The organism is Streptomyces sp. NPDC053665, from assembly GCF_055585285.1.
This window is the reverse complement of the sequence record NZ_JBVJKK010000002.1, coordinates 56,252-170,562: the sequence shown is the minus strand read 5'-3', so window position 1 is coordinate 170,562 and position 114,311 is coordinate 56,252. Positions and strand designations below refer to the sequence as shown.

The window sequence follows — 114,311 nt, the reverse complement described above, 5'->3', positions numbered from 1 at the left end:
CCAGCCCGTCGCGCGGGGTGCTGTACCTCGGCCCCATTCCGCTGCGCGGCTACGCGTTCTGCATCATCATCGGCGTCTTCGTTGCCGTCTGGCTCGGCAACAGGCGGTGGATCGCCCGGGGCGGGCGGGCCGGCACGGTGGCCGACATCGCTGTCTGGGCCGTGCCCTTCGGCCTGGTCGGCGGGCGCCTCTACCACGTGATCACGGACTACGAGCTGTACTTCAGCGAGGGCCGTGACTGGGTGGACGCCTTCAAGATCTGGGAGGGCGGCCTCGGCATCTGGGGCGCGATCGCGCTGGGCGCGCTGGGTGCCTGGATCGGCTGCCGCCGCCGGGGCATCCCCATGCCGGCCTACGCCGACGCCGTCGCGCCCGGCATCGCCCTCGCGCAGGCCATCGGCCGCTGGGGCAACTGGTTCAACCAGGAGCTGTACGGCAAGCCCACCGATCTGCCGTGGGCCCTGGAGATCACCTCCTCCTCCGACGGGCGGGTCCCGGGCACCTACCACCCGACGTTCCTGTACGAGTCGCTGTGGTGCGTGGGCGTGGCGGTGCTGGTCATCTGGGCCGACCGCCGCTTCCGGCTGGGCCACGGCCGGGCGTTCGCCCTGTACGTCGCCGCGTACTGCTCGGGCCGCGCCTGGATCGAGTACATGCGGGTCGACGACGCGCACCACGTCCTGGGCCTGCGGCTGAACGTGTGGACCGCGATCCTGGTGTTCCTGCTCGCGGTGACGTACTTCGTGGTGTCGGCGAAGAAGCGGCCCGGCCGGGAGGACGTCGTGGAGCCGGGGGCGACGGCCCCGGCGGACGAGTCCGGCGCCGGTGCCGGAGCCGACGGCGAGGAGAAGACCGAGGCGGCGGACGAGGGCGGCGAGCCCGCCGGGAAGACCCCCGGCGAGCCGGCCGGCGCGGCGGAGAAGGACGAGGCCAGGGACGCGGCCCGGGACGAGGCGGGGTCGGGCAAGAAGACCTGACCGACTCTGCGTGCACGGCATCGAGGGCGCCCCGGGACGAACCGGGGCGCCCTCGCCGCGTCCCACCGGCGCCGTGCCGCACCTCGCGGACGCCCTCCTCGCGGCGAGCCGCGGGCGGCAGGCTCGGGGCCCGGCGGCGGGGCAGGGGCCCGGTGGCGGCTGCCGCGGGCCGCGGGCGGGGCGCCGGGGTCTCGCACGCGGCGCGCCCGGGACGTCACATGTGAGGCGCGCCCGGGCCTCCTCGGCGGTGGCGGGCGGCCCAGCGACGGCGTGCCCGGGGCTCTTGTCGGGGCCGGCCGGAGGCGGTGGGCGGGGGCCCGGCGGAATTCTCCCTCGCGGTGAGGCCTGCGGTCGCTCAGGTCGGCTGACCGCAGGTCGGGGGCGGGGTGCTGCGAGGTCTCGCAGGTGGCGAGGCCGGCGGGTCTCGCCGGGGGCTCACCCGTGGCGCGTTCCCGGGTGGGTGCCGGGGCGGTGGGTCAGGGAGAGGGTGCGCCGGGCCGCCGCCACCGTCGCCGCGTCGATGAAGCGGCCGTCGGGCAGGGCCTGGGCGCCCGGGTCGGCCGCCGCCGCCTTGAGGACCGACTCGGCCCGTTCGATCTCCTCCTCGGTGGGCAGGTAGGCGCGCTCGATCACCGGGAGCTGGCGGGGATGGATCGCGGCCCGGCCGAGGAAGCCCAGCGCGCGGCCGTGGGCGCAGGAGGCGGCCAGGCCCGGCAGGTCGCGGATGTCGGGGTGGACGGACTGGGCCGGTGGGGGCAGCCCCGCGGCGCGGGCGGCCACGACCACCCGAGAGCGCGACCAGTCCAGGCCCCGGTCGTCGCGCACACCGAGGTCGGCCCGCAGGTCCGCCTCCCCGAGGGAGATGCCGCGCAGTCCCGGGTGGGCGGTGGCGATGGCGTACGCCCGTTCCACGGCGAGGGCCGACTCCACCAGGGCGTGCAGACCGGCGGTGACCCGGCTCGCGACCCGGACGATCTGCGCGGGCGAGGTCACCTTGGGCAGGCGCAGCCCGGACAGGCCGGGCGCCCGCCCGAGGGCGGCGACGTCCTCCTCGCCCCAGGTGCTGCCCGGGGCATTGACGCGGACGTGGACCGGGACGGGCGGCGCCTCGGCGAGGAACTCGGCGGTGGCGGCCCGGGCGTACGCCTTGCGGTCGGGGGCGACCGCGTCCTCCAGGTCGATCACCACCGCGTCGGCGCCGTGGGTGAGGGCCTTCGCCACCACGTGCGGCCGGTCGCCCGGCGCGTAGAGCCACGTGAGGGGGTGCCCCGTCACAGGGCGCCCTCGGTGCGCAGTGCGGTGAGCTCGGCCGGGGTCAGGCCCAGTTCGGTGAGGACCTCGTCCGTGTCGGCGCCGTGCGGCCGGCCCGCCCAGCGGATCGCGCCGGGCGTGGCGGACAGGCGGAAGAGGACGTTCTGCATGCGGAGCGGACCCAGCTCCGGGTCGTCGACGGTGGTGACGGTGTCCAGGGCCTGGTACTGCGGGTCCGCCATCACGTCCCGGACGTCGTAGATCGGGGCCGCCGCCGCCTCGGCCTTCTCGAAGGCGGCCAGCACGTCGGTGCGGGTGCGCCCGGCGATCCAGGAGCCGACCGCCCCGTCCAGGACGTCGGCGTGCCGGGCCCGCTCGGCGCCGGTCGCGAACCAGGGCTCGTCGATCAGCTCCGGGCGGCCGACCAGGTGCATCACGCGCTCGGCGACCGACTGCGCCGAGGTGGAGACCGCGACCCAGGAGCCGTCCGCCGTGCGGTACACACCGCGCGGCGCGTTGTTGGGGGAGCGGTTGCCGGTGCGCGGCTGGACGTGGCCGAGCTGGTCGAACCAGAGGGGCTGCGGGCCGAGGGCGGCCAGGATCGGCTCGATCAGGGCCATGTCCACGACCTGGCCCTCGCCGGTCCGCTCGCGCGCCGCGAGGGCCGTCATCACGGCGTACGCCGTCGTCAGCCCCGCGATGGCGTCGGCCAGGCCGAACGGGGGCAGGGTCGGGGGCGCGTCCGGTTCGCCGGTGATCGCGGCGAAGCCGCTCATGGCCTCGGCGAGGGTCCCGAAGCCGGGCCGGTGCGCGTAGGGGCCGAACTGGCCGAACCCGGTGACGCGGGCCAGGACCAGCCGCGGATTGGCGGCCGACAGCTCCGGCCAGCCCAGGTCCCACTTCTCCAGGGTGCCGGGGCGGAAGTTCTCGACGATCACGTCGGCGGTGGCGGCCAGGCGCAGCAGCGTCGCGCGCCCTCCGGGCCTGGACAGGTCCAGGGTGATGGTGCGCTTGTTGCGGCCGAGCGTCTTCCACCACAGCCCCACGCCGTCCTTGGACGGGCCGTGGCCGCGTGAGGGGTCCGGCTTCGAGGGGTGCTCCACCTTGACGACGTCCGCGCCGAAGTCGCCGAGCAGGGTGGCGGCCATCGGGCCGGCGAAGAGGGTGGCGAGGTCGAGGACGCGCAGACCGGACAGGGGAGTGGGCTGGGGCACGGTCATGGGCGGTGCATCTCCCGGTGCGTGAGGTGGGCGAGCGTGTCGAAGCCGATGCCGTCGAAGTCGCCCACCGACGTGGCCAGACGGTTCTTCAGGGGGGCCGTCCAGTGGTCCGGCAGCGCCGCGGGGTGCCCGGCCAGCAGTCCCGCGATGCTGCCGGCCGTGGCGCCGTTGGAGTCGGTGTCCCAGCCGCCGCCGACCGCGCGGCTGATCGAGCCGCAGAAGTCGCCGTCGGCGTGGGTGAGGGCGGCGGCGATCAGGGCGGTGTTGGGGACGGCGTGCACCCAGTGGTGGCCGGCGGCGTGGACGGCGTGGAGTTCGTCGACGACCGTGTCGAAGTCCTCGTGCTCGCCCGCCAGTCGCACGGCGTGCCGGACGGCCGCGGCGAGGCGGGAGCGCGGGGGGACGACGGTGAGGCCGGCGCGCAGGCAGGCGTGCACGTCGTGGTCGCCGCTCGCGGCCGTCGCGATCGCGGCGGCGGTGAACATCGCCGCGTAGACGCCGTTCCGGGTGTGGGTCAACGTGGCGTCCCGGTACGCCTGTTCGGCGGCGCCGGCCGGGTCGCCGGGGTGGGTCCAGCCGTGGACGTCGGCCCGGATCAGGGCGCCGATCCACTCCCGGAACGGGTTGCGGTGACGGGCGGTGTGCGGGGGTTCCAGGCCGCAGAGCAGATTGCGGTAGGCGACGCGCTCGGCGGTGAAGGTGCGGCCCGCGGGGAGTTCGTCGAGCCAGGTGCGGGCCACGTCGGCGGTGGTGAAGGCCGTGCCGTGGCGCCGGAGGAGGATCAGGTTCAGCAGCGCGTAGTTGAGGTCGTCGTCCTCGGGCATGCCGTCGATGTTCTCGGCGAGGGAGGTGGCGGCCGAGCGGCGGTTCCAGGGGTGCTCCCGCAGCAGGTCCGCCGGGACGCCGCGGGCGGTGAAGTAGCCGGCGAGGGGCCAGTTGCCGGTGGAGCGGGCGAGCCGGCGGACGGCGTCCAGGGGCAGCTTCTCCACCGGTTTGCCCAGCAGGCAGCCGGCGGCCCGGCCGAGCCAGGCGGCCTCCAGGCGATCGGGCGTGGTGGTGGGCCGGCCCACCGGGGCGGGCCAGTCGGGGCAGGCGGCCCTGATCGCCTCCAGGCCGGTCGGCTCGTCGTCCGCCGACGCGCTGGGCAGGTCGGCCAGTTCGTCCAGGAGGTCCTCCGCCAGGCCCCGCAGGTAGCGGGAGGCCGGGGTGGGGGAGGCCCCGGCCGTCAGGGGGGCCTCGGGGCCGCCCGCCGCCCGCCAGCGGGCCGCGATCCGCGACGGCTCGCGTCCGTCCTGGGCCGCCTGCCGCAGCTCGTGGCCGATCAGGTCCTCCGGCTGGACCCAGGTCAGTCGGAGCATTCCCGGCCTCCGAGCACGGCGAAGGCCCGCTCGTGGGCGCGGCGGCGGGCCACGTCCTTGGCGAAGATCTCGCGGGTCACGGCCGTCAGCGTCGCCGCGGGTTCCCACAGGTCCAGGCGGCTGGCCTCCGCCACCGTCTTCGCCCACTCCTCGGGCACCGGCGACCCGAGGGCGCCTGCCAGGGCGCCCGCCATGGTGGCGATCGAGTCGCAGTCGCGCCCGTAGTTGACGGCGCCCAGGACCGCGTGGCGGTAGTCGCCGCGCGCCACGGTCACCATGCCCAGGGCCACCGGGAGTTCCTCGATGGCGTGCAGCCGGGACGGGCGGCGGGCGCCGAGGGAGGGAGCCCGGTAGTCGGGGCCCACGGTGTCGTACGGGGCGACCGCCTCACGCAGCGGGGCGAGGGCCGACTCGAAGTCGGTGTGGCGCGCGGCCTCCTCGCAGACCCGCTCGATCGCCGCGCGGGTGCCGTCCTTCGCCAGGGCCAGGCACGCGGAGACGACCGAGTCCGCACTCGCCCCGGGCGCACAGGCCGCCGCCACCGCCGCGGCCAGCACGCCCGCCGCCTCACGGCCGTACGACGACTGGTGCGCGCCGGCGATGTCCAGGGCCTCGGCGTACGCCGCCCGCGGGTCGGCCGCGTTGACCAGGCCCACGGGCGCGGCGTACATGGCCGCGCCGCAGTTGACGATGTTGCCGGTGCCGGCCTCGCGCGGGTCGGCGTGGCCGTAGTGGATGCGGGTGACCAGCCACTTCTCGGCGAGGAAGAGACGCTGGAGGGGGAGCGCCTCGGTCTCCAGCTCCGGGATCCAGCGGGATTCGGTCATCAGGTCGGGGACCAGGTGGTCGGCGATCGCGTAGGCGTCGAGGTGGTCGCGGACCCGGGCGTAGACGCGGATCAGGGCGTGCGTCATCAAGGTGTCGTCGGTGACGTGGCCGTCGCCCTTGTGGTACGGCGCCAGGGGGCGGGCGGTCCGCCAGTCGTCGCCGTGCCAGGGGCCGACGACGCCGTGGACGCGGCCGCCGTGGCGTTCCAGGATCTGCTCGGGGCTGTAGCCCTCGACGGGGCCGCCGAGTGCGTCGCCGACGGCCGCGCCGACGAGGGCGCCGGTGATCCGCTCGTCCAGTGAGGCGTTTTGGTGTGATTCGGGCTGCATGGGCGCATCATCCTCCCGGCCGGGCCGGTTGCGCGGCTTCCAGCAGCCCGGCGAGTTCCACGAGGTCGGTTCCGGTGAGGCGGGGCAGGACGCAGCCGGAGAGGGTGCGGCAGGTCTCCCGCCAGGGCGCCGGGACGGACGCGCCGCCGCCCAGGGCCCCGGTGAGGGCTCCGGCCAGGGCCGGTGCCGAGTCCGCGACGCGGGACAGGCACGCCGCGGCCGGGACGGCCTCGGCGATGCGGCCCCGGGCGGCGGTGGCCAGGGCGAGGGCCACCGGCACGGTCTCGGCGGCGGCGATGCCGTAGCTGTAGACGTGGTCGACGATCTGGTGCTCCAGGGACGGGACCAGGGCGAAGGTGCTGTCCGCCGCGGCGGCCAGGTGCAGGGCGTGCCGGGCGTTGCGGCCGATCTCCGTGGACGCGGGCAGTTCGTCCAGGGCGGCCGCGACACAGGCGCCGACGTCCGCGCCGGCCAGGGCGAGGGAGAGGGCCGCCGCCATCGCGCGGGCGCCGTGCACGCCGTCGCCGTCCTGGGTGTAGCGGGCGTCGAACTCGGCCAGGGCGGCGGCGCTCGCGGGGTCGCCGGGGTGGGCCGCGGCCAGCACGCAGGCGCGGACGCAGGCGGCGTCGTCGAAATAGTGGGGGTTGTCGTGGCCGGTGGCGGGCGGGCGCAGGCCGGTGGCGAGGTTGCCGAGGCCGGCGCGGACGGAGATGCGGGCCCGCAGGGGCAGGACGGCGGACTCGATCTCCGGGGCGCGGTCCGCCGCGGCGGCGACCTCCCCGGCGACGGCGTTCCAGGTGAGGTCGATCGCGGCGCGGATACGGCGGTCCCGGCCGAGGTCGTCCAGGACGGTGTCCTCGCCGGCGCTCAGGAGGGCCTCGGCGGCGAAGGCCGCCCACTCGGCGTCGTCGGACGGGCCGAGGCGCAGGGGCTCGGGGGGCTGGTTCAGGGCGATGGGGACGGGCAGGGTGGTCGTGGCGTTCTGCTCGGCGAAGGTGTCCAGTTCGCGGGTGAGGCGGCGGGTCCAGTCGGGCATGCGGGCGGCCCGGTGCCGGGCGGCGGGCCAGCCCGCGGCGTCGCCGGCGGCGAGACCCAGCAGGAGCCCTTCGGTCCGGCTCCCGGCCCCGGCTCCGCCGTCGGCCCGGTCGTCTCCCACCCGGGCACCGCCCGTGACGGTCACTCGAAGGGTCCTGGTCTCGCGTGGGGGGAGCGGGCCGTCGGCGGGCGGTGCGTCGTGCGGCGTGGCGGCTGCCTGCCGGGCACCACCGCGCTGTGTCAGCTGGTCCGCAGTCATACGGAGTCCTCCGTTTCGGTCCCCGCCGGGATGGCGTCCGCCGGAACCGGCTGGGGAACCGGCGGGGAGGGTTCCGGGGACGCGGACGGTGACGTCAGAAGATCCGCCACGTCCAGGACGTGGTAGCCGGCCATCGCCGGGAGGCATCGGCCGCGCACGGGGCCGATGGGCGCCGCCCACTCGGCGGGGATCGCCGGCACGCCCTGGGTGGCCCCGGCCAGGGCGCCCGCCACCGCCGCCGTCGTGTCCGCGTCGCGGCCCATGTTGACCGCGGTCAGGACGGACTGCTGGAAGTCGCCGTCGGCCGCCGCGTACGCGCCGAAGGCGAGCGCGACCGCCTCGGGGGCGAGATCGGTCCAGGGGTAGCCGCCGATGACGACCGCGGAGCGCACGGCGCGTTCGCCGCGGTGGGCGGCCGTGACGGCCCGGCGCAGGCAGCGCGCGGTCCACGAGTCGTCGGGGACGACCGCGAGGGCCGCGGCCACCACCGCGATCACCTGGGCGCCCGCCATGGCCGCCGCGACGCCCGCCGCCACCGCCCGGCCCCCGTAGATGCCCTCGCCGTCGTGGCTCACCGAGCCGTCGATCGCGACCAGCCGGGCCGCCTCCGCCGGGCGGCCCGCGGCGAAGACGCCGAAGGGGGCCGCCCGCATGGCCAGGCCGTCGCTCCAGGCGTGCCGGTGCTGGGCGGAGATGGGTGCGGCCAGGCCCCGGCGCAGGTTCTCCAGCGTGCCGCGTTCGCTGAAGCCGGCGCCCCGGAAGGGGCCCTCGTCGCGGTCGGCGATCAGTTCGTGCCACGCCGACTCCACATGCGCCGGGGTGAGCGCGGAGCCGTGCCGGGCCAGCAGGAGGCCGGAGAAGATCGCGTACTCGGTGTCGTCCGTGCCCGCCGGGTGCTCGGCCACGTACCCGGTGATGCGGCCCCAGCGCGCCCGGATCTCGGAGGGCTTCATGTTCTCCGCGGGAGCCCCGAGCGCGTCACCGACGGCCAGGCCCAGCAGGGCGCCCCGGGCCCGGGCGCGCAACCCGGTGGCGTCCTGGGCGTCCGGGGCGGAGGGTGTGCCGGCGGTCGATGCCATGGGGCATGTGTCCCACCGGGGCGCGCGACGCGAGCATCGGCGGCCCCAGCATCACCCGGTCGATGCCGGGCAGGAGAATGGGCCCAGGGTTCGATGAAGGGCAAAACCGCAGGTTAGCCCAGCCTTTCCTTGCTGGCGGGGACGGAATTCCGGGCGTACTTTGGGGGTTGTACAAATCTGGAACCAGTCCAGACAAGGGGAGCGGATCTTTCATGGCGATCATCGAGACCGAGGCGGCGCTGCACGAGGCGCACCGGGACAACCACACGCATCGGGACGTCAACGGCGGCTGGCTGCGTCCCGCGGTGTTCGGCGCCATGGACGGCCTCGTCTCCAACCTGGCCCTGATGACCGGTGTCGCCGGCGGGGCGGCCGGTCAGCACACCGTCGTCCTCAGCGGACTCGCGGGCCTGGCGGCCGGTGCCTTCTCCATGGCCGCGGGCGAGTACACCTCCGTGGCCTCCCAGCGTGAACTGGTCGAGGCCGAGCTGGACGTGGAGCGGCGCGAGCTGAGGAAGCACCCGAAGGACGAGGAGGCCGAGCTGGCCGCCCTCTACCAGGCCCGGGGTGTCGAGCCGGGGCTGGCCAGGGAGGTCGCCCGGCAGCTGTCGAAGGACCCCGAGCAGGCGCTGGAGATCCACGCCCGGGAGGAGCTGGGCATCGACCCCGGCGACCTGCCCTCGCCCACCGTGGCCGCGGTGTCGAGCTTCGGCTCCTTCGCGCTGGGCGCCCTCGTCCCGGTGCTGCCGTACCTGCTGGGCGCGAGCACGCTGTTGCCGGCCGTGCTGCTCGCGCTGCTCGGGCTCTTCCTGTGCGGCGCGGTCGTGGCCAGGGTGACCACGCGGACCTGGTGGTACAGCGGCCTGCGGCAGTTGCTGCTGGGCGGTGCGGCGGCCGGTGTGACGTACGCCCTGGGCACTCTGTTCGGAACGGCCGTAGGATAGCGCGGCCCGGACTTATGCAGTGGTCTGCATAGATTTTCGTTACTCGCTGGTTTCGGCGGTGTGGCGACCGGGCATGAGCCGTAAGCGCCGCGGGCAATGACGCCCGTCGCGCACTCGACGGGGTGGGCGACGGCGCCCGCTCCGCCCCCCGGGCCGAGGCCGACTGATCCGACCGATCGTTCCCTCCGGTCTCCCACGACCTCCACCACCACCGGTTCGGTGACCCGTCCGCACGGCCGTGGTGTCCGCATGATGGAACGGATTATCCCGCTTCCCGAGAACCGATCCATCATGTAACCTGCACGAAATTTTGCGATCACGCGAGGGCCAACGTCGTCCCTCGGCACCTGCTCCCCCAGAGCCCACGAGCCTGGGAGGGGCCCCCAGCCACCTGACGACGACGGGAGAGCCGATGCGTACGCCGCGCCAGCCGTCCCAGCACTCCACGAACGGCCGGAACTGGTCCTTCATGGATGCTCGCCCTGCTGCGCAGGGTATGTACGACCCCCGCAACGAGCACGACGCCTGCGGCGTCGGCTTCGTCGCCACCCTCACCGGCGAGGCGTCCCACACCCTGGTGGAACAGGCTCTGACCGTCCTGCGCAACCTCGAGCACCGAGGCGCCACCGGCTCCGAGCCCGACTCCGGCGACGGCGCCGGCATCCTCTCGCAGGTCCCGGACGCCTTCTTCCGTGACGTGGCCGGATTCGAACTGCCCGCGGCGGGCTCCTACGCCGTCGGCATCGCCTTCCTGCCGGAGGACTCCACCGCGGACGCCGTCTCGCACATCGAGACGCTCGCCGCCGACGAGGGCCTCACCGTCCTCGGCTGGCGCGAGGTGCCGGTCGCGCCCCAGCTGCTGGGCGCCACCGCCCGGTCCACCATGCCGGTCTTCCGCCAGCTGTTCGTCGCCGACGGCTCCGCCGCGCCCGCCACGGGCATCGCCCTGGACCGCAAGGCGTTCGTGCTGCGCAAGCGCGCCGAGCGCGAGGCCGGCGTCTACTTCCCGTCGCTGTCCGCGCGGACCGTCGTCTACAAGGGCATGCTGACCACCGGCCAGCTGGAGCCCTTCTTCCCGGACCTGTCCGACCGGCGCTTCGCCTCCGCGATCGCGCTCGTGCACTCCCGGTTCTCGACCAACACCTTCCCGTCGTGGCCGCTGGCCCACCCGTACCGCTTCGTCGCGCACAACGGTGAGATCAACACCGTCAAGGGCAACCGCAACTGGATGGTGGCCCGCGAGTCGCAGCTGGTGTCGGACCTGTTCGGGTCCGACGACAAGGCCATCGACCGGATCTTCCCGGTCTGCACGCCCGACGCCTCCGACTCCGCCTCCTTCGACGAGGTGCTGGAGCTGCTGCACCTGGGCGGCCGGTCCCTGCCGCACTCGGTGCTGATGATGATCCCGGAGGCGTGGGAGAACCACGACTCCATGGACCCGGCCCGGCGCGCCTTCTACCAGTACCACTCCACGATGATGGAGCCCTGGGACGGCCCGGCCTGCGTCACCTTCACCGACGGCACCCAGGTCGGCGCGGTCCTCGACCGCAACGGCCTGCGCCCCGGCCGCTACTGGGTCACCGACGACGGCCTGGTCGTCCTCGGCTCCGAGGTCGGCGTCCTGGACATCGACCCGGCCAAGGTCGTCCGCAAGGGCCGCCTCCAGCCCGGCCGCATGTTCCTGGTGGACACCGCCGAGCACCGCATCATCGAGGACGACGAGATCAAGGCCCAGCTCGCCGCCGAGAACCCCTACCAGGAGTGGGTGGAGGCCGGCGAGATCGAGCTGTCGGACCTGCCCGAGCGCGAGCACATCGTGCACACCCACGCCTCGGTCACCCGCCGCCAGCAGACCTTCGGCTACACCGAGGAGGAGCTGCGCGTCATCCTCGCGCCGATGGCCAAGGCCGGCGCCGAGCCGATCGGCTCGATGGGCACCGACTCGCCGATCGCCGCCCTGTCGGACCGGCCGCGCCTGCTGTTCGACTACTTCACCCAGCTGTTCGCGCAGGTCACCAACCCGCCGCTGGACGCCATCCGCGAGGAACTGGTCACCTCCCTGCGCAGCTCCCTCGGCCCGCAGGGCAACCTGCTGGAGCCGAACGCGGCCTCCTGCCGCAGCGTCCTGCTGCCCTTCCCGGTGATCGACAACGACGAGCTCGCCAAGCTCATCCACATCAACGCCGACGGCGACATGCCCGGCTTCAAGGCCGCGACCCTCTCCGGCCTGTACCGGGTGCACGGCGGCGGCGACGCGCTCGCCGCGCGCATCGAGGAGATCTGCGCCGAGGCCGACGCCGCCATCGAGAACGGCGCCCGCCTGATCGTCCTGTCGGACCGCCACTCCGACGCCGAGCACGCGCCCATCCCGTCGCTGCTGCTCACCGCCGCCGTCCACCACCACCTCATCCGCACCAAGCAGCGCACCCAGGTGGGCCTGCTGGTCGAGGCCGGGGACGTCCGCGAGGTGCACCACGTCGCGCTGCTCATCGGCTACGGCGCCGCCGCGGTCAACCCGTACCTGGCGATGGAGTCCGTCGAGGACCTGGTCCGCGCCGGCACCTTCCTGCCCGGCATCGAGGCCGAGCAGGCCATCCGCAACCTCATCCGCGCCCTGGGCAAGGGCGTGCTGAAGGTCATGTCCAAGATGGGCATCTCCACCGTCGCCTCCTACCGCGGCGCCCAGGTGTTCGAGGCCGTCGGCCTGGACGAGGCGTTCGTCGCCACGTACTTCAACGGCACCGCCACCAAGATCGGCGGAGTCGGCATCGACGTCGTCGCCAAGGAGGTCGCCGCCCGCCACGCCAAGGCCTACCCGGCCTCCGGCATCGCCCCGGCGCACCGCGCGCTGGAGATCGGCGGCGAGTACCAGTGGCGCCGCGAGGGCGAGCCGCACCTGTTCGACCCGGAGACCGTCTTCCGCCTCCAGCACTCCACGCGCGCCGGCCGCTACGACATCTTCAAGAAGTACACCGAGCGCGTGAACGAGCAGTCCGAGCGGCTGATGACGCTGCGCGGCCTGTTCGGCTTCAAGTCCGGCCGCGCGCCGATCTCCGTCGACGAGGTCGAGCCGGTCTCCGAGATCGTCAAGCGCTTCTCCACCGGCGCCATGTCGTACGGCTCCATCTCGCAGGAGGCGCACGAGACGCTCGCCATCGCCATGAACCAGCTGGGCGGCAAGTCCAACACCGGTGAGGGCGGCGAGGACCCCGAGCGCCTGTACGACCCGGCGCGCCGGTCGTCCATCAAGCAGGTCGCCTCCGGCCGCTTCGGTGTGACCTCCGAGTACCTGGTCAACTCCGACGACATCCAGATCAAGATGGCCCAGGGCGCCAAGCCCGGCGAGGGCGGCCAGCTGCCCGGCCACAAGGTCTACCCGTGGGTCGCCAAGACGCGGCACTCCACGCCCGGCGTGGGCCTGATCTCCCCGCCGCCGCACCACGACATCTACTCCATCGAGGACCTCGCCCAGCTGATCCACGACCTGAAGAACGCCAACCCCCAGGCGCGCATTCACGTCAAGCTGGTCTCCGAGGTCGGCGTCGGCACGGTCGCGGCCGGTGTGTCCAAGGCGCACGCGGACGTGGTGCTCATCTCCGGCCACGACGGCGGCACCGGCGCCTCGCCGCTCACCTCGCTCAAGCACGCCGGCGGCCCCTGGGAGCTCGGCCTCGCCGAGACCCAGCAGACCCTGCTGCTCAACGGCCTGCGCGACCGGATCGTCGTGCAGACCGACGGCCAGCTCAAGACCGGCCGCGACGTGGTCATCGCCGCGCTGCTCGGCGCCGAGGAGTTCGGTTTCGCGACCGCGCCGCTCGTCGTCTCCGGCTGCGTCATGATGCGCGTGTGCCACCTGGACACCTGCCCGGTCGGCATCGCCACCCAGAACCCGGTGCTGCGCGAGCGCTACACGGGCAAGGCCGAGCACGTCGTGAACTTCTTCCGGTACATCGCCGAAGAGGTCCGCGAGATCCTGGCCGAGCTGGGCTTCCGCTCCATCGAGGAGGCCGTCGGCCACGCCGAGGCCCTCGACGTCACCCGCGCGGTCGACCACTGGAAGGCGCAGGGCCTGAACCTGGAGCCGCTGTTCCACGTGCCCGAGCTGCCCGAGGGCGCCGCCCGCCACCGGGTCGTCCCCCAGGACCACGGACTGGAGAAGGCGCTCGACAACGAGCTGATCAGGCTCGCCGCCGACGCGCTCGCCGCACCCGGCGCGGGCGAGGCCCAGCCGGTGCGCGCCCAGGTCGCGATCCGCAACATCAACCGCACGGTCGGCACCATGCTCGGCCACGAGGTGACGAAGAAGTTCGGCGGCGCGGGCCTGCCCGACGACACCATCGACATCACCTTCACCGGCTCCGCGGGCCAGTCCTTCGGCGCGTTCGTGCCGCGCGGCGTCACGCTGCGCCTGGAGGGCGACGCCAACGACTACGTCGGCAAGGGGCTGTCCGGCGGCCGGATCGTCGTCCGCCCGGACCGCGCGGCCGACCACCTCGCCGAGTACAGCGTCATCGCCGGCAACACCATCGGCTACGGCGCCACCGGCGGCGAGATGTTCCTGCGCGGCAAGACCGGCGAACGGTTCTGCGTGCGCAACTCCGGCGCGACGGTCGTCTCCGAGGGCGTGGGCGACCACGGCTGCGAGTACATGACCGGCGGGCACGCGGTGGTGCTCGGCGAAACGGGCCGCAACTTCGCGGCCGGCATGTCCGGCGGCGTCGCCTACGTCATCGACCTCGACCGGGACAACGTCAACGCCGGCAACCTGGACGCCGTCCGGGCGCTGGACGACGCCGACAAGCAGTGGCTGCACGACGTGGTCCGCCGCCACCGGGAGGAGACGGGCTCCACCGTCGCCGAGAAGCTCCTGGCCGAGTGGGACACCGCGGTGGAGCGCTTCAGCAAGATCATCCCCAGCACGTACCAGGCAGTGCTCGCCGCCAAGGACGCCGCCGAGCGAGCCGGTCTCTCCGAGACCGAGACCCACGAGAAGATGATGGAGGCGGCGATCAATGGCTGACCCGAAGGGCTTTTTGAACCACGGGCGCGAGCTCGCCACGTCCCGCCCCGTCGAGGAGCGCGTCCGGGACTGGAACGAGGTCTACGTCCCCGGCTCCCTGCTGCCGATCATCAGCAAGCAGGCCAGCCGGTGCATGGACTGCGGCATCCCGTTCTGCCACAACGGCTGCCCGCTCGGGAACCTCATCCCCGAGTGGAACGACTACGCCTACCGCGAGGACTGGGCCGCCGCCTCCGAGCGCCTGCACGCGACCAACAACTTCCCGGAGTTCACCGGCCGTCTGTGCCCGGCCCCGTGCGAGTCGGCGTGCGTGCTGGGCATCAACCAGGCGCCCGTCACCATCAAGAACGTCGAGGTCTCGATCATCGACAAGGCGTGGGAGACCGGGGACGTCGCCCCGCAGATCCCCGAGCGCCTGTCCGGCAAGACCGTCGCGGTCGTCGGCTCGGGCCCGGCGGGTCTGGCCGCCGCCCAGCAGCTGACCCGCGCCGGCCACACCGTCGCCGTCTACGAGCGCGCGGACCGCGTCGGGGGCCTCCTGCGGTACGGCATCCCCGAGTTCAAGATGGAGAAGCGGCACATCAACCGCCGTATCGAGCAGATGCGCGCGGAGGGCACCCGCTTCCGCACGGGCGTCGAGATCGGCCGCGACCTGAAGGCCACGGACCTGAAGAAGCGCTACGACGCGGTCGTCCTGGCCGTCGGCGCGACCACGGCCCGCGACCTGCCGGTGCCCGGCCGCGAACTCAAGGGCATTTACCAGGCCATGGAGTACCTGCCGCTGGCCAACAAGGTGCAGGAGGGCGACTACGTCACCACTCCGATCTCGGCCGAGGGCAAGCACGTCGTCGTCATCGGCGGCGGCGACACCGGCGCGGACTGCGTGGGCACCGCCCACCGCCAGGGCGCGGCCTCCGTCACGCAGCTGGAGATCATGCCCCGCCCGGGGGAGGAGCGGCACCCGCTCAACCAGCCCTGGCCGACCTTCCCGATGCTGTACAAGGTCACCTCGGCGCACGAGGAGGGCGGCGAGCGGGTCTACTCCGTCTCGACGACCCACTTCGAGGGCGACGAGGACGGCAACGTGCAGTGGCTGCACCTCACCGAGGTGGAGTTCATCGACGGCAAGCTGACCCCGAAGCCGGGCTCCGAGCGCAAGATCCCGGCCCAGCTGGTGACCCTCGCCATGGGCTTCACCGGCACCGACCGGGAGAACGGCCTGGTCGAGCAGTTCGGCCTGGAGCTCGACGAGCGCGGCAACATCGCCCGCGACGGCGACTACCGCACCAACGTGCCGGGCGTGTTCGTCGCCGGGGACGCCGGCCGCGGCCAGTCGCTCATCGTCTGGGCGATCGCCGAGGGCCGTTCGGCGGCGCGCGGGGTGGACCGCCACCTCACCGGCGCCAGCGACCTGCCGGCCCCGATCCGTCCCACGGACCGTGCGCTGATGGTCTGAGCGCACCCCCTGAACGTCCCGCACAAAGGCGTGCGGAACACCGACGGCGCCTGCCCACTGTCCCCGACCGGACCCCGGGCAGGCGCCGTCGAACTTCCCCCGGCGCCCCGCCGCGGGCCCGGGCCTGTCCACCCGGAACCTCAGCCGTCGCGGCCCTCGTCCGGCCACACCTGGATGTGGTCCTCCTCCAGCTCCAGCAGCACCCGGTCCCGCATGTCCAGGGCCGCCGTGTACTCGGCCGGCAGTTGCAGCCGGCCGGCCCGGTCGAGCATGGCGTACTCACGGGCCACCGTGGACTCCTCACCGGCCTCGTCGACCTCGGTGCGGCGCAGCACCTCCGTGGAGGTCCGGCCGTCGCGGATCGCCACCGTGCGGCGGACCTCCCCGGCGACGGCCTGGTCGTGCGTGACGACGACGATCGTGGTGCCCAGTTCCTCGTTGGCCCGGCGGAACGCCGCGAAGACCTGCTGCCCGGTCGCCGAGTCCAGTTCGCCCGTCGGCTCGTCGGCGAGCAGGACAGCCGGGTCGTCGGCCAGGGCGACGGCGATCGCCACCCGCTGCTGCTGGCCCCCCGACATCTGCGGCGGCCGCCGGTCCCGGCAGTCGGCGACCCCGAGCAGGGACAGCAACTCCTCGGCGCGTGAAGCCCGTTGCCTGCGCGGACGCCCCGCCAGCTGCATCGGCAGGACGACGTTCTGCGCCGCCGTCATGTACGGCAGCAGGTTGCGGGCCGTCTGCTGCCACACGAAACCGACCACCTCGCGGCGGTAGCGCAGGCGCGCCTTCGCGTCCATCGCCAGCAGGTCGCGCCCCGCGACCCGCGCCGTCCCGGCCGTGGGCACGTCCAGGCCCGCCAGGATGTTCATCAGCGTCGACTTCCCGCTGCCGGACGCCCCGACCAGGGCCATCAACTCGCCCTCGCGCACCAGCAGGTCGAGGCCCTGGAGCGCCTGCACCTCCATGGCGTCCCCGCCGCCGCGCCGGCTGAAGATCCGCACCAGCCGGTCGCAGGCGATCAGGGCGTCGTGGCCGTAGGCCGGCCGATCGCGGTGGTGTGCCGCCCGCTGCTCCAGCTCCGCGAGCGACCGTGTCGTAGCGCTCAACGCAAGTCTCCTGCCCTGAGGTGGATGATCGGTGTGCGGCGCCCCGCCCACCAGGCCTGGGCCACGGCCACCGCCGCGGCCAGCAGCAGCGCGCCCGCCGCCGGCAGGGCCAGTGACCACACGTCCGCGCGCAGCACGGCACCGCCCGGCACCGTGACCCCGTACGCGTCGGCCAGGGCGAGGCGGTCCAGGTCGATGCCCGGCGCGAGCAGCCGGACCGCCGCCCAGCCCACGGCCACGCCCCCGCCGGCCGCGAGCAGCGCCAGGGGAAGTGCCTCCAGGCCCAGCAGCCGCCTGCCCTGACGGGCCGTCAGACCCAGGGTGCGCAGCCGGGCCAGCAGGGCCGCCCGCTCCGGTGCGGTCCGGACCATGCCGAGCACCAGGGACAGCAGGGCGTAGCCGGTGCTCGCGGCGACGGCCCACAGGTAGATCCGTTCGGCGCCGGACTGCAGCGGCGAGTCGGACAGCGCGGCGCGTTCCTCGCTGCGCAGGGTGACCGACAGCCCGGCGCCCGTGCCGCGCACCGCCGCCCGCAGCGCGGCCCCGTCCAGTCCGGGACCGGCGGCCAGCAGGGCCGTGGCGCCGCCGGAGCGGGGCAGACCGGCCGCGTCGACCAGCAGGAAGTCGCCCTCCGGGACGGCCGGGGTGCCCGGCCGCACGGCGGTGATCCGCACCGTGACAGGCCCGCCGTCCGTACCGATCCGGTGCGGGGCGCGACCGAGCCGCTCGGCGACCCCGGGGGAGGCGACGGCGCCGAGCACCCCGCCCCCCGACGCCAGCCGGTCGGCGGTGAACCCCCCGAGGCCCGTGCGCCGGGCCAGTGCCGCGTAGGCGTCCGGCTCGACGGCGACGACCGTCAGCGACCGCTTGTCCTCGGACACGCGCTCCGCGGCGTAGGACACACCCACGGCCGCCACCTGCCGTACGCCCGGCACCTCCCGCACCGCCCGCTCCAGTCCCGCCGGGAGCGCCGAGCCGTCGGAGGTGTCCACCCGTGCGTCCGCGCCGGTGCGCAGCAGCGCTGCCCGGTCCCGGGCGTCCGCCACCCCGCTCAGCACCGAGCCGCCGAACGCGGCCGTCGTCAGGGCCGTCAGCAGGGCCAGCAGCGGCAGCGTGGCGACCGCCGCCGGTGAGCGGCCCGCCCGGGCCAGCGCCAGGAACCCCACCGCCCCGCGCAGCCGCCCGGCCGGGCCGGAGGCCCACCGCAGGGGCAGCGGATACAACCGCACCAGGACCAGCGCGGCGACCAGCCCGACGAGCACCGGGGCGGCGCTCACCAGCACGTCCGCCGTGTCCTCGGCGCCCCGGCGGCGCAGGGCCGCCACCGAGCCCGCGGCCAGCACCAGCAGGGTCAGTTCGGCGACCGTGCGCCGCCCCCCGGGCCGGGCGTGCGTGAGGTCGCCGCGCCCCGGGTGCGTGCGCGGCCTGCGGTGCGCCACCACCGCCCGCACCGGCAGCGCGGCGCAGGCGAACACGGCCACGGCGCCCGCCCCGAGCACGGACGGCAGCAGCCGGGCCCCGTCCACGGCGAGCACCGCCAGCAGCAGACCGCAGGCGGCGGCCGGCAGCGCCGGCACCGCGCTCTCCGCCAGCAGCCGCCCGCCGATCCCGGCCAGGGAGCCGCCCCGGGCCCGCAGCAGGGCCAGTTCGGTGTCCCGGCGGGCCGCGGCCAGGCCACCGCTCATCACCAGGACGACCACGGCGACCGCGGCGATCCCGACGGCCCCGACGGCGACCACGGGCGTGATCGCGTCACGGGTCCGGGCGTACCCGCCCACGACCTCCTCCAGGCCGGTGAACACCTGCGCCGTCGGACCGGCGGCACCGCGCATGCGCACCAGTCCCGGGCCGTCCTCCAGGGACGCCACCCGGTCGAGCAGCGCCGGGGCGTCCGCCGCGGTCAGCCGCTGCGTGGCGGGCGCGAACCGCCAGTACCGCTCCGGCTCGCCCAGCCCGCCGAGCAGCGCCGGGGCCGCCTCCGGCGCGAGCAGGAGGCCCGCCTCCCAGTAGAACTGCGGCGGACGGCCCCCGTCGCTCGCCAGCGCCGGTGAGCGCACGATGGGCTCCGCCGACCAGTAGCTGCGTTCCGGATGCCGGGGTTCGAGGACGCCGGTGACCCGGACGGTGAGCGGCCGGTCCGGGAAGCCGGCCAGGGTGAGCGTGGAGCCGGCCCGCAGCCGCAGCGTGCGGGCCGTCTCGGCGGTCACGGCGCCCTCCACCGTCCTGGTGTCCACGCCCACCGGGCCGCCTGCGGCGGGCAGCCTGCCCTCGCGCACCGTGGCGTGAGCCGCCGCGCCCGACTGCGCGAGCAGGGTGAACCGGGGCGGCAGCCCGTCCGGGCGGGGCAGCCACGCGTCCAGGGCCTGCAGGCTCTTGCCGGTCCGCACGCCGTGCGCCGACTGGGCCGGGTCCACCCGCAGCGGCCGGGGCAGCAGCGACCGCGCCCGGGCGTCCACCTCGGCGAGCGCCTCCGGCCGGACCTCGTCCGCCCGCGCCCGCTCCGGCTGCTCCAGACCGGGCTGGGCCGTCTTCAGCTCCAGCACGGTCGACCCGGGGGCGGCCGAGACCACGGCCTCGCGCAGCCCGTGCGTCTCGTACGCCTCCACGGCCCGCGGCAGCACCGCCGCGAGGAAGGCCGTGACCAGCACCAGCACCCCGAAGGCGACGGCGGCCCAAGGGGCGGTCCGCAGCCGGGTGCGCACCCAGGAGGCGTCCGCGACGCGCGTGTCCCACGGCATGTCAGTCCTCCCCCTGATGCCGCAGCGCGACCGCCGGCTCGGCGCGCGGCAGCGCCGACGCGGCCGTGATCAGCACCAGCGGCGCGGCCACCCCGGCGACGAGCAGGGCCACCTGCCCCACCGGCAGTTCCACGAGGACGGGCGGCACCGGCCGCGCCGCCCCCGACGTCAGCACGATCAGCGGCACCACGGCCCGGGTCAGCACCGTGCCCAGCACGAGCCCGGCCAGCAGACCCACCCCGACGAGCAGGCTCTGCTCCGTGGCGACGAGCCGGGCGAGGTCCCGGCGGGGCGTGCCGAGGGCGCGCAGCACCGCGAACTCCGCCGACCGCTCCCGCCGCGCCCCGGCCGCGCTCACCGCGAAGCCCCCGGCGGCCAGGGCCACGGCCGCCACCGCCACCGCCGTCAGCGCCGCACGCGGCCCGGCGCCCAGTGGATCGCGCAGCAGATCCGCCGCGGCCTCGTCGCGCACCAGCACCTGCTGCGCCTCCAGGTCCGGCCGCGCCCGCAGCGCCGCCGCGACCTCGGCGGCCTTGCCGGGCGCGGCGCTCACCCACCACTCCGTGGGCGTGAGCGCGGTGGTGCCGCGCTGCGCCAGCACGGCGTCGACGGCCCGCAGATCGAGCAGCAGCGCCCCGCCGGCCACGCTCCGCCCGGCCGTGTCGGTGCCGGTGGTGGGCAGCTCGCGCACCACCCGGGCGATCCGCACCCGCAACTGCTCCCCGGACAGCGGGACGTCGACGCTGTCGCCGGGCGCGGCACCCGAGGCCCGCAGGAAGTCCCGTGTGGCCACGGCGGCCAGGGTGCGCGGGGCCCGGGCGCCGGCGGTGTCGGCCCGCACCGTCCACACCGGCGCCGCGCCGTACCCGTCGTCACCACCGGCACCGGTCGTGTACGACAGGGACAGCGGCGCGGTGTCCGACGCGGCCGGTGCGGCCGCGCGCGAGAGGACCTCGCCGTTGCGGGTCACGGTCCGGCCGCCCTGCCAGCGGGTCCCCGGGGCCACCCGCACGGCGCGCGCGGGACCGCCGGGACCCGTGGCGAGCAGCCGCTCGACGGTGAGGCGGTGCCGCTCGGCGCGGTCGGCGGGAACGGTGCCGTCGAGTTGCAGACCGGTCAGCCGCAGCGGTCCGGCCGGGGCGGCGCGGCGGCCCGTGGCCGTCCGGTCCAGCTCCAGCGTCACGCGGTGGACCCGGCCGTCCACCGGGACGTTCCCGGCGCCCAGCCGGTAGGCGATGCCGTAGGCGTCCTCGACCACCACCGTCAGCAGGGGCGCACGTCCCGACGGGGAGCGTCCGCCCGGGGCACGCTCGTCGGTGATCCGCACGTCCAGCGCGAGGCGCCGCGTGCCGTCGGGAAGCCGCACGGCCCGGTCCGCGCCGGGCGGGGGCGGGGCCAGGGCCCGCAGCAGCGCGTCCGGCGGCTCGTCGGCGAGGTCGCCGCGCATGAGCATCCCGTCCCCGGCGCGGGAGGTGTCCAGCGCGAGCACGGTCGCCTCGCGGTCCCCGGACAGACTCAGCGCGGCACGGTGCGCGGGGGCGGCCTCGCGGGCCCCGGGCAGCGCCGCGTGGAGCCCGGTCTGGCCGGGGCTGCCCGGCCGGTGGTCCAGCACCCGGACCGCGGCGCCCGTGCGGAAGTCGGCCTGGTCGTCCTGCGACCGGTCCCAGGACGCGCCGTGCCCGACGGCCAGCATGCCGGTGGCGACGGCGACGATCAGCAGCAGCACCGGACCCGCCCCGCGCAGCGGACGCCGGCTGAACTGCCAGCCCGCCAGCGCCGCCGGCAGTCCGCGTCCGCTCGCCGACCGGCGTTCCGCCAGCCGCGCCGCGAACGGCAGCACACGCAGCGTCAGCACCGTGCCCGCCAGCAGCGCCAGCGCCGGCGCCGCGACCAGCAGCGGATCCAGGCCCAGCCGCCCGGCCCGGTCCCGGCCGATCACCCCGCCGCCCGCCGCGCCGGTCTGCCGCCGCAACTGCCAGTACGCCACGCCCGCGATCAGCAGCAGGGCGAGGTCCGCGCCCGCGCGCACCGGGGCGGCCGACGTCGCCGCCCGCACCCGGCGCAGCCGCGCGGGAGCGTCCGCCGCCCCCGTCAGCGCGGGCGCCACCACCGCCACGGCGCACACCAGCGCGACCCCGCCCGCGACCAGCCACACCCCGCCCGACGGGGCGGCGCCGAGCCTGAGCCCGATCCGCTCCAGCGAGGACCACCCGGCGAGCAGCCGGGCCAGGGGCCCCGACAGCAGCGCGGCGCACACCGCGGCGGGCACCGCGAGCAGCAGCGCCTCCAGCCCGGCCAGCGACGCGATCCGGCCCCGCGAGGCGCCCCGGGCCCGCAACAGCTCCGTCTCGCCCGCCCGTTCACTGCTCAGCAGCCGCGCCACCAGCAGCAGCGCGTACCCGGCGAGCAGCACCAGCTGCAAGGAGACGATCAGCAGGGTGGAGCGCGACACCAGCAGGGCCCGCTCCACGCGGTCCAGGACCTCGGGCAGCCCGGTGCGCACGTCCGCCGAGCCGCCCAGGGTCGGCTCCTCGCGCAGCAGGGCGGCCGACCGGACGGTCGCCGTGCGCAGGGCACTCAGGGAGCCGGTGGTCAGCCCGCGGTGGTCGGCCGTCGCCACCCAGCCGGTGCCGCCCCGCGTGACACGGCCCGAGGCGAGCACCGGCCCGTCGGCCAGCAGCGGCCCGTACGTGGTGAAGGCGACCGTGCGCACCCCCTGGCCGCCGAGCGTGTCGGCCTGCCAGTACGGGTCGGAGCCGTCGGCCGCCCGGTACACGCCGGTCACCGCCACGCGCACCGGCTCACCGCCCAGCCGGTCGGTCAGGGTGAGGCGCGCCCCGGGCCGCAGCCTCAGCCGGTGGGCGGCCGCCTCCGGCACGGCGACGGGCACGGCTCCGGCCCGGGACACCGCAGCCGCGGTGGGCAGCGCGCCCGCGACCAGCTCGACCCGGGACCGGTCCAGGGCGGCCAGCAACGTCAGATCGGGCTGCCCGGCACGCGCGTCCGCGCTCTGCAGCGACCGGGGCAGCGCGTACGGCCCGGAACGCTCCAGCCGCCGCACCGTCACCGGCAGCCCGCCGAACGCCTCGCGCGCCCCGCGCTCCACCGCACGCTGCGCCGCACCCCGCTTCCCGGGCGGCACGTCCGCCTCGACCACGAGGGAGGCGGCGGACCTGGACCTGCCGTCCAGCGTGGAGCGCAGCGCGGCGTCCCCGACGGAACCGGAGAAGGCCGTGAGGGCGGCGAGCACCGAGGTGGTCAGCAGGGCGGCGAGCAGGGCGGCGACGATCAGCAGCCGATGCGCGCGCAGACGCAGCAGCACCAAGCCTGTCACTGTTCCCCCACCCCGTCGGCCGAGCCGCTCCCTCCCGCGAACCCGCCATGCATATCACGGGAGTCGGCGGCCCAGCACGCGTGTGCGAAGGGGAAGTGGTTCCGCTCTTGACCATCCGGCGGGTTCCGTATGGGATGCGGTGATGACCGAGAACACCGGCCCCGCAACCGGCGCCGCCCTCGCCGACGGCCCGCCCGGCGAGCCGATGCTCCGGGTCGAGGACGTGCACCACTCCTACGGCACGGGCGCCGCCGCCGTGCACGCCCTGCGCGGGGCCTCGTTCGCCGTCCGCCGCGGTGAACTCGTCGCCCTCAAAGGCCGTTCGGGCTCGGGCAAGACCACGCTGCTGCACCTGATCGGCGGCCTGGACTCCCCGCAGAGCGGCCGCGTCGTCGTGGACGGCACCGACCTGTCGGCGCTGGACGACAGCGGACTGCTCGCGCTGCGCCGCGACCGGATCGGGTTCGTCTTCCAGTCGTTCGGCCTCATCCCCATCCTGACCGCCGCTGAGAACGTGGGCGTGCCGCTGCGGCTGCGTCGCGCCGAGGTACGCGAACGCGAGGAACGCGTGGCGCTGCTGCTGGCCCTGGTGGGCCTGGCCGGGCACGAGACACAGCGGCCCGCCGAGCTGTCCGGCGGCCAGCAGCAGCGCGTCGCCATCGCCCGGGCCCTCGCCAACCGCCCGGCCCTGCTCCTCGCCGACGAGCCGACCGGGCAGCTCGACGCCGCCACCGGCCTGGCGGTGATGGAACTGCTGCGGGCCGTGGTGCGCAGCGAGGGCGTCACCGCCCTCGTCGCCACCCACGACCCCCAACTCCTCGGCCTGGCCGACCGGGTGCTGGAACTGAGCGACGGAGTGGTCGTCGAGCAGTGAGAGAGTGACGCCATGGCCGCGATCAGTCTCAGCACGGTGCGGGAACGCGCACCCGCGCTCGTCGAGTCCTACACGAGCGCCGGAGTGTCCCTCGTGAAACACGGGCTGGACGGGCTGCGGGCCGCGGTCTATCTCGTCGTCGACCACTCCGGCTCCATGAGGCCGTACTACAAGGACGGCAGCGTGCAGGCGCTCGCCGACCGGGTGCTCGGCCTGTCGGCGCACCTCGACGACGACGGGACCGTGCCGGTGGTGTTCTTCTCCACGGACGTCGACGCCGAGACCGAGATCGCCCTGGCCGGACACGAGGGGCGCATCGAGCAGATCGTGGCCGGCCTGGGCCACATGGGCAGGACCAGCTACCACCTGGCGATGGACGCCGTCATCGACCACTACCTCGACAGCGGCACGGCCGAGCCCGCCCTGGTCGTCTTCCAGACCGACGGCGGGCCGGCCGACAAGCTCGCCGCCGAGCGCTACCTGTGCAAGGCGGCCCGGCTGCCGCTGTTCTGGCAGTTCGTCGGCTTCGGCGACCCGCACAGCAAGCAGTTCGACTTCCTGCGCAGGCTCGACGAACTGGCCGTACCGGGCAAACGGGCCGTCGACAACGCCGGGTTCTTCCACGCCGGCACCGACCCCCGCACGGTGCCGGACGCCGAACTGTACGACCGGCTGGTGGGCGAGTTCCCCGCGTGGCTCACGGCCGCGAGGGCCGCCGGCATCGTCCGGGACCGCGGCACCCGCTGAACCGCACGCCCCCGCACGCCCCGGCCGGCACACCCGCCCGGCACGGCGTCACGGGTCGCACTCCAGCACGGCGTCACGTGTCGCACTCCAGCACACTCCGGCACAGCGCACAGCGGGCCCGCACCCGGCCCTGCACCGGCACCCTGATCCGCTGCTCGCAGGTCGGGCAGGGGAACGAGACCCGCAACCGCCCGCCCGCGTCCGGCGAGAAGGCGTACCGCACCCCCGGCTGCGGCCCCTCAGGCGCGAGCCGCCGGTCCCGGGCGTAGCGGCGCCGGCCCGCCCAGCCCGCCGCCGTCAGCGGCGGCTGCCGCCCGTCCCGCCGCGCCAGCTCCATCCCCCTGCCGTACGCCGTGTACGCCTGCGCGCTGGTGAACCACACCGACGGGTCCTCCCCGAACACCAGCGCCCGCTTGGCCAGCACGTACCCGAACTCCTCCGGCGTGAGGTACCCCAGCTTCTGCGACGACACCCCGTCCTCCCGGTAGGCGTCCAGCAGCAGCCAGCCCGCCCCCAGGTACGCCGCCGCCGTGTCGGTGAGGATCTCGTTGTCCCGCACGCCCGGGAACGACAGGTCCAGCCGGTGCAGGTACACATGCGTCACCTCGTGCGCGAGCGCCGCCCCGATGTCCCGCCGGTGCGTACGGAACCGGTCGTTCAGCTCCACGAAGTACTCCGGCCCCGCCGCCAGCTCCACGTTCGCCGCGTGCCGCATCTCCCGGAAACCCACGATCAGCCGCGCGTCCGGCAGCCGGTAGTGCCGCACCAGCTCCCGCGCCACCCGCTGCGCCCCCAGATGCAGGTCGTCCGTGTCGCAGAACGCCACGTCCGCCGGGACCACACTCGTCGCGAACGTCCGGACGGTGACGTGGGACAGCCGCCGGTACAGCGCCGTGACGGCGGCGCGCACTGTCTCCAGATGCGGGTAGCCGTGCTCGACCGGCCCGTCGTTCGCCACGCCTCACCCCCAGGACGCCCGGGAACCCGCTTCCACTGTACGAGGACGCCCCCGCCCCGGGCCGCCGAGGCGTGAGACGCCCCGCGGCCGGGCCGCCCCGTCCCCGTAGGCTTCCGCCCCATGACCACCAGCACCACCGGTACCGACGACGCCCGGCCCGGCGTCCGCGAGGAACTCGCGCGGCTGCGCGACAGCATCGACAACATCGACGCCGCCGTCGTGCACATGCTCGCCGAGCGCTTCAAGGCCACCCAGCAGGTCGGCCTCCTCAAGGCCCGGCACCAGCTGCCCCCCGCCGATCCCGCCCGCGAGGCCCGCCAGATCGCCCGCCTGCGCGCCCTGGCCGAGGACGCCAAGCTGGACCCGGCCTTCGCCGAGAAGTTCCTGAACTTCATCGTCGCCGAGGTCATCCGCCACCACGAGCGCATCGCCGAGGAGGCGCTCAACGGCACCGCCGTCCCCGCCGAGACCCCCGCCGCCACCGGCGACCGGCCACCGGGGGAGTGACACCGCCGCCCGCGCCGGGCATGCTGCGCTGAGCACAGCATGTCAGCCGGCGCGTACTGCGCGTCAGCGTCCCGGACCTACTCTGGTCCTCCACGAGGGAGGGGGCGTCGGGCCATGCCGTCGGATACCAGGATCCTCATCGTCGACGACCACGAGGACACGCTGTACGCGCTGGAGAGCGCCCTGGCCCCCCTGGGCCACCGCATCGGCCGCGCCACCAGCGGTGACGAGGCGCTCAAGCAGGTCCTGCGCGGCGGGGTCGGCCTGCTCCTGCTCGACGTGCGCATGCCCGGCCTCGGCGGCCTGGAGGTCGTGCGCTACATGCGCCGCGTCGAACAGACCCAGCACATTCCGGTCATCCTGCTGACCGGTTTCGGAGTCGACCACGCCCTGGCCACCACCGCCTTCCGCCTCGGCGTCGCCGACCTCCTCCTCAAACCCGTCGACCCCTGGGCCCTGCGCACCAAGGTCCGCTACCTCTACGACGCCCACCGCCGCCACCTCGCCCTGGAACGGGAGGTCCGCCGGCTGCGCGCCCAGGCCCGGGAACACCCCGGCACCCCCGCCCACCCCGCGAGTCCCGTCCTGCCCCACCCCGACGCCCACGTACCCACCCAGCGGCCCCAGGGGGCGCACGCCGGGGAGCTCGAGAAGGACCGCGGCTGAGACCGGACATTGCGCACGTACCGATCCGCCTCTGTGCCGTGCCGACCCCATCAGGCAGCATGTCTGCATGTCCGTACTGACGCGCGACGAAGCGCAGGCCCGAGCAGAGCTCCTCGACGTCCACCGCTACACCGTCGAACTCGACCTGACCGGCGGTGACGAGACCTTCGGCTCCCGCACCCTGATCACGTTCGCCGCCCGCGCGGCCGGGGACACGTTCGTCGAGGTCAAGCCCGCCGAGCTGCACTCCGCCACCCTCGACGGACAACCCCTGGACCCCGAGGCCCTCGACGGCAACCGGCTCCCGCTGAAGAACCTCGCCCCCGGCGAGCACGAACTGCGCCTGGACGCCCGCATGCGCTACTCCCGCACCGGCGAGGGCATGCACCGCTTCACCGACCCCACCGACGGCGAGACCTACGTCTACACACAGCTGTTCATGGACGACGTCCAGCGCGTCTTCGCCGCCTTCGACCAGCCCGACCTGAAAGCCGTCTTCGACCTGTCGGTCACCGCCCCGCAGGGCTGGACCGTCCTCGCCAACGGCATCACCGAGCACCGCGACGGCGTGTGGCGGGCCGCCCCCACCCCCCTGATCTCCACCTACCTCGTCGCCGTCGCCGCCGGCCCCTGGCACTCCGTGCGCACCGAGCACCGCGGCCTGCCCTTCGGCCTGCACTGCCGCCGCTCCCTCGCCCCCCATCTGGACGCCGACGCCGACGAACTCCTCGACGTCACCCGCGCCTGCTTCGACCGCTACCACGAGAAGTTCGACGAGCCGTACCCCTTCGACTCCTACGACCAGGCCTTCGTCCCCGAGTTCAACGCGGGCGCCATGGAGAACCCCGGCCTGGTCACCTTCCGCGACGAATTCGTCTACCGCTCCGCCGTCACCGACACCGAGCGGCAGACCCGCGCCATGGTCATCGCCCACGAGATGGCCCACATGTGGTTCGGCGACCTCGTCACCCTCAAGTGGTGGGACGACATCTGGCTGAACGAGTCCTTCGCCGAGTACATGGGCTACCAGACCCTCACCGAGGCCACCCGCTTCACCGACACCTGGACCGACTTCGCCGTCACGCGCAAGTCCTGGGGCTACGACGCCGACCAGCGCCCCTCCACCCACCCCGTCGCCCCCGAAGCCGTCGACGACACCGCCTCCGCCCTGCTCAACTTCGACGGCATCTCCTACGCCAAGGGGGCCAGCGCCCTGCGGCAACTCGTCACCTGGCTCGGCGAGAAGGACTTCCTCGCCGGCATCAACGCCCACTTCGCCCGGCACAAGTTCGCCAACGCCACCCTCGCCGACTTCATCGACAACCTCGCCGGCGCCACCGACCGCGACGTCCACGCCTGGGCCGACGCCTGGCTGCGCACCACCGGCGTCGACACCCTCACCCCGCGGATCGTCCCCGGCGAACAGGGCCTGTGCGCCCTCGCCACCGACCGCGCCGGCAGCCGCCCGCACCGCGTCGCCGTCGGCCTGTACGACCGCGACCTCGGCGACGACGGCGGACAACTCGTCCTGCGCGAACGCCTCCACCTGGACCTCCCGCAGACCGCGGACCACCCCATCGGCAAGCGCCCCGCGCTGCTCCTCCTCAACGACGGCGACCTCACCTACGCCAAGGTCCGCTTCGACCCCGAGTCCTTCGACACCGTCCGCAAGGACCTGTCCGGCCTGCCCGAACCGCTCACCCGCGCCGTCGTCTGGAACGCCCTGCGCGACGCCGTACGCGACGGCGAACTCGCCCCCGCCGCCTACCTGGAGACCGCCCGGGCCCACCTGCCGCTGGAGACCGACCTGGCCGTCGTCCAGGGCGTCCTCGCGTTCGCCTCCACCCACCTCACCGACCGCTACCTCACCCCCGGCCGGCGGCCCGCCGCCCTCGCCACCCTGTCCGAGCTGTGCCGCGACCTCATCCGCCGCACCGAGGACGGCGACAACCCCGGGCTGCGCCTGATCGCGGTCCGCCACCGCATCGACGTGGCCGCCCACCCCGACACCATCGCCGCCTGGCTCGCCGACGGCACCGTCCCCGGCGGCCCCGAGCTCGACCCGGAGCTGCGCTGGCGCGTGCTCGCCCGGCTCGCCGTCCTCGGCGCGACCGACGAGGCCGCCATCGACGCGGAACTCGCACGCGACCCGAGCGCCACCGGCCAGGAGGGCGCCGCCCTGTGCCGGGCCGCCCTGCCCGACCCGGAGGCCAAGGAACGCGCCTGGCAGGCCATGTTCGGCTCCGACGACCTGTCCAACTACCTCTTCACCGCCACCGCCCGCGGCTTCTGGCAGCCCGAGCAGAGCGACCTCGTCGGCCCCTACGTGCCCCGCTTCTACACCGACGCCGTCGCCCTCGCCGACCGGCGCGGTCCCGCCATGGCCGACGCGGCGGGCCGCTGGGCCTTCCCCGCACACGCCGTCGACCCGGACAACCTCCGCCTCGGCGAACAGTGCCTCACCCAGGCCGCCCCCAGCCCGGCCCTGCGCCGCAAACTGATCGACCAACTGGACGACCTCAGGCGCGCACTGGGGGTCAGGGACGCAGCGGAGAACTGACCCGGGGGACGCACGGCGGTCGGGACGGCCACGAGGACCGCCCCGACCCGGGCATCGCAGCGGCCCGGGGGCATGGATGACCCCATCCCGGTGCCACCGGTAGCCGGTGGGGCGTGACTCCGCCTACCCCGGTGCCACCGGCACCCGGCAGGGCGCAATGCCGGCTCGCCCCTGCTGGGACGGCATCCGGCGGGACGCGACGTGGGGTCGGCTCGATCCCGGTGCTCTCGGTGCCCGGCAGGATGCGGCGCGGGTCGCCCCCGCCCCGCCGCCCCCGACGTCGAGTCGGCCACCGCGGAGCTTCTAGCGCCCGGCAGGACGCGATGCGGACCGGCCGCCCCAGTGCCACCGGCACCCCGCGGGGCACGACGGCAAGTCGGCCGCGCCGATGCAACGGCACCCGGCACGACGCCACGCGGGGGGCGCCCCCGGCATCCGACACGACGCCACGCGGGGGCGCCCCCGGCACCCGGCACGGCCCGGCGGTGAGGCGGCCAGCCCGTGTCCCCTTCCCGCAACTGACGATTCGCGCAGGAACACCTCCGGCCCGGTTGCGTCGTTGGGCTGTTCGGGCGGTTCGCCCCGTGTCCCGGAGGTCAGCTCATGCGCACGCCGTCCCTCGCCTCGGGCCCCGAAGGGCCCCGCGCCCTGCGACCGCTGCTCGACACCGTGCTCGACGCGCTCGACACCGGTGGCCGGACCCGCGGCGGGCCCCTGCCGCCGGGCGGACCGCAGGCGGTCGCCGCACGGCTGCGCCGGACGGTGGGGGAGATCCTCCCCGACCACGGCGACCCGCAGGCGCTGCACACCCTCGTCCGTGCCGTCGCCGAGGGCGCCGCCGACCCGGCCCACCCCCGCTGCGCCGGCCACCTGCACGGCCCGCCCCTGGCCGTCGCCGCCGCGGCCGACCTCGCCGCATCCGCCCTCAACCCCTCCCTGGACTCCTGGGACCAGGCCCCGGCCGCCTCCGAGCTGGAGGCGATGGTCACGCGGGCCCTCGCCCGGGAGATCCACGGGCCCGGCCCCGGCCCGGACGCGCTCGTCACCACCGGCGGCACCGAAGCCAACCACCTCGCCCTGCTGCTCGCCCGCGAGGCCGCCCGCGAGGCCGGCGGCGGGACCGTCCGGCTCGTCGTCGGCGACAACGCCCACCACTCGCTGCCGCGCGCCGCCTGGCTGCTGGGCCTGCCCGACCCCGTCGTCGTGCCCGCCCCCGCCGGCAGACTGGACCCCGCAGCCCTCGACACAGCCCTCACCCGCACGAAGGGTCCCCAGCTCGTCGCCGCCACCGCCGGCACCACCGACGCCGGCCTGATCGACCCGCTGCCCGAGATCGCCGGCCGCTGCGCCGCCCACGGCGCCCGGCTGCACATCGACGCCGCCTACGGCGGAGCGATGCTGTTCAGCACCCGGCACCGCGCCCTGCTCGACGGACTCGACGCCGCCGACACCGTCACCCTCGACCTGCACAAACTCGGCTGGCAACCCGTCGCCGCCGGCCTCCTCACCGTCCGCGACCCCCGCGACCTCGCCGCCCTGCGGCACCGCGCCGACTACCTCAACGCCGACGACGACACCCACGCCGGACTGCCCGACCTGCTCGGCCGCTCCCTGCGCACCACCCGCCGCCCCGACACCCTCAAGCTCGCCGTCACCCTCAAGACCCTCGGACGCAGCGGCCTCGGCGCGCTCGTCGACCAGGTCTGCGCCCACGCCCGGCAGTTCGCCGCCCTCGTCGACGCGCACCCCGGCTTCGACCTGCACGCGCCGCCCACCCTCAGCACCGTGCTGTTCCGGCCCGCCGGCGCCCCCGACACCACCGTCGCCGCCGTACGCCGCGCCCTGCTCACCGACGGCACCGCCGTCCTCGGCCGGGCCCGCCTCGACGGCCGGCTCTGGCTGAAGGCCACCCTGCTCAACCCCGCCACCGGCCCCGACGACCTGGCCGCCCTGCTGCACCTCGTGGCAGCACGCCGGGCGGCACTCGAGGAAGGACACACCCCCCGATGAACCCCGACCACATCCCGGCGCCCCGCCCACACCACGAACCCGACGCCCCGCGCGACCTCGTCGGCATCGGCATCGGCCCCGCCAACCTCTCCCTCGCCGCGCTCGCCCACCCCCTCGGCGACCTCGACACCGTCTTCTACGACCAGCGCCCCGCCTTCGGCTGGCACCCCGGACTGCTCATCGACGGCGCCACCATCCAAGTGCCCTACCTCGCCGACCTGGTGACCCTCGTCGACCCCACCAGCCCCTGGACGTTCCTCAACTACCTCAGATCCCGCGAACGGCTCTTCCCGTTCTACTTCGCCGAGCGCTTCCACATCCACCGCGCCGAGTACGACGCCTACTGCCGCTGGGTCGCCGAGAACCTGCCCGGCCTGCACTTCGGCCACCAGGTCGACGCCGTGCGCTGGAACCCTGAACGCGACCTGTTCGAAGTCGACTTCACCCAGCTCGACGGCGACGGGGAAGCCGAAGCCCTGGGCCGCACCTACACCCGCAACGTCGTCCTCGGCATCGGCACCGAACCCCACGTCCCCGACCCGCTCAAACCCCTGGTCCAGGCCCCCGGCGTCCCCGTCGTGCACGCCGCCGACTACCTCGACCACCGCGACACCCTCCTGGCCGCCGGGCACGTCACCGTCGTCGGCACCGGCCAGTCGGGCGCCGAGATCTTCCTCGACCTGCTCCGCAACCGGCCCGCGGGCCGCGAAAGCCTCCACTGGCTCGGCCGCACCGGCGCGTTCACGCCCATGGAGTACTCCAAGCTCGGCCTGGAGCACTTCACCCCCGACCACACCCGCTACTTCCACGCCCTGCCCGAGGCCACCCGTGACCGGCTCGTCGCCGGGCAGTGGCACCTGCACAAAGGCATCGACGCCACCACCGTCGCCGCCATCCACGACGAGCTCTACCGCCGCACCCTGCACGGCGGCTGGCCCGACGCCGTCCTCACCCCCGGCGTCCGCGTCCGCACCGCCGGCCGGGTCGCCACCACCAAGGTGGAACTGCACCTGGAGCACGAACTGCAGGGCAGCCGCTCCCGCCTCACCACCGACGCCGTCGTCCTCGCCACCGGATACCGCGAGCGCCCCCTGGACCGCGTCCTTGCCGGCCTCGACCCGTACCTGCGCCGCGACAACGCCGAGCGGCCCCGCATCGACGAGGACTACCGCCTCGTCCTCGACCCGTCCGTCACCGGCACCGTCCACGTCCAGAACGCCGAGACCCACACCCACGGGGTCGGCGCCCCGGACCTCGGCCTCACCGCCTGGCGCGGCGCGATCATCCTCAACTCCCTGACCGGCAGGGAAGCCTACGGACTCCCGCGCCGCACCGCCTTCACCACCTTCGGCCTCACCCAGCCCCGCCACGTACCGCCGCCCCGCGAGGCACCGGCACTGACCCCGCTGGTCGACGACCGCAGGTGAACGGACACGGCTCAGAAGACCGGCGCGCCCTCACGCGTCAGCTTCCAGTCCACCGCCGCGAACACGGCCGGGTCGATCGACCCCTTCGCCTTCACCCAGGCGATCATGGTGTTGCGGATCTCCTCCGAGTTCGACCACAGCACCGGGGCCGCGGCGACATGCGGGAAGTTCCCGCCGCCGTTGGCCCGGTAGTTGTTCACCGCGAACACGAACCTCGCGTCGTCCGCGAGCGGCTGCCCCTCGAACCGCACGTTCGTCACCCGCGACCCGGCCGGCTTCGCGATGTCGATCTCGTACGACAGCCCGCTCACCACGTCGTAGTTGTAGTCCGGGATGCCGCCCGCGTTGGTCAGCTTCGCCGGGTCCACCGGCGCCCCGGCCGGCGTCTGCACGTAGTAGTTCGCCGAGAACTCCAGGTACGCCTTCATCTGCGCACCCGTCATCAGCCGCGCCTCCAGCGTGTTCTCGAAGACGTACAGCCCCGCCACGTCCCGGATCGTCACCTCGCCCGCCGGGATCCGCGCGCTGCGCGAGAAGCACGCCGCCTGCGACAGCACCGGCAGCGCCGCGTGCTCGGTGCCCGCCAGGGCCTGCTTCACCGTGTCGGCCTGGATGTGGTTGATCAGATCGATGATCGGCACGTCCTTGTAGGGCGCCTCGGCCGACGTCATCTCCGCCGCGTTCGTGCCGATGACCTGGTTGACGTACGCGACCACCTTCGCGTGCTCGTCCGAGAGCAGCTTGGTGATCTTCGCGTCCTCCTCCACCGTGTTGGAGTTGAGGACCTTCGCGCCCACCTTCTCGACCTTCCAGCAGCCCTTCTCGAAGACCAGCTCGAAGTCGAACAGCGTCAGCCGCTGACCCCACTTGAGCGGCTCCGACAGCACGACCTTCTTGCCGGTCTTCTTGTTCGTGACGAAGTACTCGGGGATCTCCGTGTGGGCGTGCCCGACCAGGATCGCGTCGATGCCCGGCACCTGCTCGGCCACCAGACCGGCCGCGTTCTCCACGTACGGCAGCTGGTCACCGTAGGACGACGTGCCCGACGAACCGCTGTGCGCCGAGACGATCACCACGTCCGCGCCCATCGAGCGCAGCTTCGGCACCCACTTCGCCGCCTGCTCCTCCAGGCCCGGGAACGTCATCTTCCCCTGCACGTTCGCCTTGTCCCAGATCGCGATACCCGGGTTCGTCAGCCCCAGCACCGCCACCTTCACGTCCCGCCCGTGCGGCGTGCGCAGCCGGTGCATGCTGTACGGCGCGAACGCCGGCCGCAGCGTCTTCGCGTCCAGCGCGTTCGCACCCAGCAGCGGGAAGTCGCACTGCTGCTCGAACTTGCGCAGCACCGGGATGCCGTAGTTGAACTCGTGGTTGCCCAGCGCCGCCGCGTCGTAGTCCATCGCGTTCATCGCCTGCGCCATCGGGTGCACCGGCCCGCCCGCGGCGGTGATCGGGTCCACCTTGGCGTAGTAGTACGACAACTGCGTGCCCTGGATGGTGTCGCCCGCGTCGATGAGCAGCGTGTTGCGGCGGCCCTTCTCCGCACGGACCCGGTTCACCAGGGTCGAGACCTTCGCCAGGCCCACGTCGTTGTGGTCCTTGTCGTCGAACTCCTTGTCCGTGAAGTAGTCCCAGTTGAAGACGTTGCCGTGCAGGTCCGTCGTGCCCATCACGGTGAACGCGTACCGCTTCGCAGGCCGCCCGCCCCGCGCCTCGGCCGCCTGGGCCCCCGGCGCCGCGACCGCACCGGCCAGCGCCACCCCCGCTCCGGTCACAGCGGACTTCCCCAGGAACTTCCGGCGGTTCAACGGCATGTCTGGCTCTCCTCGCGGAATCTGTGAACGCGCGTAGATAACGCGCGTAGATTCTGACCCGGTCATGACCGAACCGGCCAGACCCGGCAGGTTGCGATCTGGTGACTGGAATCCCCAACTCCGCCCCGGACGCCCGCCACACCGTGACAGAGTGGGACGTATGACCACCCCCACGGACACCCCCCAGCCCGCCCTCCCCTACGGCACCCCCGACGCCCCCCGCATAGCCGTCCGCGGCGAGGCACGCCTCGAGGTCGACCCCGAGATCGCCCGCATCGGCATCACCGTCACCGCCCGCGGCCGCGACCGCCGCTCCGCCCTCGACGACCTCACCCGCCGCAACTCCACCGTCCTCGACCTCGTCAAGTCCTACCCGGACGCCGTCGAACGCCTGGAGACCGGCGCCTTCTCCATCACCCCCGAACTCACCAAACACGGTCGCGGCGAACGCGTCCGCACCTACCACGGCAGCGTCCACGTCACCGCCGAACTCACCGACTTCACCGCCCTCGGCGAACTCACCACCCGCCTCGCCGACCTCGACCTCACCCACGTCGACGGCCCCTGGTGGGCCCTGCGCCCCGACTCACCCGCCCACCGCGACGCCCGCAAGAAGGCCGTGCACGAAGCCGTCCAGCGCGCCCGCGAGTACGCCGACGCCCTCGGCACCACCCTCGCCGCCCTCGTGGAGATCGCCGACATCGGCGCCGAGAACACCCCGCCGATCCACCCGCAGGCCCCCGGACGCATGCGCTCCGCCGCCTTCGCCGGCACCGCCGAGGACACGCCCGCCCCCCTCGACCTCGAACCCCAGCGCCAGCACGTCCACGCCCAGGTGAACGCCCGCTTCACCATGGTCCCGCCGCGCCTGTGACATCCCGGCGGGGCCCTTTTCCGAAAACGCGACCGAATTCCCGCCGGATGCTCATCGGAGCGCCCCGCCGCACAATTCAACACTTGTCAATAGCGCTTCACGCAAAGTCTGTTGAGTGGTCACGCCCGGCCAATTCACTACCAGTCGGTAACTCATAGGCTCGTACCATGCGCCGAGCGAAAATCGTCTGCACCCTGGGACCCGCCACCGACACCTACGACCGGATCAAAGACCTGGTCGACGCCGGAATGGACGTAGCCCGCTTCAACCTCAGCCACGGCGAACACGCCGAACACGAGGAGCGCTACCACCGGGTCCGCAAAGCCGCCGACGAAACCGGCCGCAGCGTCGGCGCCCTCGCCGACCTCCAAGGCCCGAAGATCCGCCTCGGCCGCTTCACCGAAGGCCCCGTACTCCTCGAACGCGGCGACACCTTCACCCTCACCGTCGAGGACGGCGCCGAGGGCGACCGCGACGGCTGCGGCACCACCTACGCCGGCCTCGCCGCCGACGTCACCACCGGCGAACGCATCCTCGTCGACGACGGCAAGGTCTGCCTCCAGGTCACCGGCGTCGACGGCCCCCGCATCCACACCACCGTCCGCGAAGGCGGCGTCGTCTCCGACCACAAGGGACTGAACCTCCCCGGCGTCGCCGTCTCCGTCCCCGCCCTGTCCAAGAAGGACGAGGACGACCTCCGCTGGGCCCTGCGCACCGGCTTCGACGTCATCGCCCTCTCCTTCGTGCGCAGCGGCCGCGACATCCAGGACGTCCACCGCATCATGGACGAGGAGGGCCGCCGCCTCCCCGTCATCGCCAAGATCGAGAAACCCCAGGCTGTGGAGAACCTGGAGGACATCGTCGCCGCCTTCGACGGCATCATGGTCGCCCGCGGGGACCTCGGCGTCGAGATGCCCCTCGAACAGGTCCCCCTCGTCCAGAAGCGCGCCATCGCCCTCGCCAGGCGCAACGCCAAACCGGTCATCGTCGCCACCCAGATGCTCGACTCGATGATCGACAACGCCCGTCCCACCCGCGCCGAGGCCTCCGACGTCGCCAACGCCGTCATCGACGGCACCGACGCCGTCATGCTCTCCGGGGAGACCAGCGTCGGCAAACACCCCGTCGGCACCGTGCGCACCATGGCCCGCATCGTCGAAGCCGCCGAGGAGGACATCCTGGCCCGGGGCCTGCCGCCGCTGACCGAACGCACCAAGCCCCGCACCCAGGGCGGCGCCGTCGCCCGCGCGGCCGCCGAGATGGGCGACTTCCTCGGCGCCCGCTTCCTCGTCGCCTTCACCCAATCGGGCGACACCGCCCGCCGCCTCTCCCGCTACCGCTCGCCCATCCCGCTGCTGGCCTTCACCCCCGACCAGGCGACCCGCTCCCAGCTCAGTCTCAGCTGGGGCGTCGAGACGTTCCTCGGGCCGAGCGTGGAGTCCACGGACGCAATGGTCGACCAGGTCGACGAACTGCTGCTCGCGTACGGCCGCTGCCGCCCGGGCGACATGGTCGTCATCACGGCCGGCTCCCCACCCGGCGTGTCCGGCTCGACGAACCTGGTCCGCGTCCACCACATCGCCGAGGACGACGCCCCGCGGTAGCCGGCGGTCAGTACTTGGGCCCGACGTGGGCGTCCATGAGGGCGACGGAGGCTTTGCGGGCGACGGAAATGTGGAAAGGGTCGCGCCCGCGGGCGAGAGTGGTCCACTCGATGCCCACGTCGTCGAGGGTGTCAGTGAGAAGGCTGCGGATGTCGTCCGATTTGTTGGCGAAGACGTATCGCGGATATTCGTAGCGTTTGCGCTCACCAGCCACCATGCGGGTCGTCCAGTTGGTGATCCGGCAGCCGTCGGAGTGGATCAGCCCCCGGATGAACTCCCAGGGCTGGGCGTCGACGATGGCCTGCTGCCAGGATTCGAGGGCGATACGGCGTTCATGCTTCCTGCCGGGCCCGTGCTGGGGGAAGAGGCAGTACAGATGCTTCGAGTAGACCTTCACGTTGCGGCAGCCGGTCTTGCGCACCCGGCACACGGCGTTGTCCGGGAAAACCGCACGCATGGCCCGCTCGCAGTCGTCCATCAGCCCCGGCCAGGATTCCGTACAGGTGATCATGAGGTTCGGAACGCGGTGCTCCGAATAGCGGCTGATGTGGCCGTCGCCGAGGTAGAGACCGAGCAGATAGGAATAGGCGGACTCGTCGAGATCCCTCCCGTCGCAGCGCGGGCACTTCGGGTCGTGCCTGCCGGGACTCTCACCTCGTCGCGCCAGATCCAGGTGCTTCCAGTAGCCGATGGTGCCCGTCGGCACCTGGAGAGCGCGGGCGACGTCCGCGTTCTTCGCACCCGACCGGAGCAGGGTGAGGGCCTTCTGTCGCACTTCAGTGCCATGACCGTGCATATGACCACTGTCGGTCACTGGCGGTGATCGGGCGCAACAAAAAGCGGAGGACCACGCGAACGTGATCCTCCGCTTTTCGATCTCGCAGTGCCCGGTGTGGGATTCGAACCCACATGCCCAAAGGGCACGGCATTTTGAGTGCCGCGAGTCTGACCAGTTCCTCCAACCGGGCATGTCAGGAGACCGATCAGCAGTGTACCGGTTCACTGTGCGACCCCGCTGCTAGGTACGCTTCTGTGAGCAGTACCGGCCTGCCCCTACCAAGGAGCCCACGTGAGTGCCCCCGAGTCGCCCCAGCCTGTCGACGTGCCTGATGACGACAAGTCGCACGTGCCTCCGATGACGACGCGGGTCGTCATCGCCGAGGACGAGGCCCTGATCCGGCTCGATCTCAAAGAGATGCTGGAGGAGGAGGGGTACACCGTCGTCGGTGAGGCCGGTGACGGTGAGCAGGCCGTGGAGCTGGCCCGTGAGCACCGCCCCGACCTGGTGATCCTCGACGTGAAGATGCCGAAGCTCGACGGCATCTCGGCGGCCGAGAAGATCGCGGAGGAGAGCATCGCGCCGGTGCTGATGCTGACCGCGTTCTCCCAGCGGGACCTCGTCGAGCGCGCGCGGGACGCCGGGGCCATGGCGTACCTGGTGAAGCCGTTCAGCAAGAGCGACGTCGTCCCGGCGATCGAGATGGCCGTCTCGCGGTTCACGGAGCTGAAGGAGCTGGAGAAGGAGGTCGCCGACCTCACGCTCCGGCTGGAGACGCGCAAGCTGGTGGACCGGGCGAAGTCGGTGCTGCAGACGGAGTACGGGCTGACGGAGCCGGCCGCGTTCCGGTGGATCCAGAAGACGTCGATGGACCGCCGCATGTCGATGCAGCAGGTCGCGGAGGCGGTCATCCAGGACGCCGAGGAGAAGAAGGCCGGCAAGGGCTGATCCCCGGCCGAGCGGTACGGCGAAGGCCCGCTTCCCCTCCCTGACCGGAGGGGAAGCGGGCCTTCGTGGCGCGGTGGGACCTCAGTCCTCGCCGAGGTACGCCTTGCGCACCGATTCGTCGTGCAGCAGGTCCTGCCCCGTTCCGGACAGGACGATGTTGCCGACCTCCATGACGTGGCCCTGGTCGGCCAGGGACAGCGCGGCCTGGGCGTTCTGCTCGACCAGGAGGATGGTCGTGCCCTGGGACTTGAGCTCCGAGATCGTCGCCATGATCTTCTGCATCATGATCGGGGAGAGGCCCATGGAGGGCTCGTCGAGCATGAGCAGCTTGGGCTGGGACATCAGGGCGCGGCCCATGGCGAGCATCTGCTGCTCACCGCCCGAGAGGGTGCCGGCGGCCTGCTTGCGGCGTTCCCCGAGGATGGGGAAGAGGTCGTAGGCGCGCTGGATGTCCTTCTCGATGCCTTCCTTGTCCTTGCGGAGGAACGCTCCGAGCTGGAGGTTCTCCGCGATGGTGAGGCGGGGGAAGATGTGCCGGCCTTCGGGGGAGTGGGCCAGGCCGAGGGAGACGATCTTGTGGGCGGGGACCCCGTGGAGGGGTTTGCCGTCGAAGAGGATCTTTCCCGCGGTGGGCTTGAGCAGTCCCGAGAGGGTGCGCAGGGTGGTCGTCTTGCCGGCGCCGTTGGTGCCGATCAGGGTGACGACCTGGCCGGCGTCGACGCTGAAGGAGATGCCCTTGACGGCTTCGATCTTGCCGTAGGAGACCCGGAGGTCCTCGACTTCGAGGAGTGCGGTCACTTGGCTTCTCCCTTGGTGCTGCTGGTGGTGCTGGTCGCGTCGGCGGCGGCTTCGGCGGCCTCGACCTCGGCGGCTTCGGCCTCGCCGGGGTCGCCCTCGAAGGGCTCGCCCAGGTAGGCGGCGACGACGCGCTCGTCGGCCTGGACGACCTCGGCGGTGCCCTCGACGAGCTTCTCGCCCTGGACGAGGACGGCGACGCGGTCGGAGAGGTTGAAGACGAAGCGCATGTCGTGCTCGATGAGGAGGACGGCGATGCCCTTGTCGCGGATGGCGAAGACGAGTTCCTCGGTGGCCCGGGTCTCCTGGGGGTTCATGCCGGCGGTGGGCTCGTCGAGGAGCAGCAGGCCGGGCTCGGAGGCCATGGCGCGGGCGATCTCGAGCTTGCGCTGCTCGCCGTAGGGGAGGTTGCGGGCGAGGTGGTCGCGCTTGTGGGCGAGGCCGATGAACTCGAGGAGTTCCATGGCGCGTTCCTCGCTGGCGCGTTCGGCCTTCTTGAAGCCGGGGCCGCGCAGGAGGGCCGACCAGAGGCCTTCCTTGGTCCGCGTGTGGCGGCCGACGAGGACGTTCTCGAGGACCGTCATGTTGGCGAACAGGCGGATGTTCTGGAAGGTCCGGGCGATGCCGGCCTGGGTGACCAGGTGGGGCTTGGGCGGGAGGACGGTGCCCTTGTAGGAGACGGTGCCCTCGGTGGGGACGTACAGGCCGGTGAGGCAGTTGAAGAAGGTGGTCTTGCCGGCGCCGTTGGGGCCGATGAGGCCGACGATCTCGCCGGCGTTGACCGTGAAGTCGACGGAGCGGACGGCGGTGAGGCCGCCGAAGCGCATCGTGACGTCGCGGGCTTCGAGTACTGGTGTCGTCATGATGGTTACGCCCCCGCCTTGGTGACGGCCGGTTCGTCGGTCAGCGTGGTCTGTTTCGGTACGTCGAGTTGGCCGGTCTCGTGGAATTCGAGCTGGCGCCGGCGGTTGGCGATGATGCCTTCGGGGCGGAAGCGCATCAGGAGGATGAGCGCGATGCCGAAGGCGAGGAGCGACTTCTCCTGGAGGAAGACGAGCTTCTCGGGGAGCAGATAGAGCAGGGCGGCGCCGAGGAGCGGGCCGGCGACGGTGCCCATGCCGCCGAGGACGACCGCGGCCAGGAGGAACGCGGAGTTGGGCGGGGTGGAGCCGGCGAACTGGTACGGCGTGGGGACCACGCTGTAGGTGACGTGGGCGCTGACGGTGCCGGCGAGGCCGGCGAGGGCGGCGCCGAGGGCGAAGGCGATGAGCTTGACGCGGAAGCCGTTGATGCCCATGGCGGTGGCGGCGGTCTCGTCCTCGCGGATGGCGATCCAGGAGCGGCCGATGCGGGAGTCCGCGGCGCGGGTGTAGACGAGGACGACGATGGCCATGATGAGGACCATCAGCAGGTAGTAGTTGGCGAACCGGCCGAGGGTGAACCCGCCGATGTCGTGGGCCTCTCCGAAGTTGAACCCGAGGAGGTTCAGGTCGGGGATGGAGGGGATGCCGTTGGGGCCGTTGGTGACGTCGGGTCCGGACTGGCCGTCCATGTTGTTGACGGCGATGCGGAAGATCTCTCCGAAGCCGAGGGTGACGATGGCGAGGTAGTCGCCGCGCAGCCGCAGGGTCGGGGCGCCGATGAGGACGCCGAAGACGAGGGAGGCGGCGGCGCCGGCCAGGGCGGAGGCCCAGAAGGGCAGGTGGACGCCGGAGATGGTGGAGAACTCGGAGCCGGAGACGAGGGCGGCGGTGTAGGCGCCGACGCCGAGGAAGGCGACGTATCCGAGGTCGAGGAGTCCGGCGAGGCCGACGACGATGTTGAGGCCGAGGGCCACGGTCCCGAAGATCAGGATGTTGACGCCGATGTTGGCGTAGTGGTCGTCGGTCTGGGTGAAGGGGAAGGCGATGGCCGCGGCGAAGCCCATGGCGAGGGCGAAGCTGCGGTTGGCGGCGATGAGCGCGGAGAAGCGGTCGAGGAGGCCGGCGGTGTGCAGGGCCCAGACGGCGAAGACGACGACGAAGAGGTAGCCGATGAAGAGTTCGCCGTACTCGGTGTCGATGCCGTAGGTGAAGACGCCGAGGCCGATGATCGTCGCGACGGTGATGACGGCGCGCTGGATCCAGGGCGCGGTGGCCTGGGCGGCGGGGATGCGCTCGGGCTTGGCGACGTAGTCCTTGAGGGCTGCCTTGGTGCCGGTGCCGGTGCGCTCCTGGGGGAGGGCGAGGGCGCCGAGGACGGGCAGCAGGGAGGCCACGGCCGCGATCCAGCCGCCGGGTTCGAGGTTGACGACGCCGCCGAGCTTGGAGCTGATGGCGATGACGGTGAACCAGGTGACGGTGAAGCCGCCGAGCGCGGTGAGCACGAGGGGTGCGTTGTTGCGGGCGGGCAGCAACCAGCCGAGTCCGCGGATGCCGTAGGAGGCGAGGGCGAACAGGGCGGTGAGCAGGCCGGCGGTGAAGGTGAGCCACTGCAGGCCGCCGGGGTAGCCGTTGATCGTGAGGTCGCCGGGGAACTCGGCGGTCCAGGTCCAGGCGAGGAACGCGGAGGCCGCGGTGGCGATGCCGCCGCCGAGGAGGAGGCCGCGGGCGGCTGCGAGGGGCAGCGGGACGAGGCCGCTGGGTGCGGGCGTCGGGGTGGGGACGGCGTCCGGCACTTCGGTCTTGGTCGTCTCGGTCATGTGATCACGCCCTGTCCGCGACGCGCTCGCCGAGCAGGCCCTGTGGCCTGAAGAGGAGCACGAGGATGAGGAGGCAGAAGGCCCACACGTTGGCCCAGCTCTGGCCGCCGAGCTGCTGCATGCCGGGGATCTCGTCGATGTAGGCGGAGGCGAGGGTCTCGGCGATGCCGAGGACGATGCCGCCGAGCATGGCGCCGTAGATGTTGCCGATGCCGCCGAGGACGGCCGCGGTGAAGGCCTTGAGGCCCATCAGGAAGCCCATGCGGTAGTCGACGTTGCCGTACTTGAGTCCGTAGGCGACGGCGGCGACGGCGGCGAAGAAGCCGCCGATGGCGAAGGCGATGACGATGATGCGGTTGGTGTCGATGCCCATGAGCTGCGCGGTGTCGGGGTCCTGCGCGGTGGCCTGCATGGCGCGGCCGGTGCGGCTGCGGCGCACGAAGAAGGCGAGGGCGGCCATGCAGAGGACGGCGGCCAGGATGAGGAAGATGTCGGCGTCCTTGATGGTGACGGAGCCGATCTCGTGGGTGGCGTCGAGGCCGGGGAAGGCGCGGGCGCGGTCGGCGCCGGGGTAGAAGTTGCGCACGACCTCCTGGAGGGCCAGGGAGAGGCCGATGGCCGTGATGAGGGGTGCCAGGCGTGGTGCTCCGCGCAGTGGTCGATAGGCGAACCGTTCCGCCCCGACGGCTATGAGGATGGCCACGAGGGCGCCGCCGAGGAGCATGAGCGGTACGGCGAGGGCCATCGAGGTGCCGTCGGGCAGGATGTAGAAGTAGACCGTGAGGGCGCCGAAGGCCCCGGTCATGAAGATCTCGCCGTGCGCGAAGTTGATGAGCTGGACGATGCCGTACACCATCGTGTAGCCGATGGCGATCAGCCCGTACATCGAGCCGAGAAGCAGCCCGTTGGCCAGCTGCTGCGGCAGGGTGTTCACCGCATGGCCTCCATGTCGCTGGTGGTCGTGTGCACTGGGTGCGTGCGTGGTCGCGTGCTGTGTGGGGGTGTGAAAAACGGGCCGCGCGGTCGGGGTCCTCCTTCCGCGCGGCCCGTGGGGCTTGCTGGGGGGCCGGACTACTGCAGGTCGGCGGTGCCGGTCTCGACGGCCTTCCAGGCGCCCTTCTCGACCTGGTACACCGTCAGCTGCTTGTTGGTGGTGTCGCCGTACTGGTCGAAGGCGATCTTGCCGGTGAGGCCTTCGAAGTCGGCCTTCTGGACACCGTCGACGACCTTGGAGCGCAGGTCGTTGATGTCGGTGGGCACCTTGCCGCCGTTGGCGTCGGCCGCGGCCTTCACGGCCTTGATGATGGCGGTGGTGGCGTCGTAGGCGTAGGCACCGTAGGCGCCGTAGTCACCCTTGTAGCCCTTGTCCTTGTAGGTCTGGATGAACTGCTTGGCCGCGGGGAGGGTGTCGGCGGGGACACCGATGGCGGTGGCGAGGTCGCCCTCGGAGGACTTGCCGGCGGCCTCGATGTAGGTGGAGGCGAACATGCCGTCGCCGCCGAACAGCGGGATCTTGACGCCGGCGTCCTTGAGCTGCTTGGTGATCAGCGCGGACTCGTCGTACTGGCCGCCGTAGTAGAGCAGGTCGGCGCCGGAGTTCTTGATCTTCGTGACGAGGGAGCCGAAGTCCTTGTCACCGGTGTTGACGTGGTCGGTGCCGACGAGCTTGCCGCCGAGCTTCTTGTACTGCTCGCCGAAGATCTTGGCGAGGCCGGCGCCGTAGGTCTGCTTGTCGTCGACGACGAAGGCCTTCTTCTTCTTGAGGCCGTTGTACGCGTAGCCGGCGGCGAAGCTGCCCTGCAGTTCGTCGGTGGTGGCGGTGCGGAAGTACGTCTTGTAGGGACGCTTCTTGTCCGTCTGCCAGTTCTTGCCCTGGGTCAGCTCGGGGTTGGTGTTCGCCGGGGAGATCTGGACCATGTTGGCCGAGGCGAAGACCTGCTGCATCGTCTGGGCGACGCCGGAGTTCAGCGGGCCGACGGCGCCGACGGCGGTCTTGTCGCCGACGATGTTGGTCGCGTTGGACTGGCCGGTGGCCGGCTGCGCCTTGTCGTCGAGGGCCTTGAGCTTGAACTTCACGCCCGGGACCCAGTTGTTCTTGTTGGCGTCGTCGACGGCGATCTGGGCGCCGTACTGGATGCCGAGTCCGGTGGTGGAGTTCTCTCCGGACAGGGGCGCGTCCACGCCGATGGTCAGGGTGGTGCTGCTCCCGTTGTCTCCGCCCTTGTCACCGCTGTCGTCTCGGGAACCGCAGGCGGTGAGAGTCAGAGCTCCGGTCGTGAGAACGGAGGTAAGAATCACCAAGGAACGCTGTCGCACAATCAGTCCTTTCACAGGCAGGCCCGCCCTGGTCGGGGGGTGAGTGCCGCGCTGGTACCGAACTCCCGATGGAGCGGTGACTGGCCGTGACTCTAAGCCCGGGGTCAGGGCAGGGTCAGCGGCGTGGGCTCGCTTGTGACTTTCTTGTTATGACGCGATGGATGACCGGTCTCGACCGCGGATGCTCTCGGCGGGTTTGGTGGATTTTCGCCGAAGTCCGCATTCTGAGAACGCGCACTTCCGGTTGGCCGTGGCTGAGATCGTGCTCTTGCCGGGTGTGCGGGCCGTGGACAAGATCGGAAAGGTTCCCGGGGTGGGCCCGGCCGAAGGTGGGAGTTCGGCCTTGTATTGCGTGCGCGTTACGCAGCGTCACGCCGGGAATTGCGTGTCCTATACACGGGAAACTCCCCGTATTCGGATTCGCCGATTTCCCCCCGGAGGGGCCGGGCGGGCGGCCCGCCGGTCCGGGGCGTGGCCGTGTCTCACGGAGTGGACGGTCCTGCCCGCGTCGCGGCCGCTTTGCCGAGCAACGTGTGTGTTTTCGGCGCTGGTTGACCCTGGCTGCGCCCGAACGGGCGGTTCAGCCAGGGGTGTTGATCGAGCGTTGGTCGAGTGACCGTCGGGGCCGGAGTGTCTCGCGTGTCGGCCCCGGTGCCCCGCCGGCTCGCGTCGTGCAGGGCGAGCGGCGGGGCGGACGGCCGTCCGGTGGAGGCCGAACTGCCGTGCTGTGTACGGCCGTTGAGGTCGCCTACGGCAGCTTCACGAACGGGGACAGGAAGGCCCGGGCGCCGGGAGTGTCCAGGCGGTACGTCACGTTGGTGGCGTAGCAGGGGCTGTCCCCGGTGATGGTGGTGGAGGCCAGGATGCGCTTGCCGCCGATCACGGCGAAGTTGGGGCCGCCCGAATCGCCGTAGCAGGCGCCTCCGTTGCCCTGCGGCGCCGTCATCTGCAGCCGCACCCAGGAGTCGTTGAGGGCGTTGAAGGAGACTGGGGCCTTCATGCGGACGCCGCCGCCGGGGTGGGTCTGGCCGCCGGGGCCGTTGACGGCCTCCTGGGTGCCGTAGCCGGCGACGGTCCAGCCGGCGGCGTCCAGCCCTCGCGAGCCGAGCCGGCCGAGCTGGTTCGCGCCGGGCAGGGTGGCCGGGGTGAAGCTCCAGCGGGCCTTGACCGCGGCGGCGTCGAGCTGGATCACCGCGATGTCGTGGGTGTCGGAGGCGGGCCCCGGGTAGTCCGGGTGCGTGTGCGCGGTGCCCGGGACGGCCACGGCGGCGGCCTGCGCGGCGGGGTCCCCGGGGTGCGAGCGCGCCGCCGCGTCGAGCCCGGCCTGCACGTCCTGGTCCAGGGAGACGTGGAAGCGGACGTTGTCGGGCCAGTCCGAGGTGCAGTGCGCGGCGGTGAGGAAGGTGTCCGCGTCGATCATGGTGCCGGAGCAGACCCAGTCCACACGGTCGGGGGTGGCGGGGTCGCCGTCGTCGTCCCAGGTGGCCACGAGCGCGCCGACCTCGGTGCGCTCGGGGGCGGGCGTGGCGTTGTAGGAGTTGACGGCGGAGGACGGCAGCGCGGTGGCGAGGACGGTGGCGCAGGCCGCCGCGGTGACGGAGAGGGCGCGTACGGAGCTCAAGAGAAACCCTTCTGCGGTGGATCGGGTCGTCTCCTGTGGGGGGAGCGTCAGTGAAGCGCGCCGGGGCGGCCGCGACAAGGCCGCGGCCGCCCCTCCAGGGTTTTCCCTACGTCGTCAGCCGGCGTCGCGGACGATCTCCGCGTCGGCGGGCCGCACGTCGCGCAGCAGGCAGGTCAGCCGGGCGGTGCACACCCGCTTGCCGTCCCCGTCGCTGATCACGATCTCGTAGGTGGCGGTGGAGCGGCCCCGGTGCACGGGCGTGGCCACGCCGGTGACCAGGCCGGAGCGGACCCCGCGGTGGTGGGTGCAGTTCAGGTCCACGCCGACCGCAATCTTGGAGCTGCCGCCGTGCAGCATCGAACCGACCGAGCCGAGCGTCTCGGCGAGCACCGCGGACGCCCCGCCGTGCAGCAGCCCGTACGGCTGGGTGTTCCCCTCCACCGGCATGGTGCCCACGACCCGCTCCGCCGAGGCCTCGATGATCTGCACGCCCATGCGGGTCCCGAGGTGGCCCGCGGAGAACAGGGCCGGGAGGTCCACACCGAGCGCTGCGTACTCGTCGACGACCTCTTGCGGGAACTTCACTTGCTGCTGCTCACCCATGGGGCCCGGCTCCGTTCGTCCTCGTCACTCGACCACTGTGCCTGAGCGAACGCTCAGTCGGTCGCCGATTGTTCCAGACGCACCACCACGGACTTGCTGGCCGGGGTGTTGCTGACGTCCGCAGTGGCGTCCAGCGGGACCAGCACATTGGTCTCCGGGTAGTAGGCCGCGGCGCAGCCCCGGGCCGTCGGATAGTGCACGACGCGGAAGCCGGGCGCCCGGCGCTCCACTCCGTCGCGCCACTCGCTCACCAGGTCCACGTACGCGCCGTCGGCCAGCCGCAGCGCCCTCGCGTCCTCGGGGTTGACCAGCACCACCCGGCGGCCGCCCCGGATACCTCGGTAGCGGTCGTCGAGGCCGTAGATCGTGGTGTTGTACTGATCGTGCGAGCGCAGGGTCTGCAGCAGCAGCCGGCCCTCGGGCAGCTCGGGGTACTCCACGGGCGCGGCCGTGAAGTTGGCCTTGCCGGTGGCCGTGGGGAAGCGGCGCTCGTCGCGCGGGGCGTGGGGGAGCGCGAAACCGCCGGGGCGGGCCACGCGCGCGTTGAAGTCCGCGAAGCCGGGGACCACGCGGGCGATGCGGTCCCGGATCGTCGCGTAGTCCTTCTCGAACTCCTCCCACGGGGTGGCGCTGTTCTCGCCCAGCACGCGGCGGGCCAGGCGGCAGACGATGGCCGGCTCGGACAGCAGGTGCCGGCTCGCCGGTTCCAGCCGGCCCCGGGAGGCGTGCACCATGCCCATCGAGTCCTCGACCGTCACGAACTGCTCACCGTCGCCCTGGACGTCGCGCTCCGTACGCCCCAGCGTCGGCAGGATCAGGGCCCGCGCGCCCGTGACGGCGTGCGAGCGGTTCAGCTTCGTCGACACGTGCACGGTCAGCCGGGCCCGCCTCATGGCCGCCTCGGTGACCTCGGTGTCGGGCGAGGCGGAGACGAAGTTGCCGCCCATGGCGAAGAACACCTTCGCCTCGCCGTCGCGCAGCGCGCGGATGGCCCGGACGACGTCGTAGCCGTGCCGGCGCGGCGGGGCGAAGCCGAACTCCCGCTCCAGGGCGTCCAGGAACGCCGGGGCGGGGCGCTCGAAGATGCCCATCGTGCGGTCGCCCTGCACGTTCGAGTGGCCGCGCACCGGGCACACGCCCGCGCCCGGCCTGCCGATGTTGCCGCGCAGCAGGAGGAAGTTGACGATCTCGCGGATCGTGGGGACCGAGTGCTTGTGCTGGGTGAGGCCCATCGCCCAGCACACGATGGTCCGCTCCGAGGCCAGCACCATGGCCAGGGCCTGTTCGATGTCCTGCCGGGTCAGGCCGGTCGCCGCGAGCGTCTCGTCCCAGTCGGCGGCGCGGGCGGCCTCGGCGAACTCCGCGAAGCCGTGCGTGTGCTCGCGCACGAAGGGCTCGTCGAGCGCGCCCTCCGTCTCCAGAATCAGCTTGTTGAGCAGGCGGAACAGCGCCTGGTCGCCGCCGATGCGGATCTGCAGGAACAGGTCGGTGAGCGCGGCGCCCCTGAGCATGCCCTGCGCGGTCTGCGGGTTCTTGAAGCGCTCCAGGCCCGCCTCGGGCAGCGGGTTGACGCTGATGACCCGCGCGCCGCCCGCCTTGGCCTTCTCCAGGGCCGACAGCATGCGCGGGTGGTTCGTGCCCGGGTTCTGCCCGGCCACGATGATCAGATCGGCCTGGTACAGGTCCTCCAGCAGGACGCTGCCCTTGCCGATGCCGATGGTCTCCGACAGGGCCGAGCCGGACGACTCGTGGCACATGTTCGAGCAGTCGGGCAGGTTGTTCGTGCCGAGCTCGCGGGCGAACAGCTGGTAGAGGAACGCGGCCTCGTTGCTGGTGCGGCCCGACGTGTAGAACACGGCCTCGTCCGGGGAGCCGAGGGCGGCGATCTCCTCCGCGACGATGTCGAAGGCGCGCTCCCAGGTGACCGGCTCGTAGTGCGTGCCGCCCTCGGGCAGGTACACGGGGTGGGTGAGCCGGCCCTGCTGGCCCAGCCAGTAGCCGCTGCGGCCGGCCAGGTCGGCGACCGGGTGCGCGGCGAAGAACTCGGGCGTGACCCGGCGCAGGGTGGCCTCCTCGGCCACGGCCTTCGCGCCGTTCTCGCAGAACTCCGCCCTGTGCCGGTGCTCCGGCTCCGGCCAGGCGCAGCCCGGGCAGTCGAAGCCGTCCTTCTGGTTCACGCTCAGCAGGGTCAGCGCGGTGCGCCTGACGCCCATCTGCCGCTGCGCCATGCGCAGGGTGTGCCCGATCGCGGGGAGCCCGGCCGCCGCGTGCTGCGGCCCGGCGACCTGCGGCGCGTCCTGAACCGGATCACTCTTGGGCGGCTTGGAGGCCATCGCCCGCTCCCCTTCCACTGCGCTGTGAGGTACGTCTCCGATCCTCGCACGCGGGGGTGACAGGGCACGGGGCCGGGCGGGATCGCGGACGGCCCGGGCCACCGGCCCCCCGGGGTGCCTGACCGGTCGGCGGCCGTTCCCGTGCGCCGGGAGCGGGGCGGGGCGGAGTGTCAGTGGGGCGTGGCAGGATCGGGGGCGTGGCAGAGACAGCATCGAAGACGACCGACCAGACCTCCGGCGGCAGCCGGCCGCGACTGATGCTCATGGACGGGCACTCGCTGGCCTACCGCGCGTTCTTCGCGCTGCCCGCGGAGAACTTCACCACCGCGACGGGCCAGCCGACGAACGCGATCTACGGCTTCGCGTCGATGCTGGCCAACACCCTGCGCGACGAGGCGCCCACGCACTTCGCCGTCGCCTTCGACGTCTCCCGCAAGACCTGGCGCTCCCAGGAGTTCACGGAGTACAAGGCGAACCGCTCCAAGACCCCGGACGAGTTCCGCGGCCAGGTCGACCTCATTTGCGAATTGCTCGACGCCATGGGCGCCGCCCGCTTCGCCGTGGACGGCTTCGAGGCCGACGACGTCATCGCCACGCTCGCCACCCAGGCCGAGGCCGAGGGCTTCGAGGTCCTGATCGTCACCGGCGACCGGGACTCCTTCCAGCTCGTCAGCGAGCACACGACCGTCCTGTACCCGACCAAGGGCGTCTCGGAGCTGACCCGCTTCACCCCGGAGAAGGTGTTCGAGAAGTACGGGCTGACGCCCGCGCAGTACCCCGACTTCGCGGCCCTGCGCGGCGACCCCTCGGACAACCTCCCCGGCATCCCCGGGGTCGGTGAGAAGACCGCCGCGAAGTGGATCAACCAGTTCGGCTCCTTCGCCGAGCTCGTCGAGCGCGTCGACGAGGTCAAGGGCAAGGCCGGGCAGAACCTGCGCGACCACCTGGAGTCCGTCAAGCTGAACCGCCGTCTCACCGAGCTGGAGCGCCGGGTCGAGCTCCCCAAGGGCGTCACCGAGCTGGAGCGCGCCCCTTACGACCGCAAGGCCGTCGCGATGGTGCTGGACACCCTGGAGATCAGGAACCCCTCGCTGCGCGAGCGGCTCTTCGCCGTCGATCCGGGCGGCGAGCAGGCCGAGGCCACCCCGATCAGCACGGAGGGCGTGCAGCTGGACGGCACGGTGATCGCCACCGGCGAGCTGACCGCCTGGCTCACCGAGCAGGCCGCCCAGCCCCTCGGCGTGGCCACGGTCGACACGTGGGCGCTGGGCACCGGCTCGGTCGCCGAGGTCGCGCTGGCCGCCCCGGGCGGTGCCGCCGCCTGGTTCGACCCCTCCCAGCTGGACGAGGCCGACGAGAGGGCCTTCGCCGCCTGGCTCGCCGACGCCGCCCGGCCCAAGGTCTTCCACAACGCCAAGGGCGCCATGCGCGTCTTCGCCGAGCACGGCTGGAGCGTCGAGGGCGTGCGCATGGACACGGCCCTCGCCGCGTACCTGGTCAAGCCCGGCCGCCGCTCCTTCGACCTGGACGCGCTCTCCCTGGAGTACCTGCACCGCGAGCTGACCCCGGCCGCCTCGGCCGACGGGCAGCTCGCCTTCGGCGCCGACGAGGCCGCCGAGGCCGAGGCCCTGATGATCCAGGCCCGTACCGTCCTCGACCTCGGGGAGGCCTTCGAGGGCCGCCTGGAGGAGGTCGGCGCCGCCGACCTGCTGCGCGACATGGAGCTGCCCACGTCCGCCCTGCTCGCCCGCATGGAGCGGCACGGCATCGCGGCCGACCGGTCCCACCTGGAGGCCATGGAGCAGATGTTCGCCGGCGCGGTCCAGCAGGCGGTCAAGGAGGCCCACGCGGCGGCCGGGCACGAGTTCAACCTGGGCTCGCCCAAGCAGCTCCAGGAGGTCCTCTTCGGCGAGCTGGCCCTGCCCAAGACCAAGCGGACCAAGACCGGCTACACCACGGACGCCGACGCCCTGGCCTGGCTCGCCGGCCAGACGGACAACGAGCTTCCGGTGATCATGCTGCGCCACCGCGAGCAGGCCAAGCTCCGTGTCACCGTCGAGGGCCTGATCAAGACGATCGCCGCGGACGGCCGCATCCACACGACGTTCAACCAGACCGTCGCCGCCACGGGCCGTCTCTCCTCGACGGACCCGAACCTGCAGAACATCCCGGTCCGCACGGACGAGGGCCGGGCGATCCGCCGCGGTTTCGTCGTCGGCGAGGGCTTCGAGTCGCTGATGACGGCCGACTACAGCCAGATCGAGCTGCGGGTGATGGCCCACCTCTCCGAGGACGAGGGCCTGATCGAGGCGTTCACCTCCGGCGAGGACCTGCACACCACGGCGGCCTCCCAGGTCTTCGCGGTCGAGCCGACCGCGGTGGACGCCGAGATGCGCCGCAAGATCAAGGCCATGTCGTACGGCCTGGCCTACGGCCTGTCCGCCTTCGGCCTCTCCCAGCAGCTGAACATCGAGGCGGCGGAGGCCCGCGCCCTGATGGACGCCTACTTCGAGCGGTTCGGCGGCGTCCGGGACTACCTGCGCCGGGCGGTCGACGAGGCCCGGGCCACGGGCTACACGGCGACCCTGTTCGGCCGCCGCCGCTACCTGCCCGACCTCAACAGCGACAACCGCCAGCGCCGGGAGGCCGCCGAGCGGATGGCCCTCAACGCGCCCATCCAGGGCACGGCGGCGGACATCGTCAAGATCGCCATGCTCAAGGTCGACGACGCCCTGCGGGAAGCGGGCCTGGCCTCCCGCATGCTCCTCCAGGTCCACGACGAAGTCGTCCTGGAGATCGCCCCGGGCGAGCGGGCGGCCGCGGAGGAACTGGTCCGCCGCGAGATGTCCAACGCCGTGGAGCTGCGCGTCCCGCTGGGCGTCTCGGTAGGAGCGGGCACCGACTGGGAGTCGGCGGCCCACTAGCGGCGCGGAGAGGACGACGTCACGGAGCTGCGCCGGGCCGGGCGGGACGACCTCCCGCCCGGCCGGGCAGCACCGGACGGCTCCCACACTGCCCCGAAACCCGAGTGGCCGCCGGACGTCCCCTTTCCGAGGTGCCCAAAGCCGCTCGTTGCCCTCGCGCACCCCGCCCGTCCAGTCACCCGGCGGGACGCCGGTGAGGCGCCCGGAGCCGTTCGCTGCTCTGGCGCAACACGTCTGCCCAGATTCGTGCGGGCCCGGCACCCGGCGAGGCGCCCAAAGCCGTTCGCTGCCCTGGCGCAAGCCGCCCGTCCAGTCATCCGCGTGGGCCCGGCCCCCGGCAAGGTGCCCAAAGCCGCTCGTTGCCCTCGCGCACCCCGCCCGTCCAGTCACCCGGCGGGACCCCGGTGAGGCGCCCGGAGCTGCTCGCTTCCCTGGCGCACCGCCCGCCCAGTCATCCGCGTGGGCCCGGCACCCGGCGAGGCTCCCAAAGCCGCTCGTTGCCCTCGCGCACCCCGCCCGTCCAGTCACCCGGCGGGACCCCGGCAAGGCACCCGAAGCCGCTCGCTCCCCTCGTGCAACGTCTCCCGCCCCGTCACCCGCGTGGCTCCCGGCAAGGCGTCCTCCACCCCTCGTCGCCCGCCGCGGTCCCGTCACTCGCGTGGACCCCGACAAGACGCCCCCGGCTCCGAGCGTGGTCAGGATGCGGGGCATGGGTATACGCACGCTCCTCAGCCGCACGGCAGCCGGCACGGCGCACGCGTCGGTTCCGGCGTTCGAGGCCGCCGCGAGTACGGTCCGTGTTCCCTTCACCCTCACCGCAGCCCTGAGCGAGGCGACGGCGGGCCTGCGGCGGCGCCTCGCCCCGGGCGGACCATCCGCCGACCCGGCCCGCGCCGGCGCCCCCGCCACCACCCCGGGCATCACCGGCCCCCGCGACCTGGCCGCCCTGCTCGGTCTCGACGACCCGGCCGACCTGCCCGCAGCGCTCGGTCTCACCGACCAGGGGGACCTGACCGCGGCGCTCGGTCTCACCGGCCCCGCGTGCGACCGGCCGGCCACCGTCGCGCCACACGGCGTGACCGGCCCGGGCGGCGCTTCTGCCGCAGCGCGACCCTCGGCCCGGGGCGGGCTCGCCCGGCCGTGGACCCGGCGGGCCCGGGACTACCTCACGTACGTGCTCACGTTGTCTCCGCGGCCCCGCCCGGCGCACACCACCACCATCACCGTGTACATCACGACACCCGGCGGCCCGTCGGGGGAGCGGCCGGACGGCTCGGCTCCGTACCGGCGTCGCGGGCAGGATCCGCAAGGACCGGAGCCGGACGCCACAGCCTGACCCCGGCGGCGTACAGCGGCAGCGCCACCGCGAGTCCCGCGCCCGCGCCGAAGCACACCGTCGGGATGAGCTCCCACGGCTTGGCCATGGCCCCCCAGTACGCCCACCAGCGCGACGCGCGCTGCACCGCCCCCACCAGTGCGACACCGCCGATCACGGCGGCGGCCGCCCACCGGTCCGGCCCCGACAGCACCGGCACCCCGACCGGCTCCCCTCCCGGCACCCGCCGCAGCGCCCGTACGACGAACACGGCGAGCACGGCGGCGGCCAGGGCCGAACCGCCGTACTGCAGGTACCAGTACAGCGGTGAGCCCGCCACCTCCCGGCCGAGCACCGGGAACAGCCGCATGCCCCACCGGTCGAGATGCGTGAACGCGTCCCACACCACGTGCGTCAGCGCCCCGAGCACGGCGGACCCGTACCACCACGCCACCAGCGACGGCCGCACCCGGGCGCGCGGGACCCCGCACCGCAGCAGGGCGGCCACCCGCCCCTGCCGCCCGCGCGGCAGCAGCGCCACCAGCGGCTCTCTCACGAACAGCCACAATCCCACCAGCGCCCCGGCGATGAGCACGTCGACCGTGAACACCCCCGGCAGGCCGTGCGTGACGTCACCGAACTCCCTCGCTCCGGACAGCACACTCGCCGCGTAGTAGGTCATGTCGGGCGCGAAGGACCCCGCCACGAGAGCGGCCGGCACCAGCCGGCCCCGGCCCGTCCCGTCGCTGCGGACGGCGGGCAGTACGGCGGCCGCATGACTCAGCGTGAACGGCAACTCGGCTCCTTGTGCAGGTGGTCGGGCAGCCCGGTGACGGGCCCGGCGGCCGGCGGCCCGGTGTGCGGGACGCCGCCGTACCGGCACCGACACGATTCCACATGGCCGATCGGTGAAGACCGGTCACGAACGGGTGCCCGGGGAAACGAAGTTGTCGTAGGGTCGCCAGAGTCGCCGCGCCGGCGCGCTGCACACCGCACGGGGACGGCGCACGCAGGGCACGCGAGGGACCGCAGAACGCGCAAGAGAACAGAGAGGTGACCGTCCGAGGGCAACCACTCGGGCGGCCCGATCGTCACAACAGGGCGAACACTGCAGGCGGAGATAGGACGTCACGGCGTCCACGGGAGGGGTTCACTCTATGGCGGCGCATTTCGGCAGGAGGCTGCGCAAGGGAGCGGCAACCACCGCCGTGGCCGCGGCAGCGGTCGCGGCTCTGTCCGCTTCCCAGGCTCCGGGCGTCAACGACCACGGCAGACAGACCGCCGCGGACGCCATTCCCTCACCGGAGGCCACCGCCTCCGACGACAGCGCCACCGGCAACTCCCCGTACTACACGGACCTGCCACCGCTCAAGAGCCCCAACCCGTCGCCCACCACGGGAACCGGGCCGATCGCGCAGGGCGGCACCGAGTCCGGCATCCCCGCGACCGTCCTCGACGCCTACAAGAAGGCCGAGGCGACTCTGCGCGAGAAGAAGCCGGGCTGCAACCTGCCCTGGCAACTGCTCGCCGCGATCGGCCGGGTGGAGTCCGGCCAGGCCCGCGGCGGCCGCGTGGACGCCGAAGGCACCACGCTCGGGCGGATCCTCGGCCCCCAGCTCGACGGCAACGGCTTCGCCCTCATCAAGGACACCGACAACGGCGCCTACGACGGCAACAGCTCCTACGACCAGGCCGTCGGCCCCATGCAGTTCATCCCGTCCACCTGGGCCTGGGCGGGCCGCGACGGCAACGGCGACGGCAAGAAGGACCCCAACAACGTCTACGACGCCGCGCTCGCCGCGGGCCACTACCTGTGCCGCAACGACTGGGACCTGTCCGACCAGGGCGACCTCGACCGGGCGATCCTCAGCTACAACAACTCGCGCGAGTACCTCAACCTCGTGATGAGGTGGCTGGACTACTACCGCAAGGGCGCCCACGAGGTCCCCGACGGCACGGGCACGCTGCCCGGCAACCGCAGCGACGGCGGCGCCGGGGCGGGCACCGGCCGTACGAGCCCGAGCACGCCCACCGTCCCGAGCGCTCCCGGCACCCCGGGTGCCACCAAGCCACCGGCCACGTCCAAGCCCGATCCCGGACCGGGCCCGAGCAAGCCGGACAAGCCGGGCGGCGGTACGACCACGCCGAAGCCGCCCACCACACCGCCCGGCACCGGCGACCCGAGCACCCCGCCCACGACGCCCCCCACGCCCACCGACACGGTGCACCACCTGGAGAACGCCGGCACGGCGAAGCTCACCGCCATGGCCGGCGACGCGTTCGCGCAGCGGATCAGCACCCGCGCCGAGACCGAGGCCGGCAAGGCCGTCGGCAAGGTCCGGGTCCGGTTCACGATCCTCGGCGACACGGACACGACCTTCACCGGCGGTGAGAGCGTCGCCACGGTCTCCACGAACAGTTCCGGAGTCGCGGTCGCCCCCGTCCTGAAGGCAGGGGAGAAGACCGGCACCGTCACCGTCCGGGCCACCGTCGTGGGCCGCACGGTCGCGGGCCTCGACTACAAGGCCACCGTCACCGAGCGCGCCGCCGACAAGCTCACCCGGACCGGCGACGCGGCCCTGACCTGCGCCCCCGGCGGGGAGTTCGCGAACCAGGTGCAGGTGAAGGCGACCTACGGCGGCGCCGTCGCCGACGGCGTCGCGGCCACGGCCACGCTCATCAAGTCGGCGCAGGACGCCGCCGCCAACGACAAGGGCCCCTACTTCAAGGGCGCCGACGGCAAGCCCGTGCGCACCCTGGCGGGCCTGAAGACCGACGCGAAGGGCCTGCTGACGCTGCCGAAGCTCTACGCGGACGACACCAGCGGCACGTTCCTGCTGCGCGTCACCACCGCGGGCGGCGCGACCCTCACCGTCGAGCTGACCGTGGCGGCCGCCGGGACGAGCGCACCGAGCCCCTCGGCCGAACCGGCCGCCTGACGCACGGGCACGACGCCCCTCCCCGACCGGGAGGGGCGTCGTCGTGCGCCTTCCGCCGTGCCGGTGGGCGAGGGCGCCGTCCCGTCAGCGCCTCTGCCGCGCGCTGGTGTGCCGGGTCGGTTCCGCCCCGGCCGGGTCCTCGGGCCACGGATGCTTCGGATACCGCCCCCGCAGCTCCGCCCGCACCCCCCGGTAGCCGTCCCGCCAGAAGGAGGCGAGGTCGGCGGTCACGGCCGCCGGGCGCCCCGCCGGGGACAGCAGGTGCACCAGCAGCGGCACCCCGGCGATCCGGGGCGACTCCTGCAAGCCGAACATCTCCTGCAGCTTCACCGCCAGCACCGGCTGCTCCGGCCGCGCGTAGTCGATCCGGATCCGCGACCCACTGGGCACCGTCATCCGCTCCGGGGCCAGCTCGTCGAGCCGCCCGGCCTCCCCGGAAGCCCACGGCAGCAGCCGGGCGAGTGCCTCCCCGGCGTCGATCCGCGCGAGATCCGCCCGCCGCCGTGCCCGGCTCAGCTCGGGCTCCAGCCACTCGTCCACGCGCGCGTGGAGCGACCCGTCCGACACGTCCGGCCAGGGCTCCCCGAGGTGCAGCCGCAGGAACGCCAGCCGCTGCCGCAGGACGACGGCCTCCGCCGGCCAGCGCAGCAGTCCCAGTCCGTCCCGCCGCAGCCCGTCGAGCAGCGCCTCGCGCACGAGCCCGGGATCGGCGTCCCGCAGCGCCCGCACCGTCAGCTCCACCGCCCCGAGCCGCTCCGCCCGCCGCGCGACGACGTCCCCGCCGTCCCAGCGCACCTCGTCCCGCTCCCCGTGCAGCGCGCCCGCCGCGAGCCGGGCCGTCTCCTCGTCGACGACGGCCCCCAGCTGCACGCGCGCGTGGCCCTTCCCGACAGGCCGGTCCGCGACCGCCACGGCGATCCAGGGCGCCCCGCGCAGGGCGCTCGCGTCACCGGCCTCGGCCCGGGTGCCGGAGACCATGAGGTACGACCCGCCGTCCGCCCGCGCGACCCGCTCGGGAAAGGCGAGGGCGGCCACCAGCCCCACCTGCCGGTCCTCGGACAGCCCCTGCCACGCCCCGGCCGCGGAGGAGCCGGACAGCCCGGAGCCGACGGCCCGCAACCGCCGCACCTCGGCGCGCCACCGCGCGGCGTAGGCGTCCCCGCCGCGCCGGGCACGGCGCAGGGCACCGGCCAGGTCGTCGCCGTACTCCCGCGGGGTCTCCTCACTGAGCAGCGCGACCACTTCAGCGGCCCGCTCGGCCCCCACCAGCGGCACGGAGTCGAGCAACGCCCTCCCCAGCCGGGGATGCAGCCCCAGCCGGGCCAGCGCGGCCCCGCGCTCGGTCGCACGCCCCTCGTGGTCCAGGGCCCCCACGGCCTCCAGCACGTCCCGTGCCGCCGCCATGGCCCCGGAAGGCGGTGGATCCAGCAGCGCCAGCCCCGAGGCGTCCGGATCCCCCCAGCACGCCACCTGCAACGCGAACGCCGTCAGGTCGGCCACCTTGATCTCCGGAGCCGGGAAGCGCGGCAGACGGGCGTCCTCCGCCTCCGCCCAGCACCGGTACACCGTCCCCGGCGCCTCACGACCGGCCCGGCCCGCCCGCTGCCGCCCGGCCGCCCGTGACGCCCGCACCGTCGCCAGCGCGCTCAGCCCGCGCGCGTGGTCCACCCGCGGCTCCCGCGCCAGACCCGAGTCCACGACGACCCGCACGCCCGGCACCGTCAGGGACGACTCGGCCACGGACGTCGCCAGCACCACGCGCCGGCGCGCCCCGGGCACCAGCACCGCGTCCTGGACCGCGGCAGGTGCCCGGCCATGCACCTGGAGCACGTCCACCCCGTCCGGCGCACCGAGCTGCCCGGCGACCCGGGCGATCTCGCCGACGCCGGGCAGGAAGCACAGGACGTCCCCCTCGCGTTCGGCCAGCGCCCGCCGCACCACGGCCGCCACGTGCGCGAGCAGCGCCGGATCGACCCGCGTCCCGTGCGGCGGCCGGACCGGTCGGGCCGGTGGCGCCCACACCACCTCCACCGGATGCGCCGCGCCCTGCGCCTCCACCACCGGCGCCCCGCCCAGCAGCGCGGCCCAGCCCTGCGCGTCGGTCGTCGCCGAGGCGGCCACCAGCCGCAGCTCCGGCCGCAGCGCCTGGCGCACGTCCCACAGGAACGCCGCCGCCGTGTCCGCGTCCAGGTGCCGCTCGTGGCACTCGTCGAGGACCACCACGTCGGTGCAGGCCAGCTCCTGGTCGCGCTGCAACCGCTGCACCAGCACACCGGTCGTGACGACCTCCACGCGCGTGTGCCGCCCGACGACCCGCTCACCGCGCACGGTGAAGCCGACGCTCTCGCCGGTCCTCTCGCCCAGCAGCCACGCCATCCGGCGCGCCGCCGCCCGGGCCGCGATCCGCCGCGGCTCCGCCACGACGACCCGGCGCCGCGGCCCGTCCCCGACCAGCCCGGCCAGGACGAGGGGCACGAGGGTGGTCTTGCCGGTACCGGGCGGTGCGACGAGCACGGCGGTGCCGTGCCCCTCCAGCGCGTCGTCCAGTGCGGGCAGCGCACCGCGTACGGGCAGGGCGTCCAGGGCGTCGTAGCGGATCACGCCCTCAGTGTCGTACGCCCGGCGAGGCGCCTCCCACGCGCGGGTGGGTCCGTCCCCGCCCGCGCCGGGTCAGCCGCGCTCGCAGACGAAGACGGCCGTTCCGGGGATCAGGTTGCCCCGCAGGGGCGACCAGCCGCCCCACTCGGAGGTGTTCCACGCCGGCCACTCCGGCTCCACCAGGTCGACCAGGCGGAAGCCCGACGCCACGACGTCCCGGACGCGGTCGCCGAGGGTGCGGTGGTGCTCCACGTAGACGGCCCGGCCCTCCTCGTCCTGTTCGACGTAGGGCGTGCGGTCGAAGTACGACGCCGAGACGGTCAGCCCCTCGGGCCCCGGCTCGTCCGGGAACGCCCAGCGGATCGGGTGCGTCACCGAGAAGACGAGACGGCCCCCCGGGCGCAGCACCCGGCGCACCTCCCGCAGCACCTGGCGCGGATCCGCGACGAAGGGCAGCGCCCCGTACGCCGAGCAGACCAGGTCGAAGGAGCCGTCCGCGAAGGGCAGGGCACCGGCGTCCGCGCACACCAGCGGGAAGGAGCCGCCGATGCGCAGGGCGTGCTGGAGCTGCCGGTGCGAGATGTCCAGGGCCACCGGACGCGCCCCCTGGGCGGCCAGCCAGCGCGAGCACTGGGCGGCGCCGGCGCCGATCTCCAGGACATCGCGGCCCTTCAGCTCCTCGGGCGGGCCCAGCAGCTCGGCCTCGACCTCGTCCAGCCCCTCGGGGCCCCAGACGAAGCGGTCGTCGCCGAGGAAGGTGCCGTGCTCGACCTGGTACTCGTCCGCGTTCCGGTCCCACCAGCCACGATTGGCGCGGGAGCTCTCCGAGGGCCCGGCGGCGCGGCGGGTGGCCTCGGGTTCGGACGCTTCGGGCTCTTGGATGATCGGCTCCCTCGTCGTACTCTTCCGTCCAGCCGGTCCCGGCGACGTCGCAAAAGGGGGCTTCATGCCCCCTGCGTGGCCTCGCACGACACGAATTGTGCCGGGTATGCGCCGTTCCGCCCCCGGTGGGCGGCTTCGCGCATTGACCCTGCCCGGCTGCCCCCGTATGCTACAAGTTGCGCTGCGGGCCTGCGCACCTCAGACGTAGCAGGCTGCGCTCGCATCTGTATGTATGTCCCCTCGGTTGTCGAGGCGCCACCGTTCTTGTGTGGCGCTTCCTTGGCTGTCCGGCTTCTGCAGAGCGAAACGGGCTCCCGGCGTAGCAGTACCTACGACTTCAATGTCCGTACCGGAGCCCTTTCCCACATGACGAGCAGCACCGAGACCACCGCCACCACCCCGCAGGTAGCGGTCAACGACATCGGTAACGAGGAAGCCTTCCTCGCCGCGATCGACGAGACGATCAAGTACTTCAACGACGGCGACATCGTCGACGGCGTCATCGTGAAGGTCGACCGGGACGAGGTCCTGCTCGACATCGGTTACAAGACCGAAGGCGTGATCCCGAGCCGCGAGCTCTCGATCAAGCACGACGTCGACCCCAACGAGGTCGTCGCCGTCGGTGACGAGATCGAGGCCCTCGTCCTCCAGAAGGAGGACAAGGAAGGCCGCCTGATCCTCTCGAAGAAGCGCGCCCAGTACGAGCGTGCCTGGGGCACCATCGAGAAGATCAAGGAAGAGGACGGGATCGTCACCGGTACCGTCATCGAGGTCGTCAAGGGTGGTCTCATCCTCGACATCGGCCTCCGTGGCTTCCTCCCGGCCTCCCTGGTCGAGATGCGCCGCGTCCGCGACCTCCAGCCCTACGTGGGCAAGGAGCTCGAGGCCAAGATCATCGAGCTGGACAAGAACCGCAACAACGTGGTCCTGTCCCGCCGTGCCTGGCTGGAGCAGACCCAGTCCGAGGTCCGCCAGACGTTCCTCACCACCCTCCAGAAGGGTCAGGTCCGTTCCGGCGTCGTCTCCTCGATCGTCAACTTCGGTGCCTTCGTGGACCTGGGTGGCGTCGACGGTCTGGTCCACGTCTCCGAGCTCTCCTGGAAGCACATCGACCACCCCTCCGAGGTTGTCGAGGTCGGCCAGGAAGTCACCGTCGAGGTCCTCGACGTCGACATGGACCGCGAGCGTGTCTCCCTGTCGCTGAAGGCGACCCAGGAAGACCCGTGGCAGCAGTTCGCCCGCACCCACCAGATCGGCCAGGTCGTGCCCGGCAAGGTCACGAAGCTGGTTCCGTTCGGTGCGTTCGTCCGCGTGGACGAGGGCATCGAGGGTCTGGTCCACATCTCCGAGCTGGCCGAGCGCCACGTGGAGATCCCGGAGCAGGTCGTCCAGGTCAACGACGAGATCTTCGTCAAGGTCATCGACATCGACCTCGAGCGCCGTCGCATCAGCCTCTCGCTGAAGCAGGCCAACGAGTCCTTCGGTGCCGACCCGTCGGCGGTCGAGTTCGACCCGACCCTGTACGGCATGGCCGCGTCCTACGACGACCAGGGCAACTACATCTACCCCGAGGGCTTCGACCCCGAGACCAACGACTGGCTCGAGGGCTACGAGACCCAGCGCGAGGCGTGGGAGACCCAGTACGCCGAGGCGCAGCAGCGCTTCGAGCAGCACCAGGCGCAGGTCATCAAGTCCCGCGAGGCGGACGAGAAGGCCGCTGCCGAGGGTGGCGAGGCTGCCGCTCCGGCCGCGTCCGGTGGCGGTTCGTACTCCTCCGAGGGCCCGGACAACTCCGGTGCGCTGGCCTCGGACGAGGCGCTGGCCGCGCTTCGCGAGAAGCTGGCCGGCGGGCAGAGCTGAACGCTCGCCGCTGAGGCATAGCCGATAGCCGAGGGGCCGTACCTTCCGAGGTACGGCCCTTTGGTGTTTCCGGGGGCAGGTCCGGGTGCTGCCGTGCGCGGGCCGTCGCCGCCGAGAAGATCATGAATCTGCTCCTCCGGGAATGCCCCTGCCCGCAACGGCGTTGTGGACGGTGAACACGAGGAGGAGCGGTCACTGTGCTTGATCCCCAGGATTTGTACGCATGGGAGCCGAAGGGCCTGGCCGTCGTCGACATGGCGCTCGCCCAGGAGTCGGCCGGACTTGTCATGCTCTACCACTTCGACGGGTACATCGACGCGGGTGAGACCGGCGACCAGATCGTCGACCGGCTGCTCGACTCACTGCCGAACCAGCTCGTGGCCCGCTTCGACCACGACCGGCTCGTGGACTACCGCGCCCGTCGCCCCCTGCTGACCTTCAAGCGCGACCGCTGGAGCGACTACGAGGACCCCGCCATCGAGGTGCGGCTCGTCCAGGACGCGACCGGCGCGCCCTTCCTGCTGCTGTCCGGACCCGAGCCGGACGTGGAGTGGGAACGCTTCGCCGCCGCCGTACGGCAGATCGTGGAGCGCCTCGGCGTCCGCCTGTCCGTGAACTTCCACGGCATCCCGATGGGCGTCCCGCACACCCGCCCGGTGGGCCTCACCCCGCACGGCAACCGCACCGACCTCGTCCCGGGCCACCGCAGCCCCTTCGAGGAGGCCCAGGTGCCCGGCAGCGCCGAGTCCCTCGTCGAGTACCGGCTGCTCCAGGCCGGCCACGACGTCCTGGGCGTCGCCGCCCACGTCCCGCACTACATCGCCCGCTCGCCGTACCCGGACGCGGCCCTCACCGTGCTCGAGGCCATCACCGCGGCCACCGGACTGGTCCTGCCCGGGATCGCCCACGCCCTGCGCTCGGACGCCCACCGCACCCAGACGGAGATCGACCGGCAGATCCGCGAGGGCGACGAAGACCTCACCGCGCTCGTCGAGGGTCTGGAGCACCAGTACGACGCGGTCGCCGGTGCCGAGACCCGCGGCAACATGCTCGCCGAACCGGTGGACATCCCCTCCGCGGACGAGATCGGCCGTGAGTTCGAGAAGTTCCTGGCGGAGCGGGAAGGCGAGAACTGACGGCACACCCCGCGCCATGCGCCGAACGGCACCCTTCCCCCCGGTGGTCCCGGTGGAGCGTCTAGGCTGCGGCTCATGCTGAAGGTGGGCCTGACCGGCGGTATCGGCGCCGGCAAGAGCGAGGTGTCGCGGCTGCTCGTGGAGTGCGGAGCCGTACTGATCGACGCGGACCGCATCGCGCGGGAGGTCGTCGCACCGGGGACACCCGGCCTCGCGGCGGTCGTCGACGCCTTCGGCGAGGGGATCCTCGCCGAGGACGGCAGTCTGGACCGCCCGCGGCTCGGCTCGATCGTCTTCGCGGACGCCGCCAAGCTCGCCACGCTCAACTCCATCGTGCACCCGCTGGTGGGTGAGCGGTCCCGCGCGCTGGAGGAAGCGGCCGCCGAGGACGCGGTCGTCCTGCACGACGTCCCGCTCCTCACGGAGAACGGCCTGGCCCCGCTGTACGACCTGGTGATCGTCGTCGACGCCTCCACCGACACCCAGCTCGACCGGCTGGTACGGCTGCGCGGCATGACCGAGGAGGACGCCCGCGCGCGGATGGCAGCCCAGGCCGGCCGTGAGCAGCGCCGCGCGATCGCGGACATCGTGATCGACAACGACGTCCCGCTGGCCGAGCTGGAGCAGCGGGTGCGGGAGGTGTGGTCCGAGCTGGTGCGCAGGTCGAAGGCGCCCCGCGACGAGCAGCCGTAGAAGGCGCCCGCGCAGGACAGCCGCCGAGGGCGCCCCGCGAGGGACGGTCGCAGCCGGACGCGGAATAGCAGCCCTCTCACGGGGCGTTGAACTGCTCCAGTGAGGGAAGGACTCTGCCGTGCCCGAGACCAGCGGTTCCGCCGGACGTACCCCGGAGACCCACGTCATCGACTTCCGTGCCGCCGAGCAGCTCCTGGCGGCCCGGGACCCGCGGGGTGCGGTGAAGCTGCTCGACAAGGTCATTGCCGCGCATCCCGAGAACACCGCCGCGCGACTGCTGCGCGCCCGTGCCTTCTTCGCGGCGGCGCAGCTGAGGCCCGCGGAGCTGGAGTTCTCGATCGTCCTGGAGCGGGAGCCCGACAACGCGTTCGCGCACTTCGCCCTCGCGCGCACCTATGAGCGGCAGAACCGCCCCGAGCAGGCCAAACGCCACTTCCGTCTGGCGGCCGCGCTGGATCCCAACCCGGAGTTCCTGAAGGCGGCCCACTTCGACTCGTAGCCGGCGGCACCCCGCGGCCAGGTCCGGGTGCGCGTCTCAGCGGCGGGCGTCCGGCGGCTCGTACGGCGGAATGTCCGGGCCCGGCTGGTAGTGGGGGCCTTGGCGGATGTGCCGGAGGACGACGGTCAGGTCGATCGTCACGATCAGCAGCAGCACGCCGCATGCCACGGCCCAGCCGGTCCGTCCGACCAGGGCGAACGCCACCGTGCCGAACAGCGCCCAGACCAGCCCCCACACGCTCAGCCAGAAGCGCGCCCGCAGGGCACTGCGCGCGGTCCTCGGTTCACTGCCTGTACGCATCGCGATCACCACTCCTGTCTGCAACGTACTCCGCGCCACGGGTGCTGACCAATGGGGCGGACCGGGCCCACCGGGACCCTCGGTCACTCGGTCGGGTGAACGGGGTGGAAGTGGGAACGGGCGTACGGGCACGGCCCGTTGGACGGGCATGAAGCAGAAAGTGCGCGAGGGATACGAGGGGACGGGCCCCGGGGCGATCACCCCGGACGGCTGCGCCGTGGAGTTCTACGCACGACTGCCCGTCGGGGACGAGCCGGAGATCATCGCCGCGGCGGTGCCCCGGGGCGCGCGCATCCTGGAGCTGGGCAGCGGGGTCGGCCGGATGACCCACGCCTTGCTGGAGCGCGGGTTCACGCTGACGGCGGTGGACGAGTCCGCCGAGATGCTGGCGCGCGTGCGCGGGGCCCGCACGATACGCAGCCCGATCGAGGAGCTCGCCCTCGACGAGACGTTCGACGTCGTGCTGCTCGCGTCGTTCCTGGTACACGCGGGCGACGCCGAGGTGCGCCGGGGCCTGCTGCGCACCTGCGCCCGCCATGTCGCCGAGGGCGGCTGCGTCCTGATCCAGCGGGAGGGAGAGGACTACCACGCGAACGTGCCGCGCGAGCGCGTGGATCCCGGTGGCTTCACCGTGCGGGTCGTGTCGTCCGAGCCGATCGGTGACGGTGTGCGCTCCGTCCGGGCGGAGTACGAGTTTCCCGACGCCGTCTGGACGCAGACGTTCCGCTCGCGCCCCCTGAGCAGGGAGCAGTTCGAGGCGGCACTGAGCGAGGCGGGGCTGCGGGTGGACCGCTATCTGACGGAGGACCGGATATGGGTGCGGGCGGTGCCGGACACGCCAGCCACGCCAGCCACGCCGGGAGCGTCCTCGTCCGCCGTGCGGCGATGAGTTTTCGGGACGAGGGCGGTCCATCCCCATGACACCAGCGGATCGCTTCCCAGGAGACCTCCATGTCCGAGACCGCCGTTCCCGTTCCCGCCTCCGCCGCCTCCCCGTCCGGCCGGGCCGGTGCCGTCGTCGCCGGGTCCGTGACCGCGCGCGGGCGGCGTGCGCGTATTGCCCTGCGCGCCCTGCAGATCCTGCTGGCCCTGTTCTACGCGGTCGCCAGCGCCCTGCCGAAACTGATCGGGCACGCCTCGGCCGCCGAGTCCTTCGACCGGCTCGGCTGGGGCAGTGCGGGGATGTACACGATCGGCGCGCTCGAACTGGCCGGTGCCATCGCCCTGTTGACACCGGTGCTCCAGTCGGTGGCGGCGATGGCGCTGGGCGCCCTGATGGTGGGCGCGTTCGTGGTCCAGGTGACCGTGTTCGACGGGCAGAACGCGGCGACGCCGCTGATCCTGCTCGTGCCGCTCGCCTTCATCGCCTGGGCGCGGCGCCGGCACAACGCGGACCTGCTGCGCCTGCTTCGGGTGCGTGCGTGACGGCGCGCTCAGGGCTTGGGCTTGCCTCGGCCCTTGCCGGGGCCCGGCCCCGGAGCCGGGTCAGGGCCCCGACCCGGGCCGCTGCCGAAACCGCCCCCGGGAGCAGCACCCCCGAAACCGGGCAGCCCTCGCAGGCGTTCCAGTTCGCGGCGGTCGCGCTTGGTCGGGCGACCCGCGCCGCGGTCGCGGATGCCCGCGGGGGCGACGGCCTCGCGAGGAGGCGGCGGCGGGGAGTTGTCGACGTAGCACTGGACGGCCACCGGAGCGCCGACGCGCTTGCGGATGAGCCGGGTGACGACGACGACCCTCTCGCGGCCCTCCTGGCGCAGGCGCACCTCGTCACCGATGCGCACGGCGTGGGCGGGCTTCACGCGCTCGCCGTTCACGCGGACGTGGCCGCCCCGGCAGGCGGTGGCGCCCATGGAGCGGGTCTTGACCAGGCGTACGGACCAGATCCAGCTGTCGACGCGGACGCTCTGGCCGCTCTGCGGGCCGGCGGCCTCGGCGGCGGCGATGGCCGCGGCGACCTTGGGGTCGAGGACCCGGTCTCCGGCTCGGGCGGGCCCGGGGCCGGTGGCCGGGGTGCCGGCGGACGTATCGGCGGACGCGTCGGTGTCGGGGGCCGCGGGGGAGGAGTGCGGGGACGACGCGTCGGCGGGCGACCCGGGCTCGGGTGCCTTCTCCGCGGGCGCCGCGTTCGCTGCCGCGTCCGTACCGCCGTACTCCGTCCCGCCGTACTCCGTACCTCGAGAAGCCATGCCTTCGACCTTAGTCCTCCTGCCGGGCCGACCGGACGGGATATTCGTGTACCCCGGTCGGGTCCCCCAAAGAACTTTTGCAAAAAGTCTTTTGCTGAACACCTTCGGCCCCCTACGCTCCCGGCATGGAGAGCGACGAGCACAAGCGCGTACTCGACCCGGAGCACGACACCGCCGCCCTGAAGGCCCTCACGCACCCCCTGCGGATCCGGCTGCTCGGGCTGCTCCGCCAGGACGGGCCGGCGACGGCGAGTGAACTGGCGGTGCGGACGGGGGAGTCGTCGGCGTCGGCCAGCTACCACCTGCGGGTGCTGGCGAAGTACCGGTTCATCGCCGAGGCCGAGCACCGGGACGGCCGGGAGCGGCGCTGGCGGGCGCTGCACACGGTGACGTCGTGGAGCAACGAGTCGATGGAGTCGTCCTCGGCGGGGCGCGCGTTCGTCAGCCTGGCGCGGCGGAGGCAGATCGAGCACCTGGAGTCGTCCCTCGCCCAGCACGAGTCGGACATGGCCGCCGGGCGGCTGGGCCCGGAGTGGGTGGAGCCGTCCGGGATCAGTGACCTCATGCCCCGACTGACGCCCGGGTCGGTCGAGGAGCTCTGGGCCGCCGTCGCGGCGAAGCTGGAGGAACTGACCGCGCGTGACGCGGACGACCCGGACGCACAGCGGGTCGTGCTCCTCACCGCCGCACTGCCGGTCGCCCCCCACGAGCAGGGGGACCTCGACCTCGGCGCTATCGAAGGCCCGAGCGCCCCGAGTGCCGGGAGCGCCGGGGGCGCCGGGGACGGGGGCGACGACTCATGACGGGGGCCCGCCCCGGAACCGCCGGTCCGTCCGGCTCCCCGGGGACACGGAGCGCCCGGCGGCGCTACGTCACGCTCTGTGCGCTGCTCTGGCTGCCGCCGGGTCTGGGCATGGCCTCGATGGTGCTGCTGTTCAGCGAGCGCGGCATGTCCGTGGCCGCGATCGCGGCGCTGTTCGCGGTCCACTCGCTGACGGTGGCGGCCCTGGAACTGCCCACCGGGGGACTGTCCGACGTGCTCGGGCGCAGGCCGGTGCTCGTCGTGGCCGGTGTGCTGAACGTGGCGGCCGGCCTCCTGCTCGGCCTGGGCGGCACGGCCTGGGTGCTCACCGCCGGCATGGTGCTCATGGGCGCCGCCCGGGCGCTGTCCAGCGGCACGGCCGAAGCCTGGTACGTCGACACCGTCCACGCGTGCTCCGGGCCGGACGCCGAGCTGCGCACCGGGCTGGCCCGGGGCGGCTCCGCGACCTCCGCCGCCCTCGCGGCCGGCATCCTGCTCGGTGGCGCGGTGCCCTGGCTGCTCGGCCTGGGGCCCGATCCCGGAGCCCGGTTGAGCGGGGCGACCGGCGGGATGGTGCCGCCCCTGGCCGTCCCCTTGCTGCTCGGCGTCGTGGTCCGGGTCGTCTTCATCGGCTACGTCCTGGCCGTGTTGCGGGAGCCCCCGCGGCCGCCGGCCACCGTGCGTGCCGTGATGAGGGGGGTCCCGGCCACCGTCATGGACGGGCTGAGGCTCGGCGGGCGGGACGCGGTGGTCCGCCGCGTGCTGCTCAGCGCCGCGGCCGCCGGCAGTGCCCTGGCCGCCGTCGAACTGCTCGTGCCCGGGCGCACGGCCCAGGTGACCGGGGCGCCGGACTCCGGGGCGATGGTCTATGCCGCGCTGTCCTGCGCCGGCTTCCTGTGCAGCGGGGCCGGCAGCCACCTCGCGCCCTTCACCGCCCGGGTCGCCGGCAGTGGTGAACGGGCCGTGCTGGCCGGTCTCGGGACCGGGGCGGCCGGACTGCTGCTGCTCGGGATCACCGCGGCCTCCGGACACCCGACGGCCACGGCCGTCGCGGTCGCCGGGTTCTGCCTGGTCTACCTCGGGCTCGGTGCCGCGTCCCCGAACGAGAACGAGTTGCTGCACCGCCGCGTCTCCAGCGCGGGCCGGGCCACCGCCCTGTCCGTCCAGTCCCTCGCCCAGCAACTGGTCGGCGCACTGACGGGGTTGGCCGTCGGGGTGCTGCGCCCTGGGCCGCTGCCCTGGCTGCTGACCGGTGCCGTGCTGCTCGCCGGAGCCCTGCTGTGGCTGCGGCGCACCGGTGAACGGACCGTGCGGGTGACCGCCGCCGGGGGTGGGACCGGCCCCCTGCCCCCAGCCGCATCCGCCGATGATCGCGCCCCCCGAAAGACCCACCCCGCGCCTCGTCCTACGGTGGAGTGATGGACACCAGCGGCCTTCCCGTTCTCGACCGGCGCATCGCGGAGTGCCGGGCCTGCCCGCGGCTGGTCGCCTGGCGCGAGGAGACGGCCCGGGTGAAGCGAGCGGCCTTCGCGGACTGGACGTACTGGGCACGGCCGGTGCCCGGGTTCGGGCCGGCCGACGCGCGGCTGCTGATCGTGGGCCTGGCCCCGGCCGCGCACGGCGGGAACCGCACCGGACGGATGTTCACGGGCGACCGCTCCGGAGACGTCCTGTACGAGGCGCTGCACGACGTCGGTCTCGCCTCCCAGCCGACCGCCGTGCACGCCCACGACGGACTGGAGCTGTACGGCGTCCGCGTGACCTCGCCGGTGCACTGCGCCCCGCCCGCCAACAAGCCCACCCCCGAGGAGCGGGACACCTGCCGCCCCTGGCTCGTGCAGGAGTTGCGGCTGCTGCGCCCGACCCTGCGGGCCGTGCTCGTGCTGGGCGCCTTCGGCTGGCAGGCCGCGCTGCCCGCGTTCGCCGAGGCGGGCTGGCCGGTGCCGAAGCCGCGCCCCGCGTTCGCCCACGGCAGCCGGGTCCGCCTGGACGGGCTGGACCTGTTCGGCTGCTACCACGTCAGTCAGCGCAACACCTTCACGGGCCGTCTCACGCCGGTGATGCTGCGGGACGTGCTGCGCACGGCCGCGCAAGCGGCGGACCTCCCGGTGAACGGCTAGCCGCGCGGACGGCCGACGGCGTCGGCGGGCATCGCGGACGCGGGCAGTTCCTGGTCGGGGACGACGGCAGTCGCGGTGATCTCCACCAGCTGGCCCGTGTACCCGAGGCACGCCACGCCGATCAGCGTCGACGAGTGCGGACCCGCGCTGAGCCCGGAGGCCTCGACCACGGCCCACACGGCGGACAGCACCGCAGGATCGGCGCTCACCACGTACACGTCGGTCGTCACGACGTGGGACGGATCGCTGCCGACGGCGTCCAGCTGCTCCCGCAGGTTGGCGATGACCTGCTCGGCCTGCCGCACCGGATCCTGCGGGCCGACGAGCTCGCCCTCCGCGTCGAGGGGAACGGACCCGGCGAGGAACGCCAGCCGCGTGCCGGCCTCGACGACGGACGCGTGGGAGTAGGTGGGCGGCGGGAAGAGGCTCGGGACGGTGACACGACGGATCACGGCGGTCCTCCGATCGGGGACGACGGCGAAGCGGGCAACCCGCCGATCATGCGCGGCCACGGCACCCGGCCGCACCCGTATTTCGCTTCCCACGACCAGGGCGTTCCCCTACCCTGCCCGGAACCCCGACCGACCAGGAGCGAGCCTGCCGTGTCCACCGTTGCGGACCAGACCTTCCTCGACAGCACGGCGGACCGCCTCGCCGCCCTGCCCACCGTCCGGGCCGTCACCCTCGGCGGCTCCCGCGCACAGGGCACCGAACGACCCGACAGCGACTGGGACCTGGCCGTCTACTACCGCGGTGCGTTCGACCCCGCCGATCTGCGCGCCATCGGCTGGGAGGGCGAGGTCTCCGAGGTGGGAGCGTGGGGCGGAGGCGTCTTCAACGGCGGAGCCTGGCTGACGGTCGAGGGCCGCAGGGTGGACGTCCACTACCGCGACCTCGACGTCGTCGAACGCGAGTCGGCCGAGGCGGAGGCGGGCCGCTTCCGGGTCGAACCCCTGATGTTCCACCTGGCGGGCATCCCGACCTACCTCCTGCTCGCCGAACTCGCCATCAACAAGGTCCTGCGCGGAGACCTGCCCCGCCCCGGCACCTACCCCCCGGCCCTGCGCGCCGCCGCCCCACCGCACTGGCACGGCATGGCCACGGCCACCCTCGCCTACGCCGGAGCAGGCCACGCCCCGAAGGGCGCGGCCACCCAGGTCGCCGGAGCGATCGCCCTGGCCACCACCCAGACGGCCCACGCCGTCCTGGCGGCCCGGGGCGAGTGGGTGACCAACGAGAAGGGGCTGGCGGCCCGGGCGGGCCTGGAGGAGGCCGACGCGCTCGTCGGGCGGCTGACGAGCCGACCGGACGGGCTCGCCCGGACCCTCCGCGAGGTGGGGGAACTGCTCGACCGGGCCGTGGAAGCAGCTCGCACCTGAGGTTGCGTTCATAAAGAACCCCCACCGCGCGCCCCTCCGACACGTTCCCGAAACCTCGAGGTGGGTGACCCGGCCTACCCTGGAGGTCCTCACCCCGCCCCGGTCGCCGTCGCCCGAAGGCCCGCCCCGCCTGAGCCGAGACGACAGGAGCCCCGTGTCCCGCCGCACCACCCCCCGTCTTCCGCCGTGGCTCGCGCACGCACTGCGTGCCCAGCGGGGGCCCGTGCCCTGGAGCGCGGTGACCCGCGGGGCCCTGTCGGCCGGCCCGTTGCTGCTGGTCGCGGTGCAGGCCGGGCGCACGTCGCTGGGCGTCGTCGCCGCCATCGCCGCCATGCTGGCCGGGATTAACGACCGGCCCGGCAGCCGGCGGGCCTCCGTCGAGCGCCTCGGGGCGCCCGCTCTGGGCGGTGCCGTGGGGCTGGTCGTCGGGACGTACGCCGGGCAGGGCACCGGCGCGGTCGTGCTGACCGTGATCCTCACGCTCGTGGGTCTCGTCGCCGGTGCGATCAGCGCCGTCGGGCCGGTCGCCTCCGCCACCGGCACACAGCTGCTCGTCGGCGCCGCGGTCGGGGCCGGGATGCCCCTGCCCGAACCCGGCTGGGAGCGCGCGCTCGCCTTCCTCGCCGGGGCCGGCTGGCTGCTCCTGCTGCGGCTCGCCCTGCCCACCCCCGGCTCCCTCGGCGGCGACTTCCGCTTCGACGGGGAACGCGAGGCCGTCGCCGGGGTCTACGACGCCGTCGCCGCACTGCTCGACGCCGTCGGCGGACCGGACGCCATCCCCCGGCGCGCCGCGCTCACCGCCGCCCTCGACCACGCGCAGGACGCCCTCGCCGGGCCCCGGCTGCGGCGGTACGCGTCCTCCTCCGCCGAGCGCCGGCTGCACGCCCGGTACGCCGCCGCCCTGCCCCTCGCCGAAGCCGCCACCGCCCTCGCCTGGGCCGGCGAACCCGTCACCGAACGCGCCCGGCAAGGCCCGCGGCGACTCGCCGCGGCGGTGCGCGCCGACGCCCACACCGGGCCGCTGCCCGCGCCCGTCCGGTCCGCGCCCGCCCTGCGCGCCCTCGACGACGCCCTGCTGCACGCCGCCGAGGTCTTCGACCAGGGCCGCGGCGGCGACCTGCACACCCGCCCCCGCCTCGCCCGGCTCCGGCTGCGCGCCGCCCTCGGCAGCGCCGGGCGGGAGTACGGGCTGCGCGTGGCCCTGAGCTTCGGGGCCGCAGCGGCGGTCGCCCAGGCCCTGCACCGGACGCAGTGGTACGGACAGCACGACCACTGGTACTGGCTGCCCGCCACGGCCGTCTTCCTCGTCAAGCCCGACCTCGGGCCGCTGGCCTCGCGCGTACTGAACCGCGCCGCCGGGACCGTCCTCGGCGCCCTCCTCTTCGCCGGGCTCGCGACCGTCCTGCCCCGCCCCGAGGGGCTCGTCGCGCTGGTCGCCCTCAGCGGGGCGCTCATCCCCGTCGCCACCCGGCACTTCGCCGCCCAGACCGCCGTCGTCACCGTCCTCGTCCTCGCCCTGGTCATGGTCGGCGGCGAGCCCCAGGCCTCCGCCGGCCGCATCGGCGAGACGCTGCTGGCCTGCGTGATCGTGCTGCTCGTCGGGCACCTGACGATGCCCGGGCAGAAGGGCGGCGGCGTACGCGGCAGGCTCACGGCGGCCGCCGACGCCGCCTACGCCTACCTCGCCCACGTCCTGGCCGAAGCCGGCGCCCCGCACAGCGGCCCGGCCACCGTGCCCGCGGACCACGACGGCCCGCGCGCATCCGCCGGCGCCCGGGCCGGCGCGACGCCCACCAGCCGGCGCCCGGGACCGCCGGGCCCCCACACGGCCGCCGACGACCGCGCCGCCCGCTGGACGCTGCGCCGCGAGGCCTACCGGACCCTCGCCGAGGCCCGGTCCGCCATCACCCTGGCCGCGCACGAACTGCCCGCCGTGGCCCGGCACACCGAGGGCGCGGACGAGGTGGCCGATCTGCTCGAACGCCTCGTCGACACCACCACCGCCTGCGCCGTCCACCTCGACGACACGGGCCGCATCGGGCCGGGACACACCGAGCGGCTCACCGCTCTGCTCGGCGAACTCGCCGGACCCGGCGCGCGGCTGGGACTGCGGCTGCCCCGGGCACCCCTGGCCGGATAGCGCCCGGACCCCGCCCCGAGCAGTCGCCGCGGGGCGGCCCTCACCCGATCCGCACCCACACCGGCGCGTGGTCCGAGCCCGGCACACCCCGGCGGGCCGCCGGGTCCGGGCCGATCGACGGCAGGCCCGGCGGGCCCTCCTCCGGCAGTCCCGTGCCCGCCGCCGACGCCCGGCGGACCAGGCGGTGGCTCAGCAGCACATGGTCGATCAACTCCCGGCGCCCGGAGTTCACACGCGAGTAGCGCTGCCCGGGCGGGATGAGCGGTGCCACGTCCCACAGCCGTGTCGCGTCGCCCCGGTCGGGGCGGTCGTACCCCGGGGTGCCGATCTCCGAGCCGGGCGGGCCCAGCAGGATCTGGGTCGTGGCCGCCTGCACCTCGTCGTTCAGGTCGCCGACCAGCGCCACGTCCCGCCCCTGCCCGTCCCCGGCCAGCAACTCGTCGGCCAGGGCGCGCAGCGCCGCCGCCTCGGCCGCCCGCCGGTACAGCGCGTACGCGCCGTAGCGGGCCCGTTCACCCTCGTCGTGCGGCTGGAAGCGGCCGTCCGGATACGACAGCAGCTTGGACTTGAGGTGGCAGACGGCCACCCGCAGCGGCCCGCTCCCGGCGGACTCGCCCTCCCCGGCCTCCACGGCCAGGAAGCCCCGTCCCGCCGCGGTCACCGTCGTCCCCGCGTCGTCCACCTGCACGGGACGCAGCTCCGGCGGGAAGGAAGCCGTGTCCGCCACCACCGTCAGCGGCACGCGGCTGAGGAAGCCGACCCGTATGCCGCGGCTGTCGGCGTGATCCGACAGGGCGAGGTGCCAGTCGTCGTCCAGCATCCCCGTCAGGTCCTTCAGGGCCTCCGGGTCGCCGACCTCCTGCACGCCCAGCAGGGTGGGGTCGAGTTCCGTGATCACGGCGGCGAGCGCGGCGAGCTTCGCCTGGTAGGCGGCCTCGTCCTCGGGGCCGTACGGGCCGCCGGGGCGGTAGAGGTTCTCCAGGTTCCAGGTGCCGAGGAGCATGCCGGGCTCCTTTCCGAAGCCGACAGACGGGGTGGTGAGGCCAGGGTGCGCGCCCGGCCCGCCCCGCGACAGAGCCGTGACGGGATGCGCGGTTCGGCTCATGTCGCCCCACGACGCAGTCGTACGTTGACGTGATGACGCCTTCTGCCGCGGACGGTCCCGCCGACCTCATCATCAGCGCATGTACGGTCCTCGTGCACGACGATCAAGAGCGGATCGGGTTCGCCGAGGACGCCGCGATCGTCGTGCGCGGCGGGCTCGTCGACGCCGTCACCACCGCCGCAGCGGTCGCGGACCTGCCCGCCGCCGAGCGCGTCGACGCCCGCGGCCAGGTCGCCCTGCCCGGGCTGATCAACTGCCACACGCACGCGCCGATGGTCGCCCTGCGCGGTCTCGCCGAGGACCTGCCGACCGAGGAGTGGTTCAACGACGTCGTGTGGCCGGTGGAGTCCAACCTCACCACCCGGGACGTGGAGTTGGGGACGCGGCTGGCCTGCGCCGAGATGATCCGGGCCGGCGTCACCTGCTTCGCCGACCACTACTTCGCCATGGACGCCGTCGCCCGGGTCGTCGCGGAGTGCGGGATGCGCGCCGAGCTGGGGGAGGCCTTCTTCTCCTCGCAGGGGCCCGAAGGCCTGGAGCGTTCCCTGGAGTTCGCGCTGCGCCACCGCGGTGCGGCCGACGGGCGCATCACCACCGCCCTCGCGCCCCACGCCCCCTACACCGTCGACGACACCGACCTCGCCGCCACCGCCCGCCTCGCCCACGCACACGGCCTGCCCGTGCACCTGCACGCCGCCGAGAACCGCGACCAGACCGACACCAGCCTCGCCCGCCACGGCGTCACCCCGATCGAGGTGCTGCAACGCACTGGCATTCTCGACACCGACGTCCTCATCGCCCACGGCACCGGCATCACCGACCGGGACCTGCCCCTGCTGCGCCGGGCGGACGGACGTACGGCCGTCGCGAGCGCGCCGCGCGGGTACCTCAAGTTCGCCTGGCCCGGCACCACGCCCGTGCGCGCCCTGCGCGACATCGGCATCGACGTCGGCCTCGCCACCGACGGGGCCGCCTCCAACAACTCCCTCGACGTGTGGGAGTCCATGGCCCTCACCTCGCTGCTCCAGAAGTCGGCCGAGGGCGACCCCCGCTGGCTGACCTCCCGTCAGGCCCTGCACCACGCGACGTCGCAGAGCGCCCGGGCCGTGGGCCTCGGGGACAGCGTGGGCGCCGTCGCAGCGGGACGCCGGGCGGACATCGTCCTGGTGGACCTCACCGGCCCGCACACCCAGCCCGTCCACGACCTCGCCGCGACCCTGGTGCACAGCGCCCGCTCCGCCGACGTCCGCACCACGATCGTCGACGGCCGGATCCTGATGCGCGACCGGGAGCTGCTGACGATCGACGTGCCGGAGGTCGTGCGGGAGCTGGTCGAGCGACTGCCCGCACTCGTCGAGCGCGGCCACGGCCGGCGCATCCAGCGCTACGACACCTGACCTTCCGCGGGTCCCGCGGAAAACGTCCCCAGGCGGCGATGAGTTCCGCCCGCGCGCCCGGTCTGCACGGGGGACGGACCGTTGTCACAGGAGGGCCCATGTCGCTTCCGGAGATCGTCTCGCGCGAACAGTGGCGCGCCGCGCGCGCCGACCTGCTCGTCCAGGAGAAGGCCGCGACCCGCGCGCGGGACGCGCTCAACGCCGAGCGGCGCAGACTGCCCATGGTGGAGGTCGCTCAGGAGTACGTCTTCGAGGGCGGCGACGGCAAGGCCACCCTGCTCGACCTGTTCGAGGGCCGGCCCCAGCTCGTGGTCTACCACTTCATGTTCGCGCCGGAGTGGGACGCGGGCTGCCGCAGCTGCTCCGCGTTCCTGGACCAGATCGGGCACCTCGCCCATCTGAAGGCGCGCGGTACGTCCTTCGCCGTCGTGTCCCGGGCGCCGTACCCGAAGATCCTTCCCTTCAAGGCGCGGATGGGCTGGACGCTGCCCTGGTACTCCTCGAACGGCAGCGACTTCAACCGGGACTTCGAGGTGACCCTGGAGCACGAGGGCGAGCCGGTCGAACGACCGGGCCTGAGCTGCTTCCTGCGCGACCGCGACCGCGTCTTCCACACCTACTCGACGTACGAACGCGGCCTCGACGGGCTCGGCTCGACCACCAGCCTGCTGGACCTGACCGCGCTCGGCCGGCAGGAGGAGTGGGAGGAGCCCGAGGGACGCGCCTCGGCCTGCGGAGCGCCGGCGGGAAGCGAGCGCGTCCGGTATCACGACGAGTACGACGACTGACACCCGCAGTGAGCAAATCAGCCAAGCGGCTGAGAACTTCCTCACACTTCACGGTGAACGCGTGTCGATAACGTCTCAGAACCGTCACTTCGCGAGCCGTTCACCCCATGGTTGGCGTTTAACTACACGAGTACAGCGCTACATGGAGGTGCAGGGTGAACGGGCGAACAGTGCTCGAGCGCTTCCCCGCCGGCGGACCGCGAGGCTCCTGGCCTGCGGAGGAGTTCGCGCAGGCGCGGCGTCTGGAGGGCATGCCCGCCGAGGTCGTGATGGACCTCGCCACGGACATGTTCCTGGTGATCGTCCGCAGGGGTGACGCTGCCGACGCCACCGCCTGAGGCGCGTCAGCCCGCCTTGGGTGCCGGCACCTTCCTCACCGGTGGCACCGCCGTGGCCGACGGGGAGAACTGCTCAGCCTGGAGCGCGTACAGCTCGGCGTAGAGCCCGCCCGTCGCCAGCAGCTCGTCCGGCGTGCCGGACTCCACCAGCCGGCCCTGGTCCAGGACGTGCACCAGGTCGGCGTGGCGCACCGACGCCAGCCGGTGCGTGATCAGCACGACCGTCTGGCCGCTGTCGGCCAGGGCGCGGATCCGCTCGAAGACCTCCAGCTCGGCCCGGGCGTCCAGGGCCGCCGTCGGCTCGTCCACGATCAGGATGCGGCCGCGGCGGTAGGCCGCCCGGGCGATGCCCAGCCGCTGCCACTGGCCGCCCGACAGCTCGTGCCCGCCGCTGAAGTTGCGGGCCAGCAGTGTGTCCAGCCCTCGGGGCAGGTCGGCCACCACGGGCTCGGCCCCGGCCTCGGCGATCGACGCCGCCAGCCGCTCCTCGCTCACCGGGGTGGAGGTGCGGCCGAGGGCGATGTTCACCCGGGCCGTGAACGGCCACCGCTTGAAGTCCTGCGCCACCATCGCGATCCGCTCGGCCAGCCGGTGCCGGTCCGCGGTGGCCGCGTCCACGTCGTCCCACAGGATCCGGCCCCGGTCCGGCGTGTACAGCCCTGCCAGCAGCTTCACCAGCGTCGTCTTGCCCGAGCCGTTCTCCCCGACCAGGGCGACGATCCGGCCGAGCGGCAGGCTGAGCGACACGTCGTCCAGTGCGGGGCGGGCCGCGTCCCCCGGGTAGCGGAACGTGACGTTCTCGAAGCGGATCTCGCGGGGTTCCTCCGGCAGGGCCCGGCCGCCCTGCGGGATCGCCCGCTCGGCCGCCTCCGCGTACAGCCGGTGCAGGTCACCGACGAACAGGGCCTCCTCGTGCAGCGCGTTCACCTCGATCACGAGCGTGTCGAGGCTCTGCGAGCCGGTGCGGATCGCGATCACCGCCGTCCCCGCCACGGACAGGGCCATCGCCCCGGCCAGCAGCAACCCGCCGAGCGTCGCGTACGTCGCCACGGTGGCGACCCCCGTCCACGCGGCCGCGAACAGCCCGGTCCGGGCGGCGAGCCGGGCCAGCCGGGCCTGCTCGGCCTCGGCGGTCTCCGACATCGCCCGGAAGTGCCTCAGCAGGAAGCCGCCCACCCCGTGCACCCGGATCTCGGGGGCCGCCTCCGGCTCGATGAGCAGGCTGCCCAGCAGCCGGCCCGCCCGGGCGTGCTGCACCCAGGCGTGGAAGGACTCGTAGCGCCGCCGGGCCAGGGTCAGGGCGCTCCAGGCGCTCGGCAGGGTCATCGTGACCAGCAGCGGCAGCAGGGCGGGGTGCAGCACGGTCAGCACACCCGCCGCCGCGATCAGGGAGATCATCGCGTTGATCACGCGCGTCCCGTAGGAGATCATCCGGCGGGCTGAGGCGGCGCCGTACTGGGCGGTGTCCAGCAGTTTGTGGAAGGCGTGGTCCTCGATCGCGGACAGCTCCACGGCGGCGGCCCGTTCCAGGTACCGCTCGGTCGCGACCCGCTCCACCTTCGGCTCGAGACGGCCGGTGGCGTAGGTGCTGGCCGCCCGCAGCAGGGCCGCCACCAGCATCACGGCGGCGACCGTGACCAGGGCCGGGGCGGCCCCGCGCAGCCGCTCCTCGACCGGGCCGCCGCCCATCAGCCGGGCCAGCACGCTGTTCACGGCGAGCAGGCTCACCGCCTGCGCCACGCCCCGGCCCGCCTCGGCGGCCAGGACCGTCCGCGCGGCACCGGGATCGGCCTGCCGGGCGAGCCGGAGGCTGGACGCCAGCAGGGACGGCAACCGCCGGATCATGGCGCGGAAGTCCAGCTCCAGGAACGCGTCGGCGTGCTGGCTCCAGCCCATGTCGTAGCGCAGCGGCCCGCCGAAGAGCAGCCGCTCCGACTCGGACACCTCCGGCGCGGTCCGCTTCTTCGCCACCGTCGACCGACCTCCCGTTCGTGGTCCGCTCGGGTCCGCGCAGGTTCGTGCGCGGGTGAACGGTCACTATCGCGGGGGCCGAGCGGACCCGTGCAGGGCGTAGTCCGGGGCGCCGGAGGCGCGCGGGCGCACGGCCTCATGCCAGAAGGCACGGGGCGGCGCGGGAGGCGGGGGGTGGGGGTGACGGGCGCGGGGGTGTTGCGGGGGTCGGTCCTACGCGCTGACCGGTCGCGACCAGGACGGGGCGGTGCCGGTCACGCGGCACAGCGCCAGGTACAGGGGGATCGGCGGGGTGTAGGGCAGGGTGCCCTCCGGGCGGTGGACCAGTTCGGGCAGCCGCTCGGCGTCGGGGACGACCGCACCCGTGGCGTACTGCGCCGGGGCGGGCCACTCCAGTGCCTGGTCGGAGTCGGCCGGCACCAGCCACCACCAGTGCGCCCCGTCGGCGTAGACACAGCCCACGCGCGGCAGACGGGTCATGACCCGGTGGCCGAGACGGGCGGGCATCGCGACCGCGTCGCAGCCGAGCGGGGCCGTCATGCCCTCCGGCACGGGCAGCCGCAGGACCGGACCCGGCGCGCGCAGTCCGCGGCCGAGGCGGACCAGTGTGTCCAGGCTCAGCACGGGGCCGCCGCGCGGGGCGCTCACGCCGGCCCCCGCTCCGTGCGGCGCTCCTGTGCCGGGACATCCGGGGCACCGGAGGTGCGGCGCGACGCCTGGGGGTCGGGGCCCTCCCCGTCCTCCGGGTCGCCGGAGGCGCCCCGCTTGGGGCGGGTGCCCCAGCCGAGGTCGTTGCGCGGTTCGTCACGGGGCGGAGCCGTGCGGTGGCGGTCGGGTTCGTCCCGGCCCGGGGCGTCCGCGGGGCCGTCCTGGTGGCCGGGCTCCCCCCAGCCGAGGTCGTTCCACGGCCCGGTGGGGTCGGTGGAGGGGTCCGCCTTGCGCGGCAGTTCGGCCCAGACCAGCAGTCCCGGGCCGTGCTCGTGCGCGCCCCAGGCATGACAGAGGGCGTCGACGAGAAGCAGTCCCCTCCCGTGCTCCTCCTCGGGCCGGGTACGGCTGGCGGCGTGGGGCTGGCCCGGGGCGCAGCCCTCGTCACGCACGGCTATGCGCACCAGGTCGTCGCCGTCGTGCAGCTCGCACACTATGTGGGTGCTCGCCGTGTGCACGATGGCGTTGGTGACCAGCTCGGAGACCACCAGGGCCGCGCTGTCGCACGTGTCCTCGCACACCGACCAGCCGGTCAGCCGGGCCCGCGTCAGGCGTCTGGCCTGGGCGGGGGAACCCGGATGTGCGGCCAGCTCGAAGCGGAACCGGCGCTGGGCAGCGGCCCCGAGGGGGTCTGCTCCGGCACCGAGGCCGGGAAGGCCTGCGGCGGCGTCTGTTCCTAAGGGCGCGGACGGAATCACGCTTGCCACTATCTCCCCGGCGTGAACACTTGGCAAGTGTCACTCTGAAAATTGCAGAGTGCTGTGTGACGGTCTGGAACGGCGTGGCACACTGCTCGCAACAGCACCCCGCGCGGCGCCAGTTGAGATCGTCGAAGATCCGTTCGAAAACCCTGTTCGAACATGCTCTCCGACGGGTTCTCGAAGGGCGCCGCCGGGCTGTCAGCGTGCTCGAACGGCCGATTCGTCAACAGTGTGGAGGTGGGGCGTGAGCGAACCGCGGTCCGCACCGACGGTCGGCCAGGTCGTCCTCGGCCGGCGCCTGCTCGACCTGCGCGAACGCGCCGGGATGAAGCGCGAGGAGGCCGCCCGCATCCTGCGCGTCGCCCCCGCCACCGTCCGCCGGATGGAGATGGCCGAGGTCGCGCTCAAGATCCCGTACCTGCAGCTGCTGCTGAAGGCCTACGGAATCTCCGACGAGGAGGCCGAGGCGTTCGTCCTGTTGGCCGAGGAGGCCAACAAGCCCGGCTGGTGGCAGCGCTTCCACGACATCCTGCCCGGCTGGTTCTCGATGTACGTGAGCCTGGAGGGCGCGGCCAGCGTCATCCGCAGCTACGAGCCGCACTTCGTCCCCGGGCTGCTGCAGACCGAGGACTACGCGCGCGGCGTCCTGCGCTCCGGAGCCATCGGCCAGACCCGGCCCGAGGACATCGAGCGCCACGTCGACCTGCGCATGCAGCGCCAGGACCTGCTCACCCGCGAGGACGCGCCCCGGCTGTGGGTCGTGATGGACGAGACCGCCCTGCGGCGTCCGGTCGGCGGCCCCGAGGTGATGCGGGCCCAGATCGACCGGCTGCTCGAGGCCACGCACCTGCCGAACGTGACGCTGCAGGTGGCGCCGTTCGCCAGTGGTCCGCACCCGGGGACCTACGGGCCGTTCGTGCTGTTCCGGTTCGCCATGCCCGAACTGCCGGACATGGTCTACAGCGAGTACCTGACCGGCGCCGTCTACCTCGACGCGCGCCCGGAGGTGGCGACCCACCTCGAGGTCATGGACCGCATGGCGGCGCAGGCCGCCACGGCACATCGCACGAAGGAGATCCTCCGGGATCTCCGCAAGGAGCTGTGAATGGATCGCATCAAGCCGCGCAAACACGTCTACAACGGCATGCCCGCGCGCGACTTGGGCAGCGAAGGCTGGCACAAGCCGTGGAGCGGGGGGAACGGGGGGAACTGCCTGGAGGCGATGAAGCTCGCCGACGGCCGCATCGCCGTCCGCCAGTCCACCGACCCGGACGGGCCGGCGCTGATCTACACCACCGCCGAGATGACGGCCTTCATCGAGGGGGCGAAGGCGGGGGAGGCGGACTTCCTGCTGTCCTGACGCGACCGGCTCTGCTCCCGGTCGGTCCATCGCTGTCCGTGTTCCTCTCCGGTGCCTCTCTCGTGTCCCTATCTCTGCTCCCTCTTGTTCCCTCTCGTGCTGAACAGCCGGTGCCGCATTGACCATCCTCTGCGCCTTATGGAGTGCCTCATGACCGGGCAGGACCCCACGTCGGCCACGCCGATCGACACCACCAGGCCGCATCCCGCGCGGATGTACGACTGGTACCTCGGCGGCAAGGACAACTACCCGGTCGACGAGGAGATGGGACGCCAGATGCTCACCCTCGACCCGAGGGTGCCGGTGATGGCGCGCGTCAACCGCGCCTTCATGCACCGGGCCACGCGCTGGCTCGCCGGCAAGGGCGTGCGCCAGTTCCTCGACATCGGCACGGGCATACCGACCGAGCCGAACCTCCACCAGGTCGCCCAGCGGGTCGCGCCCGACGCCCGGGTCGTCTACTGCGACAACGACCCCATCGTCCTCGCGCACGCGGCGGCGCTGCTGCGCGGCACGGACGAGGGGACGACCGAGTACCTTCAGGCCGACGTCCGCGACCCGGACGCCATCCTGGAGGGCGCCCGGAAGGTCCTGGACCTGACCCGGCCCGTCGCCCTGTCGCTGATCGCGCTGCTGCACTTCGTCCCCGACGAGGACGGCGCGCACGAGCTGGTCGGCCGGCTGCTCGCCGCGCTGCCCTCCGGCAGCCACCTGGTGATGACCCACGCCACCTCCGACTTCACGCCGGAGGAGTCCGCGGCCGCCACCGAGAAACTGCGCGCCGCCGGTGTCACCCTCGCCCTGCGCAGCCGGGAGGAGTTCACCCGCTTCTTCGACGGTCTCGAACTCGTCGAGCCCGGCATCGAGGTCCCGCACCTGTGGCATCCCGAGCTGGGCGAGCCCGTGCCCGGGCAGGACGACGGGATCATCCCGGGCTACGGGGCGGTGGCGCGCAAGCCGTAGCCGGGGCGGGGGTGGCCGCGTCGGGGCGGCGGGCGGGCACGCCGTATGGGTGGGGCATGGCGGCGGTGGTGCGCTCCGCACGGGCGGTCACGGCGGTGTACGCCGCACCGGCCGGTCACGGCGATGGCAGTGCACGCGCACGGGCGGCATGGCGGCGGCCGTGCGCGCCGCACGGGCCGGTCACGACGGCAGTGCACGCGCGGGGGCGGGGCACGGCGGCGAGTGCGCGCGCACGGGCGGAGCAGCCGCGGCGCACGCCGCACCGGCCTGTCACAGCGGTCGGTCCTGTCACAGCGGTCGGTGTGCACACACAGGCGGGTCACGGCGGCGGCAGGGCGCCGCACAGTGCCTCCAGGGCCGCTCCGTAGGCGTGTTCGGAGGGCGTCGCGTAGCCGACGACCAGGCCGTCGGCCGCCGGCATGTCCGTCTCCGGGTGCCGGAACGCGGCCAGACCGTCGAGGGCGACGCCCTGCCACGCGGCCGCCTTGACGGCGGACGCCTCGCTCCCGGGCGGCAGGCGCAGCACCGCGTGCAGCCCCGCGGCGACGCCGGTGACCTCGATGTGCGGCGCCTGCCCGGCGAGCGCCGCGACGAGCCGGTCCCGGCGGCGGCGGTAGCGCTGCCGCATCCGCCGGACATGCCGGTCGTAGGCGCCCGACACGATGAAGTGCGCCAGGCACAGCTGGTCCAGGACACTCGCCCAGGCCTCGCGCTCACCCTTCGCCGCCAGGACGGCGTCGACCAGCCGCTCCGGGAGCACCATCCAGCCGAGCCGGACCGCCGGAGACAGGCTCTTGCTGACCGAACCGAGGTGGATCACACGCTCCGGGTCGAGGCCCTGCACCGCGCCGACCGGCTTGCGGTCGTACCGGAACTCGCCGTCGTAGTCGTCCTCCAGGACCAGCCCGCCACGCGTGCGTGCCCAGTCGATCACGGCGGCCCGGCGCGCGGCGTGCAGCGGCCCGCCGGTCGGGAACTGGTGCGCCGGCGTGAGCAGCACGGCCCGCTCGCGCCCCAGCCGGTCCACCCGGGCGCCGTCCTCGTCGAGCGGGAGCGGCACCGTGCGCACCCCGGCCGCGGCCAGCACCTCCCGGTGGAACCCGAGCCCGTACGCCTCCACGGCCAGCGGCCCGCGCAGGACGCCCCCGCCGAACAGCAGCCGCAACGCGTGCGCGAAACCCGAGCAGATCACGATCCTGCCGGGCTCCGTGCGCACACCACGCGCGCGTGCCAGGTACTCGGCGAGCGCCTCCCGCAGCTCGGCACGCCCCGCGGGGTCACCCGGGCCGAACACCTCGCCGGGCGCCCGCTGCAGGGCCCGCCGGTAGGAGGCGAGCCAGGCGGTGCGCGGGAACGCGGAGCTGTCCGGGCTGCCCTGGCGCAGGTCGTGCCGGGGGCCCTGGGCGCGGTGCGGCGACTTCTTCGGCGTGCGCGCGGTGGGCCGCAGCGGCTCGGCACGCTCCGCGACCCGCGTCCCCGACCCCTGCCGGGCGGTCAGCCAGCCCTCGGCGACCAGCTCGGCGTAGGCGTCCGCGACCGTGTTCCGGGCGACACCGAGGTCCGCCGCGAGCGAGCGGTACGGCGGCAGCCGCGTGCCCGGGGCCAGCCGCCCGTCACGCACCGCGCCCCGCAGCGCACGGATCAGCGCGGCGCGCCGGCCGCCCGGCCCGGTCAGCTCGAGGTGCAGGTCCGACCCGATCGGCTCCGCCCGATTGACCCATGAATCCGTCACGGGAATGCACCCTACAGCCGGTCTTTGCGGCCCATAGCCTGAACGCATGACGACGAAACCCGGCACGACCACCACCGAAGTCGCCGCTCCCCGGCCCGAGTTCGCCAAGAACGCGCCCAAGGCCTTCCGGGCGCTCATCGCGTTCGACGCCGCGGCCCGGGAAGGGCTCGACCCCGCCCTCGTCGAACTGATCCAGATCCGCGCCTCGCACCTCAACCACTGCGCGTACTGCCTCCACATGCACACCAACGACGCCCGCAAGGCCGGCGAGAGCGAGGACCGGCTGCACATGGTCGCCGTGTGGCGCGAGGCCCGCCCCTTCTTCACCGAACGCGAGCAGGCGGCCCTCGCCCTGACGGACGCGGTGACGCGCGTGGCCGACGCGGGCGTCCCCGACGACGTCCACAACGAGGCCGCGGCACACTTCGACGAGCGGGAACTGTCCCAGATTCTCGCCCTGATCTGCGTGATCAACACCTGGAACCGGGTGGCCCTGGCCACCAGGAAGGCGGCGGGCACGGACGAGCGGTGAGCGGGGGCCGGCGGGGGAGCAAGGCCCGCGGGGGCGGGGAAGCGGGGGGTTCAGACCGACATGGGCCGGTCGAACGGCCCGATCGGAGCCGGCAGGACCGAAGCACCCGTCAGATGACGGTCCACGGCAGCCGCCACCGCCCGCCCCTCGGCGATCGCCCAGACGATGAGCGACTGCCCCCGGGCCGCGTCACCCGCGGCGAACACACCGGGCACGTTGGTGGCGAACTCCGCGTCCCGCGCGATCGTGCCGCGGGGCTCCAGCTCCAGTCCCAGCTGGTCGACGAGGCCGTCGTGCCGGTCCGGGCCGGTGAAGCCGAGGGCGAGCAGCACCAGGTCGGCGGGGAGCGAACGCTCCGTGCCGTCCACCGGGCGGCGCCGCGCGTCCACCTCGACCAGGTGCAGCGCGCGCACCCGCCCGTTGCCGTCGCCCTCGAAGCGCAGGGTGGACGCCGCGAACAGCCGGGCGTCCGCGTCCGCCAGCGGAGCGGTGCGCAGGTCACGGGCCTCCTCGTGCGCCGCGGACAGCCGGTAGAGCCGCACCGGGTACGTCGGCCACGGCTCGCCGTCCTCGTCGCGCTCCCGCTCCGGCAGTGCGTAGATGTCCAACTGCGTCACCGACGCGGCACCCTCCCGCACGGCGGTGCCCAGGCAGTCCGCACCCGTGTCACCACCACCCACGATGACGACGTGCCGTCCGGCCGCCGACAGCGGGGACGCCGCCAGGTCCCCCTCGCGCACCCGGTTGGACAGCGGCAGGTACTCCATCGCCTGGCAGACACCCGTCAGTTCCCTTCCCGGGACGGGCAGTTCGCGCCACGCCGTCGCGCCCGTGGCGACGACCACGGCGTCGTAACGGGTCCGGAGCTCGTCCGCGTCGATGTCCCGTCCCACCGAGGTCGACGTGCGGAACTTGGTCCCCTCGGCCCGCATCTGCTCCAGCCGCCGCTCCAGATGGTGCTTCTCCATCTTGAACTCGGGGATGCCGTACCGCATCAGGCCGCCCAGCCGGTCGTCGCGCTCGTACACCGCCACCGTGTGCCCGGCCCGGGTCAGCTGCTGGGCCGCGGCCAGGCCCGTCGGGCCCGAGCCGATCACCGCCACCGTCCTGCCGGACAACCGCTCCGGTGGCCTCGGCGGCGCGAAGCCCTCCTCCCAGGCCCGGTCGGCGATCGCGCACTCGACGTTCTTGATCGTGACGGCCGGCTGGTTGATCGCCAGCACGCAGCCCGCCTCGCACGGCGCGGGACACAACCGCCCGGTGAACTCGGGGAAGTTGTTCGTCGCGTGCAGCCGGTCCGCGGCCGCCCGCCAGTCCCCCCGCGCCACCAGGTCGTTCCAGTCCGGGATCAGGTTGCCCAGCGGGCAGGCGTCGTGGCAGAAGGGGATGCCGCAGTCCATGCACCGGCCGGCCTGCCCGCCGACGATCGGCAGCAGCGCTCCGGGGACGTACACCTCGTCCCAGTCCCGCACCCGTTCCTCCACCGGCCTGCGCGGCCAGTCCTGCCGGGGCGTGGTCAGGAAACCCTTGGGATCGGCCATGGCCGTCTTCCTTGCGTGTGCGGGTGACGGGCCGTGCGTCGTCGGGCGGCGCTCCTTTCGCCACGATACGTCCGCGTCCGCCCCGGTGCCCGCCGCCGCGTGCGCTCAGGTGAGGGCCAGCACGTACGACAGGGTTGCTCCCGCCGAGGCGAGGGTGCGCAGGTGGTTCCACCGCGTCCACTCGCGCACGTAGACCGGCCAGTACGCCGCCGCCCGGGGCGACCCGGGTTCGAGGCGGGCCAGTGTGTCGTTGCGCGGCACGTTCGCCGCCACGGTGAGCCCGAACGAGCCGAACAGATACAGCGCGCTGCCCACCAGCGCCTCCACCGTTCCCCGCTCCGGCCGCAGCACGAGGGTCACGACGGCGATCACCGCGCACAGCACGGCCGTGCCGAGGAACACGATCATGAAGGGCGGTCGCACCGCCGCCCTGTTGATCGCCTGCATCGCCGCGGCTCCCCGCTCCGGTGGAAGGGCCGCGAGACCCCGCATGACGAAGGTCGAGAAGCCGCAGAACACCCCGGCCACCAGACCCGTCCCCAGCACTGCCAGCACTCCCAGCACCGTCAGCGCGGTGTGCGGTCCGTCGATCATGTCCTCTCCCACCCGTCGGGGCGGATGCCGTCCGCCGCTCCGCCCGCACACCAGTGAACGGCCTGACGGCTCCCGGGGCCATGGCCGAGCGGCACAGAGCCATGCGCGAGCGTCCATCACCCGATGACTTCCCGGTGGCCGAGGGGCCGGGTGGTCTCGTCCTTCGTCCCGGCGAACGCCGGGGGCGGGAGGGGCGTCCTCACCCCGCCGAGCCCAGCCCCGCTCCTGACCAGCTCCGCAACACCGTCTGCACCGCCGGGGCGATCCGCCGCCGGGCCTCCTGCCGCGGCACTCCACTCATCAGCAGCCGGTCGTACGGCGTGTCGAGATGCCGCACGGAGGCCACGACCGCCGCCGTCACCGCCTCCTCCGACAACGCCCGCCCCGCCGCACTGCGGCCCACCCGGCCGCTGCCCCGCTCCGAGGCGTGCGCGGCGACCGCCAGGGCCCGCTCGGCCGGGCACCCGGGGAACAGCCGCAGTATCTCCGCCGCGAACGCCCGCGCGAACAACGCGTCCTGAGCCGCCCGCCGCCGCGCGTCCCGCGTGCGGCGCCGACGCCGTGCCTCGGCGTCCGCGAGGCACCGCTGCTCGGCCCGGGCGAGCGCCGCCTCCTCGACCAGGACACCCTGCCGCTCGTAGCGGTCCTTGCGGCGGTTGAACCGCACCACCACCGCCGACAGCGAACTCTCCTCCCGGGCCCGGCGCGTCAGCGCGGTGTCGCCGCTCGGCAGGAACACCAGATGCCCGAGGTCGGCGCAGTCGAGACAGCGCGGAGCACCCTCCTCGAGGGCGAGCAGCGGCAGGGGGCCGCGCCGGCACTCCGCGCAGTACCGCCGCTTGAGCGGCTGGAAGGCGACCAGTCCGCCGAGGGGCGGGAGCGTCACGCGGGGGACCATGAGGAGTTCATTCCCTCTCACGCGGTGCCCACCACGTCCACGGCACGAAACCCGCCCGATCAGGCAGCGCGACCGGGCCGCCGCCCTCCCGGCCGCCCCCCGAGCCCTCCCGCTCGCGCGGGGGCCAGTGATGTTCGCGCCGCCTCCCCTGTCGCTTCCTGACGCATCATGGGCCGTGTGCGACTCGAAGCGATCACCTGGGACCGGCTTGGCGACCTGCTCGCCGAGCGCCTGCTCGAACTGAAGCCCGCCGACGGCAGTCCCTGGCCGCGTGTCGCCTTCGACGGTGCCCCCGCCGCCCGCCCCGGCGACCTCGCCCGGCGCGTCGGAGAGGCGCTGCGCGTACGCGGCCGTCCCTCGCTCGTCGTCGGCACGGAGGACTTCCTGCGCCCCGCTTCCGTGCGTCTGGAGTACGGCCACCGGGACGTGGAGGCCTACTACGGCGGCTGGTACGACACCGGCGCCCTGTGGCGCGAGGTGTTCGGCCCCCTCGAAGCCGAGGGCGACGGGCGGGTCCTGCCCGACCTGTGGGACCCGGCGACCGACCGCGCCACGCGCACCCCCTACGTCCAACTCCCGCCCGGCGGCGTCCTGCTGCTGCACGGTCCCTTCCTCCTTCGGCACTGGTTCCCCTTCGATCTCAGCGTCCACGTCCTCCTCTCCCCGGGCGCCCTGCGCCGCCGTACACCCGAGGACGAGCACTGGACCCTCCCGGCCTTCGAGCGCTACGAGCAGGAGACCGACCCGGTCCACACGGCCGACGTCCTGGTGAGGGCGGACGACCCACGGCACCCCGCGTGGGGCGGCTGAGCGGGTCCGGCCGACCGCGGCCGTGTCGCGGGCACCGGCCGAGCGAGACGTCCCCGGGCCTCGGAGCGGCAGCGGGCGGGTGCGCCGACGGCCTCCGTGTGCGGGCCCCTCGGGGCGCGGCGAGAATGGAGGGCCGGGACTCGCGGCGCGTCCCGCGCCGCACCGGCCGTCCGGCACCGGGAGGCAGCCCATGACCACCGCCGGAGACATCATGCACCGCGGCGCCCAGTGGATCCCCGCGCACGAGACCCTCGACCGCGCCGCCCAGCTCATGCGCGAGCTGAACGTCGGTGCCCTGCCCATCAGCGACGAGGACGAGCGGCTGTGCGGCATCCTCACCGACCGCGACATCGTCGTCGGCTGCGTCGCCATGGGGCACGACCCCGCCCGCGTCACCGCCGGCGACCTGGCCAAGGGCACGCCCCGCTGGATCGACGCGGACGCCGACGTCAGCGAGGTGCTCCACGAGATGCAGGAACACCGCATCCGCCGGCTCCCCGTGATCCAGGACAAGCGCCTGGTCGGCATGATCAGCGAGTCCGACCTGGCCCGGCATCTGACGGACGGCCAGATGGCCTCCTGGGCGGAGAGCGTCTACGCCAGGACCACGGCCTGACCCGGTTCAGAGCCAGCCGGTGCGCCGGAAGGTCCGGTACAGCGCCAGGCAGGCGACGGATATGACGGAGAGGACCATGCCGTAGCCGTACCGCCAGTGCAGCTCCGGCATGTGGTCGAAGTTCATGCCGTAGACCCCGCACACCATCGTCGGCACGGCGACGATCGCGGCCCACGCGGTGATCTTCCGCATGTCCTCGTTCTGCGCGACCGTGACCTGCGCGAGGTGCGCCTGCAGGATGGAGTTGAGCAGTTCGTCGAAGGCGGCGATCTGCTCCTTCGCCCGCAGCAGGTGGTCGGCCACGTCGCGGAAGTACGCCTGTATCTCGGGGTCCACCGCCCGCAGCGGCCGGGTGGCGAGATCCTCCAGCGGCCGGCTGAGCGGCACCACCGCCCGCTTCAATTCGAGCAGTTCCCGCTTGAGCTGGTAGATGCGCCCGGGGTCCGCCCGCGCCCCGGTCTCCGCGAACACGTCCGTCTCGACCTGCTCGATGTCCAGTTGCACCGCGTCGGTGACGCTCAGGTAGTCGTCCACCACGTGGTCCGCGAGGGCGTGCAGCACCGCGGACGGGCCCTTGGCCAGCTGCTCCGGCTGCGACTCCAGCTCCTCGCGCAACGGCCCGAGTGAGCCGTGCCTGCCGTGCCGCACGGTGATGACGAAGTCGTGCCCGACGAACACCATGATCTCGCCCGTGTTCACCACCTCGCTGGTGGCGGTGAGTTGCTCGTGCTCCACGTAGCAGACCGTCTTGAACACCGCGAAGAGCGTCTCGCCGTACCGCTCCACCTTCGGACGCTGGTGGGCCTCGACCGCGTCCTCCACCGCCAGCGGGTGAAGGTCGAAGAGCTCGGCGATGCCCGCGAACTCGGCGTCCGTGGGCTCGTGCAGACCGAGCCAGACGAACCCCTCCCGGTGTTTGCGCACCCGCTCCACGGTCTCCACCAGATCGCCGCGCGCGGTCACGCGCACGCCGTCCCGGTACGTCACGCAGTTGACCACCGAGGAGCCCAGGGGGGACCGTGCGGGGTGACTCAGGTCGACACGCGGACGCCGCCGGGCCAGACGGGCCACCTTGCGCAGGCCGCCGACCCTGCCGAGGCTCGTGACCTTCCGCAGATTCCCTGCCATGGACATCCGGATCTCCTTGCGTGGACTTCTCGCGCCGTCCTGCGCCTTGGCGCGCCAGTCTGCCAGCCTCGGGCGAACGGTGTGCGGGCCTGTGGACAGGGCTCGTTCCGCTTGGTTCCCGGCTGTGGATAACCAGGTCGCGGCGGCCGTGAGTCCTGACATGACGGCCTCGACACGACGGCCTGGACACGACGGCCCCGACACCGATGGGCCCCGACGCGACAGCCCCGGCACACCGATCGCTTCGACGCCCGGCGGGTGCCACGCGGTTCTCCGCCCCGGAGCGTCGACCGGTACGACAAGTAGCGTCAAATGGGATGATCCCGGCATGACGCACACCGACGGACACCTCCTCGACGACCGGAAGCACGAGGCGGTGGAGCACTTCAGCGCCTTCGCCGCCCTCTTCGACCCCACGACGTTCCGGCACCTCGACGCCCTCGGCGTGGGGTCGGGCTGGCGGTGCTGGGAGGTCGGCGCCGGCACCACCGTCGTCTCCTGGCTCGCCAAGAAGGTCGGCCCGACCGGACGCGTCGTGGCGACCGACACCGACACCGCACGGCTCGCCACCGCCGCCCGGCCACCGGTCGAGGTGCGGGTGCACGAACTCGGCGCACAGGACCCGCCCGGGGAGGGTTTCGACCTGGTGCACGCCCGGCTCGCCCTGGTCCACGTCACCGACCGGGAGCGGGCGTTGCGGTCCATGGTCAGGGCGCTGCGCCCCGGCGGACGCCTCCTCGTCGAGGACGCCGACCCCGCCCTCCAGCCCTTGCCCTGCCCCGACGAGCACGGCCCCGAACAGCAGCTCGCCAACCGGCTGCGCCAGGGCTTCCGCAAGCTCCTCGCCGAACGCGGCACCGACCTCCCCTGCGGCCGGGCCCTCCCTCGTCTCCTGCGTGAGGCGGGCCTGGGCCGCGTCCAGGCCGACGCCTATTTCCCCCTGGCCTCGCCGGCCTGCGCCGCGTTGGAAGCCGTCACCATGCGCCAGATCCGCGACCAGCTCGTCGGCGCCGGTCTCGCCACGGAGCAGGAGATCGACCGGCACCTGTCGAACGTCACGTCCGGCACGCTCGACCTGACGACGGCTCCGATGATCTCGGCGTGGGGGCGCAAGCCGTAGCCGGGCGGCGGGGAGACGTGCCGCGGGCGCGGAGCGCCTCGGCAGGCGCCCGCGCGCGAACCCGCACCGCCTCGGCAGGCGCCCCCGCACACCTGCCCGCACCTCACCCGCTCGCCGGCGGTCTGCCGCCCACCCGCTCCACCGCGAGCGCACCGGCCCGGCACCCCTGCGCCGCGGCGTCCTCGGGACCGGCTCCCGCCAGCAGAGCGGCGAGGAACCCGCCGGTGAACGCGTCACCGGCACCCGTGGTGTCCACGGGCGCCGCCGGTACGGCCGGGACGCGGGCGGTCACCTTCCCCGCACGCGCCACGAGCGCCCCCACGCAGCCCTGCTTGATCACCACCAGCGGCACGCGCAGGCTCAGCTCGGCCGCCGCGCCGGACGCGTCACCGAGCCCCGTCAGCAGGCACGCCTCGTCCCGGCTCGGCAGCAACACGTCCACGCCGTCGACGAGCGACAGGGACCGCGCCGGGCCCAGAGCGGCGAGGAAGCCGGCCGACGCGGGATCCACGCTCACCGGCACTCCACGCGCGCGTGCGGCCCGCAGCGCCACCGCCACCAGCGCCCGGCTCGGTTCGGAGAACAGGAGGTAGCCCGAGAGGTGCAGCCGGGCCACCCCGTCGAGCAGCCCGTCCGACCAGTCGGCGGCGTCCAGCCGCAGTGACGCGCCGCTGTCCGTCAGGAACGTCCGCTCCGCCGCCGCACCCTCGTCCACCATGCAGATCACCGTGCCGGTGGGCACTTCGGCGTCGACGACGAGCCGCGGACGCACCCCGCGGGCCACCAGTTCCCGTTCGTGCCACGCGGCCGCGTCCGCGCCCACGCGCCCCAGCAGCCGCACGTCGGCCGCTCCTTGGTGAGCCGCCCAGCAGGCGACGTTGGCCCCGGCCCCGCCCGGCACCGTGCGGATCGACGCGGCCGTGTCCGTACCGGCCGCCAGCGGACCGCGGTGCCGGGCGACGACATCGGTGATGACGTCCCCGACGACCAGCAGGGCCCGCCCCTGAGTGGGGCCCCCTGTGTCCGCACCGACCGCCGCGGCCGGAGTGCCGTCCCCCTCGGTCTTCGCGGCGCCGGTGCCGCCCGTTTCAGCCCTCGCAGAGGCGGTGCCACCCGCTTCAGCTCCCGGGGAGGCGGCGCCGGTCGCTTCAGCCCCCGCAAAGCCGGTGCCGGTCGCGTCGGGCCTCCCGGAGTCCCGGCCGCCGGCGCCGGACGCCGCCGAGCGGCTGGCCGCGCTCATCCCCGCGCCCAGGCCGCCGCGATCCGGGCCGCCAGGCGCACATTGCCGCGCACCGCCGCCAGGTTGGCGCCGAGAGACGCCCCGTCGGTGTGCCGGACCAGGTAGTCCAGCAGGAAGGGCGTCACCGCCTGCCCGGTGACGCCCTCGGTCTCGCAGGCGTGCAGCGCGTCCTCGAGCACGCGCGCGTGCAGGTCCGGGTCGAGCTGCTCCTCCTCGGGGACGGGGTTGGCGACGATCAGCGCGGAATCCGGCCCCGCGAGCCCGTCCTGGGCCCGCATCACGCCCGCGACCTCCTCGGGCGTCCGCAGTGTCCAGTCGACGGGATGTCCCGAGTCGGAGAGGTAGAAGCCGGGGAAGCGGTCCGTGCCGTACCCGGCGACCGTGACGCCCAGCGTCTCCAGCCGCTGCAGGGTCGCCGGCACGTCCAGGATCGACTTCACACCGGCGCACACCACGGTGATCCGCGTGCGCGCCAGCAACCCCAGGTCGGCCGACTCGTCCTGCGTCACCGTCCACTCCCGGTGCACTCCGCCCAGCCCGCCCGTCGCGAACACCCGCACGCCCGCCAGGGCGGCGAGCAGCGCCGTGGCCGACACCGTGGTCGCCCCGCTCGCACCCGACGACACCGCCGGCGGCAGGTCGCGGTGGCCGAGCTTGCGGATGCCGTCCTCGTTGGCGACCCGCTCCAGTTGCTCCTTGTCGAGCCCGACACAGGGCCGTCCGTCCAGCACGGCGATCGTTGCGGGTACCGCCCCCTCCTGCCGCACGACCGACTCCAGCTCCCGCGCGACCTGGAGGTTGCGCGGCCGCGGCAGGCCGTGGGCGATGATCGTGGACTCCAGGGCCACCACCGGACGCCGCTCCTCGATCGCCGCCCGTACCTCTTCCGACACCACCAGCACCACGCGCCCGCCTCCTGTCAGTCGGCCAGTCGGTTCACCCTCATCCCTGGCGAGCGGCGCCCCGGGCCAAACCCCGGGGTCCGGACGGGTCCTCCCCACCTGCGGTGCTCTCGCGCGCGGTTCCGGCCCTGCCCGAAGCCCGAGCCCCCCGCCCCACGGGCCGGGCCCTTGCGAGTCGCGTCCGCGATCAAGGAGTCTGGGACGCATGACGGATCACACGCCGCGTCTCGACCACGTCGTCCTCTGGGTGCGCGACCCTGTCGCCGCCGCGCGCTTCTACGAGGGGGCGGTCGGCCTGGAGCCCGTGCGGCTGGCCGAGTTCACCGCCGGCGAGGTGCCCTTCCCGTCGGTTCGCGTCAACGCCGAGACCCTCCTCGACCTCATGCCGCTGACCTTCACCCCGCGCATGACGATGCTGCCGGGCTCCGTCGAGAGCGCCGGGCACCCCGTGAACCACGTGTGCCTGTCCCTGCCGCGCGGCGACTTCGACGCCCTTCTCGACCGGCTCCGGGAGCGCTCGGTCCCCGTGTCGGAGCCGTCGTACGACTCCTTCGGCGCCCGCGGCAGTGCCACGCGCAGCTTCTACTTCCGCGACCCGGACGGCAACGTGCTGGAGGCCCGCCACTACGACTGACCGCGCGCGCCCGCGCTCAGAACAGCGGCTCGGGAAGCACCCCTTCCAGGGCGAGCAGCTGCCGTTTGGTCTCCAGGCCGCCCCCGAAGCCCCCGATGCCTCCGCCGCTCTCGACGACCCGGTGGCAGGGGACCACCACGGGCAGGGGATTGGCGCCCATCGCCATCCCGACGGCCTGCGCGGCACCGGGCTGCCCGACCCGGCCGGCCAGATCGCCGTACCCCACGACCGTGCCGTACGGGACGCCGGAGGCCAGCTCGCGCAGCACCTCGCGGGGGAAGCCGGAGATCAGCGACCAGTCCAGCGGCAGGTCGAAGACGCGCCGCTCACCGGCGAAGTAGGCCTCGAACTGGCGTATCGCCTCGGCCAGCAGCGGGGAATCGGGCGCCTCGACGGGCTCGGTGCCCAGTCGCGACGCCAGCCGCTCGACCGCGCGGTCCCGGACCGGGTCGGTGGCGTGGAAGACGACGTTGACCAGGCCGTCCCGGCCGGCGGCCAGCAGCAACGGCCCGATGCGGCTCTCGACGACCGTCCACTCCACCCGTGGCCCGGCCTGCCCCTGACTGTCCATGCGCCCACCGTACGACGCGCCACCGACAACGCCGGACGGCGCGGGCCACAGGGCCGGCGCCCGGTCACCCGCCCACGGCGTCCCGCACCACGTCCGGCCGGTTCGTGAGGATCCCGTCGACGCCGTACGCGGCGACCCGGCGGGCCGTCGTCGCGTTGTCCACGGTCCACACGAAGACCTTCAAGGGCCGGCCGTGCGGTCCGGAGAACGACTGCACCGAGGCCACGTAGGCCGGCGAGAGCGAGCTCACCGACGGGTTGACCTGGTCGGTGAAGCGGGCGTAGTCGAGCAGTTCGGACACCGGCGGTGTCCCGAGGACCGCGGTCCGCACCGAGGGCCTCAGCTCGTGCACCGTCCGCACGCTGTCCGGGCTGAAGCTCTGCACGATCAGCCGGGCCGACACGTGCGACCGGTCCAGCCAGCCCTCGTTGCTGAGGACCTTCAGCGTCTGCCGCTCGATGCCCGGATACAGCTCCGGGTTCTTGATCTCCAGCACCAGTTTCTGGTGCCGGAGCTCCAGGCGGTCCACGAACTGCTCCAGCGTCGGCACGCGTGCGCCCGCGTACGCGGAGTCGAACCAGCTGCCGGCGTCCAGGCGGGCGATCTCCGCGGCGGTGAAGTCCTTCACCTTCCACGGCGCGCGGTCGGGGAAGACCTCCTCGGCGTCGGTGGTGCGCCGCAGATTGTCGTCGTGGACGACGACGAGCTCGCCGTCCCGGGTGCGCTGGACGTCGTTCTCCACCCAGCGGATGCCCAGCTCCGCCGCCTTGTCCACGGCGGCCAGCGTGTTCTCGGGCGCGTACGCGGAAGCCCCCCGGTGCGCGATCACCAGGGGCACCGGAGTGTCGTCGGCGGCCCGCGCGGGGGAGTGAGGGAAGAGGAGGGCGGCGGTCCCCAGGAGTGCTGTGGTCGAAGCGGCGACAACGCGCGCGTGCATGCGTACTCCTCGTGTCGAGCGGTCGGCGGCATCACGGACAGCACCACTGTGACAGCAGAGAGTCGCCGGCAGAGGAGCGCGAGATGGCCACACGCTGAACAGCGGGGGCCCAACTCCGCTCACTGGTACCGCACACCTGCGGCGGGGCCGTGTTTCTTTGCCGGAAAGTCGTTCGACCATTCCGGTGGGGGTCATACTCTTCGCGTCGACCCTGACCGCCCGTGCGGTCCCGGGAGGGGGGCGCACATCAGGTATTGCGGGAAGCAAACGGCGGGAAGGGCAGCCGCGCATGCAGGGCACGGTCGACGGATTCAGCTACGGCCTGGTCACACCCCTGGTGGCCTACCTCATGGCCTGCCTCGGCGGGGCACTGGGCCTGCGGTGCACCACCAGATCCATGCTCGTCACCCAGTCCTGGCGCCCCGGCTGGCTCGCCCTCGGCTCGGCCGCCATCGGCTCCGGCATCTGGACCATGCACTTCGTCGCGATGATGGGCTTCACCGTCCACGGCAGCCCGATCCACTACGACATGGCGATGACCTTCGCGAGCCTGGCCGTCGCGATCGTGATGGTGGGCGTCGGGATCTTCATCGTCGGCTACAAGGGCGCCCGCGGAACGGCCCTGTTCACCGGCGGCACGCTCACCGGCCTGGGCATCGCCTCCATGCACTACCTCGGCATGGCCGGTATGCGACTGCGCGGGCGGCTGGAGTACGACACCCTCACCGTCGGCCTGTCCGTGGCGATCGCCATGGGCGCCGCCACCGCGGCCCTGTGGGCGGCGGGCCAGGTGAGAGGGTGGCTGTGGAGCGTCGGCGCGAGCCTCGTCATGGGCCTCGCGGTGACCGGCATGCACTACACCGGGATGGCCGCCCTCGACGTCCACCTGCACGGCACCGCCGGGCCCGTCGCGGGGGAGTCGCCCGCCGCCCTGCTCGCCCCCATGATGATCGGCCCGCTCGCCTTCCTGCTGCTCGCCGGGGTCGTGGTGATCTTCGACCCGATGATGGTCATGGGCCGGCCTGCCGTCGTCGCCCCCGAGCGCAGGCCCGGCGTCCCCGCCCACTCCCGCGCCACCGTCCGGCACTCCGCCCGCCGCCTGCGTCTGCGACCCCACCGTCCCGCCGGGCACCGGAGCGCCCGCGCACCGCAGAAGCGCTGATCAGAGCTGGTTGTCAGTGGGGGGTCGTACCGTTGATGTCATGCGGCCCGTTTCACAGATCGAACGCTCGGTGGCGCCCTTCGAGGTCGTCGGTCCCTACCAGCCCAGTGGCGACCAGCCCGCGGCCATCGCCGACCTCGCCCGGCGCGTCCAGGCGGGCGAGAAGGACGTCGTGCTGCTCGGTGCGACCGGCACCGGCAAGTCCGCCACCACGGCCTGGATGATCGAGAAGCTGCAGCGGCCCACGCTCGTCATGGCGCCGAACAAGACCCTGGCCGCCCAGCTGGCCAACGAGTTCCGCGAACTGCTGCCGAACAACGCCGTCGAGTACTTCGTCTCGTACTACGACTACTACCAGCCCGAGGCGTACGTCCCGCAGTCGGACACCTACATCGAGAAGGACTCCTCGATCAACGAGGAGGTCGAGCGCCTGCGCCACTCCGCGACGAACTCGCTGCTCACCCGGCGCGACGTGGTCGTGGTCGCCTCCGTGTCCTGCATCTACGGCCTGGGCACCCCGCAGGAGTACGTCGACCGCATGGTCCCGCTCCGCGTCGGCGAGGAGATCGACCGGGACGAGCTGCTGCGCCGCTTCGTGGACATCCAGTACACGCGCAACGACATGGCCTTCAGCCGCGGCACGTTCCGCGTCCGCGGCGACACCATCGAGATCTTCCCGGTCTACGAGGAGCTCGCCGTCCGCATCGAGATGTTCGGCGACGAGATCGAGGCGCTGTCCACCCTGCACCCGCTCACCGGCGAGATCATCAGCGACGACCAGCAGCTCTACGTCTTCCCGGCCTCCCACTACGTCGCGGGCCCCGAGCGCCTGGAGCGGGCCGTCAACGACATCGAGAAGGAGCTGGGCGAGCGCCTGGCCGAGCTGGAGAAGCAGGGCAAGCTCCTGGAGGCCCAGCGCCTGCGCATGCGCACCACCTACGACATCGAGATGCTCCGCCAGATCGGCACCTGCTCCGGCGTGGAGAACTACTCGATGCACTTCGACGGCCGCCTGCCCGGCTCCCCGCCCAACACCCTGCTGGACTACTTCCCGGACGACTTCCTCCTCGTCATCGACGAGTCGCACGTCACCGTGCCCCAGATCGGCGCCATGTACGAGGGCGACGCCTCCCGCAAGCGCACCCTCGTCGACCACGGCTTCCGGCTGCCCTCCGCCCTGGACAACCGCCCTCTGAAGTGGGAGGAGTTCCAGGAGCGCATCGGCCAGACCGTCTACCTGTCGGCCACCCCCGGCACCTACGAGATGTCCCGCGCGGACGGCTACGTCGAGCAGATCATCCGCCCCACCGGCCTTATCGACCCGGAGGTCGTCGTCAAGCCGACCGAGGGCCAGATCGACGACCTGGTGCACGAGATCCGGCAGCGCACCGAGAGGGACGAGCGCGTCCTGGTCACGACCCTCACCAAGAAGATGGCCGAGGACCTCACGGACTACTTCCTGGAGCTCGGCATCCAGGTGCGCTACCTGCACAGCGACGTCGACACCCTGCGCCGCGTCGAGCTGCTGCGCGAGCTGCGCGCCGGCGAGTACGACGTGCTCGTCGGCATCAACCTCCTGCGAGAGGGACTCGACCTGCCGGAGGTGTCCCTGGTGGCCATCCTGGACGCCGACAAGGAGGGCTTCCTGCGTTCGGGCACCTCCCTGATCCAGACCATCGGCCGCGCCGCGCGCAACGTCTCCGGCCAGGTCCACATGTACGCCGACAAGATCACGCCGGCGATGGAGAAGGCCATCGACGAGACCAACCGCCGCCGCGAGAAGCAGATCGCGTACAACACGGAGAAGGGCATCGACCCCCAGCCCCTCCGCAAGAAGATCAACGACATCGTCGCGCAGATCGCCCGCGAGGACATCGACACGGAGCAGCTCCTCGGGTCGGGCTACCGCAAGTCCCGCAAGGACGGCGGCGGCACGAAGGCGCCCGTGCCGGCCCTCGGCAAGGCGACCGCGTCGGTCAAGTCCGCCAAGGGCAAGGGCAAGGGGAAGGCGGCCGAGCCTGCGGTGACCGACCGCCCCGCGGCCGAACTCGCCGAGCAGATCGAGGAACTCACCACGCGCATGCGGGCCGCCGCGGCCGACCTCCAGTTCGAGATCGCAGCTCGGCTGCGCGACGAGGTCTCCGAGATGAAGAAGGAGCTGCGTCAGATGAAGGAGGCCGGCCTGGCCTGACGACGTGCCCTGTACGTGCTGTGTTGCAAGACCGACACAAAGTACGTCCGGGGCTACGTCACTGTCAGTGGCCCTGCGTAGGGTTCTGGTCAACCGCGACCGCGCGGCAACAGGGGACGTTCGAGAGGGGAATCAGCGCGTGACCGTCAACATGACCAAGGGTCAGGCCATCAGTCTGCAGAAGAACGACGGGGGCAGCCTGACCGCGGTACGCATGGGTCTCGGCTGGCAGGCGGCTCCCCGGCGCGGCCTGTTCGGCTCGCGCACGCGAGAGATCGACCTCGACGCCTCCGCCGTGCTGTTCGCGGACAAGCAGCCGGTCGACGTGGTCTTCTTCCGCCACCTCGTGAGCGACGACGGCTCGGTGCGCCACACCGGTGACAACCTCGTCGGCGGTGTCGGGCAGGGCGGCGACGACGAGGCGATCCTCGTCGACCTCGCGCGGATCCCGGTCCACATCGACCAGATCGTCTTCACCGTGAACTCCTTCACGGGACAGACCTTCCAGGAGGTGCAGAACGCGTTCTGCCGCCTGGTCGACGAGACCAACGGCCAGGAGCTCGCCCGCTACACGCTCGCCGGCGGCGGCCAGTACACCGCGCAGATCATGGCCAAGGTGCACCGCTCCGGCAGCGGCTGGACGATGACGGCCCTGGGCAACCCGGCCAACGGCCGCACCTTCCAGGACCTGATGCCGGCGATCCTGCCGCTCCTCTGAGGGCACGCCGGCCCCGGCCGGCGGGCAGCACACGACACCACACAACGACACAGGGGGACGAAGGCGATGACGGCCGAGCTGGTGCGGGGGCAGAACCACCCGCTCTCCCAGGCCCGTCTCGAGATCCGGATCTCGGCCGGCACGCCGATCGTGGCCGCGGCCGCGCTCAGCGACGAGAACGGCCGGATCCACGGCGTGGAGTGGGTCGCCCACCCGGGCGCACCCACCCAGCCGGGTCTCGAGGTCTCCCGGCAGGCCGCCGCGGCGCACCGCCTCGCGGTGGACCTGGACGCCGTACCGGAGGCCGTGCACCGGGTCGGCGTCCTGCTCGCCCTGCCCACGGGCGGGGCCGGCCCGATCCGTTTCGGGGCCGTCGCCGCCCCCTTCACCGCCGTCACCGGTCTCGACGGCACCGAGATCGCCAGCTTCACCCTCACCGGCCTGGACACCGAGTCGGCCGTCGTCGCCCTGGAGCTCTACCGCAGGCAGGGCGCCTGGAAGGTGCGCGCGGTCGGCCAGGGCTACGCCGGCGGCCTGGCCGACCTCCTCACCGACCAGGGCCTGCCGCAGGCCCGGCAGCTCGCGGCCGACATCAACGAGGCGGTCGCCCAGGGCCTGGCCCGCTCGGTGCAGGCACCGCCCCCGCGCACCGCGGACGGCGACCGCTCACGCCAGACCGCGGCCCCCGCTCTCGGCCCCGACCACGGGAGCACCACGCCCCAGCCCGGCCCGGTCCCCCCGAGGTCCCCGTACGACGGTCAGCTGCCCGGCGCACCGGGGGAGCCCGCACCACAGCACCCGTACGCGGGGAGCACACCCGACCCGGGTCCGGCCACCCAGCCGTCCGCGCCGACGGCCGGCGGCCCCATCGACTACAGCCACCCGCGCCGGCAGAACGCCGCACCGCCGCCGCCCCCGCCGGCCGCGCCCCCGGCCGCACCCGGGCAGCCCGCCCGTCCCGTCGCGGGCGACGCCACCGGCTGGTCCCTGGACGAGCGGCTCTACAACCAGGTCTGGGGCATGTTCGAGGACCTGGCCCGCACCACCGCCGCCTACCGCAGCGCCGTCGACTTCGCCGAGTCCCGCATGGACAAGGAGCTCGAGCAGGTCCTGTCCGACCCGCGCAACCGGATCGGCGGGCAGGGCGACGCCGCCCGCGAGACGGCCAGGGCCCGCCACGCCCAGCTCGTCGACCAGGCCAGGGAGGCCCTCGACCGGGACCTCGCCCAGCTCAAGGCCGAGGCCGACGTCGTCGAACCGGCACTGCCCGCGGCGTACGCCCGCTGGGACAACCCTGTCTGGCACGCCTACCGGGTGCCGATGGAGATCCCGATGGCCCTGCGGCTGGGCGACCTGCACCTTCCCGAGGCGGAGGAGATCCGCATCCCCATGCTGGTCCGGCTGCCGCTGGAGCGCGGCCTGTGGATCGACAGCGGACGGGTGCCGTCCGCCGACGGTTCCCTCACGGACACGCACGCGATGGGGCGCCTGGCCATGGAGACGGCCGTCGCGCACGCCGCCCGGCTCCTCGCCGTCTATCCGGCCGGCGAGTTCACCGTCCACGTCGTCGACCCGGCCGGAGCGGGCGCGCAGGCCCTGGCTCCGCTGGTGCGGACCGGTGTGCTGGCGGGCCCTCCGGCGGCGGGTGCCGCCGGGGTGGCGGACGTGCTGGGCCGGCTCACCGAGCGGGTCGACCTGGTGCAGATGGCCGTGCGCGGCGGTGCAGCGGACGCCCTTCCGCCCGGGTTCGACACCGCGCAGCAGCTGCTGATCGTGAACGACTTCCCGCACGGCTTCGACGACCGGGCCGTGAACCAGCTGCGCTACCTCGCCGACGAGGGACCGGCCTTCGGCCTTCATCTGATGATGGTGGCCGATCGCGAGGAGTCCTCGGCCTACGGTCCCTTGCTCGATCCGCTGTGGCGTTCGCTGCTGCGACTGACACCCGTGGCGGACGATCACCTCGCCGACCCCTGGGTCGGCCATGCCTGGACGTACGAGCCGTCGCTCGTTCCGCCCGGCAGCCAGGTGCTCCAGCAGGTGCTCAGCCAGGTGGCGGCGGCCCGTGCCAAGCATTGGTAAAGACCTCTGACCTGGGATCTTGGCCGTTCTTTTGCCAATCGCTTTACTCGTTCTTGGTGATTGGGTACTGTTGGCGGCACGGAGGGGAGTACTCCCTGTCTGCTGCGGCGTACCCGTCAATACGGATCAGGCCAGATCCCGGGGCGTCGGCCCAACCTTGGGTGGAAGAGACCTCCGGCAGCGACGACGCTGACATTTGCCGTTACGACTGCCGGAGGCGCAGTGGATGTTTCCGTGACCCTATGGGTCCTGACGATCGTGGGCCTCGCCGCCCTCATCGCGGTCGACTTCTTCATCGGCCGCAAGCCGCACGACGTGTCGATCAAGGAAGCCGGGATCTGGACGGCCGTCTGGATCGTCCTCGCCGCCCTGTTCGGACTGGGCCTGCTCGTGTTCGCGGGCGGACAGCCGGCCGGTGAGTTCTTCGCCGGCTTCATCACGGAGAAGTCGCTGAGTGTCGACAACCTCTTCGTGTTCGTCCTGATCATGGCCAAGTTCGCGGTGCCTACGCAGTACCAGCAGCGCGTGCTGCTGATCGGTGTGCTCATCGCCCTGGTCCTGCGTGCGATCTTCATCGCCGCCGGTGCGGCGATCCTCGCCAGCTTCTCGTGGGTGTTCTACATCTTCGGCGCCTTCCTCATCTGGACCGCATGGAAGCTCATCCAGGAGGCCCGGGCCGACGACGAGGACGAGGAGTTCGAGGAGAACAAGCTGCTCAAGGCGGCCGAGCGCCGCTTCGGTGTGGCGGACCGGTACCACGGCACCAAGCTGTGGATCGAGGAGAACGGCAAGCGGGTCATGACCCCGATGCTGGTCGTGATGCTCGCGATCGGCACCACCGACGTCCTGTTCGCCCTCGACTCCATCCCCGCGATCTTCGGTCTGACGCAGGACCCGTACATCGTCTTCACGGCCAACGCGTTCGCCCTGATGGGCCTGCGCCAGCTGTACTTCCTCATCGGCGGCCTGCTGAAGAAGCTGGTCCACCTGAGCTACGGCCTGTCGATCATCCTGGGCTTCATCGGCGTGAAGCTGGTGCTGCACGCCTTGCACGAGTCCGGGGTGCACGTCCCCGAGATCAGCATTCCGGTCTCGCTCGGCGTGATCTGCTCCGTCCTGATCGTCACCACGATCACCAGTCTGCGCGCCTCCAAGAAGCAGGCGGCGGCCGAGGCGGCGCAGGACAAGGGCGGCGACGCCACGAAGGACAGCGTCGACGTCTGATCGCGCCCGCCGTGCAGCGCAACCACCGCCGCCGGGAGCGGAGTGCGGCGAATTGCCGACCTCCGCTCCCGGTGCTTGCTTGGTCGCAGGCGCGTTCCCGGCCCGGGGACGCCGTGGCCGGCGGGAGACACCATGAAATTCGTCCAGATCATCGACTTCGAGACCGAGCGCCTGGAAGAGATGCAGCGGGAGGTCCGGGAAGCGGGGCAGCGCAACGCCAGCCGCTCCGGCGGCCCGACCCGCAGCGTGCTGCTCAAGGACCGGGACAAGCCCCACCGCTACCTGGCGCTGATCGAGTTCGATTCGTTCGAGGAGGCCATGCACAACAGTGATGACCCGGAGACCAGCGCCATGGCGGAACGACTCGACGCACTCAGCATCGGCGAGCGGAGGTACACCAACTGCGATGTGGTGGACGAGCATGACCTCACCTAGCCCGGCCGCACGTCTTCACGAACCCGGCGTGACCGGAGTGCGGGGCCCCCTCGCCTCTGGGACGATCACCGCATGACCGCTCGGCGCAGGCCGCTCGCAGCGCAGTGGACGACCTTGGTGCCGCTGCTCGCTGTCGTGCTGCTGGTCCTCACCTGGGGGCGTGATCTGCCGGCGGCGGTCGTCGCCCTGGTGACCCTCGTCCTGGCGGGTGCCGTCCTGGCGGCGGTCCACCACGCCGAGGTGGTGGCCCACCGGGTGGGAGAACCGTTCGGCTCGCTCGTCCTCGCCGTGGCCGTGACGATCATCGAGGTCGCGCTCATCGTCACCCTGATGATCGACGGCGGTGACAAGAGCGCGACCCTGGCGCGGGACACCGTCTTCGCGGCCGTGATGATCACCTGCAACGGCATCGTCGGGCTGTGCCTGCTCGTCGCCTCCCTGCGGCACGGCACGGCCGTCTTCAACCCCGAGGGCACCGGCGCCGCGCTGGCGACCGTCGCGACGCTGGCCACGCTCAGCCTGGTGCTGCCCACATTCACCACCAGCAAGCCGGGGCCGGAGTTCTCCACCGTCCAGCTGACCTTCGCGGCCTTGTCCTCACTGGTCCTCTACGGCCTGTTCGTCGCGACGCAGACCGTACGGCACCGGGACTACTTCCTGCCGATCACCCGGCACGGCGAGGTCATCACCGCCGAGGAACACGCCGAGGCGCCCACCGCCCGCACCGCGATGATCAGCCTCGGGCTGCTGGGCCTCGCCCTCATCGGTGTGGTCGGCCTGGCCAAGGGCGTCTCGCCCACCATCGAGTCGGGAGTCGAGGCCGCCGGGCTGCACCACGCCGTCGTCGGCGTGGTCATCGCGCTGCTAGTGCTGCTCCCGGAGACCATCGCCGCTCTGCGCTCCGCCCGCCGCGACCGGGTGCAGACCAGCATGAACCTCGCCCTGGGCTCGGCCATGGCCAGCATCGGCCTCACCATCCCCGCCGTGGCCCTCGCGTCCCTGTGGCTCTCCGGCCCACTGGTGCTCGGCCTGGGAGCCACGCACATGGTGCTGCTCGCCCTCACCGTGGTGGTGGCCTCGCTGACGGTCGTGCCGGGGCGGGCCACCCCGTTGCAGGGTGGAGTGCACCTGGTGCTGTTCGCGGCGTACCTGGAGCTCGCGATCAACCCGTAGGCGCGCACGTCCCGAAGAGGGCCGGCAGGCCCGAGGAAGGGGAGATCACGGCGATCCGGTCGCCCGGGGACGGCTTGGGCGGGTACGTCGGGCTGATCGGGCTCGTCATGCCCGGAGGCTACGGCCGGACGGGCCGTCGGCGCACCGTGATAAACCGGCGGTGAGCAGCGGTCCGCCACGGGCCGCCCACCCCGTCCGGACCGGAGGAACCGTGCCCCGCACCCTGGCCAACGCCCCGATCATGATCCTCAACGGCCCCAACCTGAACCTGCTCGGCCAGCGGCAGCCGGAGATCTACGGCTCCGACACCCTCGCCGACGTCGAAGCCCTGTGTGTGAAGGCGGCGGCCGCGCACGGTGGCACGGTCGACTTCCGGCAGTCCAACCACGAGGGAGAGCTGGTCGACTGGATCCAGGAGGCGCGGCTGCACCACTGCGGCATCGTGATCAACCCCGGCGCCTACTCGCACACCTCCGTCGCCCTCCTGGACGCCCTCAACACCTGCGACGGCATGCCGGTGCTGGAGGTCCACATCTCCAACATCCACCAGCGCGAGTCGTTCCGGCACCACTCCTACGTGTCGCTGCGCGCCGACGGTGTCATCGCGGGCTGCGGCGTGCAGGGGTACGTGTTCGGAGTCGAGCGGGTGGCCGCGCTGGCCGGGACGGGGAAGGCGGACGCGTAGGACCGTCGGACAGGGTGGCCCCCTTCGCTGCGCCCCGCGCGATCCTTCACGCCCTACGCGGGCACCCGCGCCCCTGCTTCACCACCCGCGTGCGCGCCACTCGGGGAGCTGCGGACGCTCGGCGCCCAGGCTGGTGTCGTGGCCGTGGCCCGGGTAGACCCAGGTCTCGTCCGGCAGGACGTCGAAGATCTTCGTCTCGACGTCGTGGAGGAGGCTGGCGAACGCCTCCGGATCCTGGTGGGTGTTGCCCACACCTCCGGGGAAGAGGCAGTCCCCCGTGAACACATGCGGGTGCCCGTGCGGATCGTCGTACACGAGGGCGATCGAGCCGGGCGTGTGCCCGACCAGGTGGCGCGCGGTGAGTTCCACGCGCCCCACCTGGACGGTGTCGCCGTCGTCGACGAGCACATCGGTGCGTACGGGAATGCCCTCGGCGTCCTCCCGGCCCGCGTACGTGCGGGCCCCGGTCGTTCCCACCACCTCGGCGAGCGCCTGCCAGTGGTCGCCGTGCCGGTGGGTCGTCACGACCGAGGCGATGCCGTCGCTCCCGATCATGCCGAGCAGGGCGGACGCGTCGTTCGCGGCGTCGATCAGCAACTGCTCGTCCGTGGCCCGACAGCGCAGCAGATAGGCGTTGTTGTTCATCGGGCCGACCGCGATCTTGGTGATCATCAGGTCCTTGAGCTCGTGCACGTCGGCAGGCCCGCCGACCGTCACCTGTCCGCTGTACGTCATGCCCGTCAGCCTATAGCGGGGGAGCGGCCCGGGTCCTAGAGCGGCGGCAGCGCCGGGAGCGGACCGCCGTCCACGGTCAGTGCCGCTCCGGTGCGGCGGCCGGCGAGCCACCCCACGAGATCGGCCGGGGAACCCGTCACGGTCACCGCGGCACCGCCGTCCTCCGCGGCAGCGCCGTCGGCGGCGCGACCGGTGCTCCACGCGCGCGTGCCGTCCGTGACGCGGGTCGGCGGCACGTCGGGGTGGCCGCTGAACCGTGCGGTGAGGAACTCGATCTCCCGTTCGGTGAACTCGGCCGGCAGGTCCTCCAACTCGTACCCGATGCCCAGGTCGACGTGGTGCAGCTCCACCTCGACCCAGCGCCGGAACGGCACCCGGGACGCGGAGTCCGTGACCCCGTTGCGCAGCTCCACCGTGCGCGACCAGTCCGCGGGGGCGTCCCCGGTGTCCTGGAAGCGGGCCGCGCTCTCGCGCAGGTCGGCGAGCTGGACGTCGAGGGCGCGCGGTGCGTCCCGCTCGATGTCGTGGTCCCGGGCCTCGGCGGAGACGTACATGGGCCGTCCCTGGAGGACGTTCACGAGGGCGTCCGCGTTGCGGGCCAGGTGGGCCAGCACGTGACCCCGGCTCCAGCCGGGCAGCCGTGACGGCTGCGTCACAGCCGCGTTGTCCAGTTTGCCGACTGCGGTCAGCAGCCGTTCCGTCGCGTCACGTACAGATGCCAGGTCATGAGCGTGATCAATCATGGTGCTGACCCTAGCCCCGCCACTCGTTCGGGTGAAGGTGGTGAAGGAGTGCCGTTATTCGAAAGCACGTGCTATATGGTCGGACGTGGCGTCGGGCATGCTGGAGAGCCGGGGATTGTTGACACCCGTGAATCCTTCCGGCGTTGTCAGTGGCTCCCCCTAGTCTGGGAAAGACGGGGGCCTCGCCCCTGTCACTTCTCTCAAGAAAGGTGCGGACCGGCGTGGCCGACCGTCTCATCGTCCGTGGAGCGCGCGAGCACAACCTGAAGAACGTCTCGCTCGACCTCCCGCGCGACTCGCTCATCGTCTTCACGGGCCTGTCGGGGTCGGGCAAGTCCTCGCTGGCCTTCGACACGATCTTCGCCGAGGGGCAGCGGCGTTACGTCGAGTCGCTCTCCTCCTACGCCCGGCAGTTCCTCGGCCAGATGGACAAGCCGGACGTCGACTTCATCGAGGGCCTCTCCCCGGCCGTCTCCATCGACCAGAAGTCGACCTCGCGCAACCCGCGCTCCACGGTCGGCACCATCACCGAGGTCTACGACTACCTGCGGCTGCTCTTCGCCCGCATCGGCAAGCCGCACTGCCCCCAGTGCGGCCGCCCCATCTCCCGCCAGTCGCCGCAGGCCATCGTCGACCGGGTCCTGGAACTGCCCGAGGGCAGCCGCTTCCAGGTGCTGTCGCCGCTGGTGCGCGAGCGCAAGGGCGAGTTCGTCGACCTCTTCGCGGACCTGCAGACCAAGGGCTACTCCCGCGCGCGCGTGGACGGCGAGACGGTGCAGCTGTCGAACCCGCCCACGCTGAAGAAGCAGGAGAAGCACACCATCGAGGTGGTCGTCGACCGCCTCACGGTCAAGGACGGCGCCAAGCGCCGCCTCACCGACTCCGTCGAGACGGCCCTGGGCCTGTCCGGCGGCATGGTCGTACTGGACTTCGTCGACCTCCCCGAGGACGACCCCGAGCGCGAGCGCATGTTCTCGGAGCACCTTTACTGCCCGTACGACGACCTGTCCTTCGAGGAGCTGGAGCCCCGCTCCTTCTCCTTCAACTCGCCTTTCGGCGCCTGCCCGGAGTGCACCGGCATCGGCACGCGCATGGAGGTCGACCCGGAGCTGATCGTCCCGGACCCGGACAAGAGCCTCGACGAGGGCGCCATCCACCCCTGGTCCCACGGTCACACCAAGGACTACTTCGCCCGTCTGATCGGTGCCCTCGCCGACGCGCTCGGCTTCCGCACGGACATCCCCTTCGGCGGCCTGCCGCAGCGCGCCAAGAAGGCCCTGCTGTACGGCCACAAGACCCAGGTCGAGGTGCGCTACCGCAACCGCTACGGGCGCGAGCGCCGCTACACCACGGCCTTCGAAGGTGCCGTGCCCTTCGTCAAGCGCCGGCACAGCGAGGCCGAGAGCGACTCCAGCCGCGAGCGCTTCGAGGGCTACATGCGCGAGGTGCCCTGCCCCACCTGCGAGGGCACGCGGCTGAAGCCGATCGTCCTCGCGGTCACGATCATGGGCAAGTCCATCGCCGAGGTCTCCGCCATGTCGATCAGCGACTGCGCGGACTTCCTGGGCGAGCTGAAGCTCACCGCCCGCGACAAGAAGATCGCCGAGCGCGTCCTGAAGGAGGTCAACGAGCGGCTGCGCTTCCTGGTCGACGTCGGCCTGGACTACCTCTCCCTCAACCGCGCGGCCGGCACCCTCTCCGGCGGCGAGGCCCAGCGCATCCGCCTGGCCACCCAGATCGGCTCCGGCCTCGTCGGTGTGCTCTACGTCCTCGACGAGCCGTCCATCGGCCTGCACCAGCGCGACAACCACCGGCTCATCGAGACCCTGGTCCGGCTGCGCGACATGGGCAACACGCTCATCGTCGTCGAGCACGACGAGGACACCATCAAGGTCGCCGACTGGGTCGTCGACATCGGCCCCGGCGCCGGTGAGCACGGCGGCAAGGTCGTGCACAGCGGATCCCTGAAGGAGCTGCTGGCCAACGACGAGTCGCAGACCGGCCAGTACCTGTCCGGCAAGAAGGCCATCCCGCTGCCCGAGATCCGCCGCCCGCTGGACCCCTCCCGGCAGCTCACCGTGCACGGAGCCCGGGAGAACAACCTCCAGGACATCGACGTGTCCTTCCCGCTGGGCGTCTTCACTGCCGTCACGGGCGTGTCCGGTTCGGGCAAGTCGACCCTGGTCAACGACATCCTGTACACGCACCTGGCCCGCGAGCTGAACGGCGCGAGGAACGTGCCCGGGCGGCACACGCGCGTGGAGGGCGACGACCTCGTCGACAAGGTCGTCCACGTCGACCAGTCGCCCATCGGCCGCACCCCGCGGTCCAACCCGGCGACGTACACCGGCGTCTTCGACCACATCCGCAAGCTGTTCGCCGAGACCACCGAGGCGAAGGTCCGCGGCTACATGCCCGGCCGCTTCTCCTTCAACGTCAAGGGCGGCCGTTGCGAGAACTGCGCGGGCGACGGCACCATCAAGATCGAGATGAACTTCCTCCCGGACGTCTACGTCCCGTGCGAGGTCTGCCACGGCGCCCGGTACAACCGGGAGACCCTGGAGGTCCACTACAAGGGCAAGTCCATCGCCGAGGTGCTGAACATGCCCATCGAGGAGGCGACCGACTTCTTCGAGGCCGTCCCCGCGATCGCCCGGCACCTCAACACCCTCAAGGACGTCGGCCTCGGCTACGTCCGCCTCGGCCAGGCCGCGACGACCCTGTCCGGCGGCGAGGCGCAGCGCGTGAAGCTCGCCAGCGAACTGCAGAAGCGCTCCACCGGCCGCACGGTCTACGTCCTGGACGAGCCGACCACAGGTCTGCACTTCGAGGACATCAGCAAGCTGCTGAAGGTCCTCTCCGGCCTGGTCGACAAGGGCAACACGGTCATCGTCATCGAGCACAACCTCGACGTGATCAAGACGGCCGACTGGATCGTCGACATGGGTCCCGAGGGCGGCGCGGGCGGCGGACTGGTCGTCGCCGAGGGCACGCCCGAGCAGGTCGCCGCCGTTCCGGCCAGCCACACCGGCAAGTTCCTGCGGGAGATCCTCGGGGCGGACCGCGTCAGCGACGCGTCCTCGTCCTCGGTGAAGGCACCGCGCCGCACGGCCAAGAAGACGGTCCCGGCGCAGTCCAGGGCCACCCGTACCACCACCACGTCGGTCGGCGCCGCGAAGAAGGCCGCGGCCAAGAAGTCCGGGACCACGAAGTCCGCGACCACGAAGTCCGCGACCACGACCACGAAGGCCGCCGCGAAGAAGACGACGCGGACGGCCAAGGGCTGATCCCGGCGATCGGCGTCAGCGGACGCCGATCGCCTGCCGATGACGCGCCGTGCCCCCACCGGGACCTCCCGGGGGCACGGCGCGTCGTCGTTCGTCGGGCCGCACACCGGGGCCCGGTCGACAGGACACTCGGCGAGCCCACCAGGGGTCCGCCTTCCGGAGGGTCTGGCCTCCCGGGGCTCCGGATTCGCGGGGGTCCGGCTTTGCGGGACTGATGCCCGTCAGTCCTCCAGTTCGCGGGCGTACGGCGGCTCCGCGCCCGCCCGTGAGCACGTCACCGCCGCCGCACGGGCCGCGAACCGCAGCAGCTCCGTCCAGCCGTCCTCGCCCAGACCGGTCACGCCCCGGTCGGTGAGGGCGTCACGGACGGCGAGTCCGTGCAGCAGCGCCGCGTTCACGGTGTCGCCCGCGCCGATCGTGTCGACGACCTCGACCCGCTCGCCCGGCACGGCGTATTCGCCGCCGTCGCGCGTGTACGCGGTCAGACCGGCACCACCCCGGGTGACCACGACGGCCGCCGGTCCGGATGCCAGCCACTCCTGGGGGGTGCCGCCGAGCCACTCGGCGTCCTCCGCGGACAGTTTCAGCAGCGACACCGACGGCAGCCAGCTCTTGAACCGTGCCCGGTAGGCGTCCGGGTCCGCGATCAGTCCCGGTCGGATGTTCGGATCAAGGGCCGTGAACACGCCCTGCCCGGCGGCCGCACGCATCAACTCCTCGTACGCGCTCGCCCCTGGCTCCAGTACGAGCGAGCACGTCCCGAACGAGACGGCACGGGTCCCGGGCGGCAGCGCTGTCGGTGCCGTGAACAGGCGGTCCGCCGTCCCCTCGACGTAGAACGCGTACGCGGCGGACCCGTCCTCGCCGAGTGTCGCCACGGCCAGCGTCGTGGGCTCGCCACCGCGCTGCACCGACGACACGTCCACTCCGGTCGTGCGGAGCCGGTCCAGCAGGGCCTCACCGAAGGCGTCGTCCGACACCCGCGAGCAGAACGCGGTGGGGGAGCCGAGACGGCCGAGCGCCACGGCCGTGTTGAACGGGCCGCCGCCGAGCGCGGGCTGCAGCGCCGCCAGGGCGCCCGCGCCCTGCGGTACCAGGTCGATCAGTGCCTCACCGGCGACGACGATCACGTTCGGGGTCCCTTCTCCGGACGGATGGATGCGAGGACGAGTCCTCGAGCGGGTTCACGGGCAAGTTTTCGGGCGGCTTCGTGCGCGCGTTTCCGGGCGGTGGGTCCACGGCCGACTTCTCCGACGGGTTCACCGGCGGGTCTCGATGGCGGACGGGTCGCCGGTCCGCTGTTCAGGTCGGTTGTGCGGCACGCTCGTGGCCGGGCTCTCCGACGGGTCGGGGCAGCCGCAGGACGTGCGGTGGACGAAGGTGCAGGGGAGCCGCACGGTCCGGGCGGGCCGGTCCGGCTCGCCCAGGCGCTCCAGCAGCACGCGGACGGCCCGGGCACCGATCTCCTTGCTGGGCTGGGCCACGGCGGTGAGCCGGGGCGAGAACAGGTCCGCCCAGGCGAAGTCGTCGAAGCAGCACAGCGCCATGCCGTCCGGCACGGACACGCCGCGGGCGCGCAGGGCCCGCAGGGCGCCGATGGTCATGGCGTTGTTGCCGGTCACCAGTGCTGTGGGGGGTGCGCCGCTGGAGAGCAGGTCGGCGGTCGCCCGCTCGGCGCCGGCCGACTCGGAGTCGCCGTGCACCAGGAGCCGCTCGTCGTACGAGAGCCCCGAGAAGGCGAGACCGCTGCGGTAGCCCATGATCCGTTCGCTGGTGGTGCTGAGCCCCGGCAGCCCCGCCACCAACCCGATCCGCCGATGTCCCAGCCCTGCGAGATGGGTGACCAGCCGGGACATCGGTTCGGCGTTGTCAGCGCACACCTGGTCGAAGCGGGGGCCGCCCTCCGCGTCCGGCGGATCCACCAGCCGGTCGAGCAGCACGGCCGGCACACCGTGCCGCGACAGGTAGGCCAGCAGCTCACGCGGCTTTGCCGAGGGCGCGACGATCATGCCGTCCACCCGGCGTTCATGGAGCAACTGGACGACCTTGCGCTCGTGCTCGGGGTCGTCGTGCGGATCGGCGATGAGCAGGCTGTAGCCGGCCTCCACAGCCGCCGCCTCGACACCCTGCAGGATCTCGGTGAAGTAGGGGTTGGTGATCGCCGACACGGCCAGACCGATGGACCGGGTACGAGCCGTCACCAGGGAACGGGCCAGCGTGTTAGTCGTGTAGCCCAGCTCCTCCACGGCGTCCAGCACCGCCTGGCGGGTGTGCGGGAGCACCGGCCGCGTGTCGTTCAGGACGTGTGAGACGGTCGCCACGGAGACTCCGGCGCTCCGCGCGACGTCGGCCATGGTGGCCATGCCGCTCCCTTCTCTTCTCCGATCGGGCTCAGGCGGGGAAGGTATCGCATTGCGGGGGGTGCGTAAACGCTTGCGTAAGCGTTTACGTGGACGAGTTTCTGAGCCGGGCGTTGTGGTGCGTACGCGTCCAGGCGGCGGGCGGCGGGCTGGCGGGCCGGCGGGCTGGCGGGCTGGCGGGGGCGAAGGTAAGCAAGCGAGCGAGGGTATGCGTGCGTTGGTGAGGGGCGTTCGCGCAAGCGTCTACGCGAGCGCTCGCGCAACCGTTTACGCCGATAGCGTCCGCCTCCGCAGCGCCTCGCATCACCAATTGCGCGAACGCTGGCGTAACCGCTTACGCGGGTGGAGGCATTGGCATGAGCGCTGCGGTCGTGCGCCCCCGTAAGCGCCTACGCAAGCGTTTACGCGCGACCGGCCCCAGCCCTCCCACCCCCGACCCCCACCCCTACTCCCAATCCCACCCGATCCCCAGGAACCCGGATCGAACCCGAGGCTCGACCAGGTGGACCGAGCGGTGGTGCCCGCTGATCGGCAGCTCCTGGCACCCGCTGCGCGGTGCCGCCGCCGAGTGCTGGGCGAAGCGGTGACAGCGCTGCGGGAGGGCGGCGGCGTCGAAGGACACCTGGAGTGCGTACTGGCCGCCGGGGGAGTCGAAGCCGCGGACGTACTCCCGTGACACGCCGGCCGTTCCGTCCTCCACGCCGTAGCGGAAGAGGAACGTGTCCCCGGAGCGCAGCCGGGTGTCGAACAGCAGCTCGGCCGCCAGGACGCCCGTGTCGTTGTGCCGGCGCACGCGCCCGAGGCGGCAGTTCTCCAGGGGGTGCACACGTATGCGCTCCGGGACGGCGCCCCGGTCGCCGTGGTGGACGGCGATGAAGCGGTCGACGCCGTCGCGGTGGGCGCGCACGATGTGGTGCGACTCGCGTTCGGCCAGCTCGCGCCGGGCCCCGATCCGCAGGCGTTCGTGGTGGGCGAGGGTGTGCAGCCCGGCGTCCGCGGGGCTGTCCAGTTCGGCGAGCAGCTGGTCGAGGACCCCCGAGGCCTCGACGAGGGAGCGGTAGGAGCGGGCGGCGGACCGCTGCCCGGCCGGGCCGTCGCCGGGTTCGGCCAGCAGCCGGATCAGCGACTCCTCGGGCAGGTCCAGGATCTCCTCCAGGGCCCGCACGGCCCGCAGGGACTCCGGGCGCTGCGGGCGACGGGCACCCTGCTGCCAGTAACTGAGGCTGGTGACGCCCACTTTCACGCCGCGACGGGACAGGTGGTGCTGCACGCGTTGCAGCGGCAGCCCCCGGGCGGCGATCGCGGCACGCAGGGCGACGTGGAAGGGCCCGCCCCGCAGGACCGAGTCCAGTTCCGTGGGAGCGACGTCGGCGAGCTGTGTGGCGTGCGGCATGCAGGGGCCTCTCTGTGAGTCGGCAACGGCTGGTCAGACCGTTCGCACAGTGCTCCCGGGGCGCCCCGTCGGGGTGGGCAGAGGTTCTTCACATCCGTACGCCGACGTTCAGGCCCCGAGTTCCCCCGCATTGAAGCGTGTTGACCTGGTCCCGACAACACCTGATGCCGGACAGTGACGCACTCCCGGCCGGAGCGTTCCGGACAGTGACGCACTCGGGGCGGGTCAGGGCCGGGACGGGCCGTGACAGGACCGGCCAGGACCGGCCAGACGGGACGGTACGGGCCGGACCGGGCCGGGACATGCGAACGCCCGGGGCGTGCGCCCCGGGCGTTCAAGGTGACGGCGTGCTTCCCGACCGTGCCTCTAGGTGCGTTCGGTCCCGGCACGCTCCTCGAGGGCCAGCCTCTTGGCCCGCACTATGTCGGGGTCACGGGGGTCCAGCGCGTCGCCCAGGGCGAACGGCTCGTCCGCGTACCGGCGGGCACGGCTCGTGCGCCGGTTCTTCTCGATCCGCATCCGCTTCATCCGCGCAGCCCTCCGACCCGTGGCCCGCACCGCCCCGCGTGGGAGCGGCCGGTCCGCCTGACAACCTGTGTCTGCACCGACACGCCTCCGCCCGCCCGGACGTCGCCGTGCCCCGTGGGAAGCCTGCATTCCCGCTCCCGGGCCCCGGTAATCCCGGAGCGGGACATGCCGTTGGAAACTGCCCGCTCACCGG

At 73.1% G+C, this 114,311-nt stretch carries 93 protein-coding genes and 1 tRNA gene (1 of these 94 cut by a window edge); 48 read left to right on the top strand and 46 right to left on the bottom strand.

The features are described 5' to 3' along the window. Positions 1-977, top strand: partial view of a prolipoprotein diacylglyceryl transferase gene (gene lgt, locus ACZ6ZN_RS08300; RefSeq protein ID WP_398111993.1) — the 3' portion only. It extends 19 nt beyond the left edge of the window; only the last 977 of its 996 coding nucleotides appear in the window; its start codon lies beyond the left edge, outside the window; the stop codon is at positions 975-977. Positions 978-1,412: 435 nt separating this feature from the next. Here lgt and ACZ6ZN_RS08295 read toward each other — a convergent pair whose 3' ends face one another. The 6 genes from ACZ6ZN_RS08295 to ACZ6ZN_RS08270 are packed head-to-tail and all read right to left on the bottom strand — an operon-like array spanning position 1,413 to position 8,336. Continuing rightward, the gene (locus ACZ6ZN_RS08295; RefSeq protein WP_469644307.1) at positions 1,413-2,252 is read right to left on the bottom strand and encodes an HpcH/HpaI aldolase/citrate lyase family protein; all 840 of its coding nucleotides are present in this window, start codon (positions 2,250-2,252) and stop codon (positions 1,413-1,415) included. Then, positions 2,249-3,448 carry a CaiB/BaiF CoA transferase family protein gene (locus tag ACZ6ZN_RS08290; RefSeq protein ID WP_398111991.1) on the bottom strand — a complete coding sequence of 400 codons (1,200 nt, stop codon included), beginning with the start codon at positions 3,446-3,448 and terminating at the stop codon, positions 2,249-2,251. The genes ACZ6ZN_RS08295 and ACZ6ZN_RS08290 overlap by 4 nt, the downstream gene beginning before the upstream one ends. Further along, positions 3,445-4,806, bottom strand: coding sequence for an ADP-ribosylglycohydrolase family protein (locus ACZ6ZN_RS08285; RefSeq protein ID WP_469644304.1), 1,362 nt, complete (start codon positions 4,804-4,806; stop codon positions 3,445-3,447). The genes ACZ6ZN_RS08290 and ACZ6ZN_RS08285 overlap by 4 nt, the downstream gene beginning before the upstream one ends. Then, complete coding sequence (locus tag ACZ6ZN_RS08280; RefSeq protein ID WP_469644303.1) at positions 4,794-5,963, bottom strand: ADP-ribosylglycohydrolase family protein; 1,170 nt, start codon at positions 5,961-5,963, stop codon at positions 4,794-4,796. The genes ACZ6ZN_RS08285 and ACZ6ZN_RS08280 overlap by 13 nt, the downstream gene beginning before the upstream one ends. A 7-nt stretch (positions 5,964-5,970) precedes the next feature. Continuing rightward, a complete protein-coding gene (locus ACZ6ZN_RS08275) occupies positions 5,971-7,257 on the bottom strand; it encodes an ADP-ribosylglycohydrolase family protein (protein ID WP_469644301.1) in 1,287 nt (428 codons plus the stop codon). Beyond that, positions 7,254-8,336 carry an ADP-ribosylglycohydrolase family protein gene (locus tag ACZ6ZN_RS08270; RefSeq protein WP_469644299.1) on the bottom strand — a complete coding sequence of 361 codons (1,083 nt, stop codon included), beginning with the start codon at positions 8,334-8,336 and terminating at the stop codon, positions 7,254-7,256. Before ACZ6ZN_RS08270 ends, ACZ6ZN_RS08275 begins: the two co-directional genes overlap by 4 nt. A gap of 212 nt (positions 8,337-8,548) precedes the next feature. Here ACZ6ZN_RS08270 and ACZ6ZN_RS08265 point away from each other — a divergent pair, with 212 nt between their 5' ends. The 3 genes from ACZ6ZN_RS08265 (at position 8,549) to ACZ6ZN_RS08255 (ending at position 15,756) form a co-directional block, all read left to right on the top strand. Next, positions 8,549-9,280: a VIT1/CCC1 transporter family protein gene (locus ACZ6ZN_RS08265; protein WP_469644297.1), complete on the top strand. Its 732-nt coding sequence runs from the start codon at positions 8,549-8,551 to the stop codon at positions 9,278-9,280. A 412-nt stretch (positions 9,281-9,692) separates the two neighbouring features. Further along, positions 9,693-14,300 carry a glutamate synthase large subunit gene (gene gltB / locus ACZ6ZN_RS08260; protein ID WP_469644294.1) on the top strand — a complete coding sequence of 1,536 codons (4,608 nt, stop codon included), beginning with the start codon at positions 9,693-9,695 and terminating at the stop codon, positions 14,298-14,300. Next, positions 14,293-15,756 carry a glutamate synthase subunit beta gene (locus ACZ6ZN_RS08255; protein ID WP_451878233.1) on the top strand — a complete coding sequence of 488 codons (1,464 nt, stop codon included), beginning with the start codon at positions 14,293-14,295 and terminating at the stop codon, positions 15,754-15,756. Before gltB ends, ACZ6ZN_RS08255 begins: the two co-directional genes overlap by 8 nt. A 140-nt stretch (positions 15,757-15,896) precedes the next feature. On the opposite strand, the gene ACZ6ZN_RS08250 is transcribed toward ACZ6ZN_RS08255, so the two are convergent. The 3 genes from ACZ6ZN_RS08250 to ACZ6ZN_RS08240 are packed head-to-tail and all read right to left on the bottom strand — an operon-like array spanning position 15,897 to position 22,931. Beyond that, a complete protein-coding gene (locus ACZ6ZN_RS08250; protein WP_469644290.1) occupies positions 15,897-16,859 on the bottom strand; it encodes an ABC transporter ATP-binding protein in 963 nt (320 codons plus the stop codon). Then, positions 16,856-19,597 (bottom strand): ABC transporter permease, encoded by a 2,742-nt coding sequence (locus tag ACZ6ZN_RS08245; protein ID WP_469644288.1) that lies wholly within the window; start codon positions 19,595-19,597, stop codon positions 16,856-16,858. The genes ACZ6ZN_RS08250 and ACZ6ZN_RS08245 overlap by 4 nt, the downstream gene beginning before the upstream one ends. 1 nt (position 19,598) lies before the next feature. After that, positions 19,599-22,931, bottom strand: a complete 3,333-nt coding sequence (locus ACZ6ZN_RS08240) for an FtsX-like permease family protein (protein WP_469644285.1) — start codon at positions 22,929-22,931, stop codon at positions 19,599-19,601. A gap of 142 nt (positions 22,932-23,073) precedes the next feature. On the opposite strand from ACZ6ZN_RS08240, the gene ACZ6ZN_RS08235 reads away from it, so the two are divergent. Both ACZ6ZN_RS08235 and ACZ6ZN_RS08230 read left to right on the top strand, forming a co-directional pair. Beyond that, positions 23,074-23,805 (top strand): ABC transporter ATP-binding protein, encoded by a 732-nt coding sequence (locus tag ACZ6ZN_RS08235; RefSeq protein WP_398111980.1) that lies wholly within the window; start codon positions 23,074-23,076, stop codon positions 23,803-23,805. 12 nt (positions 23,806-23,817) lie between these two features. Continuing rightward, complete coding sequence (locus ACZ6ZN_RS08230) at positions 23,818-24,552, top strand: vWA domain-containing protein (RefSeq protein WP_469644280.1); 735 nt, start codon at positions 23,818-23,820, stop codon at positions 24,550-24,552. Between the two features lie 73 nt (positions 24,553-24,625). Here the strand turns inward: ACZ6ZN_RS08230 and ACZ6ZN_RS08225 are convergent, their stop codons facing one another. Further along, complete coding sequence (locus ACZ6ZN_RS08225) at positions 24,626-25,510, bottom strand: hypothetical protein (protein WP_451878228.1); 885 nt, start codon at positions 25,508-25,510, stop codon at positions 24,626-24,628. A gap of 120 nt (positions 25,511-25,630) precedes the next feature. On the opposite strand from ACZ6ZN_RS08225, the gene ACZ6ZN_RS08220 reads away from it, so the two are divergent. From ACZ6ZN_RS08220 to ACZ6ZN_RS08200, 5 genes are all read left to right on the top strand, one after another. Next, entirely contained in the window at positions 25,631-26,017 is a 387-nt protein-coding gene (locus ACZ6ZN_RS08220; RefSeq protein WP_469644276.1) for a chorismate mutase, read from the top strand. 114 nt (positions 26,018-26,131) lie between these two features. Next, positions 26,132-26,683, top strand: coding sequence for a response regulator (locus tag ACZ6ZN_RS08215; RefSeq protein ID WP_469644273.1), 552 nt, complete (start codon positions 26,132-26,134; stop codon positions 26,681-26,683). Between the two features lie 67 nt (positions 26,684-26,750). Further along, a complete protein-coding gene (pepN, locus tag ACZ6ZN_RS08210) occupies positions 26,751-29,243 on the top strand; it encodes an aminopeptidase N (protein ID WP_469644270.1) in 2,493 nt (830 codons plus the stop codon). Between the two features lie 603 nt (positions 29,244-29,846). Continuing rightward, positions 29,847-31,253, top strand: a complete 1,407-nt coding sequence (locus ACZ6ZN_RS08205; protein ID WP_469644267.1) for a pyridoxal phosphate-dependent decarboxylase family protein — start codon at positions 29,847-29,849, stop codon at positions 31,251-31,253. Then, the gene (locus tag ACZ6ZN_RS08200) at positions 31,250-32,680 is read left to right on the top strand and encodes a lysine N(6)-hydroxylase/L-ornithine N(5)-oxygenase family protein (RefSeq protein WP_451878223.1); all 1,431 of its coding nucleotides are present in this window, start codon (positions 31,250-31,252) and stop codon (positions 32,678-32,680) included. The genes ACZ6ZN_RS08205 and ACZ6ZN_RS08200 overlap by 4 nt, the downstream gene beginning before the upstream one ends. Positions 32,681-32,691: 11 nt before the next feature. On the opposite strand, the gene ACZ6ZN_RS08195 is transcribed toward ACZ6ZN_RS08200, so the two are convergent. Next, entirely contained in the window at positions 32,692-34,494 is a 1,803-nt protein-coding gene (locus tag ACZ6ZN_RS08195) for a bifunctional metallophosphatase/5'-nucleotidase (protein ID WP_469644262.1), read from the bottom strand. Positions 34,495-34,654: 160 nt separating this feature from the next. Here ACZ6ZN_RS08195 and ACZ6ZN_RS08190 point away from each other — a divergent pair, with 160 nt between their 5' ends. Both ACZ6ZN_RS08190 and pyk read left to right on the top strand, forming a co-directional pair. After that, positions 34,655-35,368, top strand: a complete 714-nt coding sequence (locus tag ACZ6ZN_RS08190; RefSeq protein WP_469644259.1) for an SIMPL domain-containing protein — start codon at positions 34,655-34,657, stop codon at positions 35,366-35,368. A 167-nt stretch (positions 35,369-35,535) separates the two neighbouring features. After that, positions 35,536-36,972 (top strand): pyruvate kinase, encoded by a 1,437-nt coding sequence (gene pyk / locus ACZ6ZN_RS08185; RefSeq protein ID WP_469644256.1) that lies wholly within the window; start codon positions 35,536-35,538, stop codon positions 36,970-36,972. A gap of 7 nt (positions 36,973-36,979) precedes the next feature. Here pyk and ACZ6ZN_RS08180 read toward each other — a convergent pair whose 3' ends face one another. Together ACZ6ZN_RS08180 and ACZ6ZN_RS08175 are read right to left on the bottom strand one after the other, a co-directional pair. After that, a complete protein-coding gene (locus tag ACZ6ZN_RS08180; protein ID WP_469644254.1) occupies positions 36,980-37,768 on the bottom strand; it encodes a helix-turn-helix domain-containing protein in 789 nt (262 codons plus the stop codon). An 88-nt stretch (positions 37,769-37,856) separates the two neighbouring features. After that, positions 37,857-37,940 (bottom strand) — tRNA-Leu (locus tag ACZ6ZN_RS08175). Positions 37,941-38,041: 101 nt separating this feature from the next. Between ACZ6ZN_RS08175 and ACZ6ZN_RS08170 the strand changes: the two genes are divergently transcribed. Further along, positions 38,042-38,698 carry an ANTAR domain-containing response regulator gene (locus ACZ6ZN_RS08170; protein ID WP_369196289.1) on the top strand — a complete coding sequence of 219 codons (657 nt, stop codon included), beginning with the start codon at positions 38,042-38,044 and terminating at the stop codon, positions 38,696-38,698. A gap of 81 nt (positions 38,699-38,779) precedes the next feature. Here ACZ6ZN_RS08170 and ACZ6ZN_RS08165 read toward each other — a convergent pair whose 3' ends face one another. The 8 genes from ACZ6ZN_RS08165 to ACZ6ZN_RS08130 all read right to left on the bottom strand — a co-directional run bounded on the left by ACZ6ZN_RS08165 (position 38,780) and on the right by ACZ6ZN_RS08130 (position 49,046). After that, complete coding sequence (locus ACZ6ZN_RS08165; RefSeq protein ID WP_398111968.1) at positions 38,780-39,496, bottom strand: ABC transporter ATP-binding protein; 717 nt, start codon at positions 39,494-39,496, stop codon at positions 38,780-38,782. After that, the gene (locus ACZ6ZN_RS08160) at positions 39,493-40,356 is read right to left on the bottom strand and encodes an ABC transporter ATP-binding protein (RefSeq protein ID WP_190897995.1); all 864 of its coding nucleotides are present in this window, start codon (positions 40,354-40,356) and stop codon (positions 39,493-39,495) included. Before ACZ6ZN_RS08160 ends, ACZ6ZN_RS08165 begins: the two co-directional genes overlap by 4 nt. Positions 40,357-40,361: 5 nt before the next feature. Next, a complete protein-coding gene (locus tag ACZ6ZN_RS08155) occupies positions 40,362-42,173 on the bottom strand; it encodes a branched-chain amino acid ABC transporter permease (protein WP_451878218.1) in 1,812 nt (603 codons plus the stop codon). A 4-nt stretch (positions 42,174-42,177) separates the two neighbouring features. After that, positions 42,178-43,107 carry a branched-chain amino acid ABC transporter permease gene (locus ACZ6ZN_RS08150; protein ID WP_398111966.1) on the bottom strand — a complete coding sequence of 310 codons (930 nt, stop codon included), beginning with the start codon at positions 43,105-43,107 and terminating at the stop codon, positions 42,178-42,180. A gap of 137 nt (positions 43,108-43,244) precedes the next feature. Continuing rightward, the gene (locus ACZ6ZN_RS08145) at positions 43,245-44,474 is read right to left on the bottom strand and encodes a branched-chain amino acid ABC transporter substrate-binding protein (RefSeq protein ID WP_398111965.1); all 1,230 of its coding nucleotides are present in this window, start codon (positions 44,472-44,474) and stop codon (positions 43,245-43,247) included. Positions 44,475-45,237: 763 nt separating this feature from the next. Next, the gene (locus ACZ6ZN_RS08140; protein WP_469644247.1) at positions 45,238-46,110 is read right to left on the bottom strand and encodes a trypsin-like serine protease; all 873 of its coding nucleotides are present in this window, start codon (positions 46,108-46,110) and stop codon (positions 45,238-45,240) included. Positions 46,111-46,224: 114 nt separating this feature from the next. After that, positions 46,225-46,713, bottom strand: coding sequence for a PaaI family thioesterase (locus ACZ6ZN_RS08135; protein WP_398111963.1), 489 nt, complete (start codon positions 46,711-46,713; stop codon positions 46,225-46,227). A 53-nt stretch (positions 46,714-46,766) separates the two neighbouring features. Then, entirely contained in the window at positions 46,767-49,046 is a 2,280-nt protein-coding gene (locus ACZ6ZN_RS08130; RefSeq protein ID WP_469644244.1) for an FdhF/YdeP family oxidoreductase, read from the bottom strand. 197 nt (positions 49,047-49,243) lie between these two features. Here ACZ6ZN_RS08130 and polA point away from each other — a divergent pair, with 197 nt between their 5' ends. Beyond that, positions 49,244-51,970: a DNA polymerase I gene (gene polA, locus ACZ6ZN_RS08125; protein ID WP_469644241.1), complete on the top strand. Its 2,727-nt coding sequence runs from the start codon at positions 49,244-49,246 to the stop codon at positions 51,968-51,970. Between the two features lie 709 nt (positions 51,971-52,679). After that, complete coding sequence (locus ACZ6ZN_RS08120) at positions 52,680-53,306, top strand: hypothetical protein (RefSeq protein ID WP_469644238.1); 627 nt, start codon at positions 52,680-52,682, stop codon at positions 53,304-53,306. On the opposite strand, the gene ACZ6ZN_RS08115 is transcribed toward ACZ6ZN_RS08120, so the two are convergent. Further along, positions 53,203-54,081 (bottom strand): DUF4184 family protein, encoded by an 879-nt coding sequence (locus ACZ6ZN_RS08115; protein WP_469644235.1) that lies wholly within the window; start codon positions 54,079-54,081, stop codon positions 53,203-53,205. The two genes, ACZ6ZN_RS08120 and ACZ6ZN_RS08115, sit on opposite strands and share 104 nt — an antisense overlap. Before the next feature lie 361 nt (positions 54,082-54,442). Here ACZ6ZN_RS08115 and ACZ6ZN_RS08110 point away from each other — a divergent pair, with 361 nt between their 5' ends. Beyond that, positions 54,443-56,224 (top strand): lytic transglycosylase domain-containing protein, encoded by a 1,782-nt coding sequence (locus tag ACZ6ZN_RS08110; protein WP_469644233.1) that lies wholly within the window; start codon positions 54,443-54,445, stop codon positions 56,222-56,224. Between the two features lie 84 nt (positions 56,225-56,308). Here the strand turns inward: ACZ6ZN_RS08110 and hrpB are convergent, their stop codons facing one another. Both hrpB and ACZ6ZN_RS08100 read right to left on the bottom strand, forming a co-directional pair. Further along, entirely contained in the window at positions 56,309-58,825 is a 2,517-nt protein-coding gene (hrpB, locus tag ACZ6ZN_RS08105; RefSeq protein ID WP_469644231.1) for an ATP-dependent helicase HrpB, read from the bottom strand. Between the two features lie 69 nt (positions 58,826-58,894). Further along, on the bottom strand, positions 58,895-59,770 hold the full coding sequence (locus ACZ6ZN_RS08100; protein ID WP_469644228.1) for a class I SAM-dependent methyltransferase: 876 nt from the start codon (positions 59,768-59,770) through the stop codon (positions 58,895-58,897). A gap of 300 nt (positions 59,771-60,070) precedes the next feature. Between ACZ6ZN_RS08100 and rpsA the strand changes: the two genes are divergently transcribed. The 4 genes from rpsA (at position 60,071) to ACZ6ZN_RS08080 (ending at position 63,892) form a co-directional block, all read left to right on the top strand. Further along, positions 60,071-61,564 carry a 30S ribosomal protein S1 gene (gene rpsA, locus ACZ6ZN_RS08095; RefSeq protein ID WP_366709539.1) on the top strand — a complete coding sequence of 498 codons (1,494 nt, stop codon included), beginning with the start codon at positions 60,071-60,073 and terminating at the stop codon, positions 61,562-61,564. Between the two features lie 197 nt (positions 61,565-61,761). Then, a complete protein-coding gene (locus ACZ6ZN_RS08090; RefSeq protein WP_398111955.1) occupies positions 61,762-62,700 on the top strand; it encodes a PAC2 family protein in 939 nt (312 codons plus the stop codon). Positions 62,701-62,775: 75 nt separating this feature from the next. Then, entirely contained in the window at positions 62,776-63,393 is a 618-nt protein-coding gene (gene coaE / locus ACZ6ZN_RS08085) for a dephospho-CoA kinase (RefSeq protein ID WP_469644225.1), read from the top strand. A 118-nt stretch (positions 63,394-63,511) separates the two neighbouring features. Continuing rightward, entirely contained in the window at positions 63,512-63,892 is a 381-nt protein-coding gene (locus ACZ6ZN_RS08080) for a tetratricopeptide repeat protein (protein ID WP_369196304.1), read from the top strand. 36 nt (positions 63,893-63,928) lie between these two features. Here ACZ6ZN_RS08080 and ACZ6ZN_RS08075 read toward each other — a convergent pair whose 3' ends face one another. Further along, the gene (locus ACZ6ZN_RS08075) at positions 63,929-64,192 is read right to left on the bottom strand and encodes a DUF6343 family protein (protein WP_398111952.1); all 264 of its coding nucleotides are present in this window, start codon (positions 64,190-64,192) and stop codon (positions 63,929-63,931) included. Positions 64,193-64,340: 148 nt separating this feature from the next. On the opposite strand from ACZ6ZN_RS08075, the gene ACZ6ZN_RS08070 reads away from it, so the two are divergent. Both ACZ6ZN_RS08070 and ACZ6ZN_RS08065 read left to right on the top strand, forming a co-directional pair. After that, a complete protein-coding gene (locus ACZ6ZN_RS08070) occupies positions 64,341-65,081 on the top strand; it encodes a class I SAM-dependent methyltransferase (RefSeq protein ID WP_469644222.1) in 741 nt (246 codons plus the stop codon). 62 nt (positions 65,082-65,143) lie between these two features. After that, positions 65,144-65,617, top strand: a complete 474-nt coding sequence (locus ACZ6ZN_RS08065; protein WP_451879237.1) for a DoxX family protein — start codon at positions 65,144-65,146, stop codon at positions 65,615-65,617. 8 nt (positions 65,618-65,625) lie between these two features. Here ACZ6ZN_RS08065 and ACZ6ZN_RS08060 read toward each other — a convergent pair whose 3' ends face one another. Continuing rightward, positions 65,626-66,132 (bottom strand): RNA-binding S4 domain-containing protein, encoded by a 507-nt coding sequence (locus ACZ6ZN_RS08060; protein ID WP_451879268.1) that lies wholly within the window; start codon positions 66,130-66,132, stop codon positions 65,626-65,628. A gap of 368 nt (positions 66,133-66,500) precedes the next feature. On the opposite strand from ACZ6ZN_RS08060, the gene ACZ6ZN_RS08055 reads away from it, so the two are divergent. From ACZ6ZN_RS08055 to ACZ6ZN_RS08045, 3 genes are read left to right on the top strand one after another with little or no spacing between them, the layout of a single operon-like run. Then, the gene (locus ACZ6ZN_RS08055) at positions 66,501-67,178 is read left to right on the top strand and encodes an ArsR/SmtB family transcription factor (RefSeq protein ID WP_469644219.1); all 678 of its coding nucleotides are present in this window, start codon (positions 66,501-66,503) and stop codon (positions 67,176-67,178) included. Next, complete coding sequence (locus tag ACZ6ZN_RS08050) at positions 67,175-68,596, top strand: MFS transporter (RefSeq protein ID WP_469644216.1); 1,422 nt, start codon at positions 67,175-67,177, stop codon at positions 68,594-68,596. Before ACZ6ZN_RS08055 ends, ACZ6ZN_RS08050 begins: the two co-directional genes overlap by 4 nt. Next, on the top strand, positions 68,596-69,297 hold the full coding sequence (locus tag ACZ6ZN_RS08045) for a uracil-DNA glycosylase (RefSeq protein WP_451879240.1): 702 nt from the start codon (positions 68,596-68,598) through the stop codon (positions 69,295-69,297). Before ACZ6ZN_RS08050 ends, ACZ6ZN_RS08045 begins: the two co-directional genes overlap by 1 nt. Here the strand turns inward: ACZ6ZN_RS08045 and ACZ6ZN_RS08040 are convergent. Further along, positions 69,294-69,749, bottom strand: coding sequence for a RidA family protein (locus ACZ6ZN_RS08040; RefSeq protein ID WP_469644211.1), 456 nt, complete (start codon positions 69,747-69,749; stop codon positions 69,294-69,296). The genes ACZ6ZN_RS08045 and ACZ6ZN_RS08040 overlap by 4 nt on opposite strands. Before the next feature lie 150 nt (positions 69,750-69,899). On the opposite strand from ACZ6ZN_RS08040, the gene ACZ6ZN_RS08035 reads away from it, so the two are divergent. Further along, the gene (locus ACZ6ZN_RS08035) at positions 69,900-70,676 is read left to right on the top strand and encodes a nucleotidyltransferase family protein (protein WP_469644208.1); all 777 of its coding nucleotides are present in this window, start codon (positions 69,900-69,902) and stop codon (positions 70,674-70,676) included. A gap of 154 nt (positions 70,677-70,830) precedes the next feature. Continuing rightward, complete coding sequence (locus tag ACZ6ZN_RS08030; protein WP_469644205.1) at positions 70,831-72,816, top strand: FUSC family protein; 1,986 nt, start codon at positions 70,831-70,833, stop codon at positions 72,814-72,816. 40 nt (positions 72,817-72,856) lie between these two features. Here ACZ6ZN_RS08030 and ACZ6ZN_RS08025 read toward each other — a convergent pair whose 3' ends face one another. Continuing rightward, positions 72,857-73,819 (bottom strand): endonuclease/exonuclease/phosphatase family protein, encoded by a 963-nt coding sequence (locus tag ACZ6ZN_RS08025; RefSeq protein ID WP_469644202.1) that lies wholly within the window; start codon positions 73,817-73,819, stop codon positions 72,857-72,859. 134 nt (positions 73,820-73,953) lie between these two features. Between ACZ6ZN_RS08025 and ACZ6ZN_RS08020 the strand changes: the two genes are divergently transcribed. From ACZ6ZN_RS08020 to ACZ6ZN_RS08010, 3 genes are all read left to right on the top strand, one after another. After that, positions 73,954-75,318 carry an amidohydrolase gene (locus tag ACZ6ZN_RS08020; protein ID WP_469644198.1) on the top strand — a complete coding sequence of 455 codons (1,365 nt, stop codon included), beginning with the start codon at positions 73,954-73,956 and terminating at the stop codon, positions 75,316-75,318. A 98-nt stretch (positions 75,319-75,416) separates the two neighbouring features. Beyond that, entirely contained in the window at positions 75,417-76,106 is a 690-nt protein-coding gene (locus ACZ6ZN_RS08015) for a DUF899 domain-containing protein (RefSeq protein WP_469644195.1), read from the top strand. A 155-nt stretch (positions 76,107-76,261) separates the two neighbouring features. Continuing rightward, entirely contained in the window at positions 76,262-76,444 is a 183-nt protein-coding gene (locus ACZ6ZN_RS08010) for a hypothetical protein (RefSeq protein ID WP_369196318.1), read from the top strand. A gap of 6 nt (positions 76,445-76,450) precedes the next feature. On the opposite strand, the gene ACZ6ZN_RS08005 is transcribed toward ACZ6ZN_RS08010, so the two are convergent. From ACZ6ZN_RS08005 to ACZ6ZN_RS07995, 3 genes are all read right to left on the bottom strand, one after another. Beyond that, positions 76,451-78,415, bottom strand: a complete 1,965-nt coding sequence (locus tag ACZ6ZN_RS08005; RefSeq protein ID WP_469644190.1) for an ABC transporter ATP-binding protein — start codon at positions 78,413-78,415, stop codon at positions 76,451-76,453. Between the two features lie 213 nt (positions 78,416-78,628). After that, entirely contained in the window at positions 78,629-79,063 is a 435-nt protein-coding gene (locus ACZ6ZN_RS08000; protein ID WP_469644188.1) for a hypothetical protein, read from the bottom strand. Further along, on the bottom strand, positions 79,060-79,830 hold the full coding sequence (locus ACZ6ZN_RS07995) for an ATP-binding protein (protein ID WP_469644185.1): 771 nt from the start codon (positions 79,828-79,830) through the stop codon (positions 79,060-79,062). Before ACZ6ZN_RS07995 ends, ACZ6ZN_RS08000 begins: the two co-directional genes overlap by 4 nt. Positions 79,831-80,068: 238 nt before the next feature. Here ACZ6ZN_RS07995 and ACZ6ZN_RS07990 point away from each other — a divergent pair, with 238 nt between their 5' ends. The 3 genes from ACZ6ZN_RS07990 to ACZ6ZN_RS07980 all read left to right on the top strand — a co-directional run bounded on the left by ACZ6ZN_RS07990 (position 80,069) and on the right by ACZ6ZN_RS07980 (position 82,147). Continuing rightward, positions 80,069-80,929: a helix-turn-helix domain-containing protein gene (locus tag ACZ6ZN_RS07990; RefSeq protein WP_398111935.1), complete on the top strand. Its 861-nt coding sequence runs from the start codon at positions 80,069-80,071 to the stop codon at positions 80,927-80,929. After that, positions 80,930-81,184, top strand: coding sequence for a DUF397 domain-containing protein (locus tag ACZ6ZN_RS07985; RefSeq protein ID WP_030246665.1), 255 nt, complete (start codon positions 80,930-80,932; stop codon positions 81,182-81,184). It abuts the gene before it with no gap. Positions 81,185-81,334: 150 nt separating this feature from the next. Beyond that, positions 81,335-82,147 carry an SAM-dependent methyltransferase gene (locus ACZ6ZN_RS07980; protein WP_398111934.1) on the top strand — a complete coding sequence of 271 codons (813 nt, stop codon included), beginning with the start codon at positions 81,335-81,337 and terminating at the stop codon, positions 82,145-82,147. 319 nt (positions 82,148-82,466) lie between these two features. On the opposite strand, the gene pdxR is transcribed toward ACZ6ZN_RS07980, so the two are convergent. Continuing rightward, complete coding sequence (gene pdxR, locus ACZ6ZN_RS07975) at positions 82,467-83,879, bottom strand: MocR-like pyridoxine biosynthesis transcription factor PdxR (protein WP_469644181.1); 1,413 nt, start codon at positions 83,877-83,879, stop codon at positions 82,467-82,469. 46 nt (positions 83,880-83,925) lie between these two features. Between pdxR and ACZ6ZN_RS07970 the strand changes: the two genes are divergently transcribed. Further along, on the top strand, positions 83,926-84,411 hold the full coding sequence (locus ACZ6ZN_RS07970; protein ID WP_469644178.1) for a carboxymuconolactone decarboxylase family protein: 486 nt from the start codon (positions 83,926-83,928) through the stop codon (positions 84,409-84,411). Between the two features lie 50 nt (positions 84,412-84,461). Here the strand turns inward: ACZ6ZN_RS07970 and ACZ6ZN_RS07965 are convergent, their stop codons facing one another. The 3 genes from ACZ6ZN_RS07965 to ACZ6ZN_RS07955 all read right to left on the bottom strand — a co-directional run bounded on the left by ACZ6ZN_RS07965 (position 84,462) and on the right by ACZ6ZN_RS07955 (position 87,444). After that, on the bottom strand, positions 84,462-85,952 hold the full coding sequence (locus ACZ6ZN_RS07965; RefSeq protein ID WP_469644176.1) for a glutamate synthase subunit beta: 1,491 nt from the start codon (positions 85,950-85,952) through the stop codon (positions 84,462-84,464). 105 nt (positions 85,953-86,057) lie between these two features. Then, the gene (locus ACZ6ZN_RS07960; RefSeq protein ID WP_469644174.1) at positions 86,058-86,546 is read right to left on the bottom strand and encodes an anthrone oxygenase family protein; all 489 of its coding nucleotides are present in this window, start codon (positions 86,544-86,546) and stop codon (positions 86,058-86,060) included. 199 nt (positions 86,547-86,745) lie between these two features. Continuing rightward, positions 86,746-87,444: a DUF2293 domain-containing protein gene (locus ACZ6ZN_RS07955; protein ID WP_469644171.1), complete on the bottom strand. Its 699-nt coding sequence runs from the start codon at positions 87,442-87,444 to the stop codon at positions 86,746-86,748. Positions 87,445-87,612: 168 nt separating this feature from the next. On the opposite strand from ACZ6ZN_RS07955, the gene ACZ6ZN_RS07950 reads away from it, so the two are divergent. Further along, the gene (locus ACZ6ZN_RS07950) at positions 87,613-88,254 is read left to right on the top strand and encodes a nucleoside/nucleotide kinase family protein (protein WP_469644168.1); all 642 of its coding nucleotides are present in this window, start codon (positions 87,613-87,615) and stop codon (positions 88,252-88,254) included. 190 nt (positions 88,255-88,444) lie between these two features. Continuing rightward, positions 88,445-88,870, top strand: coding sequence for a CBS domain-containing protein (locus ACZ6ZN_RS07945; protein ID WP_398111927.1), 426 nt, complete (start codon positions 88,445-88,447; stop codon positions 88,868-88,870). A gap of 6 nt (positions 88,871-88,876) precedes the next feature. Here the strand turns inward: ACZ6ZN_RS07945 and ACZ6ZN_RS07940 are convergent, their stop codons facing one another. Continuing rightward, positions 88,877-90,004, bottom strand: a complete 1,128-nt coding sequence (locus ACZ6ZN_RS07940) for a magnesium and cobalt transport protein CorA (RefSeq protein WP_398111926.1) — start codon at positions 90,002-90,004, stop codon at positions 88,877-88,879. 322 nt (positions 90,005-90,326) lie between these two features. Between ACZ6ZN_RS07940 and ACZ6ZN_RS07935 the strand changes: the two genes are divergently transcribed. After that, positions 90,327-91,118, top strand: coding sequence for a class I SAM-dependent methyltransferase (locus ACZ6ZN_RS07935; RefSeq protein WP_451879257.1), 792 nt, complete (start codon positions 90,327-90,329; stop codon positions 91,116-91,118). A 103-nt stretch (positions 91,119-91,221) separates the two neighbouring features. Here ACZ6ZN_RS07935 and ACZ6ZN_RS07930 read toward each other — a convergent pair whose 3' ends face one another. Both ACZ6ZN_RS07930 and ACZ6ZN_RS07925 read right to left on the bottom strand, forming a co-directional pair. After that, entirely contained in the window at positions 91,222-92,358 is a 1,137-nt protein-coding gene (locus ACZ6ZN_RS07930; protein WP_469644163.1) for a carbohydrate kinase family protein, read from the bottom strand. Continuing rightward, positions 92,355-93,263 (bottom strand): pseudouridine-5'-phosphate glycosidase, encoded by a 909-nt coding sequence (locus ACZ6ZN_RS07925; protein WP_469644160.1) that lies wholly within the window; start codon positions 93,261-93,263, stop codon positions 92,355-92,357. The genes ACZ6ZN_RS07930 and ACZ6ZN_RS07925 overlap by 4 nt, the downstream gene beginning before the upstream one ends. Positions 93,264-93,465: 202 nt before the next feature. On the opposite strand from ACZ6ZN_RS07925, the gene ACZ6ZN_RS07920 reads away from it, so the two are divergent. Continuing rightward, positions 93,466-93,894, top strand: a complete 429-nt coding sequence (locus tag ACZ6ZN_RS07920) for a VOC family protein (protein WP_469644157.1) — start codon at positions 93,466-93,468, stop codon at positions 93,892-93,894. Between the two features lie 16 nt (positions 93,895-93,910). On the opposite strand, the gene ACZ6ZN_RS07915 is transcribed toward ACZ6ZN_RS07920, so the two are convergent. Beyond that, complete coding sequence (locus tag ACZ6ZN_RS07915; RefSeq protein WP_469644155.1) at positions 93,911-94,465, bottom strand: methylated-DNA--[protein]-cysteine S-methyltransferase; 555 nt, start codon at positions 94,463-94,465, stop codon at positions 93,911-93,913. 64 nt (positions 94,466-94,529) lie between these two features. Next, a complete protein-coding gene (locus ACZ6ZN_RS07910) occupies positions 94,530-95,402 on the bottom strand; it encodes a glycerophosphodiester phosphodiesterase (RefSeq protein ID WP_469644152.1) in 873 nt (290 codons plus the stop codon). 289 nt (positions 95,403-95,691) lie between these two features. Here ACZ6ZN_RS07910 and ACZ6ZN_RS07905 point away from each other — a divergent pair, with 289 nt between their 5' ends. The 8 genes from ACZ6ZN_RS07905 (at position 95,692) to aroQ (ending at position 105,072) form a co-directional block, all read left to right on the top strand. Next, positions 95,692-96,564, top strand: a complete 873-nt coding sequence (locus ACZ6ZN_RS07905; protein WP_451879261.1) for an MHYT domain-containing protein — start codon at positions 95,692-95,694, stop codon at positions 96,562-96,564. Between the two features lie 40 nt (positions 96,565-96,604). Then, positions 96,605-98,755 (top strand): excinuclease ABC subunit UvrB, encoded by a 2,151-nt coding sequence (uvrB, locus tag ACZ6ZN_RS07900; protein ID WP_469644148.1) that lies wholly within the window; start codon positions 96,605-96,607, stop codon positions 98,753-98,755. A 139-nt stretch (positions 98,756-98,894) separates the two neighbouring features. Then, a complete protein-coding gene (locus tag ACZ6ZN_RS07895; protein ID WP_369196340.1) occupies positions 98,895-99,473 on the top strand; it encodes a TerD family protein in 579 nt (192 codons plus the stop codon). 66 nt (positions 99,474-99,539) lie between these two features. Continuing rightward, complete coding sequence (locus tag ACZ6ZN_RS07890; protein WP_469644144.1) at positions 99,540-101,555, top strand: TerD family protein; 2,016 nt, start codon at positions 99,540-99,542, stop codon at positions 101,553-101,555. Positions 101,556-101,777: 222 nt separating this feature from the next. Continuing rightward, entirely contained in the window at positions 101,778-102,779 is a 1,002-nt protein-coding gene (locus ACZ6ZN_RS07885) for a TerC/Alx family metal homeostasis membrane protein (RefSeq protein WP_398111915.1), read from the top strand. A gap of 132 nt (positions 102,780-102,911) precedes the next feature. Next, on the top strand, positions 102,912-103,214 hold the full coding sequence (locus ACZ6ZN_RS07880; RefSeq protein ID WP_469644140.1) for a hypothetical protein: 303 nt from the start codon (positions 102,912-102,914) through the stop codon (positions 103,212-103,214). 72 nt (positions 103,215-103,286) lie between these two features. Then, the gene (locus tag ACZ6ZN_RS07875; protein ID WP_398111913.1) at positions 103,287-104,387 is read left to right on the top strand and encodes a calcium:cation antiporter; all 1,101 of its coding nucleotides are present in this window, start codon (positions 103,287-103,289) and stop codon (positions 104,385-104,387) included. A gap of 211 nt (positions 104,388-104,598) precedes the next feature. After that, a complete protein-coding gene (aroQ, locus tag ACZ6ZN_RS07870) occupies positions 104,599-105,072 on the top strand; it encodes a type II 3-dehydroquinate dehydratase (RefSeq protein ID WP_451879265.1) in 474 nt (157 codons plus the stop codon). Between the two features lie 78 nt (positions 105,073-105,150). Here the strand turns inward: aroQ and ACZ6ZN_RS07865 are convergent, their stop codons facing one another. Beyond that, positions 105,151-105,807: an MBL fold metallo-hydrolase gene (locus tag ACZ6ZN_RS07865; protein WP_469644134.1), complete on the bottom strand. Its 657-nt coding sequence runs from the start codon at positions 105,805-105,807 to the stop codon at positions 105,151-105,153. Positions 105,808-105,842: 35 nt separating this feature from the next. After that, positions 105,843-106,550, bottom strand: a complete 708-nt coding sequence (locus ACZ6ZN_RS07860) for a maleylpyruvate isomerase family mycothiol-dependent enzyme (protein ID WP_469644131.1) — start codon at positions 106,548-106,550, stop codon at positions 105,843-105,845. 221 nt (positions 106,551-106,771) lie between these two features. Between ACZ6ZN_RS07860 and uvrA the strand changes: the two genes are divergently transcribed. After that, positions 106,772-109,837 carry an excinuclease ABC subunit UvrA gene (gene uvrA / locus ACZ6ZN_RS07855; protein ID WP_469644129.1) on the top strand — a complete coding sequence of 1,022 codons (3,066 nt, stop codon included), beginning with the start codon at positions 106,772-106,774 and terminating at the stop codon, positions 109,835-109,837. A 221-nt stretch (positions 109,838-110,058) separates the two neighbouring features. Here the strand turns inward: uvrA and ACZ6ZN_RS07850 are convergent, their stop codons facing one another. The 4 genes from ACZ6ZN_RS07850 to ACZ6ZN_RS07835 form a co-directional block, all read right to left on the bottom strand. After that, positions 110,059-110,967, bottom strand: a complete 909-nt coding sequence (locus ACZ6ZN_RS07850; RefSeq protein ID WP_469644126.1) for a carbohydrate kinase family protein — start codon at positions 110,965-110,967, stop codon at positions 110,059-110,061. Positions 110,968-111,096: 129 nt separating this feature from the next. Continuing rightward, positions 111,097-112,200: a LacI family DNA-binding transcriptional regulator gene (locus tag ACZ6ZN_RS07845; protein WP_469644124.1), complete on the bottom strand. Its 1,104-nt coding sequence runs from the start codon at positions 112,198-112,200 to the stop codon at positions 111,097-111,099. A 442-nt stretch (positions 112,201-112,642) separates the two neighbouring features. Then, positions 112,643-113,590: a hypothetical protein gene (locus ACZ6ZN_RS07840; protein ID WP_469644121.1), complete on the bottom strand. Its 948-nt coding sequence runs from the start codon at positions 113,588-113,590 to the stop codon at positions 112,643-112,645. A gap of 366 nt (positions 113,591-113,956) precedes the next feature. Beyond that, positions 113,957-114,118: a hypothetical protein gene (locus ACZ6ZN_RS07835; RefSeq protein WP_469644119.1), complete on the bottom strand. Its 162-nt coding sequence runs from the start codon at positions 114,116-114,118 to the stop codon at positions 113,957-113,959. Positions 114,119-114,311: the final 193 nt, after the last annotated feature.

Coding starts and splice junctions, on each gene's coding strand:
- ACZ6ZN_RS08290 (WP_398111991.1), bottom strand. CDS start 3,448: ATGACCGTGCCCCAGCCCACTCCCCTGTCCGGTCTGCGCGTCCTCGAC.
- ACZ6ZN_RS08285 (WP_469644304.1), bottom strand. CDS start 4,806: ATGCTCCGACTGACCTGGGTCCAGCCGGAGGACCTGATCGGCCACGAG.
- ACZ6ZN_RS08280 (WP_469644303.1), bottom strand. CDS start 5,963: ATGCAGCCCGAATCACACCAAAACGCCTCACTGGACGAGCGGATCACC.
- ACZ6ZN_RS08275 (WP_469644301.1), bottom strand. CDS start 7,257: ATGACTGCGGACCAGCTGACACAGCGCGGTGGTGCCCGGCAGGCAGCC.
- ACZ6ZN_RS08270 (WP_469644299.1), bottom strand. CDS start 8,336: ATGGCATCGACCGCCGGCACACCCTCCGCCCCGGACGCCCAGGACGCC.
- ACZ6ZN_RS08265 (WP_469644297.1), top strand. CDS start 8,549: ATGGCGATCATCGAGACCGAGGCGGCGCTGCACGAGGCGCACCGGGAC.
- gltB (WP_469644294.1), top strand. CDS start 9,693: ATGCGTACGCCGCGCCAGCCGTCCCAGCACTCCACGAACGGCCGGAAC.
- ACZ6ZN_RS08255 (WP_451878233.1), top strand. CDS start 14,293: ATGGCTGACCCGAAGGGCTTTTTGAACCACGGGCGCGAGCTCGCCACG.
- ACZ6ZN_RS08245 (WP_469644288.1), bottom strand. CDS start 19,597: ATGCCGTGGGACACGCGCGTCGCGGACGCCTCCTGGGTGCGCACCCGG.
- ACZ6ZN_RS08235 (WP_398111980.1), top strand. CDS start 23,074: ATGACCGAGAACACCGGCCCCGCAACCGGCGCCGCCCTCGCCGACGGC.
- ACZ6ZN_RS08230 (WP_469644280.1), top strand. CDS start 23,818: ATGGCCGCGATCAGTCTCAGCACGGTGCGGGAACGCGCACCCGCGCTC.
- ACZ6ZN_RS08220 (WP_469644276.1), top strand. CDS start 25,631: ATGACCACCAGCACCACCGGTACCGACGACGCCCGGCCCGGCGTCCGC.
- ACZ6ZN_RS08215 (WP_469644273.1), top strand. CDS start 26,132: ATGCCGTCGGATACCAGGATCCTCATCGTCGACGACCACGAGGACACG.
- pepN (WP_469644270.1), top strand. CDS start 26,751: ATGTCCGTACTGACGCGCGACGAAGCGCAGGCCCGAGCAGAGCTCCTC.
- ACZ6ZN_RS08205 (WP_469644267.1), top strand. CDS start 29,847: ATGCGCACGCCGTCCCTCGCCTCGGGCCCCGAAGGGCCCCGCGCCCTG.
- ACZ6ZN_RS08200 (WP_451878223.1), top strand. CDS start 31,250: ATGAACCCCGACCACATCCCGGCGCCCCGCCCACACCACGAACCCGAC.
- ACZ6ZN_RS08195 (WP_469644262.1), bottom strand. CDS start 34,494: ATGCCGTTGAACCGCCGGAAGTTCCTGGGGAAGTCCGCTGTGACCGGA.
- ACZ6ZN_RS08190 (WP_469644259.1), top strand. CDS start 34,655: ATGACCACCCCCACGGACACCCCCCAGCCCGCCCTCCCCTACGGCACC.
- pyk (WP_469644256.1), top strand. CDS start 35,536: ATGCGCCGAGCGAAAATCGTCTGCACCCTGGGACCCGCCACCGACACC.
- ACZ6ZN_RS08180 (WP_469644254.1), bottom strand. CDS start 37,768: ATGCACGGTCATGGCACTGAAGTGCGACAGAAGGCCCTCACCCTGCTC.
- ACZ6ZN_RS08160 (WP_190897995.1), bottom strand. CDS start 40,356: ATGACGACACCAGTACTCGAAGCCCGCGACGTCACGATGCGCTTCGGC.
- ACZ6ZN_RS08155 (WP_451878218.1), bottom strand. CDS start 42,173: ATGACCGAGACGACCAAGACCGAAGTGCCGGACGCCGTCCCCACCCCG.
- ACZ6ZN_RS08135 (WP_398111963.1), bottom strand. CDS start 46,713: ATGGGTGAGCAGCAGCAAGTGAAGTTCCCGCAAGAGGTCGTCGACGAG.
- ACZ6ZN_RS08130 (WP_469644244.1), bottom strand. CDS start 49,046: ATGGCCTCCAAGCCGCCCAAGAGTGATCCGGTTCAGGACGCGCCGCAG.
- ACZ6ZN_RS08120 (WP_469644238.1), top strand. CDS start 52,680: ATGGGTATACGCACGCTCCTCAGCCGCACGGCAGCCGGCACGGCGCAC.
- ACZ6ZN_RS08110 (WP_469644233.1), top strand. CDS start 54,443: ATGGCGGCGCATTTCGGCAGGAGGCTGCGCAAGGGAGCGGCAACCACC.
- ACZ6ZN_RS08100 (WP_469644228.1), bottom strand. CDS start 59,770: ATGAAGCCCCCTTTTGCGACGTCGCCGGGACCGGCTGGACGGAAGAGT.
- rpsA (WP_366709539.1), top strand. CDS start 60,071: ATGACGAGCAGCACCGAGACCACCGCCACCACCCCGCAGGTAGCGGTC.
- coaE (WP_469644225.1), top strand. CDS start 62,776: ATGCTGAAGGTGGGCCTGACCGGCGGTATCGGCGCCGGCAAGAGCGAG.
- ACZ6ZN_RS08075 (WP_398111952.1), bottom strand. CDS start 64,192: ATGCGTACAGGCAGTGAACCGAGGACCGCGCGCAGTGCCCTGCGGGCG.
- ACZ6ZN_RS08070 (WP_469644222.1), top strand. CDS start 64,341: ATGAAGCAGAAAGTGCGCGAGGGATACGAGGGGACGGGCCCCGGGGCG.
- ACZ6ZN_RS08065 (WP_451879237.1), top strand. CDS start 65,144: ATGTCCGAGACCGCCGTTCCCGTTCCCGCCTCCGCCGCCTCCCCGTCC.
- ACZ6ZN_RS08055 (WP_469644219.1), top strand. CDS start 66,501: ATGGAGAGCGACGAGCACAAGCGCGTACTCGACCCGGAGCACGACACC.
- ACZ6ZN_RS08050 (WP_469644216.1), top strand. CDS start 67,175: ATGACGGGGGCCCGCCCCGGAACCGCCGGTCCGTCCGGCTCCCCGGGG.
- ACZ6ZN_RS08045 (WP_451879240.1), top strand. CDS start 68,596: ATGGACACCAGCGGCCTTCCCGTTCTCGACCGGCGCATCGCGGAGTGC.
- ACZ6ZN_RS08025 (WP_469644202.1), bottom strand. CDS start 73,819: ATGCTCCTCGGCACCTGGAACCTGGAGAACCTCTACCGCCCCGGCGGC.
- ACZ6ZN_RS08020 (WP_469644198.1), top strand. CDS start 73,954: ATGACGCCTTCTGCCGCGGACGGTCCCGCCGACCTCATCATCAGCGCA.
- ACZ6ZN_RS08015 (WP_469644195.1), top strand. CDS start 75,417: ATGTCGCTTCCGGAGATCGTCTCGCGCGAACAGTGGCGCGCCGCGCGC.
- ACZ6ZN_RS07985 (WP_030246665.1), top strand. CDS start 80,930: ATGGATCGCATCAAGCCGCGCAAACACGTCTACAACGGCATGCCCGCG.
- ACZ6ZN_RS07980 (WP_398111934.1), top strand. CDS start 81,335: ATGACCGGGCAGGACCCCACGTCGGCCACGCCGATCGACACCACCAGG.
- ACZ6ZN_RS07970 (WP_469644178.1), top strand. CDS start 83,926: ATGACGACGAAACCCGGCACGACCACCACCGAAGTCGCCGCTCCCCGG.
- ACZ6ZN_RS07965 (WP_469644176.1), bottom strand. CDS start 85,952: ATGGCCGATCCCAAGGGTTTCCTGACCACGCCCCGGCAGGACTGGCCG.
- ACZ6ZN_RS07960 (WP_469644174.1), bottom strand. CDS start 86,546: ATGATCGACGGACCGCACACCGCGCTGACGGTGCTGGGAGTGCTGGCA.
- ACZ6ZN_RS07955 (WP_469644171.1), bottom strand. CDS start 87,444: ATGGTCCCCCGCGTGACGCTCCCGCCCCTCGGCGGACTGGTCGCCTTC.
- ACZ6ZN_RS07950 (WP_469644168.1), top strand. CDS start 87,613: ATGGGCCGTGTGCGACTCGAAGCGATCACCTGGGACCGGCTTGGCGAC.
- ACZ6ZN_RS07945 (WP_398111927.1), top strand. CDS start 88,445: ATGACCACCGCCGGAGACATCATGCACCGCGGCGCCCAGTGGATCCCC.
- ACZ6ZN_RS07940 (WP_398111926.1), bottom strand. CDS start 90,004: ATGTCCATGGCAGGGAATCTGCGGAAGGTCACGAGCCTCGGCAGGGTC.
- ACZ6ZN_RS07935 (WP_451879257.1), top strand. CDS start 90,327: ATGACGCACACCGACGGACACCTCCTCGACGACCGGAAGCACGAGGCG.
- ACZ6ZN_RS07930 (WP_469644163.1), bottom strand. CDS start 92,358: ATGAGCGCGGCCAGCCGCTCGGCGGCGTCCGGCGCCGGCGGCCGGGAC.
- ACZ6ZN_RS07920 (WP_469644157.1), top strand. CDS start 93,466: ATGACGGATCACACGCCGCGTCTCGACCACGTCGTCCTCTGGGTGCGC.
- ACZ6ZN_RS07915 (WP_469644155.1), bottom strand. CDS start 94,465: ATGGACAGTCAGGGGCAGGCCGGGCCACGGGTGGAGTGGACGGTCGTC.
- ACZ6ZN_RS07910 (WP_469644152.1), bottom strand. CDS start 95,402: ATGCACGCGCGCGTTGTCGCCGCTTCGACCACAGCACTCCTGGGGACC.
- ACZ6ZN_RS07905 (WP_451879261.1), top strand. CDS start 95,692: ATGCAGGGCACGGTCGACGGATTCAGCTACGGCCTGGTCACACCCCTG.
- uvrB (WP_469644148.1), top strand. CDS start 96,605: ATGCGGCCCGTTTCACAGATCGAACGCTCGGTGGCGCCCTTCGAGGTC.
- ACZ6ZN_RS07890 (WP_469644144.1), top strand. CDS start 99,540: ATGACGGCCGAGCTGGTGCGGGGGCAGAACCACCCGCTCTCCCAGGCC.
- ACZ6ZN_RS07880 (WP_469644140.1), top strand. CDS start 102,912: ATGAAATTCGTCCAGATCATCGACTTCGAGACCGAGCGCCTGGAAGAG.
- ACZ6ZN_RS07875 (WP_398111913.1), top strand. CDS start 103,287: ATGACCGCTCGGCGCAGGCCGCTCGCAGCGCAGTGGACGACCTTGGTG.
- ACZ6ZN_RS07865 (WP_469644134.1), bottom strand. CDS start 105,807: ATGACGTACAGCGGACAGGTGACGGTCGGCGGGCCTGCCGACGTGCAC.
- ACZ6ZN_RS07860 (WP_469644131.1), bottom strand. CDS start 106,550: ATGATTGATCACGCTCATGACCTGGCATCTGTACGTGACGCGACGGAA.
- ACZ6ZN_RS07845 (WP_469644124.1), bottom strand. CDS start 112,200: ATGGCCACCATGGCCGACGTCGCGCGGAGCGCCGGAGTCTCCGTGGCG.
- ACZ6ZN_RS07840 (WP_469644121.1), bottom strand. CDS start 113,590: ATGCCGCACGCCACACAGCTCGCCGACGTCGCTCCCACGGAACTGGAC.
- ACZ6ZN_RS07835 (WP_469644119.1), bottom strand. CDS start 114,118: ATGAAGCGGATGCGGATCGAGAAGAACCGGCGCACGAGCCGTGCCCGC.